The organism is Kitasatospora sp. NBC_01266, assembly GCF_036242395.1.
Lineage (GTDB): Bacteria > Actinomycetota > Actinomycetes > Streptomycetales > Streptomycetaceae > Kitasatospora.
Map to the genome: position 1 here is coordinate 4567843 of NZ_CP108458.1, position 111766 is coordinate 4679608.

General features: G+C 71.8%; 104 protein-coding genes, 6 tRNA genes, 1 rRNA gene, 2 pseudogenes and 1 riboswitch (2 of these 114 running past the window's edge). Of the genes and pseudogenes, 51 read left to right on the forward strand and 62 right to left on the reverse strand.

Going from position 1 to position 111766, the window contains the following annotated elements:
• On the forward strand, positions 1–238 hold the 3' end of the coding sequence (locus tag OG403_RS19915) for an integrase (protein ID WP_329566277.1). The gene continues 584 nt to the left of window position 1, outside the view; only the last 238 of its 822 coding nucleotides appear in the window; its start codon lies beyond the left edge, outside the window; it ends in the stop codon at positions 236–238.
• 36 nt (positions 239–274) lie between these two features.
• Here OG403_RS19915 and OG403_RS19920 read toward each other — a convergent pair whose 3' ends face one another.
• Positions 275–967 (reverse strand): SDR family NAD(P)-dependent oxidoreductase, encoded by a 693-nt coding sequence (locus OG403_RS19920; protein ID WP_329566280.1) that lies wholly within the window; start codon positions 965–967, stop codon positions 275–277.
• 53 nt (positions 968–1020) lie between these two features.
• The gene (locus tag OG403_RS19925; protein ID WP_329566282.1) at positions 1021–1599 is read right to left on the reverse strand and encodes a TetR/AcrR family transcriptional regulator; all 579 of its coding nucleotides are present in this window, start codon (positions 1597–1599) and stop codon (positions 1021–1023) included.
• A gap of 63 nt (positions 1600–1662) precedes the next feature.
• On the opposite strand from OG403_RS19925, the gene OG403_RS19930 reads away from it, so the two are divergent.
• Positions 1663–2157, forward strand: coding sequence for an FBP domain-containing protein (locus tag OG403_RS19930; RefSeq protein ID WP_329566284.1), 495 nt, complete (start codon positions 1663–1665; stop codon positions 2155–2157).
• A gap of 68 nt (positions 2158–2225) precedes the next feature.
• On the opposite strand, the gene OG403_RS19935 is transcribed toward OG403_RS19930, so the two are convergent.
• The 3 genes from OG403_RS19935 to OG403_RS19945 all read right to left on the reverse strand — a co-directional run bounded on the left by OG403_RS19935 (position 2226) and on the right by OG403_RS19945 (position 4950).
• The gene (locus OG403_RS19935) at positions 2226–3107 is read right to left on the reverse strand and encodes an LLM class F420-dependent oxidoreductase (RefSeq protein ID WP_329572381.1); all 882 of its coding nucleotides are present in this window, start codon (positions 3105–3107) and stop codon (positions 2226–2228) included.
• 185 nt (positions 3108–3292) lie between these two features.
• Positions 3293–4243, reverse strand: a complete 951-nt coding sequence (locus tag OG403_RS19940) for a pirin family protein (protein WP_329566285.1) — start codon at positions 4241–4243, stop codon at positions 3293–3295.
• A gap of 173 nt (positions 4244–4416) precedes the next feature.
• On the reverse strand, positions 4417–4950 hold the full coding sequence (locus tag OG403_RS19945) for an SseB family protein (protein WP_442910943.1): 534 nt from the start codon (positions 4948–4950) through the stop codon (positions 4417–4419).
• A 290-nt stretch (positions 4951–5240) separates the two neighbouring features.
• Here OG403_RS19945 and OG403_RS19950 point away from each other — a divergent pair, with 290 nt between their 5' ends.
• Positions 5241–7070 carry an acyl-CoA dehydrogenase gene (locus OG403_RS19950; RefSeq protein WP_329566287.1) on the forward strand — a complete coding sequence of 610 codons (1830 nt, stop codon included), beginning with the start codon at positions 5241–5243 and terminating at the stop codon, positions 7068–7070.
• Between the two features lie 218 nt (positions 7071–7288).
• Positions 7289–8596: a M18 family aminopeptidase gene (locus OG403_RS19955; RefSeq protein WP_329566289.1), complete on the forward strand. Its 1308-nt coding sequence runs from the start codon at positions 7289–7291 to the stop codon at positions 8594–8596.
• A gap of 42 nt (positions 8597–8638) precedes the next feature.
• Here OG403_RS19955 and OG403_RS19960 read toward each other — a convergent pair whose 3' ends face one another.
• Positions 8639–10459 (reverse strand): NHL domain-containing thioredoxin family protein, encoded by a 1821-nt coding sequence (locus OG403_RS19960; RefSeq protein ID WP_329566291.1) that lies wholly within the window; start codon positions 10457–10459, stop codon positions 8639–8641.
• A 243-nt stretch (positions 10460–10702) separates the two neighbouring features.
• On the opposite strand from OG403_RS19960, the gene OG403_RS19965 reads away from it, so the two are divergent.
• Both OG403_RS19965 and OG403_RS19970 read left to right on the forward strand, forming a co-directional pair.
• A complete protein-coding gene (locus OG403_RS19965) occupies positions 10703–11587 on the forward strand; it encodes a toll/interleukin-1 receptor domain-containing protein (RefSeq protein ID WP_329566293.1) in 885 nt (294 codons plus the stop codon).
• A gap of 85 nt (positions 11588–11672) precedes the next feature.
• Complete coding sequence (locus OG403_RS19970) at positions 11673–12557, forward strand: macro domain-containing protein (protein WP_329566294.1); 885 nt, start codon at positions 11673–11675, stop codon at positions 12555–12557.
• 572 nt (positions 12558–13129) lie between these two features.
• Here the strand turns inward: OG403_RS19970 and OG403_RS19975 are convergent.
• Positions 13130–13258 (reverse strand): hypothetical protein, encoded by a 129-nt coding sequence (locus OG403_RS19975; RefSeq protein ID WP_329566295.1) that lies wholly within the window; start codon positions 13256–13258, stop codon positions 13130–13132.
• A 183-nt stretch (positions 13259–13441) separates the two neighbouring features.
• Here OG403_RS19975 and OG403_RS19980 point away from each other — a divergent pair, with 183 nt between their 5' ends.
• From OG403_RS19980 to OG403_RS19990, 3 genes are all read left to right on the forward strand, one after another.
• Positions 13442–14290 carry a helix-turn-helix domain-containing protein gene (locus tag OG403_RS19980; RefSeq protein ID WP_329566296.1) on the forward strand — a complete coding sequence of 283 codons (849 nt, stop codon included), beginning with the start codon at positions 13442–13444 and terminating at the stop codon, positions 14288–14290.
• On the forward strand, positions 14281–14613 hold the full coding sequence (locus OG403_RS19985; protein WP_329566298.1) for a PCC domain-containing protein: 333 nt from the start codon (positions 14281–14283) through the stop codon (positions 14611–14613). Before OG403_RS19980 ends, OG403_RS19985 begins: the two co-directional genes overlap by 10 nt.
• A 388-nt stretch (positions 14614–15001) precedes the next feature.
• Positions 15002–15583, forward strand: coding sequence for a recombinase family protein (locus OG403_RS19990; RefSeq protein ID WP_329566300.1), 582 nt, complete (start codon positions 15002–15004; stop codon positions 15581–15583).
• A gap of 445 nt (positions 15584–16028) precedes the next feature.
• Here OG403_RS19990 and OG403_RS19995 read toward each other — a convergent pair whose 3' ends face one another.
• The 5 genes from OG403_RS19995 to OG403_RS20015 all read right to left on the reverse strand — a co-directional run bounded on the left by OG403_RS19995 (position 16029) and on the right by OG403_RS20015 (position 20586).
• Positions 16029–17567: a recombinase family protein gene (locus OG403_RS19995; protein ID WP_329566302.1), complete on the reverse strand. Its 1539-nt coding sequence runs from the start codon at positions 17565–17567 to the stop codon at positions 16029–16031.
• Between the two features lie 21 nt (positions 17568–17588).
• Complete coding sequence (locus tag OG403_RS20000) at positions 17589–17780, reverse strand: hypothetical protein (RefSeq protein WP_329566304.1); 192 nt, start codon at positions 17778–17780, stop codon at positions 17589–17591.
• On the reverse strand, positions 17777–18502 hold the full coding sequence (locus OG403_RS20005; RefSeq protein WP_329566306.1) for a hypothetical protein: 726 nt from the start codon (positions 18500–18502) through the stop codon (positions 17777–17779). Before OG403_RS20005 ends, OG403_RS20000 begins: the two co-directional genes overlap by 4 nt.
• A gap of 76 nt (positions 18503–18578) precedes the next feature.
• A complete protein-coding gene (locus OG403_RS20010) occupies positions 18579–19172 on the reverse strand; it encodes a GNAT family N-acetyltransferase (protein ID WP_329566308.1) in 594 nt (197 codons plus the stop codon).
• Positions 19173–19302: 130 nt separating this feature from the next.
• A complete protein-coding gene (locus OG403_RS20015; RefSeq protein WP_329566310.1) occupies positions 19303–20586 on the reverse strand; it encodes an adenylosuccinate synthase in 1284 nt (427 codons plus the stop codon).
• Positions 20587–20712: 126 nt separating this feature from the next.
• On the opposite strand from OG403_RS20015, the gene OG403_RS20020 reads away from it, so the two are divergent.
• The 3 genes from OG403_RS20020 (at position 20713) to purM (ending at position 24500) form a co-directional block, all read left to right on the forward strand.
• The gene (locus OG403_RS20020; RefSeq protein ID WP_329566311.1) at positions 20713–21546 is read left to right on the forward strand and encodes a diacylglycerol kinase; all 834 of its coding nucleotides are present in this window, start codon (positions 20713–20715) and stop codon (positions 21544–21546) included.
• Between the two features lie 232 nt (positions 21547–21778).
• Complete coding sequence (gene purF / locus OG403_RS20025) at positions 21779–23359, forward strand: amidophosphoribosyltransferase (RefSeq protein ID WP_329566313.1); 1581 nt, start codon at positions 21779–21781, stop codon at positions 23357–23359.
• 70 nt (positions 23360–23429) lie between these two features.
• Positions 23430–24500 (forward strand): phosphoribosylformylglycinamidine cyclo-ligase, encoded by a 1071-nt coding sequence (purM, locus tag OG403_RS20030; protein ID WP_329566314.1) that lies wholly within the window; start codon positions 23430–23432, stop codon positions 24498–24500.
• A gap of 158 nt (positions 24501–24658) precedes the next feature.
• Here the strand turns inward: purM and OG403_RS20035 are convergent, their stop codons facing one another.
• Both OG403_RS20035 and OG403_RS20040 read right to left on the reverse strand, forming a co-directional pair.
• On the reverse strand, positions 24659–24916 hold the full coding sequence (locus tag OG403_RS20035) for a DUF3073 domain-containing protein (RefSeq protein WP_329566316.1): 258 nt from the start codon (positions 24914–24916) through the stop codon (positions 24659–24661).
• Between the two features lie 348 nt (positions 24917–25264).
• On the reverse strand, positions 25265–26440 hold the full coding sequence (locus OG403_RS20040; RefSeq protein WP_329566318.1) for a Glu/Leu/Phe/Val dehydrogenase dimerization domain-containing protein: 1176 nt from the start codon (positions 26438–26440) through the stop codon (positions 25265–25267).
• Between the two features lie 168 nt (positions 26441–26608).
• On the opposite strand from OG403_RS20040, the gene OG403_RS20045 reads away from it, so the two are divergent.
• A complete protein-coding gene (locus OG403_RS20045) occupies positions 26609–27538 on the forward strand; it encodes a hypothetical protein (protein ID WP_329566320.1) in 930 nt (309 codons plus the stop codon).
• Positions 27539–28082: 544 nt separating this feature from the next.
• A complete protein-coding gene (gene bldC, locus OG403_RS20050) occupies positions 28083–28289 on the forward strand; it encodes a developmental transcriptional regulator BldC (RefSeq protein ID WP_329566322.1) in 207 nt (68 codons plus the stop codon).
• Positions 28290–28737: 448 nt separating this feature from the next.
• Here the strand turns inward: bldC and OG403_RS20055 are convergent.
• Both OG403_RS20055 and hrpA read right to left on the reverse strand, forming a co-directional pair.
• Positions 28738–28814: transfer RNA gene (locus OG403_RS20055), tRNA-Asp, on the reverse strand.
• Between the two features lie 138 nt (positions 28815–28952).
• Positions 28953–32924 (reverse strand): ATP-dependent RNA helicase HrpA, encoded by a 3972-nt coding sequence (gene hrpA / locus OG403_RS20060; protein WP_329566324.1) that lies wholly within the window; start codon positions 32922–32924, stop codon positions 28953–28955.
• Positions 32925–33119: 195 nt separating this feature from the next.
• Between hrpA and OG403_RS20065 the strand changes: the two genes are divergently transcribed.
• The 4 genes from OG403_RS20065 to OG403_RS20080 all read left to right on the forward strand — a co-directional run bounded on the left by OG403_RS20065 (position 33120) and on the right by OG403_RS20080 (position 38184).
• Positions 33120–33560 carry a MarR family winged helix-turn-helix transcriptional regulator gene (locus OG403_RS20065; RefSeq protein WP_329566325.1) on the forward strand — a complete coding sequence of 147 codons (441 nt, stop codon included), beginning with the start codon at positions 33120–33122 and terminating at the stop codon, positions 33558–33560.
• Positions 33561–33923: 363 nt separating this feature from the next.
• Positions 33924–35168 (forward strand): glycosyltransferase 87 family protein, encoded by a 1245-nt coding sequence (locus OG403_RS20070; protein ID WP_329566327.1) that lies wholly within the window; start codon positions 33924–33926, stop codon positions 35166–35168.
• 5 nt (positions 35169–35173) lie between these two features.
• A complete protein-coding gene (locus tag OG403_RS20075) occupies positions 35174–36802 on the forward strand; it encodes a DUF2079 domain-containing protein (RefSeq protein WP_329566329.1) in 1629 nt (542 codons plus the stop codon).
• A 140-nt stretch (positions 36803–36942) separates the two neighbouring features.
• Complete coding sequence (locus OG403_RS20080; RefSeq protein WP_329566331.1) at positions 36943–38184, forward strand: styrene monooxygenase/indole monooxygenase family protein; 1242 nt, start codon at positions 36943–36945, stop codon at positions 38182–38184.
• A 211-nt stretch (positions 38185–38395) separates the two neighbouring features.
• Here the strand turns inward: OG403_RS20080 and OG403_RS20085 are convergent, their stop codons facing one another.
• Positions 38396–38623, reverse strand: a complete 228-nt coding sequence (locus OG403_RS20085) for a hypothetical protein (RefSeq protein WP_329566333.1) — start codon at positions 38621–38623, stop codon at positions 38396–38398.
• A 421-nt stretch (positions 38624–39044) separates the two neighbouring features.
• Here OG403_RS20085 and OG403_RS20090 point away from each other — a divergent pair, with 421 nt between their 5' ends.
• Positions 39045–39248: a cold-shock protein gene (locus tag OG403_RS20090; protein ID WP_030918248.1), complete on the forward strand. Its 204-nt coding sequence runs from the start codon at positions 39045–39047 to the stop codon at positions 39246–39248.
• Positions 39249–39750: 502 nt separating this feature from the next.
• Here OG403_RS20090 and OG403_RS20095 read toward each other — a convergent pair.
• A complete protein-coding gene (locus tag OG403_RS20095; RefSeq protein ID WP_329566335.1) occupies positions 39751–40989 on the reverse strand; it encodes a plasmid pRiA4b ORF-3 family protein in 1239 nt (412 codons plus the stop codon).
• Between the two features lie 73 nt (positions 40990–41062).
• Here OG403_RS20095 and OG403_RS20100 point away from each other — a divergent pair, with 73 nt between their 5' ends.
• From OG403_RS20100 to OG403_RS20115, 4 genes and pseudogenes are all read left to right on the forward strand, one after another.
• Positions 41063–42196, forward strand: a complete 1134-nt coding sequence (locus tag OG403_RS20100) for a hypothetical protein (protein WP_329566337.1) — start codon at positions 41063–41065, stop codon at positions 42194–42196.
• 73 nt (positions 42197–42269) lie between these two features.
• Positions 42270–42646, forward strand: a pseudogene (locus OG403_RS20105) (type II toxin-antitoxin system RelE/ParE family toxin).
• Positions 42643–42978, forward strand: coding sequence for a helix-turn-helix domain-containing protein (locus OG403_RS20110; protein ID WP_329566339.1), 336 nt, complete (start codon positions 42643–42645; stop codon positions 42976–42978). The pseudogene OG403_RS20105 and the gene OG403_RS20110 overlap by 4 nt, the downstream one beginning before the upstream one ends.
• A 13-nt stretch (positions 42979–42991) precedes the next feature.
• Positions 42992–43252, forward strand: a complete 261-nt coding sequence (locus OG403_RS20115; protein WP_442910944.1) for a helix-turn-helix domain-containing protein — start codon at positions 42992–42994, stop codon at positions 43250–43252.
• Between the two features lie 128 nt (positions 43253–43380).
• On the opposite strand, the gene OG403_RS20120 is transcribed toward OG403_RS20115, so the two are convergent.
• The 4 genes from OG403_RS20120 to OG403_RS20135 form a co-directional block, all read right to left on the reverse strand.
• Positions 43381–43454, reverse strand: a tRNA-Phe gene (locus tag OG403_RS20120).
• Between the two features lie 27 nt (positions 43455–43481).
• Positions 43482–43555, reverse strand: a tRNA-Asp gene (locus OG403_RS20125).
• 59 nt (positions 43556–43614) lie between these two features.
• Positions 43615–43687, reverse strand: a tRNA-Glu gene (locus tag OG403_RS20130).
• A gap of 116 nt (positions 43688–43803) precedes the next feature.
• Positions 43804–44145 (reverse strand): metallopeptidase family protein, encoded by a 342-nt coding sequence (locus OG403_RS20135; protein ID WP_329566343.1) that lies wholly within the window; start codon positions 44143–44145, stop codon positions 43804–43806.
• A 174-nt stretch (positions 44146–44319) separates the two neighbouring features.
• Here OG403_RS20135 and OG403_RS20140 point away from each other — a divergent pair, with 174 nt between their 5' ends.
• The 3 genes from OG403_RS20140 to OG403_RS20150 all read left to right on the forward strand — a co-directional run bounded on the left by OG403_RS20140 (position 44320) and on the right by OG403_RS20150 (position 48815).
• Positions 44320–45264, forward strand: a complete 945-nt coding sequence (locus OG403_RS20140) for a hypothetical protein (protein ID WP_329566345.1) — start codon at positions 44320–44322, stop codon at positions 45262–45264.
• Positions 45265–45460: 196 nt separating this feature from the next.
• Positions 45461–47833 carry a DEAD/DEAH box helicase gene (locus OG403_RS20145; RefSeq protein ID WP_442910945.1) on the forward strand — a complete coding sequence of 791 codons (2373 nt, stop codon included), beginning with the start codon at positions 45461–45463 and terminating at the stop codon, positions 47831–47833.
• Between the two features lie 103 nt (positions 47834–47936).
• The gene (locus OG403_RS20150; RefSeq protein ID WP_329566347.1) at positions 47937–48815 is read left to right on the forward strand and encodes a TIGR02452 family protein; all 879 of its coding nucleotides are present in this window, start codon (positions 47937–47939) and stop codon (positions 48813–48815) included.
• On the opposite strand, the gene OG403_RS20155 is transcribed toward OG403_RS20150, so the two are convergent.
• Positions 48784–49659 (reverse strand): DUF3592 domain-containing protein, encoded by an 876-nt coding sequence (locus OG403_RS20155; protein WP_329566349.1) that lies wholly within the window; start codon positions 49657–49659, stop codon positions 48784–48786. The two genes, OG403_RS20150 and OG403_RS20155, sit on opposite strands and share 32 nt — an antisense overlap.
• 206 nt (positions 49660–49865) lie before the next feature.
• Positions 49866–50177: a hypothetical protein gene (locus tag OG403_RS20160; protein WP_329566351.1), complete on the reverse strand. Its 312-nt coding sequence runs from the start codon at positions 50175–50177 to the stop codon at positions 49866–49868.
• Positions 50178–50372: 195 nt separating this feature from the next.
• Here OG403_RS20160 and OG403_RS20165 point away from each other — a divergent pair, with 195 nt between their 5' ends.
• The 3 genes from OG403_RS20165 (at position 50373) to OG403_RS20175 (ending at position 53479) form a co-directional block, all read left to right on the forward strand.
• Positions 50373–51032, forward strand: coding sequence for a nucleotidyltransferase domain-containing protein (locus OG403_RS20165; RefSeq protein ID WP_329566353.1), 660 nt, complete (start codon positions 50373–50375; stop codon positions 51030–51032).
• A gap of 88 nt (positions 51033–51120) precedes the next feature.
• Positions 51121–51193 (forward strand) — tRNA-Lys (locus tag OG403_RS20170).
• Positions 51194–51487: 294 nt separating this feature from the next.
• A complete protein-coding gene (locus OG403_RS20175) occupies positions 51488–53479 on the forward strand; it encodes an FAD/NAD(P)-binding protein (RefSeq protein ID WP_329572385.1) in 1992 nt (663 codons plus the stop codon).
• 25 nt (positions 53480–53504) lie between these two features.
• On the opposite strand, the gene OG403_RS20180 is transcribed toward OG403_RS20175, so the two are convergent.
• The gene (locus OG403_RS20180; protein ID WP_329566355.1) at positions 53505–54566 is read right to left on the reverse strand and encodes an enoyl-CoA hydratase/isomerase family protein; all 1062 of its coding nucleotides are present in this window, start codon (positions 54564–54566) and stop codon (positions 53505–53507) included.
• A 346-nt stretch (positions 54567–54912) separates the two neighbouring features.
• Between OG403_RS20180 and OG403_RS20185 the strand changes: the two genes are divergently transcribed.
• The 5 genes from OG403_RS20185 (at position 54913) to OG403_RS20205 (ending at position 60526) form a co-directional block, all read left to right on the forward strand.
• On the forward strand, positions 54913–56172 hold the full coding sequence (locus OG403_RS20185; RefSeq protein ID WP_329566357.1) for a ParB/RepB/Spo0J family partition protein: 1260 nt from the start codon (positions 54913–54915) through the stop codon (positions 56170–56172).
• 212 nt (positions 56173–56384) lie between these two features.
• The gene (locus tag OG403_RS20190) at positions 56385–57134 is read left to right on the forward strand and encodes an HAD family hydrolase (RefSeq protein ID WP_329566359.1); all 750 of its coding nucleotides are present in this window, start codon (positions 56385–56387) and stop codon (positions 57132–57134) included.
• Positions 57131–59536, forward strand: coding sequence for a glycoside hydrolase family 65 protein (locus OG403_RS20195; RefSeq protein WP_329566361.1), 2406 nt, complete (start codon positions 57131–57133; stop codon positions 59534–59536). The genes OG403_RS20190 and OG403_RS20195 overlap by 4 nt, the downstream gene beginning before the upstream one ends.
• A 199-nt stretch (positions 59537–59735) precedes the next feature.
• Positions 59736–60338: a helix-turn-helix domain-containing protein gene (locus tag OG403_RS20200; protein WP_329566362.1), complete on the forward strand. Its 603-nt coding sequence runs from the start codon at positions 59736–59738 to the stop codon at positions 60336–60338.
• 26 nt (positions 60339–60364) lie between these two features.
• Positions 60365–60526: a DUF6126 family protein gene (locus OG403_RS20205; protein WP_329566363.1), complete on the forward strand. Its 162-nt coding sequence runs from the start codon at positions 60365–60367 to the stop codon at positions 60524–60526.
• Positions 60527–60560: 34 nt separating this feature from the next.
• On the opposite strand, the gene OG403_RS20210 is transcribed toward OG403_RS20205, so the two are convergent.
• The 6 genes from OG403_RS20210 to OG403_RS20235 all read right to left on the reverse strand — a co-directional run bounded on the left by OG403_RS20210 (position 60561) and on the right by OG403_RS20235 (position 64588).
• Positions 60561–61289 (reverse strand): response regulator transcription factor, encoded by a 729-nt coding sequence (locus OG403_RS20210; protein WP_329572387.1) that lies wholly within the window; start codon positions 61287–61289, stop codon positions 60561–60563.
• A gap of 32 nt (positions 61290–61321) precedes the next feature.
• The gene (locus tag OG403_RS20215; RefSeq protein WP_329566366.1) at positions 61322–62200 is read right to left on the reverse strand and encodes a sensor histidine kinase; all 879 of its coding nucleotides are present in this window, start codon (positions 62198–62200) and stop codon (positions 61322–61324) included.
• A gap of 106 nt (positions 62201–62306) precedes the next feature.
• Positions 62307–62543, reverse strand: coding sequence for a hypothetical protein (locus OG403_RS20220; protein ID WP_329566368.1), 237 nt, complete (start codon positions 62541–62543; stop codon positions 62307–62309).
• 213 nt (positions 62544–62756) lie between these two features.
• Positions 62757–63332 carry a TetR-like C-terminal domain-containing protein gene (locus OG403_RS20225; protein ID WP_329566371.1) on the reverse strand — a complete coding sequence of 192 codons (576 nt, stop codon included), beginning with the start codon at positions 63330–63332 and terminating at the stop codon, positions 62757–62759.
• On the reverse strand, positions 63332–64156 hold the full coding sequence (locus tag OG403_RS20230) for an alpha/beta fold hydrolase (RefSeq protein ID WP_329566373.1): 825 nt from the start codon (positions 64154–64156) through the stop codon (positions 63332–63334). Before OG403_RS20230 ends, OG403_RS20225 begins: the two co-directional genes overlap by 1 nt.
• Before the next feature lie 141 nt (positions 64157–64297).
• Positions 64298–64588: a YiaA/YiaB family inner membrane protein gene (locus OG403_RS20235; RefSeq protein ID WP_329566375.1), complete on the reverse strand. Its 291-nt coding sequence runs from the start codon at positions 64586–64588 to the stop codon at positions 64298–64300.
• Positions 64589–64796: 208 nt separating this feature from the next.
• Positions 64797–64970, forward strand: a riboswitch (cyclic di-AMP (ydaO/yuaA leader).
• Between the two features lie 11 nt (positions 64971–64981).
• Here OG403_RS20235 and OG403_RS20240 point away from each other — a divergent pair.
• Complete coding sequence (locus OG403_RS20240) at positions 64982–65902, forward strand: M23 family metallopeptidase (protein ID WP_329566377.1); 921 nt, start codon at positions 64982–64984, stop codon at positions 65900–65902.
• A 64-nt stretch (positions 65903–65966) separates the two neighbouring features.
• Here OG403_RS20240 and OG403_RS20245 read toward each other — a convergent pair whose 3' ends face one another.
• Complete coding sequence (locus OG403_RS20245; protein WP_329566379.1) at positions 65967–66872, reverse strand: hypothetical protein; 906 nt, start codon at positions 66870–66872, stop codon at positions 65967–65969.
• Positions 66873–66915: 43 nt separating this feature from the next.
• Here OG403_RS20245 and OG403_RS20250 point away from each other — a divergent pair, with 43 nt between their 5' ends.
• The 5 genes from OG403_RS20250 to OG403_RS20270 all read left to right on the forward strand — a co-directional run bounded on the left by OG403_RS20250 (position 66916) and on the right by OG403_RS20270 (position 70304).
• The gene (locus tag OG403_RS20250; RefSeq protein ID WP_329566381.1) at positions 66916–67485 is read left to right on the forward strand and encodes a GNAT family N-acetyltransferase; all 570 of its coding nucleotides are present in this window, start codon (positions 66916–66918) and stop codon (positions 67483–67485) included.
• 64 nt (positions 67486–67549) lie between these two features.
• On the forward strand, positions 67550–68203 hold the full coding sequence (locus OG403_RS20255) for a sensor domain-containing protein (protein WP_329566383.1): 654 nt from the start codon (positions 67550–67552) through the stop codon (positions 68201–68203).
• Positions 68204–68251: 48 nt separating this feature from the next.
• On the forward strand, positions 68252–68959 hold the full coding sequence (locus tag OG403_RS20260) for a methyltransferase domain-containing protein (RefSeq protein WP_329566385.1): 708 nt from the start codon (positions 68252–68254) through the stop codon (positions 68957–68959).
• On the forward strand, positions 68944–69648 hold the full coding sequence (locus tag OG403_RS20265; RefSeq protein WP_329566387.1) for a tyrosine-protein phosphatase: 705 nt from the start codon (positions 68944–68946) through the stop codon (positions 69646–69648). The genes OG403_RS20260 and OG403_RS20265 overlap by 16 nt, the downstream gene beginning before the upstream one ends.
• Entirely contained in the window at positions 69648–70304 is a 657-nt protein-coding gene (locus OG403_RS20270) for a TNT domain-containing protein (RefSeq protein ID WP_329572389.1), read from the forward strand. The genes OG403_RS20265 and OG403_RS20270 overlap by 1 nt, the downstream gene beginning before the upstream one ends.
• Before the next feature lie 9 nt (positions 70305–70313).
• On the opposite strand, the gene OG403_RS20275 is transcribed toward OG403_RS20270, so the two are convergent.
• Positions 70314–70769 carry a hypothetical protein gene (locus OG403_RS20275; RefSeq protein ID WP_329566389.1) on the reverse strand — a complete coding sequence of 152 codons (456 nt, stop codon included), beginning with the start codon at positions 70767–70769 and terminating at the stop codon, positions 70314–70316.
• Between the two features lie 150 nt (positions 70770–70919).
• Positions 70920–71942: a helix-turn-helix transcriptional regulator gene (locus tag OG403_RS20280; protein WP_329566391.1), complete on the reverse strand. Its 1023-nt coding sequence runs from the start codon at positions 71940–71942 to the stop codon at positions 70920–70922.
• Between the two features lie 148 nt (positions 71943–72090).
• Here OG403_RS20280 and OG403_RS20285 point away from each other — a divergent pair, with 148 nt between their 5' ends.
• Positions 72091–72276, forward strand: coding sequence for a hypothetical protein (locus OG403_RS20285; protein WP_329566393.1), 186 nt, complete (start codon positions 72091–72093; stop codon positions 72274–72276).
• A 43-nt stretch (positions 72277–72319) separates the two neighbouring features.
• A complete protein-coding gene (locus OG403_RS20290) occupies positions 72320–72538 on the forward strand; it encodes a response regulator transcription factor (RefSeq protein ID WP_329566395.1) in 219 nt (72 codons plus the stop codon).
• A gap of 65 nt (positions 72539–72603) precedes the next feature.
• On the opposite strand, the gene OG403_RS20295 is transcribed toward OG403_RS20290, so the two are convergent.
• From OG403_RS20295 to OG403_RS20370, 16 genes are all read right to left on the reverse strand, one after another.
• Positions 72604–73764 carry a hypothetical protein gene (locus tag OG403_RS20295; RefSeq protein WP_329566397.1) on the reverse strand — a complete coding sequence of 387 codons (1161 nt, stop codon included), beginning with the start codon at positions 73762–73764 and terminating at the stop codon, positions 72604–72606.
• Positions 73761–74957 (reverse strand): insulinase family protein, encoded by a 1197-nt coding sequence (locus tag OG403_RS20300; RefSeq protein ID WP_329566400.1) that lies wholly within the window; start codon positions 74955–74957, stop codon positions 73761–73763. Before OG403_RS20300 ends, OG403_RS20295 begins: the two co-directional genes overlap by 4 nt.
• Complete coding sequence (locus OG403_RS20305) at positions 74954–76264, reverse strand: MFS transporter (protein ID WP_329566402.1); 1311 nt, start codon at positions 76262–76264, stop codon at positions 74954–74956. Before OG403_RS20305 ends, OG403_RS20300 begins: the two co-directional genes overlap by 4 nt.
• Positions 76261–77022, reverse strand: a complete 762-nt coding sequence (locus OG403_RS20310) for a hypothetical protein (RefSeq protein WP_329566404.1) — start codon at positions 77020–77022, stop codon at positions 76261–76263. The genes OG403_RS20305 and OG403_RS20310 overlap by 4 nt, the downstream gene beginning before the upstream one ends.
• A 47-nt stretch (positions 77023–77069) precedes the next feature.
• Positions 77070–77804: a hypothetical protein gene (locus OG403_RS20315; RefSeq protein WP_329566406.1), complete on the reverse strand. Its 735-nt coding sequence runs from the start codon at positions 77802–77804 to the stop codon at positions 77070–77072.
• 61 nt (positions 77805–77865) lie between these two features.
• Complete coding sequence (locus OG403_RS20320; protein WP_329566408.1) at positions 77866–78012, reverse strand: hypothetical protein; 147 nt, start codon at positions 78010–78012, stop codon at positions 77866–77868.
• 66 nt (positions 78013–78078) lie between these two features.
• Positions 78079–78225: a hypothetical protein gene (locus OG403_RS20325; RefSeq protein ID WP_329566408.1), complete on the reverse strand. Its 147-nt coding sequence runs from the start codon at positions 78223–78225 to the stop codon at positions 78079–78081.
• Between the two features lie 66 nt (positions 78226–78291).
• Complete coding sequence (locus OG403_RS20330) at positions 78292–78438, reverse strand: hypothetical protein (protein ID WP_329566409.1); 147 nt, start codon at positions 78436–78438, stop codon at positions 78292–78294.
• A gap of 65 nt (positions 78439–78503) precedes the next feature.
• Positions 78504–78650: a hypothetical protein gene (locus OG403_RS20335; protein ID WP_329566409.1), complete on the reverse strand. Its 147-nt coding sequence runs from the start codon at positions 78648–78650 to the stop codon at positions 78504–78506.
• A gap of 672 nt (positions 78651–79322) precedes the next feature.
• A complete protein-coding gene (locus OG403_RS20340; RefSeq protein WP_329566411.1) occupies positions 79323–80156 on the reverse strand; it encodes a hypothetical protein in 834 nt (277 codons plus the stop codon).
• A 163-nt stretch (positions 80157–80319) separates the two neighbouring features.
• Positions 80320–80393: transfer RNA gene (locus tag OG403_RS20345), tRNA-Met, on the reverse strand.
• Between the two features lie 46 nt (positions 80394–80439).
• The gene (locus OG403_RS20350) at positions 80440–81420 is read right to left on the reverse strand and encodes a PrsW family intramembrane metalloprotease (RefSeq protein ID WP_329566413.1); all 981 of its coding nucleotides are present in this window, start codon (positions 81418–81420) and stop codon (positions 80440–80442) included.
• Positions 81421–81448: 28 nt separating this feature from the next.
• Positions 81449–82288 (reverse strand): tRNA (guanosine(46)-N7)-methyltransferase TrmB, encoded by an 840-nt coding sequence (gene trmB / locus OG403_RS20355; RefSeq protein WP_329566415.1) that lies wholly within the window; start codon positions 82286–82288, stop codon positions 81449–81451.
• A 69-nt stretch (positions 82289–82357) separates the two neighbouring features.
• Complete coding sequence (gene lhgO / locus OG403_RS20360) at positions 82358–83593, reverse strand: L-2-hydroxyglutarate oxidase (RefSeq protein ID WP_329566417.1); 1236 nt, start codon at positions 83591–83593, stop codon at positions 82358–82360.
• Between the two features lie 72 nt (positions 83594–83665).
• Positions 83666–85249, reverse strand: a complete 1584-nt coding sequence (locus tag OG403_RS20365) for a TROVE domain-containing protein (RefSeq protein ID WP_329566419.1) — start codon at positions 85247–85249, stop codon at positions 83666–83668.
• Between the two features lie 402 nt (positions 85250–85651).
• On the reverse strand, positions 85652–87175 hold the full coding sequence (locus tag OG403_RS20370) for an MFS transporter (RefSeq protein ID WP_329566421.1): 1524 nt from the start codon (positions 87173–87175) through the stop codon (positions 85652–85654).
• A gap of 1095 nt (positions 87176–88270) precedes the next feature.
• Here OG403_RS20370 and OG403_RS20375 point away from each other — a divergent pair.
• Both OG403_RS20375 and OG403_RS20380 read left to right on the forward strand, forming a co-directional pair.
• Entirely contained in the window at positions 88271–90514 is a 2244-nt protein-coding gene (locus tag OG403_RS20375) for an asparagine synthase-related protein (RefSeq protein ID WP_329566423.1), read from the forward strand.
• Positions 90515–90586: 72 nt separating this feature from the next.
• Positions 90587–91108, forward strand: coding sequence for a universal stress protein (locus OG403_RS20380; protein WP_329566426.1), 522 nt, complete (start codon positions 90587–90589; stop codon positions 91106–91108).
• A gap of 34 nt (positions 91109–91142) precedes the next feature.
• Here OG403_RS20380 and OG403_RS20385 read toward each other — a convergent pair whose 3' ends face one another.
• The 9 genes from OG403_RS20385 to OG403_RS20425 all read right to left on the reverse strand — a co-directional run bounded on the left by OG403_RS20385 (position 91143) and on the right by OG403_RS20425 (position 99420).
• Entirely contained in the window at positions 91143–91631 is a 489-nt protein-coding gene (locus tag OG403_RS20385) for a hypothetical protein (protein WP_329566428.1), read from the reverse strand.
• Between the two features lie 433 nt (positions 91632–92064).
• Positions 92065–92571 (reverse strand): hypothetical protein, encoded by a 507-nt coding sequence (locus OG403_RS20390; RefSeq protein WP_329566429.1) that lies wholly within the window; start codon positions 92569–92571, stop codon positions 92065–92067.
• The gene (locus tag OG403_RS20395) at positions 92517–97112 is read right to left on the reverse strand and encodes a putative T7SS-secreted protein (RefSeq protein WP_329566431.1); all 4596 of its coding nucleotides are present in this window, start codon (positions 97110–97112) and stop codon (positions 92517–92519) included. The genes OG403_RS20390 and OG403_RS20395 overlap by 55 nt, the downstream gene beginning before the upstream one ends.
• On the reverse strand, positions 97112–97636 hold the full coding sequence (locus OG403_RS20400; RefSeq protein WP_329566433.1) for a hypothetical protein: 525 nt from the start codon (positions 97634–97636) through the stop codon (positions 97112–97114). Before OG403_RS20400 ends, OG403_RS20395 begins: the two co-directional genes overlap by 1 nt.
• Complete coding sequence (locus tag OG403_RS20405) at positions 97629–97988, reverse strand: SseB family protein (protein ID WP_329566435.1); 360 nt, start codon at positions 97986–97988, stop codon at positions 97629–97631. The genes OG403_RS20400 and OG403_RS20405 overlap by 8 nt, the downstream gene beginning before the upstream one ends.
• Positions 97989–98047: 59 nt before the next feature.
• Positions 98048–98233 carry a DUF397 domain-containing protein gene (locus OG403_RS20410; protein ID WP_329566437.1) on the reverse strand — a complete coding sequence of 62 codons (186 nt, stop codon included), beginning with the start codon at positions 98231–98233 and terminating at the stop codon, positions 98048–98050.
• Positions 98230–98412 (reverse strand): DUF397 domain-containing protein, encoded by a 183-nt coding sequence (locus OG403_RS20415; RefSeq protein WP_329566439.1) that lies wholly within the window; start codon positions 98410–98412, stop codon positions 98230–98232. The genes OG403_RS20410 and OG403_RS20415 overlap by 4 nt, the downstream gene beginning before the upstream one ends.
• A complete protein-coding gene (locus OG403_RS20420; RefSeq protein ID WP_329566441.1) occupies positions 98409–98597 on the reverse strand; it encodes a DUF397 domain-containing protein in 189 nt (62 codons plus the stop codon). The genes OG403_RS20415 and OG403_RS20420 overlap by 4 nt, the downstream gene beginning before the upstream one ends.
• Positions 98569–99420, reverse strand: coding sequence for a helix-turn-helix domain-containing protein (locus OG403_RS20425; protein WP_329566444.1), 852 nt, complete (start codon positions 99418–99420; stop codon positions 98569–98571). Before OG403_RS20425 ends, OG403_RS20420 begins: the two co-directional genes overlap by 29 nt.
• A 216-nt stretch (positions 99421–99636) precedes the next feature.
• Here OG403_RS20425 and OG403_RS20430 point away from each other — a divergent pair, with 216 nt between their 5' ends.
• Genes OG403_RS20430 through OG403_RS20440 form a run of 3 tightly spaced genes read left to right on the forward strand, consistent with a single transcriptional unit; the run spans position 99637 to position 100288 of the window.
• A complete protein-coding gene (locus tag OG403_RS20430; protein WP_329566446.1) occupies positions 99637–99891 on the forward strand; it encodes a hypothetical protein in 255 nt (84 codons plus the stop codon).
• The gene (locus tag OG403_RS20435) at positions 99888–100091 is read left to right on the forward strand and encodes a hypothetical protein (protein WP_329566448.1); all 204 of its coding nucleotides are present in this window, start codon (positions 99888–99890) and stop codon (positions 100089–100091) included. The genes OG403_RS20430 and OG403_RS20435 overlap by 4 nt, the downstream gene beginning before the upstream one ends.
• Positions 100088–100288: a hypothetical protein gene (locus tag OG403_RS20440; RefSeq protein ID WP_329566450.1), complete on the forward strand. Its 201-nt coding sequence runs from the start codon at positions 100088–100090 to the stop codon at positions 100286–100288. The genes OG403_RS20435 and OG403_RS20440 overlap by 4 nt, the downstream gene beginning before the upstream one ends.
• A gap of 78 nt (positions 100289–100366) precedes the next feature.
• Here OG403_RS20440 and cas3g read toward each other — a convergent pair whose 3' ends face one another.
• Positions 100367–102559: a type I-G CRISPR-associated helicase/endonuclease Cas3g gene (cas3g, locus tag OG403_RS20445; RefSeq protein ID WP_329566451.1), complete on the reverse strand. Its 2193-nt coding sequence runs from the start codon at positions 102557–102559 to the stop codon at positions 100367–100369.
• A 163-nt stretch (positions 102560–102722) separates the two neighbouring features.
• Between cas3g and OG403_RS20450 the strand changes: the two genes are divergently transcribed.
• Positions 102723–103433: a DsbA family oxidoreductase gene (locus OG403_RS20450; protein WP_329566453.1), complete on the forward strand. Its 711-nt coding sequence runs from the start codon at positions 102723–102725 to the stop codon at positions 103431–103433.
• A 13-nt stretch (positions 103434–103446) separates the two neighbouring features.
• Here the strand turns inward: OG403_RS20450 and OG403_RS20455 are convergent, their stop codons facing one another.
• Positions 103447–105690 carry a sigma-70 family RNA polymerase sigma factor gene (locus OG403_RS20455; RefSeq protein WP_329566456.1) on the reverse strand — a complete coding sequence of 748 codons (2244 nt, stop codon included), beginning with the start codon at positions 105688–105690 and terminating at the stop codon, positions 103447–103449.
• 361 nt (positions 105691–106051) lie between these two features.
• Positions 106052–106849, reverse strand: a complete 798-nt coding sequence (locus OG403_RS20460; protein ID WP_329566458.1) for a TetR/AcrR family transcriptional regulator — start codon at positions 106847–106849, stop codon at positions 106052–106054.
• Between the two features lie 370 nt (positions 106850–107219).
• Between OG403_RS20460 and OG403_RS20465 the strand changes: the two genes are divergently transcribed.
• The 3 genes and pseudogenes from OG403_RS20465 to OG403_RS20475 all read left to right on the forward strand — a co-directional run.
• Positions 107220–108611 carry an NAD(P)/FAD-dependent oxidoreductase gene (locus OG403_RS20465; protein ID WP_329566460.1) on the forward strand — a complete coding sequence of 464 codons (1392 nt, stop codon included), beginning with the start codon at positions 107220–107222 and terminating at the stop codon, positions 108609–108611.
• A 175-nt stretch (positions 108612–108786) separates the two neighbouring features.
• A pseudogene (locus OG403_RS20470) lies at positions 108787–110070 on the forward strand (PP2C family protein-serine/threonine phosphatase); the annotation flags it as partial.
• Between the two features lie 632 nt (positions 110071–110702).
• A 16S ribosomal RNA gene (locus OG403_RS20475) occupies positions 110703–111766 on the forward strand; it runs 458 nt beyond the window's last position.

The window sequence follows — 111766 nt, forward strand, 5'->3', positions numbered from 1 at the left end:
CGGCTTCGTCCGGCTCGACTCGCTGCGTGCGCTGGCCGCCGTCACCGACGGCGCCGCCCGCTACACCGAGCGGTTCGCGCTGGGCGACTGGAGCCAGGCGCTGCGCCTGCTGGCCGACGCGGGGCCGGCGACGCTGATCGACCGGGTCCGCGAGGTCGAGGCGGCGGACCCGCGCTGCGAGAAGCTGCCGCGCGGCAAGGCGCGGGACGACGCCACCGCGCTCTACGCCGTCATCTGACGCACCCTCGGCCGGCTCCGCGCCCGCTCCCGGCGGCTACCAGGAGATCCGCCGCCGGTCCCGGAAGAAGCCCCCGGTCGGACCGCCCTGCGGCAGGGTGGCGGCCCAGACCACGCCCGCCGCGCCGTCGGCGACCGGGCGCCCGCCGCTGCCGCCCATGTCGGTGGCGACCCAGCCGGGGCAGACCGCGTTGACCAGGATGCCGTCCTGGCGCAGGTCGGCGGCCAGCATCAGGGTCAGTCCGTTCAGCGCGAGCTTGGTGATCGAGTACGCCGGGGTGCCCGCGCCCATGCCGTCGATCGCGCCGCCCCCGCTGGAGACGTTGACGATCCGCGCCTGCCGCGAGGCCCGCAGCAGTGGCAGCAGCGCCTGGACCAGCTGCCACGGCCCGTACACGTTGGTCTCCGCGGTCTGCCGCACCTGGACCAGGTCGGCGCCGGAGACCCGCTGCCAGGTGTCGTAGTTGATCGCCGCGTTGTTCACCAGCACGTCCAGCCGCCCGTAGCGCGCGGTGAGGTGCCCGGCCAGCGCCTCGGCGCCCGCCACGCTGGTGACGTCCAGCTCGTAGGCCTCGACCTCGCCGCCGATCCGCCGGGCGGCGGCCCGGCCCTTGGCGGCGTCCCGCGAGGTCAGCACCACCTGGTGGCCGAGGGCCGCCAGTTGGCGGCAGGTCTCCAGTCCGATGCCGCGGTTTCCGCCGGTCACCACGGCCACAGGTGCGTCGCTCATGGCTTCAGCCTGGATCAGCTGCGGCCCGCTGTCCAGCCTGAACTGACGTTGTGTCAGGCCGGCGTCGCGGTCGGCCACTGCCGCAGCAGCAGGTCCAGCGCGTCGATCGCCCGCTCCCAGGAGGTCTGCACCGGGCGGGTGTGCCCGAAGCCGCCGGCCGCCTCCAGGGTGACGTAGCCGTGCAGGGTGGCGCGCAGCAGCCGGCCCGCGTCGATCAGCTCCGCGTCGTCCAACTGGTAGGCGCGCAGCATCGCGTAGGTGACGTCGACGCCCCGCCGGGCGGTGCGGGAGGCGGCCAGCACGGCCTGGTCCATCGGCAGTTGGCTGGCCGCGTACCGGCCCGGGTGGGCCAGCGCGTACTCCCGGTAGGCCTGTGCGAAGGCGGTCAGCGCCTCCTTGCCGGCCCGCCCGGCCACGGCCAGCGCGATCCGGTCGGTCAGCTCGCCGCCGGCCAGCAGGGCGACTCGGGTGCGCAGGTCCTGGAGGTTCTTGACGTGCGAGTAGAGGCTGGCGTCCTTGACCCCGAAGCCGCGCGCCAGCGCGGACAGGGTGACGCCGTCCAGGCCGACCCGGTCGGCGAGTTCCGCCGCCGCAAGCACCACGCGCTCGGCTGTCAGCCCGGCTCGGGGCATCCACTGCCTCCTAGGATCATTAACTATTTGCCTAGGGAGTATAGGCGGCATAGCGTCGTACGCATGAAGGCACTGACCGAGCAGGACATTCGCACGTCGTTCGTCAACTGCTCCAAGGGCGAGGCCAAGCGGCTGGCGACCCCGCGCGATCTGGACGAACGCCCCTGGGACGACCTGGACTTCCTCGGCTGGCGCGATCCGGGTGCCGCCGACCGCGCCTACCTCGTGCTGCCCGGGGCGGACGGGCCGATCGGCGTGACGCTGCGCTTCTCGGCGCAGCAGCGCGGTTTCCTGCGCCGCAGCATGTGCAGCATCTGCCTGACCACCCACCCGGGCAGCGGCGTCTCGCTGATGTCCGCCCGCAAGGCCGGGCAGGACGGCCGGGACGGCAACTCGGTCGGCGCCTACATGTGCACCGACCTGGCCTGCTCGCTCTACGTGCGCGGCAAGCGGCTGCCCGAGCCTGGCGCGCGCTTCGAGGAGTCGCTGACCCAGGCCGAGCAGATCGACCGGATGGTGGCGAACCTGGAGGCGTTCGTGGCCAAGCTCTTCGGCTGAGCGGCGGTGCCGCCCGCCCGCGGCGGCGGGGCCCGGCCCGAGCGGCCGAGCCCCGTGGCCGACCCCGGCTAGCCGATCTGCGCGAGTCGCGGCAGCAGCTGCTCGGCGATCTCCTCGGCGAACTCGGCCGGGTTGCGGCCGGCTTCGGGCACCACCTGCACTTCGGTGACACCCAGCTCGGCCAGCTGCTCCGCCTCGCTCAGGAAGGCGTCCAGCTCGCTCAGCACCGGGCGACGGCTGCACATCACCGTCTTCTCGATCGCCTCGTAGTCGCGGTTCTCGGCGGCGCAGTGCGCCCGCAGCACGTCCAGCTTGTGGCCGATGTCCGCGACGCCGGTGCCGAACAGGTTGCACGCGTCGGCGTACCGGGCCACCAGGAGCAGCGTCTTCTTCTCGCCGCTGCCGCCGATCATGATCGGCGGACGCGGGGCGCGCAGCGGCTGCGGCACGCAGAGCGTCTCGGCCAGCTGGTAGTGCCGCCCCTGGTACGGGCCGTTGTCGTCGCTCCACATCTGCAGGCAGATCTGCAGCGTCTCCTCCAGCCGCTCGAAGCGCTCGCCCATCGGCACCACCGGCACCCCCAGGGCCTGCTGCTCCCGCTCGTACCAGGAGGCGCCCAGCCCCAGCTGCGCCCGGCCGCCGGAGAGCACGTCCAGGGTGGTGACGATCTTCGCCAGCAGGCCCGGGTAGCGGTACATCACCCCGGTGACCATCAGGTTGAGCTGCATCCGCTCGGTCAGCGCCGCCACGTAGCCGAGGGTGGTGTAGCCCTCCAGCATCGGCTCCTCGGCGACCGAGTGCGGGGTCATCATCTGGAAGTAGTGGTCCATCACGGTGAACCGGCTGACCCCCGCCTGCTCGGCGATCCGCGCCGTGCGGGCGAGCGTCGGGGCGATCAGGGCCGGGTCCTCGGGCGTCGAGTACTTCCAGTAGTGCAGGCCGAGCTTCATCGCGGGTACCCCCACAGGGCAGAGAGTGACTGGTCAGCGGATCGACGCTATCGCGTCTGACGGCAGCTCAGTTCGCCTGACACCAAAGGGTGATGGCCCGGCGGCTGCTCAGCGACCGGACCGCCGTACGGAGCTGGGCGGCAGCTCGTCAGTGTGGCTGCCGCCCAGCTGAGTTGACCGACCACTCAGTCGATCGGGTGCCCGAACTTCCCCGACTGGAAGTCCGACATCGCCTGCTCCAGCTCCCGGTGGCTGTTCATCACGAACGGCCCGTACCAGGCCACCGGCTCCTGGATCGGCTGCCCGCCCAGGATGATCACGTCCAGGTTCGGGTGACGCGACTCCTGCTGCTGGTCGGCGGTGATGGTGAGGGTGTCGCCCTCGCCGAAGACCACGGCCTGGCCGGTGTGGAACGGGCGGCCCTCGCTGCCGACCGTGCCGGCGCCGTTGAGGGCGTAGGCGAGGGCGTTGAAGTCCTTGCGCCACGGGATGGTCAGGCTCGCGCCGGGGGTGATGGTGGCGTGCAGCAGGGTGATCGGGGTGTGGGTGCTGCCGGGGCCCTGGTGGCCGTCCAGCTCGCCGGCGATCAGGCGCAGGATGGCGCCGCCGTCGGGGGTGCTGAGCAGCTTCACGTGGCCGCCGTGGATGTCCTGGTAGCGGGGGGTGGTCATCTTGTCGGAGGCCGGCAGGTTGACCCAGAGCTGGATGCCGTGGAACAGGCCGCCGGAGAGCACCAGGGACTCGGGCGGGGTCTCGATGTGCAGGATGCCGGAGCCGGCCGTCATCCACTGGGTGTCGCCGCCGCCGAGGTGGCCACCGCCGCCGTGCGAGTCCTTGTGGATGAACTCGCCGTCGATCAGGTAGGTCACCGTCTCGAAGCCGCGGTGCGGGTGCCACGGGGTGCCCTTGGGCTCGCCCGCCGCGTACTCCACCTCGCCCATCTGGTCCATCATGATGAACGGGGAGAGGTACTTCTGGTTGATCTTCGCGAAGGCCCGGCGGACCGGGAAGCCCTCGCCTTCGAACCCTTCGAGGGCGGTGGACACCGCCAGGACCGGCCGGGGCGCCGTGAGCGCGGGGTCGGGGGTGGCGACGCGGGGGAGGGTCAGCGGGTTCTCGACGGTCACGGCGGGCATGTCGGCCTCTTTTCTGGGGGGTTCTTGGCCTACAACCCAGAGATTAGTTCAATGCTCAACAAGAAGCAAGTTGAAGCTTCAACCATTGCTCGAGGGGTCGGCCCTGGCGGGGTCGGCCAAGGAGTCGGCCCCCGCCGCGAGCGACAGGGGCCGGAGCCGGCGGACGGGTCGGGTCAGCCGTACATGCGGCGCATGGTGAAGTCGACCATCTGCTCCACGGCCTTGGCGTCGAACACCATCCGGTGCTCGCCCTCCATGTCCAGCGCGAAGCCGTAGCCGGTCGGCAGCAGGTCCAGCACCTCGGCGCCGGAGACGGAGAAGTACTTGGAGTCCTTGCCCGCGTACCGCCGCAGCTCCTTGAGCGAGCTGAACATCGGGATCACCGGCGTCGGCGTGTTGTGCAGGGCCAGGAAGCCGGGGCGGTCGCCGCGCGGGCAGTGCACCTTGGAGGTGATGAAGATCGCCTGGAAGTCCTCCACCGGCATCGAGCCGGTGGTGAAGGCGCGCACCGCGTCCGCGAGCGAGGGCGGGGAGGGCTCGGGGTAGAGCGACTGGGCGGCCTGCTGCTGCTCGCCGTACCCTGCCCCGGCGCCGGCCTGCGCGCCGTAGCCCTGCTGCCCGTACATGCCGCCCATGCCGGCCTGCCCCGCCTGCTGGTAGGGGTCGCCCGGGTAGCCGCCGTTCGCGCTCTGCTCATAGCCGTACACACGGACAGGCTAGCGAACCGGGCCCGCCCCGCGGGGCGGGCGAACCGGACAAGGTGCGCTGGGATGGTGCTGTCGGAATCCGACGGACGCGGGTCCGCCCGGTGCCCCGGCCGGTGCCCGGTCCGATGGCCGCGACGTGACTACGTTCACGCCGGTTTCACGGCGAAAGGCTTGAAGAAGTTACTAACCGGTAGCATCATGATGTTCTACTGGCGGGTAGGGGCGTCCCAGTATCAAGGCGTCCGAGCAGCAATTGGCGCACCCGGAAGCGACGAACCGGAGAAACGGTCATGGGTCACTACAAGTCCAACCTGCGGGACGTGGAGTTCAACCTCTTCGAGGTGCTCGGCCGCGACCAGGTGTACGGCACCGGTCCGTTCGCCGACATGGATGTCGACACCGCGAAGAGCATTCTGAGCGAGATCTCGCGCCTGGCCGAGAACGAGCTGGCCGCCTCCTTCGTCGACGCCGACCGCAACCCGCCGGTCTTCGACCCGGAGACCAACACCGCGCCGATCCCGGACTCCTTCAAGAAGAGCTACAACGCGTACATGGACGCGGAGTGGTGGCGCCTGGGCATCCCGACCGAGATCGGCGGCCAGGTCACCCCGTCCTCGCTGATCTGGGCCTACGCCGAGCAGATCCTGGGCTCGAACCCGGCCATCTGGATGTACTCCTCCGGTCCGGCCTTCGCCGGCGTCGTCTTCGACGAGGGCACCGAGGAGCAGGCCAAGATCGCCAAGCTGATGACCGAGCGGCTCTGGGGCGCCACCATGGTGCTCACCGAGCCCGACGCGGGCTCCGACGTGGGCGCCGGCCGCACCAAGGCGATCAAGCAGGAGGACGGCTCCTGGCACATCGAGGGTGTGAAGCGCTTCATCACCTCGGGCGAGCACGACATGTCCGAGAACATCATCCACCTGGTGCTGGCCCGCCCCGAGGGCGGCAAGCCGGGCACCAAGGGCCTGGGCCTGTACATCGTCCCCAAGTTCGACTTCGACTGGGAGACCGGCGAGCTGGGCGAGCGCAACGGCGCCTACGCGACCAACGTCGAGCACAAGATGGGTCTGAAGGCCTCCAACACCTGTGAGATGACCTTCGGCGCCAAGCACCCGGCCAAGGGCTGGCTGGTCGGCGAGACCGTCGACGGCATCCGCCAGATGTTCAAGATCATCGAGTTCGCCCGGATGATGGTCGGCACGAAGGCCATCGCCACCCTCTCCACTGGCTACCTGAACGCGCTGGAGTACGCCAAGGAGCGCGTGCAGGGCGCCGACATCGCCAACTTCCTGGACAAGAACGCGCCGCGCGTCACCATCACGCACCACCCGGACGTGCGCCGTTCGCTGATGACCCAGAAGGCCTACGCCGAGGGCATGCGCGCGCTGGTCCTCTACACCGCCTCGGTGCAGGACGACATGACGGCCGCCCGCCTGCGCGGTGAGAAGGACGAGGCCGCCGAGCGCCTGAACGACCTGCTGCTGCCGATCGTCAAGGGCTACGGCTCGGAGAGGTCCTACGAGCAGCTGGCCCAGTCGCTGCAGACCTTCGGCGGCTCCGGCTTCCTGCAGGAGTACCCGATCGAGCAGTACATCCGGGACGCCAAGATCGACACCCTCTACGAGGGCACCACCGCGATCCAGGGCCTGGACTTCTTCTTCCGCAAGATCGTCAAGGACGGCGGCCAGGCGCTCACCGCGGTCTCCGCGCAGATCCAGAAGTTCCTCGGCGCGGGTGAGGGCGGCGACGCCCTGGCCGCCGAGCGCGAGCTGCTCGGCAAGGCCGCCGGCGACCTGGAGGCCATCGTCGGCAAGCTGCTCGCCGACCTCTCCGCGGTCGAGCAGGACGTGAAGAACATGCACAAGGTGGGCCTCAACACCACCCGCCTGCTGCTGGTCTCCGGCGACGTGGTGGTCGGCTGGCTGCTGCTGCGCCAGGCCGCCGTCGCGCTGGCCAAGATCGAGGCCGGCGCCACCGGCAAGGACCTCGCCTTCTACCAGGGCAAGGTGGCCGGCGCCCAGTTCTTCGCCCGCAACATCCTGCCGACCGTCAGTGCCCAGCGTCTGATCGCCGAGGGCGTCGACCTGGACGTCATGGAGCTGGCCGAGGACGCGTTCTGAGCCAGTCGCTCCTGAAGACCGCCTGACCAACCCTCAGCACCGTGGGGCCCGCGCGTTCGCGCGGGCCCCACGGTGCTTCTCACGGCTCGCCGGCTGGGCACCCGCTGGACGTCCTCGGGCCGGTATGGTCTCTTGACCGCCCTGTCGGTGTACGGGCATATGCTCGGGCCGGGAGGCCCTCCCCACCGGCTCTCCGCAACCCTCGACTCAGGAGCAGCATGTCGACCGCCGACCACCCGGTCTACTTCGACCGGACCCACACCGACGATTTGATCGCCTATCTGGCCGCCGCCCCGTCCCCGTTCCACGCCGTGGCCGGTGCGGTCGAGCGCCTGGAGAAGGCGGGCTTCCGGCAGGTCGCCGAGACCGACATGTGGGAGGGCACGGCCGGTGGGAAGTACGTCGTGCGAGGCGGCGCGCTGATCGCCTGGTTCGTCCCCGCGGCTGCGACCCCGGCCACGCCGTACCGGGTGGTGGGCACCCACACCGACTCGCCCAACCTGCGGGTCAAGCCGGTGCCGGACACCGGCTCGGTCGGCTGGCGCCAGGTGGCCGTGGAGATCTACGGCGGGGTGCCGCTGAACACCTGGCTCGACCGGGATCTGGGGCTCTCCGGGCGACTGGTGCTGCGCGACGGGTCGGCCCGGCTGGTGCAGCTGGACGAGCCGCTGCTGCGCGTTCCGCAGCTGTCGATCCACCTCGACCGCGGGGTCAACGACGGGCTGAAGCTGGACAAGCAGCGGCATCTGACCCCGATCTGGGGACTGGGCCAGGTGGACGAGGGCAGCCTGATCTCCTACGTCGCCGAGCGGGCCGGACTGGACGCGAACGAGGTGGTGGGCTGGGATCTGATGACCCATGACGTCCAGCCGCCGTCCTACCTGGGCCGCGATCGCGAGCTGCTGGCCGCGCCACGCCTGGACAACCTGCTCTCGGTGCACGCGGCGACCGCCGCGCTGGCCGCCGCGGCCACCGCGAGCGGCGCCGACAGCCTGCCGTACATCCCGGTGCTGGCCGCCTTCGACCACGAGGAGACCGGCAGCGAGTCGGACACCGGCGCGCAGGGTCCGCTGCTCGGCAACGTGCTGGAGCGCAGCGTCCACGCGCGCGGCGGCACGGTCGAGGACCGGGCCCGGGCGCTGGCCGGCACCGTCTGCCTCTCCTCGGACATGGCGCACGCCGTGCACCCCAACTACAGCGAGCGGCACGAGCCGGGCCACCAGCCGATGCCCAACGGCGGCCCGATCCTCAAGGTCAACGTCAACAACCGGTACGCCACCAACGGCATGGGCCGGGCGATCTTCGCCCAGGCCTGCGAGCGCGCGGGCGTGCCGTGGCAGGTCTTCGTCTCCAACAACGCGATGCCCTGCGGGACCACGATCGGCCCGATCACCGCGGCCCGGCTCGGCATCACCACGGTGGACTGCGGGATCGCCGCGCTCTCGATGCACTCGGCGCGCGAGCTGTGCGGCGCCGAGGACCCGTACCTGCTGGCCTCGGCGCTCAAGGCCTTCCTGGAGGGCTGACAGCTGGTCAGGGGGCGGCCGAAGCCGCCCCCTGACCTCATGTCACTCCATCCCGGCCAGCACCAGCGGCAGCCGCCTCGCGCCGCCCGCCACCAGCTTCACCGGTACCCCCCAGTCCTGCTGGTGCACATGGCAGGCCGGGTACTCGATCGCGGGGTCGTCGTCGCAGGACGCGGCCATCGCCGAGACGTGCAGCACGCCCTCGGTCAGCTCGCCGGAGAGCACCAGTTCGCGGGAGAGATCGGTGTCCGCGCCCGCGCCGGAGACCAGCAGCTCGGGCGGGGTGGCGCTGACCAGCAGCCGGGTCGAGGGGCCGTAGCGCAGGTCCAGCTTCTGGCCGCTCGGCGCGGTGAAGACCACGTCCAGGCGCAGCGGGCCCGGGGCCACCTTGGTCGCGGCGCGCTGGGTGCGGTGTGCGACCGCCTCGACCCGCACCGCCTCCTCGGGCAGCCGCAGCCGGGTCAGCCGGTGCCGGGCCGACTCCACCACCACGATGTCCTCGTCCACCAGGACCGCGCCGGAGGGCTCGCGCAGGTCGGTGGCCAGCGTGCTGACCTCGCCGGAGGCCGCATCGAAGCGGCGCAGCGCGTGGTTGTAGGTGTCGGCGATCGCCACCGAGCCGTCCGGCAGCGCGGTGACGCCCAGCGGGTGCTGGAGCAGCGCCTGCTCGGCGGCGCCGTCGCGGTGGCCGAAGTCGAACAGGCCGGTGCCGACGGCGGTGTGCACGCAGTGGGTCCCACGGGCGACCCAGCGCAGCGCCGAGGTCTCGCTGTCCGCGACCCAGAGCCGCTCGCCGTCCGCCGAGACCGCCAGGCCCGAGGGCTGGGCGAACCAGGCCTCGGCCGCCGGACCGTCGACCAGGCCCTCGTTGGTGGTGCCGGCCGCGACGCCGACCGTGCCGGTGGCCGGGTCGTAGGCCCAGAGCTGGTGCACCCCGGCCATCGCGATCCACACCCGGCCGTCGAAGAAGGCCACGTCCCAGGGCGAGGAGAGGTCCACCTCACGGGCCGGTCCCTCGGTCGCCGAGCCCTGCCACCACTGCTTCCCGGTGCCGGCCAGCGTGGTCACCGTGCCGTCCGCGAGCCGCACGCCGCGCAACGCGTGGTTGACCGTGTCGGCCACCACCACGTCGTACCCGAGGTCCAGCCCGGCCGGCACCAGGGCCAGGCCCTGCGGCTCGCTGAACCGCGGCCGGTCGCCGTCGACCAGCCCGCGCTCGCCGTCGCCGATCCGCCGCACCACCGTCTCGCCGTCCTCGGCCAGCTCCACCAGGGCGTGCTGCCCCGAGTCGGCGACCAGGAAGTGGCCGTCCGCCAGCCGCACCGCCTTGCCCGGGAACTTCAGCGCCCCGGCCACCGGCTCCGGCGCCACGTACGGGCCGTCCCCGCGCCGCAGCGTCCCCTTCGCCGCGTGCTCGGCTTCCAACTCCCCGACCAGCCGCTCGATCGCGTGCGCGTGGCCCTCACCGGCGTGCTGCGCGACCACGTACCCCTCGGGGTCGATCACCACCAGCGTCGGCCAGGCGCGCACCGCGTACTGCTTCCAGGTGGCCAGCGCCGGATCGTCCAGCACCGGGTGCTCCACCTGGTAGCGGGCCACCGCGTCCACCACCGCCTGGTGGTCGGCCTCGTGCACGAACTTGGGCGAGTGCACCCCGACGATCACCACCGTGTCGCGGTGCTTCTCCTCCAACTCGCGCAGCTCGTCCAGGACGTGCAGGCAGTTGATGCAGCAGAAGGTCCAGAAGTCTAGTACGACACACTTACCTCGTAGATCGGCAAGGGTCAGATCCTTGCCACCGGTGTTGAGCCATCCACCTGCGCCAACCAGTTCGGGGGCGCGGACACGTGCACGAGAAGCCATGTCCACATCCAACCCCATCGAGCTGTGGAAGCATCCCGTTGAGTTCCCTCTGCTACGCAGGCCCAGGTCGGTTCTTTGCCGTACGCCCCGCAAGAGCCTGAGCGCATGCCGGGGCCCAGGTTTCCTGTAGCCGTCGTCCCTTCGCGCAGAGCCGAATGCCAAAGCGGAGACTGAAGACAAGTACCTGATGATGCGATCGTGTGATGAAGTGGCCCATGATGCGACCGCATAATTCTGGGGCGCATGTTGCTTATGATCAGCATGAGACTTTTCTGGAAAGAGGAAGCCCCTGACAGCGTCGAGTGGCACCGCTACACTCGATTCATGTCTGACCCTTGGTCGCCCGATCGCGTAATGAGCCTTACGGAAGCGCTGGCTGCGCTCACGCAAGCTGAGAGCGAGAAGTTCTTCCTCGCCCATGGTCTCGACGATGCATACCGGCGGCCCGGAGCTTGGAGTTCAAAGTCGCAGAAGGTTACGTCAGCTATCAGGGAAGCCATGGCGAGGGGTGATGACTTTTACATTGCCCTCTTCGGCAAAGCGGAAGAATTTGTTGCTAAAAGCGCAGCATCTCAGGCGCCACTCCGTAGTGAGGCAACAAAGGGTGGGGTGAAGAATATGGCGAGTGGTCGATCAATCTTCATCAGTCATGCTACGCAGGACAAACCCCTGGCTGACGAGCTGGGGAGGTTCCTGGTGCTCGGCGGAGTTCCCAGAGAGAGTATATTCTATTCCTCCGAGAGGTCGACCGGAATTCCGTCAGGGGAGAGTATCTCATCTTATTTGCGTTCGGCCCTAGTGAGATCGACTCTTGTTATCGAGTTAATAAGCAAGAGCTTCTTGGAGCGCCCCTTCTGTCTGATGGAGATGGGTGCAGCTTGGGTGCTAGAGAAGGACACATACCCGATAGTTGTTCCTCCATTGAGCCGGGAGAGGGTGGGGCAGGCCCTGGGTGATATTCGCGTGGCAACTATGGTAGACGATTTCGAAGTCGTTTCCCTGGTTGATGAATTGCACGAGAAGGTACAAAAGCAACTCTCTGGAATTTCTCTCCGGCTGCAGGACTGGAATGCTGCAGGGCGAAGCTTTAAGGAATACTGGGCTCGCCATCTGAATCCCAGCCGTTGATTCTTGGCGCTGAATCCCGATGTCGCGCGAGATCGAAGCTTTTCTCCAAGGCTGATCCCATTCGTCATACAGGATTGTGCTGACTGTGAACTCCCTTGCCGTTCCTTTCTTACGTATTTTCTGGCGCTGCGTTGGAAGCTGGCGCTGGTGGCGAAGTCTGGCGACTAACTCCACTTTGGCATTTGGTATCGTATCCGGTGTTGTCCAGCTGTTGCTGGCACTGTGGCCAAATATCGAGGCATCGCGTATCGTGCTATTTCTTTCAATGGTGGTATCAGCATTGGCCTTCGGAGTCGTGCGGGCCGCTCCACGGAGGGAGGTAAGCCGTAGCCTAGGGAGGCCGGACGTCACTGTCGTGGTCAAAGTGGGGGACCTATTCGACGAGAGCTCACACCTGATCATTGGTTTTAATGACACATTTGACACGGATACCTCAGGGGATCTTGTCATTTCGCGGAGTAGCGTGCAGGGCCAGTTTTTGGCGAGAATCTATTCTGGTGATACTGGCTGCCTGGATGCTGAGCTTTCTGATGCGCTCCTGGGGGTGGAGAAGAAAGGCAGGGAAGCCAGGAGCCAAAAGCGTGCAGGGAAGCTGACTCGTTACCCCGTCGGCTCGGTAGCTGTTCTTACTAGAGGGGCGAGAAGGTATTTTTGTTCCGCCTACGGGCGGATGGGAAATGACTTAACTGTCAGCTCAAGTGTGGACGATCTCTGGCATAGTCTCGCTAATATTTGGCGTGCAGTGGAAGTCTTCGGGAGGCGAGAGCCTGTTGCGATGCCAATCATCGGTTCGGAGATGGCTCGTATTGATCACGCCGATCGAGAAATCCTTATCAGGATGATTCTCTTGTCGTTTGTTTCCCGTTCTCGCGAGCGGCTGATATCTAAGAGATTAACGATCGTCGTGCATCCGAACGACGCTAATCAGCTGGATATGCTGGAGATGGATGCCTTTCTTAAGGTTCTGTGACCCAATCGCAGTACTCGCCAGCTTTTCGCTTTCCGGGTGGGCGGCGCTAGACGAAATTACTGAAGCCCTGTCCGTGTGCCCTGCGGACGAGGATGGGGCTAGACCCCTGCAGGGCTTCTTCACGGCTGGCGCCGGGTTCAGGAACTGCACGGGTTCCAGCGCCAGGAAGTGGTGGGCCGATTGAAGACAGACACGCGGCACTAGTAGGGGCACCGCCTCTCGTTCAGCTCGCGCGTTCGCTCCCGCAGCAGGCGCATGGTCGCCGACTCGGCAGGCTCCAACGCGGGGCCGGCGAGCTCTGGCTCAATTCCCTCCTCGGGCGGCTCGGCGACGGGTTCACACTCCCGGTGGGTGGGCAGATGGGCGTCCCGCTCTGGGATGCTCACAGTGCCCCCACGATCTTCGCGGGCACAGGGGCCGTCGGGCACACCTCCGCGTGCCGACGGATCTCTACCCGCGCGTCGGTCAGTCCCGACCAGTCCGGTACGTACCTGCCACCGGGCACCTTGGGGCGGAACGTGGCTTCGGCCTTCGCCAGCTCGGCGCGGAGGGAGTCGCACTCAAGGCATTGCTCACGCGCCACGGTGGCTCACCTCTCCCGCGTCGCAGAGCGCACAGCTGCTCTCCGGGCACACGTACTTGTAGCCCTGCAACTTCCGACTGGCCTCGGCCTGGCGGTACTCCTCCAAGATGGCTGCCATCTCGGCCTTGCTGGCCCCCGGCGGTCCCGCTGAGCCACAGCCGCCGGTTTCGCTACCGCAGGCATGCTCCGCTTCACATCGGTCAGCACCGCAGACTCCTTCACGTCAGTCGATCGGTTCGACTACTGGTCTACCGGCGCCGTTTCGGCCACGCGGGGGCATGTTGGGGGGCATCCTGGGCGGGTGGCGATCGGTGACGTGATTCGTGATCTCCGGCTGGCGCAGAAGCGCACTCAGGCGCAACTCGCCGCCCTGCTCTGCGAGCTGTCGGGCAATCCCGAGGGCACGCCGGGCCGTGACCAGGTGAAGCGCTGGGAGACAGGGCGCGTGATCCCGGGGAAGTACTGGGTCGGGCTGCTGGCTTTGGCGCTCGGAGTGCCCCGCGCTGATCTCGAAAGGGAGGCGCACGCCACACTGGAGCAGCGCCGAACCGCTCGATCCGCGCACGGAGCTACCGTTCCCGGACCGCGAAGGGCGGAACTGCTGGACATGCTTGCCTCGGTAGCGGGAGGGGATGAATCCTGGCTGTCCCGCAGCATCGGCCCGTACGACTTCTCGGTCGCCATGGCGAACCTGGCCGACCGGGATCAGGGAACGAAGCGCCGGCTGGTGCGCTGGCTGGACGACGGCTCCACCTCGATGCTCCGTGGGAACGCCCAGAGCACGCTGTTCAAGACCCACCAGCCCGAGCTGATCGAGCGGGCTGAGCAGTCCATGGGTCGTGATGAGGAAACCCGTCGGCGCTGCATGCGGTGCTTCACTCGGCGGGCGTTCGGGCTCTCCTGGCCCGACGCATCGCAGTACTCGGCGCTCGCTGCCTCGCCGGCTGAGGTCCGCAGCCTCGGCCAGCTGCTCCAAGACCCTCATGACGCCTCGAATCGCTGGTGTGCGGCGGTGTTCCTGGGAGAGGCTGTTGAAGGTGGCTCAGGGGCCGCCAGGGCCCTTCTCGTGGGGGCCCTGCGTACGGAGTCCAGCAGGGAGAACCTGCGGGCCATCGGCTTGGGACTGAACGGAGAACGGCCGTGGAACTGATCATCCTTGGGGACAAGGGCGATGCTATAGAGGCGCTGGCGGCGATCGCCAAGGAACGTGGCATCACGAATGCCGCTGTCGTCTCGGTCGTCGGCGCGGCACGGTCGTTCACTGTCTCGAACATGAAGGCCGGCAATCCCAGGGAGGCCGTGCTCACCTCCGGCCGTCTGGCTGAGGTAGCCGGGAACGGCGAGATTCGCGACGGTGTGCCCAACATCCATGTGACGTGCGGTCTCGACGGCGGACAGGCCGTGGCGGGTCATCTGCACGCCGCAGAGGTCGGTGGGCCCTACAGCCTGCACGTGTACCTCCAGCAGCTCTGAACGAGCCCACGGCGCCTGGCGCACAGCAGCGGGCTCCGGCTCCAGTCCTGGCGATCGGGAAGACGGCGCAGGCTCCGACGTGGCGCGGATGGCAGCTGCGCAGATCCCCCGGGTCGAAAATTCGCAGGAACGCGCGCGGGCATGGGGGCTGGGTCCTCGACGCCCGAGCGGCTGGAGATTGACCCACCCCCGGTGTCCACGTGCGCCCGAGGCGATTCGCACCAGGCCACGGTGACGGACGGTCACGACTCCAGGCCGTCTCGAAAACGATGGTTAGTGGAACGGCTGCCCGGAGCCCCTGATCGGGACTCGGAGTCGTCCCAAAAGTCGTCCCAGAATACGCCCAAGTCCCTTGCATTTTTGGAACGAGTTTTGGAACGATGGGGGCATGGTGATGAACAAGGGCACCGGCCAGCTGATCGGCTACGCCCGAGTCTCCACTGGCGACCAGGAGGCCCGGCTTCAGCTTGACGCGCTGACCGTAGCCGGCTGCTCTCGGATCTTCACCGACCTGGCCAGTGGGAAGAACATCGATCGGCCCGAGCTTGCCGCCGCCCTGGACTACCTTCGCCCCGGCGACACCCTGTGCGTCTGGAAGCTGGACCGGTTCGCCCGATCCCTGATCGACCTTGTGGCCACGGTGGACGCCCTGACGGCGCGCGGGATCGGCTTCAAGGTCCTGACCGGTGCGCTGGCCAGCATCGACCCGAACACGCCGGACGGGCGGCTCATGCTCCAGGTGGTCGGTGCCATGGCTGAGTTCGAGCGCAGTCTGATTCGGGACCGGACCCGGGCTGGTCTGGAAGCGGCCAAGGCTCAAGGGCGCGTCGGCGGACGGCCCAAGGCCATGACGCCGGACATGCTCGCGGCGGCACAGCGTCGGAGGGCCGCCGGAGAGTCCTACGGGGAGATTGCCAAGGCACTCGGGGTTGGCAAGGGGACTGTGCACCGGGCGCTGGCCGCCGAGTAGGTGCAGCAAGCCACAGGGTCACCCACGCGCTCCGTGGGTGGCCCTCCTGTGTTTCTGGCGGCAACTCAGCGCGCGGGAGGGGTCTGGGGGCGTGGCTCGTGGGGCTCACGGTTCGGCGATGCGGCGGCATGACGGTATGACGGTTTGGGGGCCGGTTTCGGTATTGCTTAGGAGCCTCTATGGCAAACCCGGATCTTGTTGAGAACCGTCATACCGTCATAAAGACCAGGTCAGGCCGAGTGTTGAGTAATGGCGGTATGACGGTTCGAGCCGCTGCAAGTCCGATCAGGAGACATGACGTGCCCATGATAAGTGGCTCTGTCGCTACTACATGTATGTGCATTACGGCTCTGAGCGATCTGCCTGTGTATCGCTGGCCATGCAGAAGCCCCGCCGGACCACGGGGCCAGACGGGGCTGTCGATCACTCAGGAGGCTGGCGGACCCTACTGCTCCTCGATCTCCGCCCACTCGATCCGTACCCGCTGCTGCGGGACGAAGCGCTTCCCGCGCTCTCCCTTGCTGATGAACACGGCGTCGATGGCCAAGGACAACCGGTCCCGCTTCTGATCCTGTGTGGACGCTTCCCAGGCGGGGCGCAGGAGTTCGTCGTCCAGCAGCGGAGTGATGTCCACCGCCGGGAGCGGAAGCGCCGCCAGGTCGGCGCGTAGCCCGTCGATTCGGCTTTGCAGCCGCTCGGCGAGTCGCTCGTAGCGCTCCGCAGCACCCGGCCGGTCGAACTCGCCACGAACGTACCGTGCGTCCTCCAGGTCGGCCAACCGGGCTTCCTGGTCGGCGATTTCGTCGCTGATGGCGTCGCGCTTGGCGAAGGTCTCGGGGTCGGCGCGCTTCACCCAGCGGTCTGCGATGGCGACCAGCATGGGGTCTTCCGGCTCCAGGGCGGGGAGCTTGGCCAGGAAGCGTTCCGACACGTACTCGTCCACCAGGTCCGCCATGGCGTTCGCACCCGGGCACTGGTTCCCGGCGCGCCGAGCCATGCACTGGTAGCTGCCGCCGACCCGGTGCATCCGGCGCCCGCATCCGGGCACGCCGCAGAAGATCATGCCGGTGAGCAGCGCGGACCCGTCGGGTTTGGGGCGCCGCTTGCCCGCCAGGACGTACGTCCTGGCTTCGAGCAGCCGGATGATGCGTTCCCGCTCGCCGACCGTGATGATGCCCTCGCCGATGCTCACGGTGTCCAGCGTCTCGGGGTCCCGGTACGGGAAGACCCGACTGGTGAACTTCCGTCCCCCGTCCTCAGTTTCGATCGTCTCGGTTTCCGGCATGAGCCCGGCGAAGGCCGGCGACTTGAGCAGGCCCATGATGCTCGCCGAGTTCCACTGGCCGCCCCGAGCTGACGGGATGTCGTACTCGTTGAGCAGTCGGGCGATCTTCACCAGCGATTGGCCCGCCAGCGCCTCATCCGCGATCAGCCGGGCGTAGACGGCCGTCTCGGGATCGTGCACCAGCTTCTTCGTGGAGGGATCGACCAGCAGACCGTACGGCGGCTGTCCACCGATCCACTGTCCTTGTCGGCGCAGGTGCCGCTTCGCGTGGGCAACCCGGGTCCCGAGGTTCTTCGACTCGGACCGGGCGAGTTCGGCGAGCATGGCGACGACCATGCGGGCCGAGTCGTTCGAGGTGTCGAGACCGTCCACGACGGAGACCAGACGGCCGCCCGCCTTCTCGATGTCGTCCAGAACCTTGCCGACCTGCCCAATGCCCTTGCGGGACAGGCGGTCCAGCTTCCACACGATCAGCGTTCCGACGACGCCCGCCGTGACGGCGGCGAGGGCCGAGTCGAACCCCTTGCGCTCAACGTCCTTGAATCCGGAGCGCCCTCGGTCGATGTGGACCTTGCGGACCGTCAGGCCGTTGCGCTCAGCCCACGCGCGGCAGTCGGCTTCCTGCCGCTCGATCGCCGTCTTGCCGTCCCGATCGAGCGACAGCCGAAGGTACAGGTCACACAGCGTGTGGTGGTGCACGTACGCCCCCTCTGGAGTTCCCTACATTGTGTAGGACTTCCAGAAATCCAGGATGACGATCTTGCCTCGAAGATCGACGAGGGTCAGGTCCTTGCCACCGGTGTTGAGCCAACCACCGGCGCCGACCAGTTCAGGAGCGCGGACGCGTGCACGAGGAGCCATGCCCGTATCCAACCGCATCGACGTGCGGCGGATTCCTGCGGCCGGGCTCACGCGACCAGGACGCCCCAGCCGGCCAGGGCGCCGAGACCGGCCCCCGCCACCAGGACGCCGAAGTCCGTGGTGGAGTCGATCACCGCGCGGGCGGCCCGGTAGCGGCGGGTGGGTGTCTCCAGGCCCAACCGCACCGCCGCCGCCCTGGAGCACTGGACGGGCGGTCCGGGCGGGCACTCGTCCGCCTGCCCGGCCGGTTGCGGCCGGCCGACCAGCGCGGCGACCGACGTCAGGACGTCCCGGTCCTCCGTCAGCAGGAAGACGCCCGAGCGGTCGGTGATCCAGAGCTGGTCGGACCATCCCGACCTGGTGCGGGTGCGCAGGCGGCGGATCCGGGTCAGTTCGGCGAGGTCGACCGTCCGGGGGCCCAGCACGGTCCGACCGGTGACCAGCCGGGAACCCGGGCCGTGCCGGACGACGGTCGAGGCGTCGTGCAGTCCCTTGAGGAAGATCGACGCCAGGCCGCCGACGCCCGCGCCCACGACCGGTGCGGGGTAGCCGATCCAGCCGGCGCGGTTCAGCAGTGCGGGGAGCACGACTCCGGTCGCGGTGGCCAGGGTGAGGAGCATCTGCCCGGTGCGTATCCGGCGGCGGCTGACGGCCGCCGGGACACCGTCCGGCCCGGCCTTGGCGAGCAGCTTCACCACCCGCCGGTCCGGCTCGACCTGCCGCACCCGGCGCGGGGGCTGGGGTCGCTTCCGACGCTGGGCCTTGCTCGTCATGATCCCCCGGACCGGTGCGCTGTGCTGTGCTGTCGTCGCGGGATGCTACTCCTGCCACGGCCGGCCCGGACGGGGGTCAGCCGGCCGCGAGCCGCTCGGTCAGCCGCTGCTTCGCGGCCGGCCACTCGTCGACCAGCATCGAGAAGTAGACGGTGTCCCGCCAACTGCCGTCCGTGCGCTGCCTGGCGCGGCGGAAGGTGCCCTCGTGCTGCGCGCCGAGCCGCCGGATCGCGTTCTGCGAGCGCTCGTTGAGGTTGTCGGTCTTCCACATCACCCGGCCCATGCCGAGCTCCTCGAAGGCGTGGGTCAGCAGCAGCAGCTTGGCCTCGGTGTTCACCGCGGTGCGCCAGACCGAGCGGCCGTACCAGGTGCCGCCGATCTCCACCCACTCGTTGACGGCGTTGACGTCGTAGAAGCAGGTGACGCCGACCGCGCGCCCGGTGGCCGTCTCGATCACGGCGAACGGCTCGCAGCCCGCGGTGCCCAGGTAGGCCTCCACCAGCCCCGCCACGTCCTGCTCGGTCTGCGGGGTGGCGGAGGGGAGCCAGCGGAACACCTCCTCGTCCTGGCCGACCGCCTGGAACAGGTCGGGGACGTGGGCGCGGCCGAGCGGCTCCAGGCGGACGTGGCTGCCGGTGAGGGTGACGGGGGCGGGAGTCTTCGCAGTCATGATCGAAACGGTAGCGCGTCATCGAACTAGGTGCAATGGATGTTTGACCTAGTGCAAAGAGCTCGGGGTGGGGCATGAAGAAGCCCCGCACCGAGCGGGTGCGGGGCTTCTCCGGCGGCTACCGGTCGACTCAGATGAACGAGTTGATCTGGATCGTCTCGGTGCGGCCGGGGCCGACGCCGATCGCCGAGATCGGCGCGCCGGACATCTCCTCCAGCGCCTTCACGTAGGCCTGCGCGTTCTTCGGCAGGTCGGCGAAGGTCTGCGCCTTGCTGATGTCCTCGCTCCAGCCGGGCAGGTTCTCGTAGATCGGCTTGGCGTGGTGGAAGTCCGACTGGTTGTACGGGAGTTCGTCGACCCGCTTGCCGTCGATCTCGTACGCCACGCAGACCGGGATCTGCTCCCAGCCGGTCAGCACGTCCAGCTTGGTGAGGAAGAAGTCGGTCAGGCCGTTGACCCGGGTCGCGTACCGCGCGATCACCGCGTCGAACCAGCCGCAGCGGCGGTCACGACCGGTGGTGACACCGCGCTCGCCGCCGATCCGGCGCAGCGCCTCGCCGTCCGCGTCCAGCAGCTCGGTCGGGAACGGGCCCGAGCCGACCCGGGTGGTGTAGGCCTTGAGGATGCCGATCACCCGGTCGATCTTGGTGGGACCGATGCCGGCGCCGGTGCAGGCGCCACCGGAGGTCGGGTTGGAGGAGGTGACGAACGGATACGTGCCGTGGTCCACGTCCAGCAGGGTGCCCTGGCCGCCCTCGAGCAGCACCACCTTGTTCGCCTTCAGCGCCTGGTCGAGCACCAGCGTGGTGTCGGCCAGGAACGGGCGGATCTTCTCCGCGTAGCCCAGGTACTCCTGGACCACCAGGTCGGCCGGCATCGCGCGACGGTTGTAGAGCTTGACCAGGATCTGGTTCTTGTCGTGCAGCGCGGCCTCGACCTTCTGCTGCAGGATCGACTCGTCGAACAGGTCCTGCACCCGGATGCCGATCCGGTTGATCTTGTCGGCGTAGGCCGGGCCGATGCCGCGCCCGGTGGTGCCGATCTTGCGCTTGCCGAGGAAGCGCTCGACCACCTTGTCCAGGGTGCGGTGGTACGGCGTGATCAGGTGGGCGTTGCCCGAGATCAGCAGCTTGGAGGTGTCGATGCCGCGCTCGTTCAGCCCGGCCAGCTCGGAGAGCAGCACGCCCGGGTCGATCACCACGCCGTTGCCGATCACCGGCACGACATTGGGGCTGAGGATGCCGGAAGGCAGCAGGTGCAGGGCGTACTTCTGGTCGCCGATGACCACCGTGTGACCGGCGTTGTTGCCGCCCTGGTAGCGAACGACGTAGTCGACGGAGCCGCCGAGGAGGTCCGTCGCCTTCCCCTTGCCCTCGTCTCCCCACTGGGCACCAACGAGCACGAGTGCCGGCACAGGCGTACACCCCTTCCGGTTGGGGCATCCTGCGTAGGCCGCAGTCTGCCCCGAGATAGACGAAGCCCCTGGCGCAATAGCGCAAGGGGCTCTTGCACCGAGAGATTACCTGAGGAAGGACCGGTCGTGTCGTCCCTGTCCACGCCCGCACCCCGACCCTCCGATGCCGCCGGGCCGCCGGGCGGCGCCTCGCTCCTCGTGCTGCTCGACCCGGCGGCCCGGGAAGCCGACGGGGAGGCGGTGCGGATCGCGCGGGATGTGCTCTCGGGGGGCGCGGACGTCAAGGTGGTGGTGCCCGAGAGCGCGGCCGAGCTGGACCGGGTGCTCGCGCACCGGGGCAGGCGCCGTCCGGTGGTGGTCGGCTCCGACCTCGCGCTGCAGCGGGTGGTGCAGGCGCTGCATCACCAGGGTGAGTTGGGCGCCGGGCCGCTGGGTCTGGTGCCGGTCGGGCCGGGGCGGACGGTCGCGCTGGCCCGCTCGCTCGGGGTGCCCCTCGAGCCGGTGACGGCCGCCCGTGCGGTGCTGGCCGGGGTGCCCCGGCAGCTGGGACTGCTGCTGGACGACGGTGACGGGGTGGTGCTGGGGGAGGTGCGGATCCCCGGTCGGCGGCACGGCCAGGCGGGTGGCTGGCGTTCGCTCTGGGCGAAACTGATTGCGGCCGAGCAGGTGGAGTCCCAGTCGGCCCGGCTGCGGGTCGAGGCGGACGGGCGACCGCTGGCCGGGCCGGGACGCGGCCTGCGGCTGGTCGCGCTGCGGTTGCCGGCCGAGTCCGCCTCGGTCGAGGTGGTGGTGCGCCCCGCGGGGCCCGGCGGGGCGCTGCTGCGGGTGCGCGCCTCCAGCGTCACGGTGGCCGGTCGCACCTTCGGCTACGAGGCCGACGGCTGCCCGGCGGGTCCGGTGCCCACCCGCACCTGGACCGCCCGCCCGGCCGCCTGGGGGCTGCTGCTGCCCGCGCGGTGAGGTCCGGACCGCGCGGGACGGCCCGGAGGCGACCCGGGACGACCCGGGACGGCCCGGAGCGGCCTGCGGCGACCCGAGTGATCAGGGTCACGCACGGGTCTTCGGTTTCCCTGTCCTGCCTGCCCGGGTGGCATGGTAAGGGGTTTGTTCTACGCGCGTTGCCGGGTAAATCGCCAGGCCGGACCGCTGCCGGGCTGCCGAAGCCGGTGCCAACTGCCCTAGACTCGAAGGCGTGCCACGTGGTGACGGAAGACTCAACCACGATCTTCTTCCCGGTGAGAAAGGCCCCCAGGACGCTTGCGGCGTCTTCGGTGTCTGGGCTCCCGGCGAGGAGGTCGCCAAGCTCACGTACTTCGGCCTCTATGCCCTGCAGCACCGCGGACAGGAATCCGCCGGTATCGCAGTGAGCAATGGCTCCCAGATTCTCGTCTTCAAGGACATGGGACTCGTCTCCCAGGTCTTCGACGAGGCTTCGCTGGGATCCTTGCACGGGCATATCGCCGTTGGACATGCCCGCTACTCGACCACCGGGTCCTCGGTCTGGGAGAACGCCCAGCCGACCTTCCGGGCGACCGCTCACGGTTCGCTGGCCTTGGGCCACAACGGAAACCTGGTCAACACCGCCGAACTCGCGCAGCTGGTCGCCGAGCTGCCCGGTGCCGAGCACGTCTCGCGCTCGGGCCGCACCGCGGCGACCAACGACACCGACCTGGTGACGGCGCTGCTGGCCGGCAACCCCGACCTGACCATCGAGGAGACCGCCCGGCAGATCCTGCCGAAGGTCAAGGGCGCCTTCTCGCTGGTCTTCATGGACGAGCACACCCTCTACGCGGCCCGTGACCCGCAGGGCATCCGCCCGCTGGTGCTCGGCCGCCTGGAGCGCGGCTGGGTGGTCGCCTCCGAGACGGCGGCGCTCGACATCTGCGGCGCCAGCTTCATCCGCGAGGTGGAGCCCGGCGAGCTGATCGCCATCGACGAGAACGGCATGCGCTCCTCGCGCTTCGCCGAGGCCAAGCCCAAGGGCTGCGTCTTCGAGTACGTCTACCTGGCCCGCCCCGACACCACCATCGCCGGGCGCAACGTGCACCTGGCGCGGGTCGAGATGGGCCGCCGGCTGGCCGCCGAGGCCCCGGTCGAGGCCGACATGGTGATAGCCACCCCCGAGTCCGGCACCCCCGCCGCGATCGGCTACGCCGAGGCCAGCGGGATCCCGTACGGCTCCGGCCTGGTGAAGAACGCCTACGTCGGGCGGACCTTCATCCAGCCCAGCCAGACGATCCGCCAGCTCGGCATCCGGCTCAAGCTCAACCCGCTGCGCGAGGTCATCGCCGGCAAGCGCCTGGTGGTCGTGGACGACTCGATCGTGCGCGGCAACACCCAGCGCGCGCTGGTGCGGATGCTGCGCGAGGCGGGTGCCGCCGAGGTGCACATCCGGATCTCCTCGCCGCCGGTGAAGTGGCCCTGCTTCTTCGGCATCGACTTCGCCACCCGCGCGGAGCTGATCGCCAACGGCATGACGGTCGAGGAGATCGGCAAGACGCTCGGCGCCGACTCGCTCGCCTACATCTCGATCGACGCCATGATCGAGGCCACCAAGCAGCCCAAGGACCGGCTCTGCCGGGCCTGCTTCGACGGCGAGTACCCGATGGAGCTGCCCGACCCGGCGCTGCTCGGCAAGCTCCTGCTGGAAGCGGAGATCGCCGGCGGCAAGCAGCAGCAGCCGGTCCGCGGCAAGCCGACCAGCTCCGACCTGGACGGTGTCCAGTCGCTGCTCGGCGGCCACGGCGCGGCCGACGCGCTGCGCCGCCCGTAGTACCTCAGGCGGGGCCCCGACCGGGGCCCCGCTGCTGTTCAACCCCCACAGACCCGAAAGGGCCGCAGCAGTGACCAGCAACGAGAGTGGCGCCACCTACGCCGCCGCCGGAGTCGACATCGAGGCGGGCGACCGCGCGGTGGAGCTCATGAAGCAGTGGGTGAAGAAGACCAACCGGCCCGAGGTGGTCGGCGGCCTCGGCGGCTTCGCCGGCCTCTTCGACATCTCCGCCCTGAAGCGCTACGAGCGCCCGCTGCTGGCCTCGGCCACCGACGGCGTCGGCACCAAGGTGGCGCTGGCCGCCGCCATGGACAAGCACGACACGATCGGCCACGACCTGGTCGGCATGGTCGTCGACGACCTGGTGGTCTGCGGCGCCGAGCCGCTCTTCATGACCGACTACATCTGCGTCGGCAAGGTCCACCCGGAGCGGGTCGCGCAGATCGTCAAGGGCATCGCCGAGGGCTGCGTGCTGGCCGGCTGCGCGCTGGTCGGCGGCGAGACCGCCGAGCACCCGGGCCTGCTCGGCCCCGACGAGTACGACGTCGCGGGCGCGGGCACCGGCGTGGTCGAGGCCGACGCGCTGCTCGGCGCCGACCGGGTCCGGGCCGGCGACGTGGTGATCGCGATGGCCGCCTCCGGGCTGCACTCCAACGGCTACTCGCTGGTCCGCCACGTGCTGCTGAACGAGGCCGGCTGGAAGCTCGACCGCCAGGTGGCCGAGTTCGGCCGCACCCTGGGCGAGGAGCTGCTGGAGCCGACCCGGATCTACTCGCTGGACTGCCTGGCGCTCACCCGCGCCACCGAGATCCACGCCTTCTCGCACGTCACCGGCGGCGGCCTGGCCGCCAACCTGGCCCGGGTGATCCCGGACCACCTGCACGCGCGGCTGGACCGCGGCACCTGGACCCCGCTGCCGGTCTTCCAGACCGTCGCCGAGGTCGGCCGGATGCGGACCCTGGAGATCGAGAAGACCCTCAACATGGGCATCGGCATGGTCGCCGTGGTCCCGCCGGAGTCGGTCGACGTGGTGCTCTCGATCCTGGAGGACCGCGACGTGGAGGCCTGGCTGCTGGGCGACATCGTGGCCCGCGACGCGGAGCACGCGGCCGGCGCGACGCTCTACGGGGAGTACGCGTAGCCCCGCGCGGACCCGAACGAACGGTGGGCCCCCGCCCTGCGGCGGGGGCCCACCGGCGTCTGTCGGCGTGTCCTGCCCCGCCGCCGGGCGGGGGCAGGACACGCCGAAAACCGGCCCGGCGCGGTGCGCTCGGGCCGGTCAGGGCCTGCGATCAGAGGTCAAGCACGGCGGCGGGCCTGGTGGTGGCCGACCTCCGCCTCCTGCTCGTCCTCGTCATCGTCGTCGTTGTAGTACTCCGCGTAAGCGGCGTAGGGGTCGTCGTCCTCGTCCTCGTCGTCAACCGGCTCAGGGTTGATCGATGGAACGGGTGAAACGCCCAGCTCGCTGGACAGACGGTTAGCGTCGAAGCCGCCGCTGTTGTACTTCAGCTCGCGGGCGACCTTCGTCTGCTTGGCCTTGGCCCGGCCGCGCCCCATGGGTCGACCCCCTCAACGATGGGGCTCACGGCCCCGAGTCTGACACGTGTTCATGATCAGGAGCGGCTTGCCCTGAGTGGGATAGCCGTCCCTTGGAGCATCAACGGTACCTGTTTCCGCCCTCGGACGGTACGTCGCCGGTGTGACGTGGCGCGCACTGTCGCCCCCCGGGACCAGGTCTCTCCTGGTCGGGCGGGTGTTTCCGGGCATTCGCAGGGGCCCGGTGGGTGTCCGGGACCGTCGTTCTCCGACCGATTATCCCCCGACCGTGGCGCTGGAGGCGCCCGTTCGGGGGATAATCGGCGAATCCGGTTCCACATTGTGATGCGGACCGGTCACCCGCTCCGGTCAGCCCTTGCGCGCGCCCGGCAGCAGGATCGTGCGCAGAGCGCTGATCTCGCGCATCCGGCGCTCGGCCAGCCGGTCGGCGGCGACGGCCGGCGGCACGCCGTCGGCGGCGGCCCGGGTGAAGATCTCCAGCGTGGTGTCGAAGATCTTGGTGGCCTTGTTCTTGGCCCGCTCGAAGTTGAAGCCGTCGATCTCGTCGGCCACCTGGATCACGCCGCCGGAGTTCACCAGGTAGTCGGGCGCGTAGAGGATGCCGCGGTCGGCCAGGTCCTTCTCCACGCCCGGGTGGGCCAGCTGGTTGTTGGCCGCGCCGCAGACCACCGAGGTGCCGGCCGCGGTCAGCTGGGCGACCGTGGCGTCGTCCAGCGCGCCGCCCAGCGCGCACGGGGCGTACACGTCCAGGCCGGCGGTGAGCAGCGCCGCGGTGTCGGCGACCACCTCGACGTCCGGGTGGGCGGCCCGCACCCGGTTGACGGCGGCCTCGGAGACGTCGGTGATGACCACGTTCGCGCCGTCCGCCACCAGGTGGCCGACCAGGTAGTGGCCGACCTTGCCGACGCCCGCGACGCCGACCCGCTTGCCGCGCAGGGTCGGCTGGCCCCAGCGCGCCTGGGCCGAGGCCCGCATGCCCTGGAAGACGCCGAAGGCGGTGAGGATCGAGGAGTCGCCGGCGCCACCGTGCTCGGGGGAGCGGCCGGTGACGTGGTCGCACTCGCGCGCGATGACGTCCATGTCCTGGACGTAGGTGCCCACGTCGCAGGCCGTTATGTAACGACCCGCCAGGGACTGCACGAAGCGGCCGTAAGCGCGCAGCAGCGCCTCGGACTTGTCGCCGCCCTCGGCCTTGGCCGCCGGGTTGCCGATGATCACGGCCTTGCCGCCGCCGAGGTCGAGGCCGGCCAGCGCGTTCTTGTAGCTCATGCCGCGGGACAGCCGCAGCGCGTCCTCCAGCGCCTCCTCCTCGGTGGCGTACTGGTGGAAGCGGGTGCCGCCCAGGGCCGGGCCCAGCGCGGTCGAGTGGATGGCGATGATCGCCTTGAGGCCGGAGGTCCGGTCGTGGCAGAGCACGACCTGCTCGTGCCCGTCGCCCGGGGCGCCGTCCTGCTCAGTACGGAAGATCCGGCTCAGCACGCCTGGTGCGGGGTGCGTCGCGGATACGGTGCGTACGTCGGTCACTGTGGTGACTCCAGTATCTGCTGGCCCGCTGCTGTGGTGCGGGCATCTACCGCGAAGCGTAATGCGCGGTCCCCCGGCGGGATCCCCCCTGTTCGGATCCCGGACAGCGGGGATCCCGCTGTTCGGATCGGGCCGATTCCTCCCTCCCGGTCGGTGGCCCGTGCGACGATGCAGGACGTGACCGCTGTGCACACCTCAGTGTTGCCGCCCTACGCCGCTCACCTGCGGGTGTACGAGCCGCTGGCGGCGTTCCCCGAGCCGGAACGGGCCCGCTGGCAGGCGTACCTGGCCGACCGGGGGCCTGACGCGGCGTCGGCCGACGAGCCGGTGGCGCGGGCGGCGCTGGAAGCACAGCGGGGGGCGCTCGCCGAACTGCTTCCCCGACCCCCGTGGGCGCTGCCGCTGGGGGCTCCCGCAACCGAAGGCCGGGGGCGGGAGAGCGAGCAGGCCTTCGTGCGGGTGCTCGACGCGGTCACCTATGTCTGCCCCTGGGCGACCAGGCTGCGCAGCTGGCAGGCGCTGGAGGAGCTGCGCGACTCGCTGCCGGTGGCGCTGCTGGACACCGTGCTGCCGCAGGCGGTGCGCGAGCGGGCGCAGGCGGCGCAGTCCCGCTTCCGGGCGGACCACCCGGACGCCCGGCCGTGGATCCTGACCAGCCGTTGGGAGGTGCCGCTGCGCTGGTTCCTGCCGTTCGGGGACGAGGAGCGGCACTACTGCCCGGCCGAGCCCGCCGGGCCGGAGCGCCCGGGGCAGCCGGCCGCGCTGTTCTACCTGACCTCGATGGCGCAGGCCCGGCGCCGGGTGGCGCGGGCCTACCGGGTGCTGCGCGAGGTGGTGAAGGGGACACCGCTGGCGGTCGGGGCGGAGGAGGTGGGGCGCTGGCTGGAGGAGTTCCACCCGCGCTCGCTGGTCGAACTCGACTACGGGGGTCTGGTGCACGCGATCGACGGCGAGCGGCTGGCGGCGGACCACTCGGCCGCCGAGGTGGCCGACGGGCTCGCGGCGCTGCGGTCCGGGGACACCCAGGGGGCGGCGCGGACCTACGAGGTGGTGGCGGGGCGCTGGCGCGAGGTGCTGGCGCTGCGGCAGGCGAACTGAGGGGGGCTTGCGGGCGGGCTGATGGGAAGTCAGCCCGGGGGAGGGGCGGGAGAGTGACGCGGGCTCAGCGCGGTGCGGGGCGGGTGTGAGCGGCGTGTTCGGTCGGCCGGGACCTAGGTCCCGGTTCGGGTCAATACCCCACGAACGTGACACTACTCACCGTTGACGCCAAGTCGCAGCTAAAGGTAAAAATGGGACAACCAACCCAACTCTCCTCACTCCTGCCCACTTTTGGGTGGATCTGGGGTCGGTGTGCCCTTTGGGGGGAATCGATGGATCTGGGCCCTCCGTTACCGGTTGTCGCGATATCGTGACTGTCCGCTATGGGGTGGTCCATTGCCTTCCGTCGCTCTTGAACCCGTCAGGGGCCAATTTTGGCGGTTTGGTCGATAGGGCTGGACGGATGGTGTAGTTGTAGACACCAGGACAAGCCGTTCGTCCTATAACCGACTCGGTCCGTCTCTGCCATTTCGGGCATCGCGGGCCAAGGTGCAGAATTTGAAGGATAGAACCGCCCTGGTTCGGTTCTCCGAGGAGGCCGCTCATGACCGCTCGTACCCCTGACGCTGAGCCCCTGCTGACGCCGGCAGAGGTTGCCACCATGTTCCGTGTAGACCCCAAGACGGTCACGCGCTGGGCCAAGGCGGGCAAGCTCACGTCCATCCGCACGCTCGGCGGACACCGCCGTTACCGAGAGGCGGAGGTACGGGCTCTGCTGGCCGGTATCCCCGCCCAGCGCGCCGAGGCCTGAGGCGGCCCCGGCGGCGGCTGCCGTACCGCCGCCGGGAAAGCCGGACAGCCAGATAGACAGGGGTCGCTCCCCGGACTCCGCCGGGTCCGGGAAGCGGCCCCTTCTTCGTGCGCGGAAGACATGAGTGTCAACCATTTCATGGCTGTCATTTGACCAGTAAATGACGTGCCAATGAATAACTTTTGTGACGCGTGGGGCGGGATTAAATCCGATGGACGCGACTATGGAAAGTCGCGGGAGTCAGTACAATTTTATATATTAAATCAGGGCGTCTACAGGGGGGGTCCCGCTCGGCTGACTTCAAGAAAAGATAAGTGACGACCGTCACAGCGCGGATCCTTGAGCTCCGGACCCGGTGCCGGTAGTGAGTTCCTGACGGGCCGTCGGCCGATCCGGACGGAGAGACGCCAAGAGGCCCGGAACCTGATGGTTCCGGGCCTCTTGCTGGTGGCGACCCTGACGGGACTTGAACCCGCGACCTCCACCTTGACAGGGTGGCGAGCTAACCAACTGCTCCACAGGGCCTTGCTGTTGACTGCTGTTCACTGTCTTGCCCAGTGATTTCCGCTGCTCGTAGCAGCGACAAGACAGATCGTACTGCATGCCGGGCCCCCAGGTCGAACCGGCCGCCGACGGGGGCGGCCGACCCGACCTGGGGCTCCCTCAGAGGGTGCCGGCCGCCGCGTCCATCGCCTTCAGGATCCGCTTCTCCGACACCGGGGAGGGGGTGCCCAGCGACTGGGCGAAGAAGCTGACCCGCAGCTCCTCGATCATCCAGCGGATCTGCCGGACCTCGGCGCTGGGCTGCTGGCCGGCCGGCACGGCCGCCAGCAGCTCGCCGTACGCCCGCTGCACCTCCTGCACCTTGAGCAGGTGCTGCAGGTCGCGCTGCGGGTGGTTGGGCAGCGCCTCCAGGCGCCGGTCCACCGCGACCAGGTAGCGCTTGACGTCCCCGAGCCGCTGCCAGCCGCTGCCGGTCACGAAGCCGGGGTGCACCAGCGAGGCCAGGTGCAGCTTGATGTCGTTCACCGCGGAGAGCAGCACCGGGCTGCTGACCGCCTTCAGCCGGCTCTGCGCGCGGTGGAAGGCGACCAGTGCCGAGGCCGTCTTCAGCGTGGTGTCCGCCGACAGCTCGTACAGGTCGGCCCGGACCTTGTCGTAGAGCTTGGTGAAGGACTCCTCGTCCCAGGCCGGACCACCGGCCAGGGTCATCAGCCGGTCCGCGGCACAGGCCGTGATGTCCTCGAAGAGCGCCGGGATCGAGCCGTGCGGGTTGTAGGACAGGGCGAGCTTGGCCTGGTTGCCGAGCCGGGCCTGGATCCCCTTGGCCGGGGAGTTGACGGTGAGCAGCAGCAGCCGCCGGGTGCCCTCCCACATCGCCTGCGCCTGCGCCTGCTGGGTGTCGAAGAGCTTGATCGCCACGCTGTCGCGCTCGTCGGTGAAGGCCGGGTAGGCGCGCAGCGAGTGGCCCCGGGAGCGCTGCTCGAAGGTGCGCTGGAGCAGCGGCAGGCCGTCCGGCCAGCCGGTCAGCCCGGTGCGCTCGATGCCCTGGCCGGAGGCGGCCGAGGAGAGCGTCTCCTTGAGCTTGGGAGTGAGCTTGCGGCGCAGCTCCTCCAGGTCCTTGGACTCGGCGAGCCGGCGCTTGCCGTCCACCACCCGGAAGGTCACCTTGAGGTGGTCCGGCACCCGCTCGTCGTCCCAGGCCTCGGGCGGGATCGGCTGGCCGCCCATCCGGTGCAGGATCCGCTCCAGGGTGGGCAGCAGCGGCTCCTGGCGGTCGGTCATCTCGCGCAGCGCGGCCTTGGCGAAGTCCGGCGCCGGCACGAAGTTGCGCCGGATCGCCTTGGGCAGCGCGCGGATCCAGGCGGTGACCAGCTCGCCGCGCAGGCCCGGGATCTGCCAGTCGAAGCCTTCGGAGGAGACCTGGTTGAGCACCGGCAGCGGGATGTGCACGGTCACGCCGTCCGCGTCGCTGCCCGGCTCGAACTGGTAGGTGAGCGTGAAGCGGAGCTTGCCCTGTTGCCAGTGGTCCGGGTAGTCCTCCTCGGTGATGCCGTCGGCGGCATCGTTGATCAGCATCGACTTCTCGAAGTTGAGCAGGTCGGGCTGCTCGTGCCGGGTCTTCTTCCACCAGGAGTCGAAGTGCCGGGTGGAGACGATCTCCTCGGGCAGCCGGGCGTCGTAGAAGTCGAACAGGGTCTGGTCGTCCACCAGGATGTCCCGGCGGCGCGCCCGGGTCTCCAACTCCTCGACCTCGCCGAGCAGTTTGCGGTTGGCGGCGAAGAAGTGGTGGTGCGTCTCCCAGTCGCCCTCGACCAGCGCGTTGCGGATGAACAGCTCGCGGCAGAGCTCGGGGTCGATCCGGCCGTAGTTGACCCGGCGCTGGGTGACGATCGGCATCCCGTAGAGGGTGACCCGCTCGAAGGCCATCACCGCGCCGGCCTTCTTCTCCCAGTGCGGCTCGCTGTAGGTGCGCTTGATCAGGTGGGCGGCCAGCGGTTCGACCCATTCGGGCTCGATCTTGGCGTTGATCCGGGCCCAGAGCCGGGAGGTCTCCACCAGCTCGGCGGACATCACCCAGCGCGGCGGCTTCTTGAACAGGCCCGAACCCGGGAAGACCGCGAACCGGGCGCCGCGGGCGCCGGCGTACTCGCGCTTCTCCACGTCGAACAGGCCCAGGTGGGAGAGGAGTCCGGCGAGCAGCGACTGGTGGATCCGGTCGGCGTCCGGCTCGGCGTCCGGATGCGGCTCCTCGATCACGACGCCCAACTGCTTGGCGACGGTGCGCAGCTGGGTGTAGATGTCCTGCCACTCCCGTATCCGCAGGTAGTTCAGGAACTCCGACTTGCACATCCGGCGGAAGGCCGAGGAGGAGAGCTCCTTCTGCTGCTCCCTGACGTAGCGCCACATCGCCAGGTAGGCGAGGAAGTCGGAGGTCTCGGAGTTGAACCGGCGGTGCCGCTCGTCGGCCGCCTGGCGCTTCTCGGTCGGGCGCTCGCGCGGATCCTGGATGGAGAGCGCGGCGGCGATCACCATGACGTCGCGCACGCAGCCGTTCTTGTCCGCCTCCAGCACCATCCGGGCCAGCCGCGGGTCGACCGGCAGCTGGGCGAGCTTGCGGCCCAGCGTGGTCAGCCGCTTGCGCGGGTCCTTCTGCTCGGGGTCCAGCGCGCCGAGCTCGTGCAGCAGGTTGACGCCGTCCTTGATGTTGCGCGAGTCCGGCGGGTCCAGGAACGGGAAGGCGGCGATGTCGCCGAGGCCGGCCGCGGTCATCTGCAGGATGACCGAGGCCAGGTTGGTGCGCAGGATCTCGGCGTCGGTGAACTCGGGGCGGGCGAGGAAGTCCTCCTCCGAGTAGAGCCGGATGCAGATGCCGTCGCTGGTCCGGCCGCAGCGGCCCTTGCGCTGGTTGGCGCTGGCCTGGCTGATCGCCTCGATCGGCAGCCGCTGGACCTTGGTGCGGTGGCTGTAGCGGGAGATCCGGGCGGTGCCGGGGTCGATCACGTACTTGATGCCCGGGACGGTCAGCGAGGTCTCGGCCACGTTGGTGGCGAGCACGATCCGCCGGGAGTTGGAGCGCTGGAAGACCTTGTGCTGCTCGGCGGAGGAGAGCCGGGCGTAGAGCGGCAGCACCTCGGTGAATCTGAGGTTCAGCTTGGTCAGCGCATCCGCGGTGTCCCGGATCTCGCGCTCGCCGGAGAGGAAGACCAGGATGTCGCCGGGGCCCTCGGCCTGCAGCTCCTGGGCGGCCTCGCAGATCGCCTGGATCTGGTCGCGGTCGCGGTCGACCTCGGTGGCGTCCTCGTCCGCGTCGTCGTCGAGCTCGTCGACCAGCGGTCGGTAGCGGACCTCGACCGGGTAGGTGCGCCCGGAGACCTCGACGATCGGGGCGTCGCCGAAGTGGCGGGCGAAGCGCTCGGGGTCGATCGTCGCGGAGGTGATCACGACCTTGAGGTCGGGGCGGCGCGGCAGCAGCTGCTTCAGGTAGCCGAGGATGAAGTCGATGTTGAGGCTGCGCTCGTGCGCCTCGTCGATGATCAGCGTGTCGTACTGGCGCAGTTCGCGGTCGGTCTGGATCTCGGCCAGCAGGATGCCGTCGGTCATCAGCTTGACCAGGGTGTCCTGGCCGACCTGGTCGGTGAACCGGACCTTCCAGCCGACCGCCTCGCCCAGCGGGCTGTTCAGCTCCTCGGCGACCCGCTCGGCCACCGTGCGGGCGGCGATCCGGCGCGGCTGGGTGTGGCCGACCAGGCCCTTGACGCCGCGGCCCAGCTCCAGGCAGATCTTGGGGATCTGGGTGGTCTTGCCGGAGCCGGTCTCGCCCGCCACGATCACCACCTGGTGGTCGCGGATGGCCGCCAGGATGTCGTCCTTCTTCTGGCTGACCGGCAGCTCGGCCGGATAGCTGATCGCCGGGACGGCCTCGCGGCGCTGCGCCACGCGCAGTTCGGCCTTGGCGACCTCGGCGGCCAGCTCGCCGGCGATCTTCTGCCTGGCTTCGGTGCCGCGGGCCCGGCGGGCTCCCTCCAGGCGACGGCCGATCCGCTGCTGGTCGCGCAGGGTCAGCTCGGGCAGCCGGGCGGCCAGCTCGCCGATGGTGGGCGCGTCGGCCGGCTGGACAACGGGGGAACTCATCGCGGGCATCCCTCTAGGGTCGCAAACGGCGGCAGTGCGCCGCACCTGTGTTTCTGCGGGTGGTGAGTGGCGTCTCAAGTGTCACACCCGGGGGCGGGTCGAGGTTGCGGGGATAGTCGTCGCGGAGATAGTTTCCGCGCACCGAGCGCCCGGGGCCGAGAGTCCCGGGGACCGAGCGTGCGGAAGGACGGGTCAATGGCGTCGGCACCCGAGGACAGCCCCGGCTTCCTGCTCTGGCACGCCACCCTGCGCCGGCAGCGCGAGGTCGCCGCCGCGCTGGCCCCGCTCGACCTCACCCATCCGCAGTTCGTGCTGCTGGCCGGCCTCTGGTACCTGGACGGCCAGGGCTCCCGGCCCAACCAGCTGGAGCTGGCCCAGCACACCGGCACCGATGTGAAGACCGCTTCTCAGGTAATTCGACGCCTTGAGACCAAGGAATTTCTCATCCGGCAGGTCGATGCTGTCGACACCCGGATGAAGCGGCTGGCCGTCACCGAGCGCGGTGCGGTGGCGGCGGTGGCGGCGATCGAGGTGGTGGAGCGGGCGGACGCCGCGTTCTTCGCCGCGGCGCCGGACCGGGCGGCGGTGCTCGACGTGCTCAGGCCTCTGGCCCGCGGACGCGAGGGTCGTCGCTGAGTCGTGCCCCGGCCTGGCGGTACGCGCGGCGGTGAGTGCTGTGGTGAGCGAGTCGGCGTGTACGGCAGGGCGGGCAGGCGTTCGGGTGGCGTTACCATCAACCGGGTGTGACACCCCTGTGACAGTTGGCGTGATAGGGGTCACTGAGCACGGGTGGGGGTGCGATTAGCGTGGCGGGGTCAGTGCCCTTGACCACGCCGCGTCGTTCGTCCACACCCAGGCTCCACGTCACGAGAGGCAGTAGCACAAGGATGTCCACGACCACGCGGCAGCGACCCGAGCACCCGAGACCTGCGGCCTCTCGTGGGTGACCGCAGAGAACCCGCCGCGACCGTCCGGTCGCGGCTGTTCAGCACCACCGGGGTGGCTGCCACCGCAGCCGTGATCTCGCTGGGCGTCTTCGCCATCTGGCGCCACTTCCAGGCGGTCTCGATGGTGGACATGCTGGTCTACCGGGCCGAGGGCCAGGCCGTCGCGAGTGGGCACAACCTCTACACGATGCGGCTGCCCGTCTGGGACCTGGCGGCCACCTATCCGCCGTTCGCGGCGATGCTCTTCGTGCCGAGCACCTGGTTCCCGGTCAGCATGCTGCGCGGGCTGGTGACCATCCTCAACATCGGGCTGCTCGGTCTGCTCGGCTGGTTCTCCTTCACGCTGGCCGGCTGGCCGCGCCGGCGCTTCCGCCTCGCCGGGGCGCTGCTGGTGGCCGGCTTCGGCGTCTGGCTGGAGCCGGTCTGGACCACGCTGCAGTACGGCCAGATCAACCTGGGCATCGCCTGCCTGGTGCTCTACGACCTGACCCGCCCCGACCGGCACCGCGGCAAGGGCATCGGGATCGGCCTGGCCGCCGGCCTCAAGCTCACCCCCGGCCTGTTCGCCGTCTACCTGCTGCTCACCGGCCGGGTCCGGGCCGCGATGGTGGCCGGCGGCACCTTCCTGGCCACCATGCTGATCGGCGTCGTCGCGCTGCCCGGTGCGTCCTGGGGCTTCTGGAGCAAGTACGTCTGGGACACCAGCCGGGTCGGCGTCACCGAGCTGGTGGACGACCAGTCGGTGCGCGGAGCGGTGGCCCGGCTGCTGAGCAAGCACGATCCCGGCATGCTGGCCACCCTGGGCAGCGGGCTCGCGCTGGTGCTGGGGCTGGGCATCGCGGTGCTGGCGGCCCGCTCGACCAGGGAGATCCGGCGGGCCGAGGCCTGGGGCGTGGTCTGCACCGCGCTCACCGCGCTGCTGCTGTCGCCGATCAGCTGGACCCACCACTGGATCTGGTGCGTGCCGCTGCTGATCCTGCTCGGCGCGGAGAGCGCCCAGGAGCTGAGCCGGCCGCGCGGGGTGCGGCGGCTGCACTGGCGGCTGCTGCTGGCGTTCACCGCCGCCGCCTTCCTCTCCTACGCGATGTGGCTGGTGCCGCAGTCCGGCGGGCTCGGGGTTCCCTGGTACTGGCAGCTACCCTCGTCGATCTACCCGTTCACCGGGATCGTGGTGCTGGCCGTGATGGGCCGGCGCCTGCTGCGGATCCACCGGCCGACCATCGCCAGGTTGACCCGGAGCAAGGCCGAGCCGCTCGACCAGAGCGCTCGGGACGCCTCCCTGACAAGGCAGAGCTGAACCTGATGACGTCCCAGACCGACCTCCGGACGGCCACCGTCCCGGCGCCGCGGACCCGCGCGCTGACGCCGGCACTCGCCAAGCTCTCCGCCGCGGCGGCCTCCAGCCGGGGCCGGGCGGCGCTGCTGAGCCTGCTCTGCTTCGGCGTCTGCTTCGCCATCGGCATCCAGCAGTGGACCTCGGTCCAGCTCGGCGGCTTCGACCTCGGGATCTTCGACCAGGGGGTGCGCGGCTACGCGCACTTCGGGCTGCCGCTCTCCACGGTCAAGAGCGTGCACCACGAGTTCCCGCCCACCTTCTCGATCCTGGGCGACCACTTCTCGCCGATCCTGGCGCTGCTCGCGCCGCTGTACTGGATCTGGAACGACCCGCGCGCGCTGCTGCTCGGCCAGGCCCTGCTCTTCGCCACCGGCGTGCCGCTGATCCGGCGGATCACCGCGATCGCCTTCGAGGCCGCGCCGCAGCGCGACCGGCACCGCGCGATGGACCTGGCCGCGCTCGCCTACGCGCTGGGCTGGCCGCTGCTGGTCGCCTCCCGGGTCGGCTTCCACGAGGTCGGCTTCGCGGTTCCGCTCACCCTGCTGATGCTGGAGCGCGGGATGCGCCGGCGGTACGGCATGGTGGCCCTCGCCGCGCTGCTGCTCTGCTGCACCAAGGAGGACCTCGGCCTGATGGTCGGGGCCTACGGCCTGGTGCTGATCCTGCGCGGCCGCAAGGGCGCAGACCCGCGCGGGCTGCGGGTCGGCGCGGGCCTGCTGGTGCTCGGCCCGCTCGCCTCGGTGGTCGAGATCCAGTGGCTGCTGCCCGCGATGGGCGGCCAGCCCGGCTACTACTGGAACTACCAGGAGCTGGGCGCCAACGCCGGGGACGCGGTCAACCACGTGCTGCACAACCCGTGGCTGCTGGTGGAGGGGGCGTTCAGCGCGCCGCTCAAGCCGCTGCTGGTGCTCTGGCTGTTCGGCACCCTGCTGCTGCTGCCGCTGCGCTCGCTCACCGTGCTCTGCCTGGTGCCGCTGCTGGCCGAGCGGATCCTGTCCACCAACCCCAACCACTGGTCGATCGCCCGGCACTATGACTCCTTCCTGTGGCCGATCCTGCTGACCGCCTCGATCGAGGTACTCGGCCGGCTCCACGCGAACGAGGGCCGGCGCAAGCTGGCCCGCAGGCTGGGCCTGGCCACCGTGGCGATCACCGTGGCAGCCGCGATCCCGCTGGGCCTGGCCTCGCTGGCGGTGCCCGCCTACTGGAAGGCCGCGTCGAGCGAGGCCGCGCTGCTGCGGGCCAGCAAGCTGATCCCGAACGGGGCCACCGTGGAGGCCGACAACCAGGTGGTGCCCCGGCTGACCGCGCGCACCCACGTGGTGCTGGTGGACGAGACCCCGCGCGGGATGGACTACGTGCTGATCCGCTCCACCGACCGGGCCTTCCCGTTCGCCACCGTCCAGCAGCAGGTCGACCGGATCAAGCTGCTGCTGGCCAACGGCTACCAGCAGATCTGGGCCGAGGACGGCACGGTGCTGCTGAAGCGGGTCGGCGACCAGCCGGTTCCGGGGCAGCAGCTGCCGGGTCCCGGCAGCACGCCGGTGCAGGACGTGGTGCCGCCGGACGTGGGCCACAACCTGTTCCTGGGCTGACCGACCCGTTGGCGGCGGTGCCGCACTGAGGCGGGTCCGGCCGTCGGCGGCGTCCGGGGGACCGGCCCGCTCGTGCGGGACCTGTGCCGGTGAACCGAACTGACGTACCATCAGGGGCCCTGTTCTCCCTGGAGGTCGGCATGCGTCGGATCGCGGTGGTCGGAGCGGGGCAGGCCGGCTTGCAGCTCGCGCTGGGGCTGGTGGCGGCCGGGTACCAGGTGACGGTGGTCGCGGCGCGGACGCCGGAGCAGGTGCGGCAGGGCCGGGTGCTGTCGACGCAGGCGATGTTCGGGCCCGCACTGCGGATCGAGCGGGCCGCGGGGCTGAACCTGTGGGAGGAGCGGGCGCCGGCCGTGCGGGAGGTCCGGGGGGTGCTCGCCGCGCCGCCCGGGGTGCAGGCGCTGGCCTTCACCATGGCGCTGGACGAGCCCGCGCAGTCGGTGGACCAGCGGATCAAGTTCGCGGCCTGGCTGGAGCTGCTCGCCGAGCGGGGCGGCCGGGTGGAGTACCGCACGCTGGACCCGGCCGGGCTGCGGGAGCTGGCCGAGCGGCACGAGTTGACGGTGGTCGCGGCCGGGCGCGGCGAGCTGGCCGAGGTCTTCGCGCGGGACCGGCCGCGCTCCCCGTACGACCGGCCGCAGCGGACGCTGGCCGGCCTCTACGCGCACGGGGTCGGTTCGCCCGACCCGGCGGCGGAACCCAGGGCGCGGATGCACGCGATCCCGGGCGCCGGCGAGCTGTACCTGCAGCCGGCGCTGACCCTCTCGGGGCCGTGCTCGATCCTGCTCTGGGGCGCCGTCCCCGGTGGGCCGCTGGACTGCTTCGCCGACCGCCCGGCTCCGGGCGAGCAGCTCGACCGGATCCGGGCCGTGCTGCGCGAGTTCCTCCCGTGGGAGGCGGAGCTGTGGGGCGCCGCCGAGCCGACCGACCCGGGGGCGGCGCTCTACGGGGCCCTCACCCCGACCGTGCGGCAGCCGGTGGCCCGGCTGGGCGGTGGCGCGGGCGGGGAGTGCCCGGCGCTGGGGATCGGCGACACCCTGGTGGTCAACGACCCGCTCACCGGCCAGGGCGCGAACAGCGCCGCGCGGGCGGCGGCGCACTATCTGACGGCGATCGTCGAGCGTGGCGAGGCGCCGTTCACCGCCGACTGGATGCGGCAGACCTTCGAGCTCTTCTGGCAGCGCCACGCCCGCCACACCGTGGACTTCACCCGCGCGATGCTGGAGCTGCCCGAGCACCTGCACGCGGTCTTCGCCGCGGCGGCCGAGCACGAGCAGGTGGCCCGTCGCCTCGCCAACACCTACGCCGAGCCGAGCGACTACGCCGCCTGGCTGGCGACGCCGGAGTTGACGGCGGCCTACCTGGCTTCGTTCGCCGACTAGCTTCGAGCACCAGCCAGCGGGCCGACAGCCGGCGCACGGCGTCGGCCGGTGGCGTCCAGCGGGCCCGCGTCAAGGCATACCGAAGGAAGCCGTCGCCCGGGGGAGGGTCGGCCCGGCTTTCGGCCGGTCGATTTTCGAGGCTTTCGGGTTCGAACAGCGCACCCAAATGTCCCGAATTCAGGACCTTCCGGTGTCGACCGGCGTCAGCGGGTCAGAGCAGGAAAAGCTTGGCGAAGGGCGCCGTGATCCGCTCCTGCCGTGAGCCGAAGTCGACGAGCACCGCGATGGTGCCGTCGCCCTCGACGCTGATCGCTCGACCGAGGCCGAACTCGTCGTGCGACACACGGTCCCCGACAGCGAATCGCTTGGCGGGCGGCGGGGCCGCAGTTCGGAATGGACTGGTGGGCAGGTGGCGCCGGGGTGAGGTTGGATTCGTCATCGTTGCCAGTATGCGCCTGTTCGGAGAGGCCGGAGTGATCCTGGGCGGCGAATTTTCTTGATCTTCGGCACCTGTTGGCACTCACCGGGGCCGCGCGACGCTCCCCCGACACTCCCCGGTGATCTTGGGCGCCGTCGGGCCACCGTTCGCGACGCTGCGTGCCCGGCCGGGCACCGCCGAGGCCGCCGGCCGGGCACCGCCTGGGTCGTCCGAAGTCGCACCGGTGGAAACCCCCGTTTCGGATCGGACCCTGCTACAGTCGACTTAGTTGCAGTTTTGGTTCCCATGAACTTTGTGTGCGCCTGCTGGTATGACCGCAGGCGCATTTTGTTTCCCGGGCATTCACCGGGCGGGCCATCATCGCGGCGACGCGAAGCTCGCGAGGTGTGAGTTTCTTACTGCCCATTCAAGGAGATTTTTCATGGCTAACGGCACTGTGAAGTGGTTCAACGCGGAAAAGGGCTTCGGCTTCATCGAGCAGGAGGGTGGCGGTCCTGACGTGTTCGCCCACTACTCGAACATCAACGCCAACGGCTTCCGTGAGCTGCTCGAGGGCCAGAAGGTCGAGTTCGACGTCACGCAGGGCCAGAAGGGCCCGCAGGCGGAGAACATTCGCCCCCTCTAGTCTTTTTCGCTGCCCGGCACCGACCGGCAGCAGGGGCCGGCATCGCGCATCAGCGTGGTGCCGGCCCTCGGCGTTTCCGGCCCCGTGGCGGGGCGTCGGCTGGGCGCTGCCCTGTCGTAGCCCTGGCCCGAACCGGCCGGTGTGCTCCCGGGTCAGCTCGACCAGGAGCAGCCGTCCCGCCCTCTTCGGCCTGGCGCGGGTGGCAGACCGGCTGACGGCGCGGCCGACCGTGCCGGTGGGGCCGCTACGTGGCAGCGCCTTCCAGCGGCATGCAAAATGCCCCCGAGCGATTCGCTTCGGGGGCATCGTGTCTGTTCGGGACTGGTGGCCAGGGCCGGGGTCGAACCGGCGACCTTCCGCTTTTCAGGCCAAGCCGGGGCGGTGAGATGCCCTGATTTGATCGCTGACGCCATCCGTAGAAGTGCGACGTCGGACGCCATGGTGCACGTCGGTTGGCGTCAGCGTTGGCGTCAAGCGGAGTCTCGGGATCGGACGGGGCTTGTCAGTCGAGGGTCCGCAGTTGCTGGTTGATCTCGCGCAGGTCGAGGTGGGCCGGGTCGAAGTCGGTTGCCGTCTTGAGGCCGAGCCAGCGAAGCAGGTCCTCGTGCTCCGGGTCGTCGGAGTCCTGGAGGGTCCGCTTGAGGTCCTCGTACCCGCCCGGTCCGCCGCAGTCCTCGGGTGGGCAGGCTCCGGCGCCGTCTACGCAGGCGGGATAGTGGTGGTCGGCCTCGGCTGTCATCCGGCGTTCGACGGTGATGCGGTGCTCCCACGAGTCGCCGAAATCGTAGTCGTAATCGAGGTGCGCGCCTTCCTTGACCAGGACGTTCAGGACAGCGGTGGTCTCGTCGACGAAGTCGAGTTCAGAGGAACGGCGTCCGTACTGGACGCCGTTGGCGCTGAACGCGTGCAGGTGACAGTTCTGCCAGCCCATGGCCGCCTGGATGACCCGGTGCAGGTTGTCGAGGCGGATACCGGCCGGCACCTGGACGCGGCGCCACACCGCGGGCTGATCCACATCGGCGAGTTGGATGCGGAGCTCGTAGACCGGGTCGCCAGGGCGTGGCTCCCCGCGTAGCCGGGCCAGGGCTAGACGGCCGGCCGAGGTGAGAGCGACGGACTTGCCGGTCTGCTGGGCGGCCCCGAGCCCCCTGAGCGCCGCGAGGAGGCGATCCACGTCGCGGTCGTTGCTCTGACGCAGCAGGCGAAGGCGGTCCTCGGGAAGGTCGTCGAGGACGAAGAACCCGGACAGTGCCTCCCACACCGCAGTCCGCAGCTTCTGTTCCGGCACCGGGAGGTCGGCGGCGTAGAGGCTCGTCAGTACCGCCCGCATTCCGGCGGGGTACTCCTCCGCGAACATCGAGCCGAGCCACCCAGAGGGGAGTACCGTCTCGCCGATGCGCGGCAGGGCTTCGAACAGCGCGTCGAGGAGGCGCTCGGGGTCCTCCAGTAGGCGCGCGTTCTTCTTGACGGGCACCAGGCGGCCGCCGGTGACCCGGAGCAGCCGGGCCGCCTTGGCCCATTCGACCAGCAGGTTCAGGTGGTACAGCTCCTGGCTGGACTTGGTCTTGAAGGTCCTGTCACCGATGGCCGGGTCGATGGTGTCGCCGGTCTCCAGGAGTGTGACCAGGGTCCGCGCGTCCGCGAGGGCGACCTTGCCCGTCTGGGTGAGCTTGCGTCCCGCGCCGATCCAGCTGACGAGACCTCGGACCTGCTCGACGGTGCGTGGCTGCTCGGGTTCCATCGCCGCTTCCTGTCTGCTCAGACGCTCGAGGATTCCATCATCGAGGATCGGCATTCCCGTTAGGCTCGCGGCGATGAGCGAGTACCAGTACTACGAGTTCCTGGCGATCGACCGACCGCTGACCAGCGACGAGCAGGAGCAACTGCGGTCGCTGTCCACCCGGGCCCGGATCACCGCGACCAGCTTCACCAACGAGTATCAGTGGGGCAACTTCCGCGGTGACCCTCGGCGGATGGTGGAGCAGTACTACGACGCCCACCTCTACCTGACCAACTGGGGCACCCACCAGGTGATCCTGCGCCTGCCCAAGGGGCAGCTCACGCTGCGAGCGCTGGACCCGTACTGCTTCGACGAGTGCGTCGAGGCATGGACGACCAAGACCCACCTCGTCCTGGACCTGCGCAGCGAGGACGAGAGCGGGGACTGGGACGAGGGTGCCGAGGACTCGCTCGGTGCCATCGCCGGGGTGCGGGCCGAGCTGGCCGCCGGGGATCGCCGCGCCCTGTACCTCGCATGGCTGTCCGCCGTCGGCGCCTGGGCACTCCAGGAGGACGACGAGGAGGCCTGCCGGGCGGCGGTCGAGCCCCCGGTCCCGGCCGGGCTCGACCGGCTCACCGCACCGCAGCGAGCGCTCGCGGACTTCCTGCGCGTTGATGCCGACCTGCTGGCGGTCGCCGCCCAGGCCAGCCCGCCCGCTCCCGAGCCTCCGAAGAGGCCCGGGAAGAAGGAGCTGGAACCGCAGATCGCCGCACTCCCCGACAAGGAGAAGAACGACCTCCTGCTGCGCCTGGCCCTGGGCAGTGAGGCGCAGCTGGGCGCCGAACTGCTGCGCCGCCTGCGCGGCGAACCGGTTGCCGCGCCCGTGCCGGGGCAGCGATCCGCAGCTGAACTGCTGGATGCAGCGCACGCGCGGGCCGCCGGGCGCCGACAGCGCGCCGAGCGGGTTCGAGACGAGGCGCGGGCAAAGAAGCTGACCGCCCTGGCCGCCGACGAGGAGGCGATCTGGCGGGAGGTCGAGAACCACGTCGCCCGCAAGCAGGTGGCCCGCTACGACGCCGCAGTGGCCCTTCTGGTCGAGCTCCGCGATGCCTGTGACCACGTCGGACGCGGACTTGAGTTCCGGCAGCGGCTGGCCGCGCTCCGCGAGGAGCACCGGCACCTGCCTGGCCTGCTGCGCAGACTCGACGACCGGGTGCTGCGCGGCTGACGTCACCCGCACGCACGGGACGCTTGAAACGAACCGACGACCCATACCATCTGCGTAATATACAGTGGCTGGTATGGGCGAGCGCTACTCCATCGAGCTGGAACCGGAGGTGCGTCTCTGGCTTGCGAGTCTCACCCCGCAGCACTATCGGCAGGTCGAGGAGAAGGCTGATCTCCTTGCCGAGTACCCAACCACGCTCGACGAACCGCACTCGCGGAACCTGGGTGATGGGGTGCGTGAACTGCGCCTCGGCCTGAGCGGGAACGCGGTGCGGATCAGCTACTGGCTGGCGCCTGGACGCCGCATCGTTCTGCTTACCGTCTTTCGCAAGACCCGAATGCGTGAGGAAGTGGAGGTCAAACGAGCCAAGGCTGCCAAGCTGGTGTGCGAGACGGGCATCCTGGAGCTCATGAGATCTACAGCCGCAACACGGCGGAGGAGGAACGGTGAACCACGCACGCTGGCAGCTGGCTCGGGACAAGCGCGCGCTTCACAGGGAGTTCGAGCCCCCTGCGATCATCGCCGAGCGGGAGCAGATTCGTCTGGCCATGGCGCTCGGCCAGCTCGTCTACGACCGGCGTACCCAGTTGGGACTGAGCGAGGACGATCTGGCGGTTCGCCTCGGTAGCACCGCTGACGAGGTGGAACACATCGAGGTTGGTGGAGTCCTCCCGGTCACGTCCGACCTGCTTCTCCGGATTGCCGCGGCTCTGGAGGTGTCCGTGGATGTCCATCTGGCGACCTCGGGCACGGCAGTCAGCTTCGCCGCTCGCGCCGCATAGCCAGGAGGAAGCCGTGGACTATGGGCAGCAGTTGTCGGCCGCTCTGCGGGACAGGCGAAGGCAACTGGGGATCTCCCAGGCCGAACTCGCCCGGCGGGCCGGCATGACGCAGCCTGGCATCTCCCGCGTGGAACTGGGGGACACGACCCCGACCCTTCCCCTCCTGGCGCGGCTCGCCAAGGCGTTGGAGGCAGACCTCGACATCCGGCTGGCCCCCCTGGACGGAAGGACGACGATGCGCTTCGTGCCCCACCGTCACGCCGACGCGGCGTGACGGCAGTGGCAGTGGCGTTGCGGCAAAGACGCGGAGGGTCTGACCGTCCGCCGTCCCGTTGGCGTCAAACGGCACAAAAATGCCCCCGAAGTGAGCTCTTCGAGGGCATGATGCCTGGTCAGGCTATGTGGCCAGGGCCGGGGTCGAACCGGCGACCTTCCGCTTTTCAGGCGGACGCTCGTACCAACTGAGCTACCTGGCCGTACTGCACCATCCCTCGCGGGATGCGCGATCCTGACGGGACTTGAACCCGCGACCTCCACCTTGACAGGGTGGCGAGCTAACCAACTGCTCCACAGGACCTTGACAGAGCCTTGCGACCCTGGACTTTACTACGTTTACTGCTGCCTTGCGGTACTGCGTGCCCCCAACGGGATTCGAACCCGTGCTACCGCCTTGAAAGGGCGGCGTCCTGGGCCACTAGACGATGAGGGCTTTCGGCCCGCCCGGCTGAGTTCCAGCGGTCGGGGACGTGAGAAGCATATGGGATGCAGGCGGGAACGCCAAAACGGTTTCGGTTCGGCGGGCCGGGGGTGCGGCGGCGGGGTGGGTCAGGACCAGCCCAGCTCGTGCAACTCGTGGTCGTCGAAGCCGAAGTGGTGGGCGACTTCGTGGATCACGGTGGTGCGGACCTCGACGACGGCGAGCTCCCGGGTCTCGCACAGCCGCAGGGTGGGGCCGCGGTAGATGATGATCCGATCGGGCAGGACGCCGGCGTACCACTCGCCCCGCTCGGTGAGGGGAGTCCCCTCGTAGAGGCCGAGCAGGTCGGGTGTCGCGGGGTCGGGCTCGTCCTCGACGAAGACGGCCACGTTGTCCATCATCGCCGCCAGCTGCGAGGGGATCTGGTCGAGGGCGTCGCTGACCAGAGATTCGAAATCGTCCCGGCTCATGTCCACGGGCTCATTGTCGGGGGCGCGGTGAGGGCATGCCAGGTGATGGACCGTCCGGTCGGCTCGATCCGGTGGGCGGCGGGCCGTGTCCCCGCGGCCGGACGGGCGTTGGGCACCGCAAGGGGCCGCGGCTCGGTGCGGCCGGGGTGGGGCGTGCGGGAGAGGCGGCGGCAAATGGTTCCGACGGGTGCGAGCGGGCGTTCGAGTGGCCGGGGTGCGGCGGCGCGGGTCGTCGCCGGGCGGGTGCGGCCGCCCCGGGAGCGGGTCTCGGCGGCGGCGCGGGTGCGGGGCACCCGGGCGACGGTCGCCGGCCCGGCGGGCCGTGGCGGGGTGCGGGCCGCTCGTGGGGCGCAGCGGTCGGCGGTGCTCCGTTCGGTGGCGGTCCGCACGGCTGTGCTGGCGCTCGCCGGGCTGAGCGTGGCCGGGTGCATGGAGGTCGGGTCGGGCGAGCAGCCGGTCGGGCACGCCTCGGCGGTGGCCGGGCCGAGCGTGAAGGCCTCCGGCGGGGCCAGCGCCCAGGCGCGGCCCGGGGCGCGGTCGGAGCACGGCGGCGGACGGGGCGCGGGGGCGTCCGGGGCCGCCACGGCGAGCGGCGGCGAGGTGGCACCCGTGAACGACCCGAGCCCGGGTGTGTCACCGGCGCCCGGGCAGCCAGGGGGCGTGGTCGCGGTGCCCGCGCCGGTGGAGGCCAACGCGCAGGGGGCGCCCGGCGGCCCGGTGGGCGCCGGGGCGGTCGGTGGTGCGCCGGGAGCGGCCGGGGAGCCGGGGGGCGGGCGCGGCGCCGGTGCGGCCGGTGGTGCGGCGGGTGCCGGCACGCCGGGCGCCGGTGGTGCCGCCGGGAGCGGCGCGGGAGGCACGGGTGCCGGCGGCGGGGCGTCGGCGAGCCCCGGCGGCGCGGGCGGGGCGTCCGGCTCCGGCGGGGTGGCCGGGGGTGGTGCCGCGGGTGGCGCCGGGTCCGCCGGCGGCCCGTCGGTCGGGCCGGGACACCCGTCGAGCCCGCCGCCGTCCCAGTCCGCGCTGCCCGCGCCGTCCGCGAGCGGCAGTGGCTCGGGGGGTGGCACGGGCGGCGGATCGGGGAGCGGATCCGCTGCCGGAGGTGCCGGTTCGGGCGCACATTGACGGGTCGACCAGCGCATTTGCCTTCGGACTGATGGCTCGTCTATGGTGGTAGATCGTTCGTTTGATCCATTTGACTGGCGCCCTGTTCCCATCTGGCGCCCTTGGCGCGTTCCGGCGATCCGTGGCTGACCGCATAGAGGCGGTTGTAAGTCATTACCCCGGACTTTGGCGCGTGCCACTTCCGGAAGGTTTTGCATTGTCTCTCGTTGACGACGACCGCTTCGTCATGCCCGCGAACACCCAGGACGAGGCGCTCGACGCCGCCGACCTGATCGACACCGACACCACCATCGACACCCTGGACGCCATCGAGGCCGAGGGTGACGAGCTGACCGACGCCGATGACGCCATCGAGGCCGACGACGCTGTCGAGGCCGAGCCCACCATCACCTTCGGCGACCTCGGTCTGCACGACGACGTGGTCCGGGCGCTCGCCAAGCGCGGCGTCACCACCCCGTTCCCGATCCAGGCCGCGACCATCCCGGACGCGCTGGCCGGCAAGGACGTGCTGGGCCGTGGCCGCACCGGCTCCGGCAAGACCCTGAGCTTCGGCCTGCCGCTGCTCACCCGCCTCGCCGACGGCGAGCGCACCAAGCCCAAGCACCCGCGCGGCCTGATCCTGGTCCCGACCCGCGAGCTGGCCATGCAGGTCGCCGACGCGCTGGAGCCGTTCGGCTCGGTGCTCGGCCTCAAGCTCAAGGTGGTCTGCGGCGGCACCTCGATGTCGAACCAGATCTACGCCCTGGAGCGTGGCGTCGACATCCTGGTCGCCACCCCGGGCCGCCTGCGCGACCTGATCAACCGCGGCACCGCCAAGCTCGCCGACGTCCAGACCGTCGTGCTCGACGAGGCCGACCAGATGGCCGACATGGGCTTCCTGCCCGAGGTCACCGAGATCCTCGACCAGGTCCCGGCCGGCGGCCAGCGCCTGCTCTTCTCCGCCACCCTGGAGAACGAGATCGACAGCCTGGTCAAGCGCTACCTGAGCAACCCGGTCACCCACGAGGTCGACGCGGCCCAGGGCGCGGTCACCACCATGAGCCACCACATCCTCGTGGTGAAGCCCAAGGACAAGGCGCCGATCACCAACGCGATCGCCGCCCGCAAGGGCCGCACGATCATCTTCGTCCGCACCCAGATGGGTGCCGACCGGGTCGCGGAGCAGCTGATCGAGGCCGGCGTCAAGGCCGACGCGCTGCACGGCGGCATGACCCAGGGCGCCCGTACCCGGGTGCTGGGCGACTTCAAGGACGGCTACGTCAACGTGGTCGTCGCCACCGACGTGGCGGCCCGCGGTATCCACGTGGACGGCATCGACCTGGTGCTCAACGTGGACCCGGCCGGTGACCACAAGGACTACCTGCACCGCTCCGGCCGTACCGCTCGCGCGGGCCGCTCCGGTGCCGTCGTCACCCTGGTGCTGCCGCACCAGCGTCGTGGCGTCTTCCGCCTGATGGAGGACGCGGGCGTCGACGCCTCGCGCCACATCCTGGACCACGCCTTCGACGCCGAGGTCGCCAAGATCACCGGCGCCCGCTCGCTGATCGAGGTCCAGGCGGAGAGCGCCTCGGGCATCGCCGGTGCGGCGGAGCGCGAGGTCGCCGAGATGACCCGCCAGCTGGAGCGCGCGCAGCGCCGGGCGACCGAGCTGCGCGAGGAGGCCGACCGCCTCTCCGCGCGGGCCGCCCGCGAGCGCGCCGAGCTCGGCATCGAGGACGAGGCTCCGGTGGCCGAGGCCGCCGAGTCGACCGAGGCCGTGGCCGTGGCCGAGCAGCCGGTGCGTGAGGCTCGCGAGGAGCGCACGCCGGCCTACCGCGAGGCGCGCAACGACCGCCCGTCGTACGGCGACCGTGGTGACCGTGGCGGTTTCGGTGGCGGTCGTGACCGTGATGACCGTGGCGGTCGTTCGTTCGGTGGGGACCGTCCGGCGCGTTCGTTCGGTGACCGGGACAACCGTGGTGACCGTGGTGGCTTCGGTGGCGGTCGTGACCGTGATGACCGTGGTGGCCGTTCGTTCGGTGGGGACCGTCCGGCGCGTTCGTTCGGTGACCGGGACAACCGTGGTGACCGTGGTGGCTTCGGTGGCGGTCGTGACCGTGATGACCGTGGTGGCCGTTCGTTCGGTGGGGACCGTCCGGCGCGTTCGTTCGGTGACCGGGACAACCGTGGTGACCGTGGCGGTTTCGGTGGCGGTCGTGACCGTGATGACCGTGGTGGCCGTTCGTTCGGTGGGGACCGTCCGGCGCGTTCGTTCGGTGACCGGGACAACCGTGGTGACCGTGGTGGCTTCGGTGGCGGTCGTGACCGTGATGACCGTGGTGGCCGTTCGTTCGGTGGGGACCGTCCGGCGCGCCCCTTCGGTGACCGCGACAACCGTGGCGGCGGCGCCGGCAGCAGCACCAGCCGTCCGTTCGCCCGCCGCGACGACCACCGCTCGGGTGGCCGTCCGCAGGGTGGCTCCTCCTTCGGCGACCGCGACCGCGGTGGCTTCGGTGGCGGCCGTGACCGTGACAACCGTGGCGGCAGCAGCTTCAACGGCGGCGACCGCAAGCCGCGTTGGAAGAGCTGACGCAGCCTGATCGCCCGGCGGGCCCGCTCCACTTCGGTGGGGCGGGCCCGCCGCTTTTCTATTCGGTGGTGCGGCGGGCCGCTCATCCCTACCGTGGGCGGGGATGAGCAGCAGACTGAGCCAACTGGCCAAGGAGAACGAAGAGATCGCGGAGCGCGGCGCCTACCTCGGGCCGCGCGGCGCGGTGGTGGCGATCGGGGAGCAGCTGGCGGCGGCGCGGGCCGGCACCGTCTGCCATCCACCGGAAGGCCCAACTGGCGCACCGTCAGCTGGCCCTGGTGCGCCGGTGCTCGAAGTGACCGCCGAGGGCAGCCTGCAGGCCGCCGCCCGGCTGGTGCGGGAGAACGGCGGGTCGGCGGCCGGGTCGGTCGGGGTGCTCACTTTCGCCTCCGCGCGCAACCCCGGCGGTGGCTACCTGCGCGGGGCCCGGGCGCAGGAGGAGGACCTGTGCCGCACCGCGCTGCTCTACCAGTGCCTGCTGGCGGTACCCGACTACTACGCGGCGCACCGGGCCTCGGCCGACCTGCGGTACAGCCACCGGGTGATCTTCTCGCCCGCCGTGCCGGTGATCCGCGACGAGCACGGCGAGCTGCTCGCGCGGCCGTACCCCGTCTCGTTCCTCACCTCGGCCGCGCCGAACGCCGGACAGCTCGCGCTGCGCGGCGAGTTGCGCGGTGAGTTGCGCGACCAGGATGGCGAGTTGCGGGTGTTGCTGGCGGAGCGGGCCGGCCGGGTGCTGGCGGTGGCGGCGCGGCACGGGGTGCGGCAGCTGGTGCTGGGTGCGTGGGGGTGCGGGGTGTTCCGCAACGATCCGGCGCAGGTCGCGGGGGCGTTCGAGGTGGCGCTGGCCTCGTCCGGGGGCGCCTTCGAGCGGGTGGTCTTCGCGGTCCGGGACCGTGCGAAGGTCTCGGCCAACCGGGCGGCCTTCGAGGCGCGGTTCGGGCTTTCGCTCAGTGGCCGGGGAGGTTGCCGCCCAGCGTGACCAGCCCCCCGCAGCAGGCGAGGGCCGCGACCAGCCCGACACCGATGATGCCGACCGCCTGCCCCCGCTCGGCGAACGTCTGCCGGACCGGGGCGTCGAGGCCGAAGAGCAGTGGGTTCTCCGGGAGATGGCGCACCGGCAGCGGCGCGCCGTCCACCGGATAGCTCTCGCGGCTGTGGGTGTGCAGGTCGACCCCGATCACCTGTTCGCCGTCGGCCGCGGTGAAGCTGAGCACCGGGTGGTAGCGGTGCGCGTTGTCGCCGCCGCCGTCCACCACCAGGGTGCCGACGATCCGCCCGTGGCCGACGATCCCCTTCTCGCGCAGCAGGGTGGACCGTTCGCGCCGGCCGGCCCGCCGGGTCAGCACGGTGGCCGTGGCCAGCGCCAGGCCGGAGGCGGCGAGCACGCCGCTGGTCGCGATCGCGTCCGGGTCGGTCCAGCGGGTCAGCACCAGCGCGACCGAGCCCAGTGTCATCACCAGCAGGCTGGTCAGTGCCACGTCGAACACGCTGGTCTGCGGCCCGATCTGGAACCGGTCCGGCGCGTCGGGCAGATACCGCACCGCGATCGGCTGCCCCGGCCAGCCGGCCAGCGGCACCCGCCCGCAGGACGGGGACCCGATCACCTCACGCTCCGAGGCGGGATCGGTGAACCGCACCACCAGCAGCAGCGGGGCGGCGCCCTGCCGCTCCGGGACCAGCACCTCGGTGACCGTGCCCTGGACCTCGGTGCCGTGCCGGGCGAACCTGGCCAGCCCCAGCGCGATCGCGGGCACGCCCAGCACGAGCAGTGCCAGGCCGCTCCACCAACAGCCCATCAGTACCTCGTGCTCGCACCGGCTCATCGCCGTCCCCCTGTCCACCGACGCCCAGCCCCGACGCGACGCCCGACCGGCTCCCCGCCCCCGACCGCGACCGCGTGTGACGCCGTCCGGCCTCCTGGGTAGCCACTCCGATCCTGCCCCGTTCGCGCCCCGCTGTCACCAAGGCGTGCCGACGGACACCGGGCCGACACACAACTCGGCCACCGCGCCCTGCCGGCCGCCACCGATCAGCTCTCGCGGGCCGCACCCCGCTCCGCGACCGCCGACGCCACGGCCACCACGCCGGTCACCGCCAACACCGCCGGCCACGCCCCGATCCGCTTCGCCAGCGGATGCGACCCCCCGAACGCGCCCAGATACAGCCCCGTCAGCGCCACCGCCGGCCCCGCCCCCACCGTCCGCCGCCACCGGTACGCCGCCCCGGCCCCGGCGGCGGCCAGCACGGCGCCCCCGAGCCGACGGTTCCCGGTCCAGCGGGCGGTGCCGTAGCCGCCCACGAGGCCGGCGGCGGCGATCAGGGTGGTGGTGGGGTTCTCCATGGTGTGCGTCTCCTTGGGAGGGGATTGTTCGGATGCCTGAGCATCGTACGAATCCGTCCGGTGCGGGCGGGGCTGTTGCCCTGGTGCGCGCGTTCGGTCGTGGATCATGGACACGCCCGGCAGGGACGCCAAAATCGGGTGCGCCGCTCCGCTGTCCGGCGGGAGACTGCCGGGCAGCGGAGAGGGGTGGACGTGATGCGGGTGTTGTTGTCCGGGGTCGTGGGGTCGACGGCGTACGGGTTGGCGCGGGACGGGTCGGATGTGGATCGGCTCGGGGTGTTCGCGGTGGACACGGCGGAGTTGCACGGGTTGCGGCGGCCGGTGGAGTCGGTGGTGGACACGGCGCCGGACCGGACCTGGCACGAGGCGGCGAAATGGTGCCGACTGGCGCTGGTGTGCAATCCGACGGTGTCCGAACTGGTTTGGCTGTCGCCGGAGTTGTACGAGGAGCGGACCGCGCTGGGGGAGGAGCTGATCGGGCTGCGGGAGCGGTTTCTCAGTGCGCGGGCGGTGCGGTCGGCGTATCTCGGGTACGCGGGACAGCAGTTGCGCAAGCTGCGGACCCGGGAGGCCGGGTCGCGGGCCGCCAAGCCCGCGCGGCACCTGGTGCGGCTTCTCGAGCAGGCGGTCGGCCTGCACGAGACCGGTGAGCTGCGGGTCCGGCTCGCCGATCCGGAGCGGGTGCGCGAGTTGGGCGAGCGGATCGCGCGGTGCCCGGAGGTCGCGGAGCCGCTGCTGGCCCGGGCCGAGCAGCGGCTGGACCGGCCCGGCGTGCTGCCGGAGGCGCCGGACGAGGCGCCGGTGGAGGACTGGCTGCGCCGGGTGCGGCTGGCGCACCTCGCGGTGGCCGGGTGAGGCGGGCGGGACGCGCGGGTGGGTAATGCACTGGCCGGGGTGCGGGGATCACCCGGTACGATCGTCACGGCAGATCCACTGTCGTCGCGGGGCGCTAGCTCAATTGGCAGAGCTGCGGACTTTTAATCCGTAGGTTCAGGGTTCGAGCCCCTGGCGCCCCACCCCGCAAGGCCAGGTCGGACGAGGTCCGACCTGGCCTTTTTCCGTGCCGGAGTCGCTGAGCGGCGGGCGGTCCGCCGGGCGGCGGTCCGGGGCTGGGTGTCGGGGTGGCTGCGGGTGCGCCGGATGCCCGAAAGAGCGGTGATCTGTCGGTACCCGGAGGATCGGCGCAGCCGGTAGGTTGACCAGCCGTCAGATCTTCCCCGGCGACCCCAGATCGGAAGATCCCGTTGAGTGGATGGCACACGGAACTCGGCAGCCGCACTGAGCTGGGCAGCATCGCGGACCTCGGCGGGGTGAGGAAGGTCCGCGGTGCGACGGAGGTCTGCATCGTCGGTGTCGGGCCCCGGGGGCTCTCGGTGCTGGAGCGGATCTGCGCGAACGGGCGGGCCGGGCTGGGGGCGGGCCGGGTGATCGTCCATCTGGTCGACCCGGCGGCGCCGGGGCCTGGCCGGGTCTGGCGGACCGGGCAGTCCCGGCATCTGCTGATGAACACGGTGGCTTCCCAGGTCACCGTCTTCACCGATCGCAGCGTCGAGTTGGCCGGGCCGGTGGAGGAGGGGCCGAGCCTCTACGAGTGGGCCGGTTCGCTGGCTCAGGCATCGGCCGGGCGGTACGACGAGGAGACGCTCGCCGAGGCCCGCGCGCTCGGTCCGGACTCCTATCCCACCCGCGCCTTCTACGGCCACTATCTGAGCTGGGCGTTCGCCCGGATCGTGGCCGGCGCGCCCGCGGCGGTCAGTGTGCGCACCCACCGGGCGCGGGCGGTCGCGCTGGACGACGACTACGACGCGGGGGACCGGGCCCAGCGGCTGCTGCTGGACGACGGCAGCGTGCTGGCCCCGCTGGCCGCCGTGGTGCTGGCCCAGGGGCACCTGCCGTGCCGGGCCACCCGTGAGGAGGAGCGGCTGGCGCAGTTCGCCGCCGAGCACGGCCTGACCTATGTCGAGCCGGCCAACCCGGCGGACCTGGACCTCGACCAGGACCTGTCGGCGATCGGGCCCGGTGAGCCGGTGCTGCTGCGCGGGCTCGGGCTCAACTTCTTCGATCACCTGGCCCGGTTCACGCTCGGCCGCGGTGGCCGCTTCGACCGGGTGGCCGGGCAGCTGGTCTACCGGCCGTCGGGGCGCGAGCCGCAGCTCTTCGCCGGGTCCCGGCGTGGCGTGCCCTACCACGCGCGCGGCGACAACGAGAAGGGCCCGCACGGGCGTTACCAGCCGAGGCTGCTCACCGTGGAGCTGATAGCCCGGCTGCGCAGGCGGGCCGGGCCGCTCGGCTGGGTGCACTTCGACGCGGACCTCTGGCCGCTGATCGCCAAGGAGGTGCAGGGCGTCTACTACGCGGCCCTGCTGGCCCAGCGCGGCGAGTGCGACGAGGGCTTTCTGGAGCGGTATCTGACGGTCGATCAACCAGCGCAAGAGGCGGCGTTACTGGCGGGCTTCGGCATCGCCGAGGCCGAGCGCTGGGACTGGGCGAAGCTCTCCCGGCCTTACGGAGAGCGGGAGTTCGCCGACCTCGCGGAGTACCGCGCGTGGCTGCTCGACTACCTGCGCGCGGATCTGCGCGAGGCCCGCCGGGGCAATGTCAGCGGCCCGCTCAAGGCGGCCCTGGACGTGCTGCGCGACCTGCGCAACGAGATCCGGCTCGCGGTGGACCACGGCGGGATCGAAGGGCACTCCTACCGGGACGAGTTGAGCGGCTGGTACACGCCGCTGAACGCCTTCCTGTCGATCGGACCGCCGCCCTCGCGGATCGAGGAGCTGATCGCGCTGATCGAGGCGGGGGTGGTCGAACTCACCGGCCCCGGACTGCGGGTGACGCCCGCGCCGGACGGTTCGGGGTTCCTGGCCGGCTCCAGCAGGATCGGCGGCCGCGCGGTGCGGACCCGGGTGCTGATCGAGGCCCGGCTGCCGGAACCCGACCTGCTGCGCACCACCGACCCGTTGCTGCGCCACCTGCTGAGCACCGGGCAGTGCCGGCCGTACCGGCTGGACTGCGCGCGCGGGCCGCAGTACGAGACGGGCGGGCTCGCGGTCACCGGGCGTCCGTACCACCTGGTCGACGCGGCGGGGCGGGCCCATCCCCGGCGGTTCGCGTTCGGGGTGCCGACCGAGGCGGTGCACTGGGTGACGGCGGCCGGGATCCGCCCGGGGGTGGGCTCGGTGATCCTGGCCGACTCCGACGCGATCGCCCGCGCGGTGCTGGCGCTGGCCCCCGGGCCGCTCGCCGGGGCGGTGCGGCCCGGGGCGAGCGGTGCGCGGGGCTCGCTCGCCGACGTCAGCGCCTGACCCGGTGGCGCCGTCCGGACCCGGCTCAGGCCAGCCCCAGTTCCTCCGCCGCGGCGAGCGGTGCGAAGTGCCGTGCCACCTCGGCCGGTTCCACCTCGGCCAGGGTGGCCGGCGACCAGCGCGGGTTGCGGTCCTTGTCGACCACCTGGGCCCGGATCCCCTCGACGAAGTCCGGCGAACTCAGGCCGGCCAGCGAGACCCGGTACTCCTGGTCCAACGCGGCTTCCAGTGACGGCAGTTCGCGGGCCCGGCGGAGTGCGGCCAGGGTTACCGTGAGCGCGGTCGGTGACTTGGCACCGATCAGCTCGGCGGCCTCCTTGGCCTCCGGCAGCCCGCAGGCCAGCAGCCGCGCCACGATCTGCGCGACGGAGTCGGCCGCGTAGCACTCGTCGATCCAGGCCCGCTGCTCGGCCAGCGGGGACGGCCCGGCGTCGGTGGCGAACCGCCGTACCGCTTCGACCGGTTCGAGCTCGGCCAGGGCCTCGGTGAAGTCCGCGAGCCGCTCGACGGGCACGAAGTGGTCGGCGAAGCCGCAGTACAGCGCGTCCGGGCCGGTCAGCTGCCCGGCGGTGAGTGCCAGGTGGGTGCCCAGCTCGCCGGGGGCGTGTGCGAGCAGCCAACTGCCGCCGACATCCGGCACGAAGCCGATGGTGGTCTCCGGCATGCCCACGGCCGAGCGCTCGGTGACCACCCGCACCGAGCCGTGCGCGGAGACCCCGACCCCGCCGCCCAGCACCAGGCCGTCCATCACGGCCACGTACGGCTTGGGGTAGCGGGCGATGAGGTGGTTCAGCCGGTACTCGGCGCGGAAGAAGGCGCGGGCGGCCGCGCCACCGAGCTTGGCGTCGTCGTGGAAGAAGCGGATGTCCCCGCCCGCGCACAGGCCGCGCTCGCCCGCACCGGTGATCACCACGGCGGCCACCGCGGGGTCGGTGGCCCAGGTGGTGAGCTGCTCGTGCAGCGCGGTGATCATCGGGTGGTTGAGCGCGTTGATCGCGCGGGGGCGGTTGAGGGTGAGCCGGCCGATCCGGCCGTCCGTCCGGGCCAGCACCAGCGGCTCGGCGGGTGCGGCGGGTTGCGTGGTCATCGGGGTGAGCTCCTTGCGGGATCGGGCCGGGCCGCTGCCACCGTACGCGCCGCGCGGTGCCGTCCACCGCCCCGGGGCGGTGCGGTGCTCGCCCGGGAGGTCCACGGGAATGTTCCCAAAGAGGCATCCCGTATTACCCCCACCTCGGGAATCGGTTGAACACGCGGTCGCGTTGATGACGAACAGATGGTGCTGACGGACAGCCGAAGCCGGTGGACGGATGGTGCGTCAGTCGCCCTGCGGCCCATCCGGGACAGCGGAGTGCGGCAGGTCAGGGTCGGCGCTGCCGGGAATTTCGGGGAATTGCCGGGCGATATTCCGGATGATCGGGAAAGGGGTCGGAATCGTGACCAGCGGTATCGATGAAACGGCGGCGCAATCGCTTCGGACCGGGGCCGCCCACGGGAATTCAGCGGGCACCGGGGCCTCGGCGGACCTCGGCCGCCTCCCGCTGGCCGCCCTGTGCCCCGGGGACTCGCCACGCTTCACGCCGCTGGACGAGGCGCACGCCGCCCACCTCGCGGCGCTCGACGCCGAACTGCCGCCGATCCTGGTGCACCGCCCCACCCTGCGGGTGGTCGACGGGGCGCACCGGCTGCGCGCCGCCGCGCTGCGCGGCGAGCCGACCATCGCCGTCGAGTACGTCGACGGGACGCCGGAGGCGGCCTTCGTCCGCGCGGTGGCGGCCAATCTGACCGGTGGCCTGCCGCTCTCGGTCGCCGAGCGCAAGACGGCGACCGAACGGATCGTCAGAAGCCGGCCGGAGCAGTCGGACCGTTCGATCGCGCAGCACGTCGGGCTCTCCGCCAAGACGGTCGGCGAGATCCGGCGCCGCTGCTGCACCGGCGCCGCGGTGCAGTCCAGCATCCGGGTCGGCCGGGACGGGCGGTTGCGCCCGGTCAACCCGGACGAGGGCCGGCGCCGGGTGCTCAAGGTGATCAGCGAGCGCCCGGGTGCCTCGCTGCGGGAGATCGCCCAGGCGGCCGGGGTCTCGCTGGGGACGGCGCACGGGGTGCGCAGCCGGGTCGACCGGGGTGTGCCGGTGGTACCCGCGGCTGCCCCGGCGCTGCCCGGCCCCTCGGCGCCGTCCGAGGCCGCCGCGCCCGCCTGCCGGCCCGCCCCCGCGCGAACCGCCCCCGCCCGCACCCCTTCTCCCTCTTCTCCCTCGCACACTCCCTCGCGCACCCCGGCTCCCGCCCGCGCTGCCGTCCGCCCGCAGCCGCGCCCCGTCACACCGCCGGTGCCGCCGGTGCCTCGGGTGTCCCCGGACCGGCCGGAGCCGGTCCGCCACCTCGCGCAGCGCCGGTTGCCGGGCGGGTACTCGGGCGGCAAGCTCCCGGCCCCCACCACCACCGCCGCCGCCCGCTCGTCCTTCGCCCGCCTCGCGGTGCTGCGCCGTGACCCGTCGCTGCGCTTCACCGACCGCGGCCGGGCCCTGCTGGTCTGGCTGCACCGTCGGCTGATCGCGGTCAGCGCGGCCGAACGCGAACTTCAGGACATCCCGCCGCACCTGCTGCCGGTGGTGGCCGATCTGGCCCTGGAATGCGCCGAGGGCTGGCGCGAGTTGGCCGATCAGCTGCGTGGCCGGGCCCGGCAGACCGGCTGAACCGCGCGCGTCCGAAGCCGAACCGCAGCCGAACCGCAGCCGAACCGCGCGCGTTCCGCGCGGAACCGCGTTCGAAGCCGAACCGCGCGCGTCCGAAGGGCGGGCGGCCGGGAATGGGCCCGACCCGGACCGCGTGGACCACCAACTGAACGCTGTACGACGCGCCGTCGGAATTCGACCCGCAGTCGAGTGTTCTGGTCCAGACTGCAACCATGCTGGGGCTACCCGACCATATCCGTGCTTATCTCTTCGACCTCGACGGCGTGCTGACGCAGACCGCCAAAGTGCACGCCGCCGCCTGGAAGTCGATGTTCGACGACTTCCTGCGCGAGGAAGCCCGCCGCACCGGCGACGAGTTCGTGCCGTTCGACCCGGTCGAGGACTACGACCGCTACGTGGACGGCCGGCCGCGGCTGGACGGCACCAGGACCTTCCTGGAGTCCCGCTCGATCGAGTTGCCGGAAGGTGGCGAAGCCGACCCGCCGGGCACCCGCAGCGTGTACGGTCTCAGCACCACCAAGAACGACCTGGTGCTGCGCCTGATCCGTGAGCAGGGCGTTCAGCCGTACCCGGGTTCGGTGGAGTACCTGCACCGGCTGCGGGTGCTCGGCCTGCCGCGGGCGGTGGTCTCGTCCTCCGCCAACTGCCGTGACGTGCTCAAGGCAGCGGGTATCGACGGCCTCTTCGACGTCGTGATCGACGGCCAGGTGGCCAAGCGCGAGGGCCTGCCCGGCAAGCCGGCCCCCGACACCTACCTGGCCGCCGCCAAGACCCTGGGTGTGGAGCCCAAGGACGCGGCGGTCTTCGAGGACGCGCTCGCCGGAGTGGCCTCCGGTCGGGCGGGGGGCTTCGGGACGGTGGTCGGGGTCAACCGGACCGGCCAGCGCGCGGCCCTGCTGGAGAACGGCGCGGACCTGGTGGTCGACGACCTGTCCGAACTGATCGAGGGGGCGGCGCAGTGACCGCACAGGAGGGCTTCGCGGTCGATCCGTGGAGCGTCACCGAACACCGGCTGGACCTGGCCGGCCTGGCCCGCAGTGAATCCGTCTTCGCGCTCTCCAACGGCCACATCGGCCTGCGCGCGAACCTGGACGAGGGCGAGCCGCACGGCCTGCCCGGCACCTATCTCAACGGCGTCTTCGAACTGCGCCCGCTGCCCTACCCGGAGGGCGGCTACGGCTACCCGGAGTCGGGGCAGAGCGTCATCAACGTCACCAACGGCAAGCTGATCCGGCTGCTGGTCGACGACGAGCCGTTCGACCTGCGGTACGGCGAACTGCGCGGCCACCGCCGCTCGCTGGACTTCCGCGAGGGCGTGCTGCGCCGCGAGGCCGAGTGGACCTCGCCGGCCGGCCGGACGATCAAGATCCACACCGCCCGCCTGGTCTCGCTCACCCAGCGGGCGATCGCCGCGGTGCAGTACGAGGTCGAGGCGGTCGACGGTCCGGTCCGGATCGTGGTCCAGTCCGAGCTGGTCGCCAACGAGCAGCTGCCGGAGGGCGGCGAGGGCGACCCGCGGGCGGCGGCCGTGCTGGAGGCGCCGCTGGTCGCCGAGGCGCACCACGCGCACGAGACCAAGGCCACCCTGGTGCACCGCACCCGGTACAGCGGCCTGCGGATCGCGGCCGGCATGGACCACCTGATCGAGGGGCCGGACGGCGTCAGCGTCACCTCGGAGGCCCGGCACGACCAGGCCAGGATCAGCGCCACCACCGTGCTGCAGCCCGGTGAGCGGCTGCGGGTCACCAAGTTCATCGGCTACGGCTGGTCGGCCACCCGCTCGCTGCCGGCCGTGCGCGACCAGGTCGAGGCCGCGATCACCGCCGCCCGGTACTCCAGCTGGGACGGCCTGGTGGCCGAGCAGAAGGCGTACCTGAACGACTTCTGGGACTCCAGCGACATCGAGATCGACGGTGACGTCGAACTCCAGCAGGCGGTCCGGTTCGCGCTCTTCCACGTGCTGCAGGCCTCCGCGCGCAGCGAGGAACGGGCCATCCCGGCCAAGGGGTTGACCGGTCCCGGCTACGACGGACACAGCTTCTGGGACACCGAGACCTTCGTGCTGCCGGTGCTCACCTACTGCGCGCCCGGCGCGGTCGCCCAGGCGCTGCGCTGGCGGTACAGCACGCTGCCGCTGGCCCGCGAGCGGGCCGCCCAACTGGGCCTGGCCGGCGCGGTGTTCCCGTGGCGGACGATCCGCGGTGAGGAGTGCTCGGGCTACTGGCCGGCCGGCACCGCGGCCTTCCACATCGGCGCGGACATCGCGGTCGCCGTGGTCCGCTACGTCCGGGCCACCGGGGACATCGAGTTCGAGCGCAACTACGGCCTGGAGCTGCTGGTCGAGACCGCCCGGATGTGGCGCTCGCTCGGCCACCACGACGCGCAGGGCCGGTTCCGGCTCGAGGGCGTCACCGGGCCCGACGAGTACAGCGCGGTCGCCGACAACAACGTCTTCACCAACCTGATGGCGCAGAGCAACCTGAAGGCCGCGGCCGAGGCCGTGGGCCGCCACCAGTTGGAGGCCGCCGCCCTCGGGGTGAACACCGAGGAGACCGCCGCCTGGCGCGACGCGGCCAAGGCGATGTACATCCCGTACGACGAGAAGCTCGGCGTCCACCCGCAGGCGGACGGCTTCACCGACCACCAGATCTGGGACTTCGAGAACACCCCGCAGGAGAAGTACCCGCTGCTGCTGCACTACCCGTACTTCGACCTGTACCGCAAGCAGGTGGTCAAGCAGTCCGACCTGGTGCTCGCGATGCAGATCAGGGGCGACGCCTTCACGCCCGAGCAGAAGGCCCGCAACTTCGCCTACTACGAGCGCCTGACGGTGCGCGACTCCTCGCTCTCGGCCTGCACCCAGGCCGTGATGGCGGCCGAGGTGGGCCAGCTCGACCTGGCCTACGACTACACCGCCGAGGCCGCCCTGATGGACCTGCACGACCTGGGCGGCAACACCCGCGACGGCCTGCACATGGCCTCGCTGGCCGGCGCCTGCATCGCGCTGGTGGCCGGTTTCGGCGGCATGCGCGACCACGGCGAGTCGCTCGCCTTCCGGCCCCGGCTGCCCGCCGGGCTGACCCGGCTGGGCTTCTCGATGCGGGTGCGCCAGCACCTGCTGAAGGTGGAGATCAGCCACGAGGAGACCAGTTACACGCTGCGCGAGGGCGACAAGCTGCGGGTGGCGCACGACGGTGAGGAACTCTGGGTGGAGGTCGGCGCGCCGGTGCGGCGCCCGACCCTCAACCCGCCGGCCGGTGAGCGGCCGACCCAGCCGCCCGGGCGTGAGCCGGCCCGCCGCGCGCCGCAGGCCGGTCCGCTGAACACCTCGGCGCTGGGCGGGGAGCATCTGGCCGCCGAGTAGACCGAGCGGCCCACGCGGCCGACAGCAGTGCGGCGCCGCCGGGTTGACCCAGGGTCAGCCCGGCGGCGCACGTCGTTCGAGGGGCCGGAACGGGACGGCGGCAGTGCCGGGCGAGGCGGCCAGGTCGGCCGGGCACCGGATTTTTTGCCTCTGAGGCACATTTGTTGCCCTGGGGGCACAACGGGTGTGGACTGGTCCCATGACCAGCGAATCCGACGAGGGCGAACTGCCCGGACTCGGTGCCCGCCTGCGCGAGCACCGGCTGGCCGCTCGCCTCACCCTGGAGGTCGCGGCCTCCAGAGCCGGGCTCTCGCCAGCCTACCTCTCCCGGCTGGAGACCGGCCGTCGCCAGCCCTCGCTGCCGGTGCTGCTCGCGCTCGCCCGGCTCTACGGCGCCACGGTGGCCGGTCTGCTCGGCGAACAGCCCGGCGTGCCCGACCCCGTGGTCCGCGGCGGCGAGATCACCCCGAGCACCACCGGCGGCTGGGGCTACCGGCGGGCCGGGGTGGCGGGCCTGGCCATGCAGGCGCTGCGGGTGTGGATCCCGCCCGGCCTGCAGGACGCCGTGGTGCGGGTGCACGCCGGCGAGGAGTGGCTGCACGTCACCCGGGGCCGGCTGCGGCTGGCCCTGGGGGAGACCGGCTACCTGCTGGAACCGGGCGACAGCGCCCAGTTCGACTCGCTCACCCCGCACCGCTTCGCCGCCGAGGGCACCGAGGGCGTGGAACTGCTCTTCGTCCACACCCTGTTGCAGAGCCCGGCCAGCGACCTCTGCCTGCCGGTGCCGAACCGCGCACCCTGACCATCCTCCGGAACAGGAGCTCGACCATGGCTGTCCAGCACCCCCGTCCGCACTACGCCCCCACCACCGACGGCGGCAAGCGCACCGACCACCGGGTGGCGATCCGGGTCGGCATCTACCTGGCCGCGGCGCACGGCTTCGCCGCCTTCCTCTACCTGCTCTTCTGGCTCGGCGCCCACCGCGGCTGACGGGTACTCACGAGAGCCGCCGGTCGGACCGGCGCTACTCGTCCGCGTCGCCGGGGGCGACCAGGCCGGTCTCGTAGGCGAGGACCACGGCCTGGGCGCGGTCGCGCAGTGCGAGCTTGGCGAAGATCCGGGCCACATGGGTCTTCACGGTGGCTTCGCTCAGCGTGAGTTCGCGGGCGAGTTCGGCGTTGGAACGGCCCCGGCCGAGCAGGGTGAGCACCTCCAGCTCACGGGGGGTCAGGGGGGTGAGGTCGCGGTGCACCGCGGGGGCGGCCGTCGCGGGGGCCGGGCCCGCCGTGCTGCCGCCGGTGGCGAAGCGCTCCACCAGGCGGCGGGTGATCGAGGGGGCGAGCAGCGCGTCGCCGGTGCTCACCAGGCGGACGGCGGCGACCAGGTGGTCGGACGTGACGTCCTTGAGCAGGAAGCCGCTGGCCCCGAGCGACAGCGCGGCGTACACGTACTGGTCCAGGTCGAAGGTGGTCAGCATGATCACCCGGCACTGCGGGGCCTCGGCCAGCACCTGCCGGGCGGCGGTCAGTCCGTCCATGGTGGGCATCCGGATGTCCATCAGCACCACGTCGGGCCGCAGCCGCCGGGCCGCCGCCACCGCCTCGGCGCCGTCGGCGGCCTCGCCGACCACCTCGATGCCGCGGGCGGCCAGGATCAGCCGGAAACCGGTGCGGACCAGGGCCTGGTCATCGGCGATCAGCACCCGGGGCGCCGGCTCGTCCGCACCGAGGCCGGCACCTAGACCGGCACCCATCCCAGCACCCATCCCGGTACCCGTGTCGGTACTCACGACGGATCCCCCGCCCGGTCCAGCGGCCGGTCCAGCGGGATCCGGGCCCGGACCCGGAAGCCGCCGCCCAGCCGCCGCCGGGCGTCCAGGTCGCCGCCGTACACGGCCACCCGCTCGCGCAGTCCGAGCAGCCCGCGCCCGGCGCCGTCCGCGTCGCGCGCCCGGCGCACCCCGCCACCGGCCCCCGAGAGCACGCTCGGCCCGCTGTTCAGCACCTCCACCCGCAACGCGTGGTCCGCGTACCGCACCGTCACCTCGGCCCGCTCCGCCTCGCCGTGCTTGAGCGCGTTGGTCAGCGCCTCCTGCACGATCCGGTACGCCGTCACATCGATCCCCTCGGGCAGCTTCCGGGGCTCCCCGGAGATCCGCACCTCGACCGGCAGTCCGGCGAAGGCGATCCGGTCCACCAGTGCCCCCAGCCGCCGCAGACCCGGTTGCGGCGCGAGCGCGGCCGATCCGCCCAGCTCCGCCTCCTCGCTGCCGTCCGCGGCCGGCGCCAGCAGTCCCAGCAGATGCCGCAGTTCGGTCAGCGCGTCGCGCCCGGCGCCCTCCACGGCGCGCAGCGCGGTCGCCGCCTCCTCGGGCAGCACGGTCAGCACCTCGCGGGCGGCGCCGGCCTGGACCACCATGACGCTCACGTTGTGGCTGACGATGTCGTGCAGCTCGCCGGCGATCCTGGCCCGCTCGGCGTCCACGGCGGTGCGCGCCGCGCTCTCGCGTTCGCGTTCGAGCAGCCAGCCGCGCTCTTCAAGTGCTGTCCGGTGCCGTCGCGTTGCCCGTAATAGCGCCACCCCGAGCACTGCGGCCGCGGCGCCGGCCAGCGCGGCGATGACCGCCAGGCCGATGGTCGGCCAGCCATTCCCCGTAGTCCCCACGAGGAGTACCTTCGCAGCTCGGGGGTCTGCCGCGCATCATCCGGCGGGGGCAGCGGCTACATCCCGGGGATGACCCGGGCGGCTCGCTCGGCGTGCTGCCGGGCGGTCACTGCCCGTCGGACTCCCCGTAGCCGGGCTGCGGGCGGGCCGGCACGGTGGCCATCGAGCGCAGGCCGCGGATGATCGCCAGGTTGCGGCGCAAGGCGGCCCAGCCGGTGAGCTGTTCGGGCGCGGTGGTGACGCGGCGCCCCGGGCCGGACGGCTTGCCGGCGGCCCGCTGGGCGGGGAGCGTGCCGGCGGCGGCCTGGCAGGCCGCGTGCTGCGCGGTGGTCGGCTGCGTCATGGGCCCTCGTCCTTCGCCGGTCGGTTCGCGGGTGAGCTCGGGTACGGCGTGGTGCGCCGTCCGCTGTAGCTACCCGGACGGGGGCCAGTCTGACCCTGGTTCGGCGACGAAACGGTCTCGATCGTCACCCGAATCCGTACCGGATGGGACTTTAGTCCCCTTTTCTGAGTCTTAGCTGATCGGATGCCTGTCCGATCAGTCCGCCGATCCGCATCAGGCCCGGCCGGGCCACTCCCGCAGGCCGCTGGTCAGCAGTCCGATCAGCCGGTCCTGGGTCACCGTCAGGTCCTCGCTCATCTGGAAGGCCCCGGCGATCACCAGGGAGGCGAAGCCGTGTGAGAGCGCCCGGACGGTGCGGGCCGCGTGCACCGCCTCGGTGTCCGCGATCCCGTAGCCCTGCAGCACCTTGAAGATGGTGCCGATCAGCGCGCTGGAGGCGCCGATCAACTGCTGGTCGCCGCTGGACGGGCTCTGCGGCAGGGCGGCGTAGCGGTTCGGGTACTCGGTCGCGTAGCCGTGGTAGGCGCGCAGCAGCGCGGCGATCGCGGCGTCCCCGCTGAGGCCGGCGATGGCGGCGTCCAAGGTGGCCCCGAGGTCGCCGGTGACCCGGATGCCGATCAGCCGGCGCAGTCCGCCCAGCCCTCCGGGCACGTGCTTGTAGAGCGAGGGGGCGGCCACCTTGGCGCGCAGCGCCACGGCCGCCAGGGTCAGCGCCTCGGGACCGTCGGCGTCGATCAGCGCGAGCGCGTGGTCGACCACGAGGTCGGGGGTCAGTCCGGCGCGGGGCATCAGGCCACCTCGGCGAGGAAGGGGAGCAGGGCGTCGGCGGTGGCCTGCGGGTAGTCCGACATCGGGTAGTGCCCGGCACCGTCGATGATCACCTTACGGGCGTTGAGCACCTTCGCCTGCCGCTCGGCCACCAGCTCCGGCTTCTGGAAGTCGGGGTCCTTGCTGCCCATCACGACCAGCGCGGGGGAGCGGAAGCCCACGGTCCAGCCGACCGGCGCCGAGTCGCCCCGGACGTGGCCGCGGGTGGCCTGCTTGCGGCCGGGCGTGCGCAGGTCGGCGACCAGGCCGGCGACGTACTGCGTGTGGTCGGCCGGCTTGGTGGTGGGCATCGCCATCTTGTTCAGGTAGTAGCCCCAGACCTTGGGGAAGGCGATCACCGCGGAGCCGAGCAGGTGGACCGCGCCGCGCATCAGCGCGTTCGCGGGCGGCTGCTCGATGAACGCGTCCAGCAGGGCGATGCCGGCCACCCGCTCGGGGGCCAGGGTGGCCGCCTTCACCACGCTGGCGCCGGTGTAGGAGTGGCCGACCAGGACGGCCTTGGCGATGTCCAGGTGGTCGAGCAGGGCGAGCACGTCGTCGGCGATCGCGGCGGGGGTGTAGTCGTCCCAGCTGATCGAGGACTCGCCGAAGCCCCGCAGATCCATGGTGATCACCCGGTGTCCGGCGGCGATGAGCAGTGGGCGCAGGTGCCGGTACTCGAGGCGGGTGTCCAGCATGCCGGGCAGCAGGACCACCGGGGTGCCGGGGCCGGCGGTGTCGTCGAAGGCGAGGCTGCCGCCGGGGAGCTGCAGGAACCGGGTCCGGGGGGTGGTGGTGGCGTTCACGGCAAGCCTCCTGGGCTTCCGAGGGGCGGTGTCGGCGGCTTGCCGACACTCATAAAGCTATGGCTAATAGCCTTAGCCGTCAAGTCCTCGACGGCTTCCCCCGCCGGGCTTCCCGGCCCGGGTCGGTCAGGCCCGGGTCGGTCAGGCCCCGTCGGCCCGGAACGGGTCGTGCTCGGCGAGCAGCTTCTCCAGCCGGGCCTGGTCGACCCGGGTGACGATCTCGCCGGCCTCCTGTCTGTCGCGGATCACTTTGGCGAGGGTGAAGGCGGAGGTGACCGTGTAGAGCAGGCCGAGAGCGAGGAAGGCTCGGGTCCAGGCGGTCACCGGCAGATAGGCGATACCGATCGCGAGCCCGCCGGCGGCGAGTGCGAAGGAGAGGATCGCCTGGACGTAATAGGCGGACGATGGCTGTGGGCGGATCGCGGAAGTCATGCCTGAAGGATGGTCAACTCCCGTGCCCAGCACCTGAGTACACCTACTCAGATCGGTGCCGCAATGAGGTGTCCGGCGCCTCTGTCATGACGCGGCCATGACGTTAAATGGGTATGACAATCCGTTCGGAGCGGCTTGGAATCGCGGGCTCGTGGGATTAACGTTTGATAACGCAGCGCGGTCGGCAACGCCGTACCCGAAACGGCACCGTGCGCCGTCGCCTAATCCACGACCCGGCCCTGCGGCCGGGCCGGGAGCCGGGGAACCACGTTCCTTGGGGTGAATCGGCTCGGCCCAGGCTGGATCAGCCCAGGTCGAACCGTAGGAGACCTTCCTGCTCCGAACCCGTCAGCTAACCCGGTAGGCGAGAGGGAAGGAAAGGAGCGCGCCCCCGTGGCGTTGACGCACTCTCCGGAGAGCCGCACCGAGTCGAGCGGCACCGGACTGCTCGACCACCCCGGCGCTCCCGCCGACCTCGCCCGGCACCGGGTGCCCCGCCAGGCGCGGGCCGGTGCTCCGGTCCTCGGCGTCACCGCGATGGCCGCCGCGCTCGGTGCCACCACCGGCCTGACCGCCACCGCCGCGGCTGCCGCCACCCCGACCCCCGCGCCCACCACCGCGATCACCGCGCCGGACGGGACCGCCGCCACCGACCAGGACGGCGCCGCCGACCCCGGCCTCGCGCTGGCCGCGCGGATCCAGCAGCAGGCGGACACCCGGCGCACCGCCGCCGAGGAGGCCGCGCGGCTGGAGGCGGCCCACGAGGCGGCCGCCAAGCGCGCGGCGCAGCAGGCCGTCGCCGCGGCCCAGGTCCGGACCGAGGCCCAGCCGCAGGCACCCGTCGCCGAGCCGCCGGTGGCCGAGGCCCCGGTCGCCGAGGCCGCGCCGGCCCCGACCGTGCGGCCGCCGCTGGCCAAGTACACGCTCGGCGCCGGCCAGGACCCGTCCGCCGCGCACTGGGCGCAGCTGCGGACCGGCCTCGACCTCGCCGCGCCCGCCGGCACCCCGGTCACCGCGATCACGGCGGGGACCGTCAGCTCGGCCGGCTGGTCCGGCACGTACGGCTACCGGGTGATCCAGACCCTGCCGGACGGCACCGAGCTCTGGTACTGCCACCTCGCCGCGATCACCGTCCCCGCCGGCCCGGTCGCCCCCGGCACCGTGCTCGGCCAGGTCGGTGCCACCGGCGCGGCCGCGGGCCCGCGGCCGGGCGGTGTCCCCGGGGGCCCGCAGCTGCACCTGGAGGTCCGGCCGGCCGGCGCCGGCCCGGTCGACCCCGCCGGCTGGCTGCGCGCGCACGGCGTCGAACTCTGACGGCGGCCCCGCCACCAGCCTGAGCCCGGCGCTGAGCCCGGCCCCGCGGCCGGGTCAGGCCGGGTCAGGCCGGCTCGCCCGGCCAGTCCCCGATGTCCGGCAGTTCGACCAGGCCGCGCTTGACGATGTAGCCGTCCACCTCGGCGGCGCCCGGTTCCGGAGCCAGCTCCTGGTACTCGGTCAGCAGCAGCGCGGGCAGCCCGGGGACGGTCCACTCGCCGAGCAGCCGCAGCGCCTCCTGCTGCACGGCGGCCTCGAAGGCGGGGAAGTCGCCGGCGAGTTCGGCCGGCATCGGCAGTCCCAGCGCGTTGCGCCCGGCCAGGTTGCGGTAGCTGCGCTGCATCAGGCGGTTCTCGATCAGCAGCCGGGCGCCGTCGGTGGCCATCCCGATCGAGAGCAGCACGCCCTCGGTCCAGCCGGCCGCACCCTCCGGCTGGTCGAGCCCGGACAGCTCGGCGAAGGCGGCGATCCGGTCCGCCTCGGCCAGTTCCCGGAAGCCGTCGAGCCACTCGCGCACCGCCGCCGGTGAACCGGTGTCCACGGCGGCCTCGCGCAGCAGCAGGGTGTAGAGCCGGGGCCAGGTCAGCAGGTGCGGCTGGCGCAGCAGCCCGGCCAGCAGCTCGCCCTGCCAGTCGGCCTCCTCGTGCAGGCGCTGCTGCCGCTTGGCGTTGAGTCGCTTGACGGCCCGCTGGTGGTCGGTCAGCAGCCGCACGGCCGCCCCGTAGGCGAGCGGCGACTGCTCCTCGGGCGGCTGCACGTACAGGTGGATCCGCTCGTAGAGCAACTCCTGGAGCAGCGTCGAGGTCAGTTCGGGGAAGCCGTCGTGCAACTGCGCGTCACCCAGTTCGAGCAGCGTCAGCACCGCGTTCACCGCCGCCTCGGGCACCGGCGCGAAACCCTGCTCCTCGGCCCATCGCAGCAGCTCAGCGGTGTGCGGTCGGGGTGCGAGCCGCAGGTCTTCCTGGTCCATGGCAGGTACGGTAACCGCTCGCGGGCCCACTACCGTACCTGCCATGCATCCCGTCCTGCTCACCGGGCCGCGACTGACCATCCGCGAGTTCCACCACGTACCGCGCGACGTCGACGCCCTGCACGCGATCTTCGGCGACCCCGAGACCGCCCGATTCCTGCCCTTCGAGCCGCGTGACCGGGAGGACTGCGCCGACCAGGTCGCGCTCTACCTGGAGGAGGCCGAGAACACCCCGCGCACCGTCTACCGGCTGGCCGTCACGCTGACCGAGGAGGGCGAGGACGCCGTGCCGCTCGGCAACGCGGTCCTCGGCGTCGAGGGACACCCCGGCCAGCGGGCGGCGTTCATCGGCTACGCGCTGCGCCGGGACGTCTGGGGTCGCGGCTACGCCACCGAGATCGCCCGGCTGCTCTGCGACTTCGGCTTCAACACCCTGGGCCTGCACCGGCTGGCCGCCCGGCTCGACCCGCAGAACCTGGCCTCCGCCCGGGTGCTGCGCAAGCTCGGCTTCCAGTTGGAGGGGCGGCTGCGGGACGACCTCTACCTGCGCGGCGCCTGGCACGACGCGCTGCAGTACTCGCTGCTCGAGGAGGAGTGGCCGACCGGGGGTTAACCCCACCCCCGGAGTGGCGGGCAGCCGGATACCGTCGCCGACCGTGCCACGGCAGGGTGTGGGTATGACGATGACGAGCTCGCCGCACCGCCCCTCGTTCGGCCGCAGGACCTACCAGGAGGTCGGCTATGTGTTCGCCTCCCTCTTCACCGCGATCGTCGGCTTCGTCTGGACCGTCGCCTTCTTCATGCTCGGCACCGGAACCCTGGTGACCGCGCTCGGCTTCCCGGTGTTCGCGCTGCTGCTCGTCGGGGCGCGCGGGCTCGGCGCGGTCGAGCGCGGACGGGTGGCCCGGCTGCTCGGCACCCGGCTGCCCGCGCCGCCCGCTCCGGTGCGGGCGCCGGGCACCGGCCTCTGGGGGCGGATCACCGCGCAGCTGACCGACCCGGCGGGGTGGCGGGCGGTCGCCTACCACCTGCTGATGTTCCCCTGGCACCTGATCAGCTTCGTCCTGACCGTCACCTTCTGGGCCCTCGGCTTCGCGCTGGCGCTGCTGCCCGCCTACAACTGGGTCTTCCCGAAGTACGTGGGCTGGCCCGGCTACCGCCTCTACGACTTCCAGCGGGACGGGGTGCACCACGTCTACTACCTCGCGCACTTCTGGCAGCTGGCCGCCGCCTCGCTGACGGGCTTCCTGCTGCTCGTCCTGGCGGCCGGGCTGACCCACGCGTCGACCGCCGTCTCGCGCCGCGCGGCAGCCGCCCTGCTGTCCGCCTGACGTGCTGTAACGGATGCGGGGCGGGCGGCCCCGTGCTCGGCTGGGAGCATGCTGATCACCTCCCGGCCGCTGGACGAGTACTGCGGCATCTTCGGCCTCAGCCGCGCCGAGCTGCGGGCGCTGCCCGGTCCGGTGCTCGACTGTCCGGGCGGTGCCGCGGGACTGGTCGCCGAGGCCAGGGCGCTGGGCTGCCGGGTGCTGGCCGCCGACCCCGCCTACGCCGACCCGGGCCCCGAGCTGCTGGCCCAGGCCGAGGCGGCCCGGCACACCATGGCCCGCGCGATGCCCGCCGCTCCGCAGCGCCACCTCGCGCCGCGCCACCGGTCCTACGACTCGTACCTGCGCAGCTGGGACCGGGCCCGCGCGCTGTTCGCCGCCGACCGGGCCGCCCACCCCGGCGACTACGTGGCCGCCGCGCTGCCCGCGCTGCCGTTCGCGGACGACAGCTTCGCCCTCACCCTCAGCTCCTATCTGCTCTTCGCCTACCCCGAGCGGTTCGCCCCGGCCGACCAACTGGCCGCGCTGCGCGAACTGGTCCGGGTCACCGCGCCGGACGGCGAGGTCCGGGTCCACCCGCTGCACGACGCCGAGAGCCGCCGCTGCCCGCACCTGGCCGAGCTGCGCGCCGCGCTCGGTGCCCAGGGCATCAGCAGCGAACTGCGCACCGTGCGGGCGCCGGGCGACGGGCGCCGCCGCTACCTACTCGCCCTGACCCGGCATCACCGCTACCGTCCCGTCCCATGGACGAACACCTGAACGGATCCCGGCTGCTGGCGATATCCGGCCTGCGCAACCTGCGTGACCTGGGCGGGCTCGGCGCGGTCCGCACCGGCCTCTGCTACCGCTCCGCCGGGCTGGGCCTGCTGACCGCCGAAGGGGCCAGGGAGCTGGCCAAGCTCGGGCTGCGCACGGTGATCGACCTGCGCGACCCGCTCGAACTGGTGCAACACCCGGACCGTACCCATGACCTGGAAGTCGATCTGGCCAACTTCCCGCTCCTGCCGCAGGACGGGCCCGAGGACCCGCACGGGCTGCCGCTCGACCGGGTCTACCCGCTGATCATCGACACCCAGGGCCCCGCCCTGGTCGCCGTGCTGCGCCGGCTGCTGGAGCCCGAGGCGCTGCCCGCGCTGCTGCACTGCGCGATCGGCCGGGACCGCACCGGCATCGTGACCGCGCTGCTGCTCGATCTGCTGGGGGTGCCCGAGGAGCAGATCATCGCCGACTACATGCTCTCGAACGAGGGGTTGGACCTGCTCGACGGCCCGCGGGAGTACGTGGACGTGCACGGGGTGACCCGGCTCTCGCACCCGGTCGAGGCACGGCTGCTCACCGACCTGCTGGCCCTGGTCCGTGAGCAACACGGCGGCACCGAGGCGTACCTGAGGACCCATGGCCTGAATTCGGCGGAAATCCTTGACCTGCGCGCTACCTTGCGTGAGTGATGATCACCGTACGCACCTCCATACCCAAGTCCGGTCGGTTACTCGTCGCCCTGGTCGCCGGGGCCGCGCTCTTCACCGCGGCGCCGGCCGCGCACGCCGACACCACTCCCAGCGACCAGTGCTCGGCCGCCTTCGACAACGGCGACGCCCGGCTCGGCCCGGCCGAACTGCCCAGCACCGGACCGGTCGGCCGGCAGCTGTTCGGCTACCAGCGCACCGGCGGGGTCAGCGAGTCCGCCTTCGTCGCGCAGTACTACGACTCGGCCGCCGGCGGCTGGAAGTACCCGCCGGACAACGGCTTTCTGATCGGCTTCGACAACCAGCCGATCGAGCTCGACCAGCCGCTCTTCCCCGGTCAGGACATCGACCGCTACGGCTCCGAGTACGGCTCGTTCCTGGCCCCCGAGGGCACCCCGTACGCGAACCGGGCGATCCCGCCGTCGAGCCTGGACGGCAACCCGGCGGCCGGCTGCAACTACCACGACTACCAGGTGGTCAAGGAGTTCGCGGTGCACGGTGGCCCGATCGCCCCGTGGTTCGACCAGCCGGGCCTCGGCTGGCAGTACCAGCTGGACGGCACCCTGATCCCCGGTGCCCCGGCCCAGATCAACGTCGGCTGGCTGATCACCAACGGCTACCTGCAGCGGCTGGGCTGAACCGCGCTCTCAGCCGGTCGGCCGGAGGTGGGTGATCAGGAACCGGGCCTCGGGCGCGGCGTCGGCGGACCAGCTCCAGCCGGCCGGCACGTGCAGGGCCTCGCCCGGCCGCAGGCGGCACCGGAAGGGCCGCGCGGCGCCGGCGGCGGGCGGCGTCAGGAGCCAGGCGGTGGCGCCCACGGTCTGGTGGATCAGCAGATCGTCGGTCGCGGTCCCGGTCAGCGCGCCGCACTCCGGCACGGGTCCGGGCAGGGTCCGGGCGCGCAGACCGGTCAGGTCGGTGAGGCCGTCGGCCAGTGCGTCGAGATCCGCCGCGGCCGCGCCGGCCACCGAGGCCGGGTGCTCGTGCTCGGGCCACAGCACGCCGGGTGCCTTGCCGAGGTAGACCGACAGGAAGAAGGAGAGCTCCTGGAGGTGCGCGGCAGGTTCGGGTACCGGGGCGGCGTCCGCACGCCACTGGTCCATGCTCGCTCCTCCGCCTTCGTGGGCCGGGCCGGCTCTCCGCGGGCCCTGCGCCCGCCGGTCGGCCGCCGCCGGTCAACCATGCCGCACCCGGTGGCCGCCCGGCCATTCACGTGTTCGCGGTCCCGCACGTTCGTGACTTGTCGCCCGGGACTACGTGCGCTGGTCGTCCGGGGTGAGCAGCCCCCGGCTGGCGGCGGCGACTCCGGCCTGGAAGCGGCTGGCGGCGTCCAACTCCTCCATGATGTCAGCGATGTGACGGCGTGCCGTGCGCAGCGACATGCCGAGCCGTCGGGCGATCGCCTCGTCCTTCAGGCCTGCCGCGAGCAGTTGGATGATCGTTTCGTGGATCTCCCGGGACACCTCCTCCAGGCCCTGGCTGGCGGCGTCGGCGAACGGCTGGGCCCGGTCCCAGGTCTGCTCGAAGATGGTGCACAGGTAGGCCACCGTGGACGGCTCGCGGATCACCACGGCCCCCCAACTGCCGTCCTTGACCGGGATGAAGGCCAGCTCGCGGTCGAAGATGATCAGGCGGCCGAACAACTCGTGCGCGGTGCGGTACTGCGCGCCCAGCGCGGAGGCGGTGGCCACGTAGGCCTGGCTGGGGCCGTTGAACCGGGCGGTGTGGTGGTAGAGGGTGCGGATCGCGATCCCGCGTTCCAGCATCGCCCGGTCCCGGGCGAGGGCCTCCTCCATGGCGGCGGGCACCCGGGCGCCGCCGCCGGGCTGGGAGGCCAGCACCTCCTTGCAGCAGCGGTCCGACGCGTTGTTGAGGGCGACGCGCACGGCCTGGACGCTGTCCAGGACCTGCAGGCCCTCGGCGGGTGAGTGGCGCTGGTAGTAGTGCGGGACGAAGCGGCCCAGCTGCGCGCGGACGCCGGCCAGGTGCTGCTGCTGCTCGCGGATCCGGGCCTCCACCGGGGCGGCCAGCTGGGCCGCCGCCGTCTCCGGCGCCACGGCGAAGGCGACCGAGGGGTCGTCGGGGCTCACGTGCAGCAGATGGGCCTGCCGCAGCCGCTCGACGCTCAGTTCGAACTCCTCGGGACCCAGCCCGGTCGCCGCGGCGGCGTCCGGGTCCACCCGGCGGTGTTCGAGAACCCAGGTGTAGACCGCCAGATCGGCGGCGTTCAGTTCGGGAACGACGCCGAGATGGTCTGTTTGGGCGTTTTCCTTCACGTTCGTCCCCAGGTCGCTTTACTGCCACGCAGTTTGCTGAGGCGCACACCTCATGGCGCTCAGGATAGGCACGGAAGAAGCTGTATTTAACAACGAAGCAGCGGCGGTTTTCCGAGGTCGGGCCCGTCGAGAAGCCAGGAGGTTGGATATGAAGCGTTCCATGCTGGCAAAGGTGTTCGCGGCTGCGGCCATGGTCGCGGCACTGCTCGGCGCGGCGCAGACCAGTGCGACCGCGGCGGTGCCGCCCGTGCAGGTGTCGGCGGCGGCGGCCCCGTCCGGTGCGTCGAGCGGCGGCACGCAGACCCTCACCGGTGACACGTCCTGGGGCGGCTGACCGTCACCCGCGAGGTCCACAGTCGACGAATCGGGAGCTCAGCATGACGGAAACCGCTATCTCCGGACCCGCGCTCGCCCCTCGGGAGCAGGAGGTCCTCGCTCTACTCGCCCAGGGTGAGACGTACGGCGCGATCGCCCGCCGCCTGGGGGTCAGTCCGCACACGGTCGACACCTATCTGCGCCGGCTGCGCAGCAAGACGGGCACCACCAACCGGACCCAGCTCGCCTATCTCGCCTTCCAACTCGGCTATGGCGGCTGATCCCGACGGCCTGACACCTCTGCGGGGAGCCACCGGTACCAGCCCGGTGGCTCCCCGCAGAGGTGTCAGGCCGCAGCCGTCGCGCGGCCCCGCTCGACCTGCCAGAGCGCAGGCACCGCCGCGCCGGCCGCCGGCGTCGCCGCCTGGTCCCGGTCGGCGACCGCGAGGGCCCGGCCGAGCGGGGTGGCCCGGGTGAACTGCTCCTCCTGCCGCCGGATCCGCCGGACCCGCTCCACCACCTGGTCGGTCAGGCCGCGCCGGGGTGCGGCGAGCACCGCGCGCAGGGCGTCGAGCAGCTGCTCGGCCCGGGTCTCCGGGCGCCAGCACAGCACGTCCGCCTGCTGGTCGGCATTGCTGATCGTGGTGCGTCCCAGCAGCGGCAGCCCGATCCGGCGCCCGGCCTCGACCAACGGACCGGCGTCGGCCAACAGGGCGTGCGGGTCAGGGTGGTGGTCGGCGCGGGAGCGGATCAGGGTGAGTGCGACCAGCCCGTCCAGCTCCGGCACGCACAGGACGTCGGTGGCCGCCGGGGCGATCGGGACGGCCGCGGGCCGGGCGCCGAGGCGGGGGCTGGACTCCGGGAGCGCGGCGGCGATCAGGTCGGTCACGGCGGTCAGCGCGGCGGGCGGCCCGGCCAGGCAGAGGACGGCGTTCGTCGGGCGGTACCGGTCGGCGACCAGGGCGGTGACCTGATCGGCCGTGACCGCACCGATCGAGGCGAGGGTGGTGCGCCCGATGGCGTCCATGCCCGGTTCCGTGGCGGCGGCTGCCGCGAACAGCGGGCCGGCCCGCAGCAGGGGGTTGATGTCCATCCGCCGGGTCTCCAGGCAGACCGCCTGCCGCTCCGCCTCGAGCACCGCCGCCGGAGCCTGCCGGTCCGTGCCGGAGCAGAGGATGCCCACCAGGCGGCGGATCATCGCCGGGACCGCTTCGGGCGGCCCGATGGCCTGGAAGTAGGTGCGGGCGATGTCGGTCCGGGCGAAGACCGGGACCGCGGCGCGGTCGACTTCGGCCTCCGCCACCACCCTGAGGTGCTCGGCCAGGTGCGCGGCCCCGGCCGGGCCCGGCGCGTCGTCGCGGGAGCCGCAGCGCACCGTGAGGCACGCGGCCACCGAGTGGGCGCCGGGCATCGGGGCCAGGCGCACGGTCAGGCCCCGCAGCACCTGCTCGGTCGGGATGTGCGGGGTTCGCGCTGCCCGCAGCGGCTGCGTCGGCGACAGGGTCACAAGGTCTCCAACAGGGCTTCGAGAGACGTCAGCTGGTGTGTGGTCGGGGCACCGACGACGGCGATGGCGGGCGGGCGGCAGGTGGGTTCGAGCACCGGTAGCTGCTGGAACTCCCCGATGGCCCGGGCGATCCCGGCCAGCGAGGGTTCGCCGCGCCGGGCCCGGGCCGCCTCGTCCACCGGGCCGAAGGGATCGTCCAGTGCCGCCAGCAGCCGGGCCCGGCACCGGCCGCGCGCGGCCGCCGTCTCCGCCGCCCCGGCTGCCCCGACCGTGCCGCGCACGGCCGCGTGCAGCGTGTCCAGCAGCACCCGGACGGCGTGCGCGAGGTCTTCCGCGGCCACCGAGGCGGTCGCGCCCAGGCTGTATCCGCCGTGCGTGGACCACTGCCCGGGGGAGAAGCCGTAGGCCAGCGGCCGGTCCGCCCGCAGCGCCCGGTAGAGCCGGCCTTCGGAGCCGGTTCCCAGGACCTCGACGAGCAGCTCCAGCGCACCCGGCGGGGCGTACTCCACCGGGATCCGCACCGCGACCCGCGCCACTCCCGGCGGCCCCGCGACGACCCGCAGCCCGCCCTGCCAGCCGGACCGCCGCGGCCGGGCGCCGGGGCCGGCCGGCCGTGCGGCGCCGTCGTCCTGCGGCCGGTGCACCTCGACGTCGCTCAGCGCCCGCTCGGCCGCGGCGAGGAGGACCGGGCGGGTCAGCCGCGCGATGCTCTCCTCGGTTCCCAGCGGGTCGGGGCGCACCACGCCCCAGGCCGCCTCGTCCCAGGACCGGCTGAGCCGCAGCAGCACGTCGGCCGCCCGCTTGGTCGCCAACGCGCGCTGCTGGGCGGCGAGTTCGAGCACGAGATCACTGGAGGGCGGCTGCCAGCCAAGGGTCAGCGCAGCCACCGCGTCCTCGGCGTCACCGTCAGCGGACCAGTACCCGAAGGACGAGCGGTCCTCGTCCAACCCGTGCCGGGTGCGAAAGCCCCGGTCGGCCGCGAGCCGGGCGGCGCCGCCGCAGCGGCTGTCGGACAGCGTCCGGGCCAGCAGCGCCGCCAGCCCCCGGTGCTCGGCGGGGTCGTCCCCGAAACCCTGGCGCAGATCGACGGTGACGGCACCGGGCAGACCGTGCTGCGCCTGCGTCTGCGTCTGCGTCTGTGCCTGTGCCTGCGTCTGTGCCTGCGCGGTGCGGTGGGTCGTGGCCGTGGTCATCGCCGGCTCCGTTCGGTCGGTGCCGGGTGGCCGGCCGGGCGCGCCGCGGCCTCGGCCCGGTAGGCCAGCAGGGCGGTGGGGACGGCGGCGGCCGTGGCGGCCAGACCGCCGAGCAGGATGACGGTCGAGCTGCTCCACCGCTCGCTGAGGCCGGCGCCGACCGCGAAGGCCACCAGCTGCCAGAGCGCGTTCCAGGTCCGGCGGGTGGCCAGCACCCGCCCGCGCACGCCGTCCGCCGGCCGCTGCTGGCAGAGCAGCACCGGCCCGAGCCCGTAGACGAAGGAGTGGACACTGACCAGCAACCCGGCCAGGGCGGCGCACAGGGCGACCGCCGGGTGCCCGGTCAGCAGGACGACCAGGCCGGCCACCGGCAGCGCGCTCGCGGCGCCCGCCAGCAGCAGGGCCGTCGAGGACACGGTCCGGCGCAGCCGGCTCAGCACCAGCGTCACCGCGATCCAGCCGATGCCGCCGCCCATGCCGAACATGCCCGCGCTGTGCGCGCCGCCCCGCCGCGCCAGGTCCAGGGCCAGCAGCTCGGTCACCGCGCCGAAGAGCAGGTAGATGGTGCCCTCGGAGAGCACGGCGAAGCGCAGCACCGGGTCCGAGAGGAGTGCCGAGACACCCTGCCGGATGGCCTGCAGCGGATAGGCCGGCACCAGGGCGCTGGGCGGGCAGGCCGGGATCGGTGCCATGCAGAGCGCCGCGACCACGAAGGTCGCGGCGTTGGCCACCAGTACCCACTGGATGCCGGCCGAGGCGAGCAGCGCCGTGCCGAGCAGCGGACCGACCACCATCGAGGCACCCGTGGTGGCGTCGAGCAGCGCGTTCGCGGTCAGCAGCCGACCGGCGGGGATCGCATCGGGCACCACACTGGCCAGCGCCGGCACCCGGACGGCGGCCAGCACCTGCAGCAGGCCCAGCAGGGCGTACAGCACGACGATGTGCCGGCCGGGGACGGCGGCCGTCATCCCCGCGACCACCAGCGCCGACGCGAGATCGGTGACCACCACGACCTTGCGGCGTTCGAACCGGTCCGCGATCACACCGGCGAAGGGCGAGATCACCAGCTTGGGCAGGGTGAAGATGACGAACGCGACGATGCCCGCGAGCGCCGATCCGGTGGTGCCCTGGATCCACAGCGGCAGGGCGAGGAACTGCATGTAGCCGCCGAGCGCCGACAGTCCGCGCCCGCCCCACAGGGTCCAGAAGACCGTGCCGAGCCCCTGGCGCTGCTCGGCCGCCGCGCGCACCTGGTCGCCCTGGTCGACCGGGGCGGTCGGCGCCGGACGGGTGATGGTGCGCGTCATGCGGCTCGCTCCTGCCGGTCGAGCGCGGCAATCGCCCGCTGGGCCTTGGTCATCCGGTCACGCGGCAGACCGAGCCAGTCGTCGATGTCCTGCGCCAGCCGGGCCAGTGCCCACAACGCGGCCGGGGCCGAGGAGTTGACCTCGATCTCGACACACGTGTAGTCGGACACCGGAGTGGACGCGGCGTCGAGGTCCCGGAAGGTGACGCGGTCCAGGCTGTAGGCGACCTCGACCCCCTCCGGGGTGCGGCCGAGCCGTTTGTGGCGGTGCTGGGTCGCCGAGCCGACCGGGCGCAGCGGCCCGCTGGTGAGCCCGCACCGGCGGGCGTGCCCGATCGGCAGCCGGCCCGAGTCGTTCATCGCGGCGGGGACCTCGGCGGGAGTCAGCCGCTCGCCGAGTTCGAGGCCGTCGCGCCAGCCGCGCCACTGCACGGACTGCTTGAAGGTCAACCAGCAGACCCCGGACGCGGGGCCCGAGTTGACCACCACGGAGAGGGAGTGGCCGGCCCGGGTGAGCGCGTGCCGCTCGTCGTCCAGGTAGATGGCCGACTGGACGAACTCCAGCGGCCGGCGGACGGGGGTGAGAGACCGCAGCGGCCCGGAGTCGAAGAACGACTGCGGGCCGTCCGGCAGGTCCGGGGAGATCTGCCACTTGGTCTCGTGCTCCACCCCCACCGTCGTGGCCGACAGGTCGGTCGGAGTGTCCCCGGCGAGGTCCGGGGGGCCGGTCCGGGACCGGCGCGCTGTTGTCGTCGTCATGGGGTGTGACTTCCTGGGAGGACTCGCGCGCCGGCCGGGCGGCGGCGCTACGAGGCGGGCATGGTGAAGACGTCGATGTCCGCGTCGTCGGTGATGGCGAAGACCTCGCGGATCACCGAGCGGAAAACGGCGCCGGACTGCGGCGGCGGCCGGAAATGGCCTGACTTCAGGTTCCCCACGACGACCGGCGAACCGGGGGTGCCGAGGAGCACCATCTCCCCGGCGGCCCGCACCCGCAGCCGCTCCGGCACCAGCATCGGATGCACGATGCGCGGACCCGGGACCGGCCGGTCCAGTGCCCGGCCGAAGACGAGCTCGGCGAGGGTGAAGGGCTCGGGCCAGACCCGCAGGCTGCCGAGGTCGTCGATGGCGTAGATGTACGAGACGGCCGTGCTCAGCTCGGCGAAGGCCTCCGCCGCGGATCGGATCGTCCGGGCGCTGCGACCGGTGGCGCGCAGGGCGGCCAGGTACTGACGGTCGAAGACGTCCCGGTCGTAGGCGATCAGCGGCGGGTCGGCGCAGAGCAGCACGTGATGCGGCCGGGCCGTGTCACGCAGGCCGCTGTCGTCGAAGCGCGACTGGATGTCGGCGGCCAGTTCCCGCACCCGCCGTGCCGCCACCGGGCAGTCCCGGTCCTGCGCCAGCACCGCGCGCAGCGAGACCAGTTCCTCGTAGAGGAGGAAGACGACGGCCTGGGAGGTCGGACCGTAGCGAGCGGCAGTCGCCTCCCGGATCTCCGCGTACCGCGTGATGAGCGGATGTTGCGCCGGCAAAAGAGTCATCAGAGCTCCTGTCGGCCCGGGGGCCGGCGCCGTGTGCGCCGGCCCCGAAGGCTGCTGCTGGTCAGCCGAGCTCGCCGTGCTCGCCGGGGGAGGAGAGGGCCTGGGTCATCGAGAGGGCCTCGGCGCCGGTCTCGGTGGCGTCGATGGCGCGCAGGTTCTCGACGATGGTCTCGACGCGGAGCAGCTCGTTGGTGGTGATGTCGCTCATCGGTTTCTCCTTGCTCGGGGTGTGGTGGTGGTGCGAGGGGGTGTGGCTGGGCGGTGTGGCTGCTGGTCAGCCGAGCTCGCCGTGCTCGCCGGGGGAGGAGAGGGCCTGGGTCATCGAGAGGGCCTCGGCGCCGGTCTCGGTGGCGTCGATGGCGCGCAGGTTCTCGACGATGGTCTCGACGCGGAGCAGCTCGTTGGTGGTGATGTCGCTCATCGGTTTCTCCTTGCTCGGGGTGTGGTGGTGGTGCGAGGGGGTGTGGCTGGGCGGTGTGGCTGCTGGTCAGCCGATCTCGCCGTGCTCGCCGGGGGAGGAGAGGGCCTGGGTCATCGAGAGGGCCTCGGCGCCGGTCTCGGTGGCGTCGATGGCGCGCAGGTTCTCGACGATGGTCTCGACGCGGAGCAGCTCGTTGGTGGTGATGTCGCTCATCGGTTTCTCCTTGCTCGGGGTGTGGTGGTGGTGCGAGGGGGTGTGGCTGGGCGGTGTGGCTGGGGTCAGCCGATCTCGCCGTGCTCGCCGGGGGAGGAGAGGGCCTGGGTCATCGAGAGGGCCTCGGCGCCGGTCTCGGTGGCGTCGATGGCGCGCAGGTTCTCGACGATGGTCTCGACGCGCAGCAGCTCGTTGGTGGTGATGTCGCTCATCGGTCTCTCCTTGCTCGGTGTCTTCGGTGTCTGCGTTTCGCTGACAGGAAGAACTCTGCTGGATGGCCAACTCCCTTGAAAGAAACGTCATTCAGGTACCGGAGGCCTGTGTCACGCGACCGCGTGACAGCGCGCGGCAGGCCTCGGACACGACTGAAGCCCCGCCCCGCCGTGAAGGGCGGGACGGGGCTTCGTGGACCGTGGGGAGCGGGCCGAAGGAGAGGAGCCGAAGGAGAAAAGCAGACGGCCCGTGGGCGTTCTCCGCGGCGGATGAACCGCCGTGGCGTCGGGGATGTGCCGACGAGCCCACGGGCCGGGTGACTGCTGGGGATTCGCCTGTCGCCGCTCGGCTTACAGGCAGCGGCGCTCTAGCGAGCAGCCACCTCACGCATCCTGGCGGTACTCAACTCAGGATCACCTCCTTTCAGTGTGCCGCCACGATAGGCAGACGCTCCGGCCGGAGGCAACGGATTTAGACCGACCGGCAAATGGTGGGCGGCGTCGCGACGCCCGGACTCTCTCCCCGTGGGGGTACCTCCCGGCCGAAGGCTGGGGGACTTCGGCCGGGAGGTACCCCCCTCGTCGGCACCGCCCAGACTCGGCCCGGACGCCGCTCCTTCCTCCACCCACCATTTGCCGGTCGGTCTTAGCCGGGAATTCCGGGCTGTCGGATCAGGCGCTCGCCAGGGCCTTGAGCTTGGACATGTCGATCACCTGGTCGGCCGGCGGGGCCTGCACGGTGACCGGCTGGTTGAACTCGCTGAAGGCCACCTTGTCGCCCCCGTTGGTCCCCTTCAGCGGGTACGGCGTGCCCTGGGCGGCGACCCACAGGTCGCCGCTGGTGCCGTCCGAGGACTTGATGTGGAGGGTGACCGCCGGCTGGCCGTTGACGGTGTCGGTGCCGGTCTTGGTGGCCTGGTCGCCGTCCTGGTTCACCTGGCTGGTGAGCTGCTTCAGATCGCAGGTGTCGGCCAGGTCCTTGAGGTCCGGGTCGTCCTTCGAACCGGTCAGCCAGCGGCCCTTGAAGAGCTCGGCCGCCTGGGCGCCGTGGGCACCCCCCATGGTGGTCCAGAACGTGGTGTCGGGCTGGATCCAGGTCTGCTGCGGGGTGGTCAGGATCTGGAAGCTGCCCTTGGCGCCCATCGCCATGCTGCCGGTGCAGTCGCCGGCGTTGTCCAGGGACAGGTGCGCCTCGATGGAGTCGCTGTCGTCGGTGCCGGTCATGTCGATCTTGACCGAGGTGACCGCGGCCAGCGCGTCTGCGGCGGCCTTGTCGATCTGGTTGCCGCTCATCGAGCTGAGGTCCGGGCCGGTCGGCGAGGGCGCGGCGGCGGGCGTCGACGGGGCGGCGCTGGGTGCGGCGGACGAGGAGTGGGTGACCGGCCCGGCCGAGCCCTGCGCACCGGCCCCGGCGGCGGCGTGCTTCGAAGAGCCGCCGCAAGCGGTGGCGGTGAGCGCGAGCGCGGCGCAGGTCAGGGTGATGCCGAGGTGGCGGGTGAGGCGCACAGTTCTTCTTTCGACCGGTCGGCCGCGGACTGCGGCGGAAGACGGCCAGAAGCTACACCAGAGGGTGATCGCGCGGTCGCACCGGGGGCCCGGTTTATGAGAAGACCATGAGAAAGCGGAAGGCCCGGCAGAGAGTCTCTGCCGGGCCTTCCGTGCTACTGAGTAGCGGGGACAGGATTTGAACCTGCGACCTCTGGGTTATGAGCCCAGCGAGCTACCGAGCTGCTCCACCCCGCGTCGGTGAACCAAACACTACGTGACGCTGACCGAGAAGGGAAATCGGTTATCGGCTCCAGCGGCCGGGGCGGGCCCCGGCCCAGAGCGCGAGGCCGGTCAGCGCGGCGAAGCAGGGGACCATCAGGGCCGCGTAGACCAGCAGGAAGTCGTGCGTGCCCAGGCCCGCCGCCGCGTTCCAGCCGCCGTGCAGCGCGACCGCCGCCAGCAGGCCCAGCGGGCCCGCGATCCGGGCCAGCCAGCGCCGGCGGCAGGTCAGCGCGATGGCCAGCCCCAGGCCGGTCAGCGCGGTGAAGAGCGGGTGGGCGAAGGGGGAGAGCAGTGCGCGCAGCACGAAGGTGTGCACGGTGTCGTCGTAGTCGCGCAGGCTCGGGCTCAGGCCGAGGCTGATCGAGTCCAGCCGCTGGCGCTGGTCGTCGGTGAAGGCGCGGCCCAGGTAGAGGACGTTCTCGGTGAAGGCGAAGCCGCAGGCGCTGAACCCGCCCAGGACCAGCCCGACGGCCACCGCGCGGTGCCGCAGCCGGGCCCGGGCCAGGGCCGTCGGTCCGGTGCCCGGTGCGGTCCCGGCCCCGCTCCGGCCCGCCGTCCTGCCCGCCGTCCGGCCCGCAGCCCTGCCCCGGCGGCGCAGCGGCGGGGCCATGGTGAGCAGCAGCACCGCGCCCTTGGCGCTCTCCTCGATCAGCGGGCTGGCGAACTCCGCGCCCAGCGTCTCGCCCCGGCTGCTGCCCTGGAGGGCGGTCAGGGTGTCGCTGGCCCAGCCGTTGGCCAGCATCGCGACCGTGGTGGCGGCGCAGGAGCCCCAGACCAGGCAGAGCACGATCCGGCGGTTCGGCACCCGGGCGCTCTGGTTCAGCCAGGTCAGCGCGGTCAGCACGAACGGCAGCGGCAGCACCGCCAGGCCCAGGCCCACCAGCAGGCCGGTGGTGCCGGTCTGCGCCTGCACCAGGTGGACCAGCAGCACCGCGCTCGCGGCCAGCGCCAGCACGGTGGCGGTGGGACCGGTCGAGCGCAGGAGCGACGGGCTGCTCACACCCGAAAAGCGTAGACCTTACGTGGCGTCAGATCTTGCGGAACAGCAGATCGTGCACCACGTGACCCTTGGCCAGGCCGGCCCGCTCGAACTTGGTCACCGGACGCCAGTCGGGGCGCGGCGCGTAGCCGGGCACGGTGCCGTCGGCGCGGCGCTCCTCGTCGGTCCAGGCGCTGCCGTCGCCCTCGGGGTGCAGGTTGACCAGCTCCGGGCGGGCGCCGAGCACGTCCAGCATCTGCTCGGCGTAGGGCTCCCAGTCGGTGGCGCAGTGGACCAGCGCGCCGGGCGCCAGGCGGGGCAGCACCAGGTCCAGGAAGTGCGGCTGGACCAGGCGGCGCTTGTGGTGCTTGGGCTTGGGCCACGGGTCGGCGAAGTAGACCCGCAGGCCCGCCAGGCTCGCGTCGCCCAGCATGTCGCGCAGCAGGATCACCGCGTCACCGGCCGCCAGCCGCACGTTCCGCGCGCCGCTCTGCTCCAGCATGCCCAGCAGGTTGCCGTGGCCGGGGGTGTGCACGTCGGCGGCGAGGATGCCCGTCGACGGGTCGGCGGCGGCCATCGCGGCGGTCGTCTCGCCCATCCCGAAGCCGATCTCCAGGGTGACCGGCAGCCCGCCGAAGAGCGTGGTCAGGTCGAGCGGGGTGCCGTCGATCGCCAGGCCCCACTGCTCCCAGTGCCGGTCCAGCGCACCGGCCTGGGCCGGGGTCATCCGGCCGCGGCGCGGCTGGAAGCTGCGGATCCGGTGCTCGCGGTGCTGTTCCTCGGTGGCCCGGTGCGGATACATCGGGGCGGGGTAGCCCGCGGGCGCGGCCGACAGGCGCGCGGAGGGCGACTGGGCGGGGAGCTGGGGGGAGGTGGCAGTCGAAGTCACAATGCCGTCGAGTTTACGGGGCACCCGGTTTTCCGGGGTAGCGGCCCGGACGGGCACCCGTGCCGCCCCTCACTCCTCGGCCGCCAGCGCGGCCAGCGCCCGCCGGGCCACCTCGCGGCCGATCGGCAGCGAGGCGGTGGCGGCGGGGGAGGGGGCGTTGAGCACGTGCACCAGGCGGCGGGTCGAGCCGGGGCGGTCGGGGTCGAAGCCGGCGAAGGCGAAGTCGTCCAGCAGCGTGCCGTCCCGGGCCACCGCCTGCGCCCGCACCCCGGCCGGGGCGGGCACCAGGTCGGCGGCCGTGACGGCGGGCAGCAGGCGCCGCACGGCGGTGGTGAAGGCCGGTTTGGAGAGCGAGCGGTGCAACTCGCCCAGGCCGTAGCGCCAGTGCCGGCGGGCCAGCTGCCAGGCGCCCGGGAAGCCCAGGGTGGCGGCCAGCTCGGCCGGGCGCACGGTGCGCCAGTCGTAGCCCTCGCGGGCCAGCGCCGGGACGGCGTTCGGGCCCACGTGCACGTCCCCGTGGACGCCCCGGGTCAGGTGCACGCCGAGGAACGGGAAGGCCGGGTCGGGGACGGGGTAGACCAGGCCGCGCACCAGGTCCCGCCGGTGGGCGGCGAGTTCGTAGTACTCGCCGCGGAACGGGATGATCCGCAGGCCCGGGTCGTCGCCGGCCAGCCGGGCCAGCCGGTCGCTGTGCAGGCCCGCGCAGTTGACCAGCACCGCGCAGCGCAGTTCGCCGCCGGCGGTCCGCACGGTCACCCCGTCGGCCCGCCGGTCGATGGCCAGCACCTCGGTGCCGGTGCGCAGTTCGGCGCCGCGTTCGGCGGCCAGCGCGGCGTAGGTCCGGGCCACGGCGGTGTAGTCGCAGCTGCCGGTGGTGGCGACGTGCAGACCGGCCAGGCCGACCGCCTGCGGTTCGTACTCGCTTATCTGACCTGACGTCAACTCCCGTACCGGGATGCCGTTGCGCCGCCCCCGTTCGGCGAGTGCGGCGAGCCGGGGCAGCTCCTCGGCGGCGGTGGCGACGATCAGCTTGCCGTTCACCTCGCACGGCAGCCCGTGCTCGCGGCAGAACCGCACCATCGCGGCGGCGCCCTCGGTGGCGTACCGGGCCTTGAGCGAGCCGGGGCGGTAGTACACCCCGCTGTGGATCACCCCGCTGTTGCGCCCGGTCTGGTGGGTGGCCGGCGCGCTCTCCTTCTCCAGCACCCCGACCCGCAGTCCGGGCCGCTCCCGGGTCAGCGCGAGCGCGGTGGCCAGCCCCACGATGCCGCCGCCCACCACCAGGACCTCGTGGTCGTAGGTCATCCGCCACCCTCCTCACGCCGACGCGCCCCCGTGGCCGATGGTGCCACGGGCGCGCGCTCGCCGTCAGCAGGGTCAGGCGCTCTGCTCCCACGGCCAGGCGGCGTCGGCTCCCCGTTCCAGCAGCGGGATCAGCCGGAAGGCGGCGTCGCCGAGCCCGCCGAAGGTGTGCCGGTGGGCGCCGCCGGACGGCCCGTGGCCGAAGCGGTAGCCGGCCAGGTTCCAGGTGTAGACGGGCACCCGGTCCGGCACGGCGGCCAGCGGGTCGTCACCGTGGTAGCCGTAGCCGGTCTGCTCGTCGGTGATGATCACCACCCGGTCGTGGCCCTGGTAGTGCGTGCGCACCGCCTCGGCGGTCTTGGTGCCGCCCAGGTTCTGGAAGCGCTGCAGCACGGCGAGCACCGACTCGCCGCGGTGCACCTCGACCACTCGGCTGGTGCTGCCGAACTCCACCAGGTCGGCGTCGGCGGCGCGGACCTTCAGCGCGGTGCCGAAGATCGCCGCCGAGTCGGCCCGGTTGAGGCCGCTGCGCTGGCTCGGCCGGTCGAACATCGAGACGGACCGGTCCACCAGGATCAGGGTGCGCCCGCCCAGTGCCGGGACGCCGCGCAGCGAGTGGCCGAGTGCCTTCTCCAGCGGGTAGGCCCAGCGCAGCGACGGGGCGTGCTGGTAGGCGGCCAGGTAGCGGAACGGGAACTGCCGGGAGCGGCGCACCTCGTCCGGGTCGCTCAGCTTGGCGGCCACCCGCTCGGCGACCTCGTCGCCGACCCCGGCCTCGTCGAAGTTGCGCAGGTTGCGCACCAGCGCCATCGACCCCATGGACGGGATGATCGCCTCCCAGGCCGCCGCGTCCAGCGGTCCCCGCAGCCAGCCCGCCAGTGCCTCCCAGGTCAGCCCGGCCGCCGCCAACCGCTCGGCGGCGCCCGGCCCGGTGAGCACCGCCCGGCGTTGCTCGACCGGCAGCGTCAGCAACTCGTGGTTGGCGGTGAGCAGCGCGTCGCCGGCCGGCGGGACGGCCTCGGCCGGGTGGTGGCGGCGGTCCAGCGCGTACTTGAACAGCTCGCCCTGGCCGGCCCGCTGCGGGTCCGGGCTCGGGTGGGTCAGCTCCAGCACGTCGGCGAACCGGAAGCCACGGCTCGCGGTGTCGTACTTGAGCAGCGCCTGGCTGGTGTAGAGGCGGCGCACGGCGTCCGCGACGCCGCGCTTGACCGGCTGCGGCAGGCGGTGGCCGTAGCGCGAGGTCCAGTAGGCGAGCAGCTCACCGGGCTCGTCGGGGCGGCGCAGCACGGTCTCCACGGCCTGCCGGGAGAAGCCGGGCGCCTTGGCGTCCAGCCGGGCCCGGGTGAACTCGGCCGCGCCGACCAGCGCGGCGGTGCGCATGTTCGCCTCGCCGCGCAGCCAGCGCAGCAGGCCCAGCGTCCACTGCGGGTCCGCGACGGCCAACTCGCGCACCAGCGCGGTGAAGCGGTCGTCGCGGGCGCCGCCGGACTCGTAGAAGGTCTCCTGGCCGACCAGGTTGGCGACCGAGAGGAGGAAGAGTTCCGACTTCGGCTCGCGCAGGTGACCCGTGCCGCCCTCGTGGTTGACGGCCTGCTCGCCGGTGCTGCGGACGGGCGAACGGGGCGGCGCGATGCGGTTCCTGAGGTTGAAGCGGGCCATGAGCGGGGTCCCCCTGCGGACTTGAGCGACGAGAGCGGGGCAGGGGAGGGCATGGCGAGGTGCGGGGGCCGACGCGTGTGCCGGCCCCCTGCTGCGATGCCTCCCGAGATCAAGGGCGACGGCGGGTTTGGGTGACTTCAACGCGCCCGAGGGCACTCCATCGGAAGTAACCGCCGTCCGCGCACCGGGAGGTGCGGCGTATTCACGAATAGGTGTCCAGAGATCAGAGAGCGGCTGAGGTGACAAGAACTGCTCTACCAACTGAGCTACCGCCGGACGAACCGACGACCGGGACTCGAACCCGGGACCCGTCCATTAAGGGAAGTAACCCCGACCTGCGCACCTGGACAGGGACGACTGTAGCGGCGCCCCGATCGAACCCGCATCCGAAATAGCGGTCGGCTACGCGGGCGCCGCCAGCACCACCCGGGCCCGCTCCGTCAACTCCCGTACCCGGCGCTCGCCTTGGAAAGGCTCCAGCTGGCGCAGCATCTCCAGCACGTACTCCCGGCTGCGCTGCGAGGAGATCCGGCCGGCCACCTCCACCGCCCGCTCGCCGGCCTCGACGGCGGCGTCCAGGTTGCCCGCTTCCGCCTCCGCCATCGCGGAGACCACCAGGCGCAGGCCGTGCGAGCGGACGAAGCCCTCGGTTGGCCGGGCCAGCGCCTCGCGGGTGAACTGGCGGACCTTGGCGGGCACTCCGAGGTCGCGGAAGCACTCGGCGGCGTCGGCGGCCAGGCGGTCGTAGGCGTAGAAGTCGATCCAGGCGGGATCGGGGTCGCCGGGGCGGGAGCGTTCGAGGGCGTTCTCGGCGGCGGCGAGTGCCGTCGAGGAGGCCGCCGCGTTGCCGGCCCGCGCCTGGGCCCGGGCCTCCACCAGGTGGAAGAAGCTCATCGTGCGGGTGGTGGCCAGACCCCGGTTGCGCTCCAGCGCCGCCTGGGCCAGGTCGACCGCCTCCTCGGCGAAGCCGCGGTAGCAGGCCTGCAGGCTCATCGAGGCCAGCACGTAGCCGCCGAGCGGCACGTCGGCGGCGGCTCGGGCCAGCCGCAGCGCCTGGATGTAGTAGCGCTGGGCGGCCTCGTGCTGGCCGGTGTCGAAGGCCATCCAGCCGGCCAGCCTGGTCAGTTCGGCGGTCGCGCCGAACAGCGCCCGGCCGACCGCGTCGCTGTAGGAGGCGAGCAGCAGCGGGGCCGCCTCGACCCGCAGGCACTCCGGCACCATGGACGAACGCCAGTCGCCGCCACCGTACTTGGAGTCCCAGCGGCGCGCCTCCTGGGCGGCCTCGCGCAGCTTGGCGGCGTCGGACTGGCCGACCCGGTAGACGGCCGAGCGGGGCGCGGGGAGGGGGAGGGCTGGTGCGGGGGCCTTCTCGGGCGCGGGGTTCGCGGGGTTCGCGGGAGCCGGGGCGGTCGGGGCGGTCGGGGCGGCGTTCGGCGGCTCGTCCGTGCCGCGGGCCACCGAGCTGTCGACCGGGTTGATCAGCCAGCGGGCGACCGGCGTCGAGTACGCCGCGACCGAGAAGGTCCCGGCCAGCGCGTCGCTCCACCGTCCGCCGCCGGGGCCGCGCCGCAGCTCCAGGTCGACCCGCCACAGGTCGGTGGCGGAGCGCACCGCCTCGGCCACCGCGCGCGGAAAGGCCAGGCCCAGCTCGGGCGTCGGATCGGTGTCGCCGAGCCCGATCTCCTCCAGCGGCACCGGGCGGCCCAGCTTGCCGCCGATCGCGGTGGCGATCAGGTGCGGTACCGGCCCCTGCGGCACCATGCCCTTGCTCACCCAGCGGGCCACCGAGGTCTTGTCGTAGCGCAGCGTCAGGCCGCGCTGGGCGCCGAGGTCGTTGACCCGGCGGGCCAGGCCGGCGTTGCTGATCTGAGCCTGGGTCAGCAGGGTGCCGAGACGCTCGTTCGGTCCCCGTGGACTGATGCTCATTCGACGGCACCCCCTTGTTCGGTGTTTGCCGTTCGGTGTGCTGCGGTGGTGCTGCGGTGGTGCTGCGGCCGCGGGCCGGTCGGCCCGGCGTCGGCGGTACCTAGCGTAGTCGGCCGGGTTCCCAGGGTTAAGGGGAAGCATTCCGGATGGCGGGATCGCATAGGGGCATCGGGGCGCGGTTCGTTGCCGCCGGGGCGGTCGCGGGGTGGTGCGGGGGCGGGCCGGGCGTTGTTCTCGGGGTTCGTCCGGGGCGACCGGTGCCCGGCGGCCCATGGGGAGGGGCGTGCTCCGGTCCTGTGTTGACGTGCGCCCACCTGTGCCCCCTGGCTCGAGCGGCTGCCCAGCAGTTCGCTAGGGGCTGTGGGTCGGCCCGCCGTCGAGGACCCGGCGGGCCGGGGGATGCCGCTGCCTCAGTTCCCCGCGGGTGGTGGCCGAGGTCCGGGAGGGCATGCGGATGCCCTCCCGGGCTTGCGACACTTTTTGGCCATCTGGGCATGACCATGGCGTAATCGGGGAGTCGGCGCGGGGCGGGTCGGCCGGTGTCGATGTGCACAGGTGTGCCTCGCGTGCCCTGTGTGCGTGGTGAGCAAGGCGAGCGGGGGTTGGCCCGACCGGTGCGCTGCGGACCGGCCGTGCACTCGGGGCCGGGTGCGCGGCCCGGGGTGCGCGGTCCGGCCGGTCGCTGCCGGACCTGCTCGCCTCGGTGCGGGCGCCGCGAATCGGACGCGCGGCGCCCGCGCCGGTCCGCCCGCCGTCCGCACTGGTCCGCCCGCCGGTCGGTTCGCCGTCCCCACGGGCCGTCCAGTACGGACGGTGCGTCAGATGCCGCCCGGCCGGCCGCCGGACGCCGTCCCTCCAGCGGCCGGCCGGGCACCAGCGACTCGGGAGGCCCGGCCCGCGCGGCACTCCACGTCCGGGCCGGCCGCAGTGCCCAGAATGCCCGAAATCGCCCGTAGCTCCCCAGAATCACCCGACCTTCACCCGCGGACCCCGGGCGCCTCCGCAGTGGCACCATGTCCCTTGGCTCGCCCGCGGCCGGCTCCTGACCGCCCGCCGCGCGCGAGCGCAGGGACGTCCACACCTGGTGGAGGCGCGATGCGGTGGCTGGCCGGCTGGAGCGGCACCGTGTCCAGCGCCCGGATCCCGGTCGCCCGCCGCCCGTCTGACGCCCGATCGGCCCCGGCGCCCACCGTCCAGGACGCGCTCGGCGCACTCGCCGCCGTGCGCCCCCTGGCCGCCACCGCGCTGTGGACCGGCCCCGACCCGCTCTGGGCGGTCGGCGACTGGCGCGCCGAGGAGATCCGGCAGGCCGTCCTGCTCCCCAACACCCGCCACCCCACCGTCAGCACCGGTCCGCTGCCCGCCGACCTGACCCAGGACACCGAGGCCGTGGTCCGCCTGCTGGTGCTCGGCCACTGCGGCGCCGCCGACCACGAGTTGGCCGCCGGACTGGCCGCCGCCCGGGGCGGCGCGGTGCGCCACCTGACCGGCTGGCCCGGCAGCTACACCGTGGTGCTGCGGGTCGGTACCCGCAACACCCTGCTGCTCACCGACCTGGCCGGCCTGCAACCCGTCTTCCACACCCCCTGGTGCGGCGGCACCGCCTACGCCACCGCCGCCCTGCCGCTGGCCGACCTGATCGGCGCGCCGGTCGACACCGGCCACCTGGCCGCCACCCTCGCCTGTCCCGAGTCCCCCGAGGCGCTCGGCACCGGCACCCCGTACGTGGGGGTGCACCGGGTCCCACCGGGCCACACGCTCGCCATCCGGGGTGGCCGCCCGCACCTGACCGACTACGACGACGAGGGCAGCCCCGGCGGCGTTCCCGGTCAGGGCGGCGGCGAGGCCCCGGCGGTCCGGGAGCTGACCCGGACGCTGCTGGAAGCCGTCCGCTCCCGGGTCCGCAACGCGCCCGCCACGGCCGGCCCCGGGCCGCGGCGCCCCCGGATCGGCGCCGACCTCTCCTACGGGACCGCCTCCACCGCCCTGGCCCTGCTCGCCGCCGCCGTCCCGATCGGTCCTGGCCCGGCACCGGCTCAGGCACCCGGATCCGGTCTCTCGGCCGAGCTCCTGCCGCGCAACGGTGCCACCAAGGGCTCCTGGACCCGCCCCGACCCGGCAAGCGAGCCGCCGGAGCCCGAACTCCTCGCCGCCGTCACTGTCCGGGAGTCCCCGCGCACCACCCCCGAGACCCCGCTGGACGTCGGCCGCCCCCGACTGCGGCACACCGTGCTGGCCGCCACCCCGTTGAGCCTGCCCTACGCCGATCTGGCGGGCGGGGCGCTCACCGACGAGCCCGGCCGGGCCCTGGTCACCGTCCCCGGCACCGTTGTCCGGCTCAGCGCGGGCGGCGCCGACCACCTGACCGGCCACGGCGCCCGCCAGGTGCTGGACGGCCATCCGGCCCGGCTCGCCGACCTGATCCGGGAGGGCCGCCAGCGGGAACTGCTGCCGCCGGTCGCTGCCCTGGCCGGCGTGGACCGCGCGCTCGCGGGCACCCTGACCGGCACCGTGCGCACCCCGGTCACCGTGCTGCGCGCGGCCCGCCGCCTGGCCCGGGGCGGCTACGCCGAGGCGCTGGACGACGCGGCCGTGCAGCTGACGGCCCGTCGGGACTCGGTGCGCCCGAGCGCGCGCCCCGGCGTGCGGTTCACCGCCGGGGCGTACTCGGTGGCCGACCTGGCCTGGTGCGTGCCGGGCCCGGCCGCGCGCTTCCTCTCCGACGACGCGCTCTCGGCGGTCGCCCTGCGCCTGCGGCTCGCGGCCCGTGGCCCCGCGCCCGAGCTGCACCCCGGCGTCCGCCGCGCCCGGCTGGCGCTGCACCACCACGCCGGCGCGTTCCGCACCCTGGTGCACGCCGCCGAACAGTACGGCCAGCGCGTGCACGCCCCCTTCTTCGACAACCGGGTGATCCGCGCCGCCCGCCTCCTCCCCGCCGACCTGCGCCTGCAGCCCGGCGCCCGGCACGCCCTGCTGCGCGCCGTCCTGGCCGGCGCCGGCCGCTCGGACCTCCCCGCCGACTGGGGCCGCGCCCCCCGCCCGGACCGCGCCGAAGCCGCCCGGGCCGGCCTGCGCGCCGCCGCCGACCAACTGGCCGAGCTGTTCCACGAACCCCTGCTGGCCGAAGCCGGCCTGATCGACCTGCCCGTCGTCCGCCGCGCCCTGCGCACCGCCGCCGACCCCTACGCCGACCTGCCGCCGGGCGCCCTGGACGGCCTGGCCGACCTGGTCGCGGTGGAACTCTGGCTGCGCCGCTTCGAGTCCCGCCGCCACGGCTCCTGCTGGAGCGGCCTGCCCCTGCCCCAACGCCAGGCGGTGGCGGCAGCGCGGTTCGGCTGAGCCTGCGCGGGATCCACCGGTTCTGGACGGATCATGACCTGACTGCCCCTCACTCCGCTGGAGACCCCGCAGGTGACCACCACCGAGCCCCACCCCCTGCCCGTCACCACCACCCCACCCGGCCCCCCACTCCCCCCGGGCATCCTGGCCGCCTGCGACGGCTCCGACGGCTCCCTCTGGGCCCTGCACCGCGCCATGTCCGAGGCCGAGCGCTACGCCCTGCCGCTCTACGTCCTCGGCGTGGTCAACCCGTCCCCCGGCGGCTACCCCCCGGGCATGGCCGAGCTGGTCCAGGAGAGCATCGAACGGTTGAGCAGCAGCATGGCCGACGGCCTGCGGCGCGCGGTCTCGACGGTGGAGCGGGCCCGGCGCGCGCCGTTCGCCGGCGAGCGCCTGTCGCTGCACGTGGCGCTCGGGCAGGTGGTGGAGGTGCTCCTGGCGGCGACGGTGGGGCAGCACACCCTGGTGATCGGTACCCGGGGGAACGGGGGCTTCTCGCGGCTGCTGCTGGGGTCGGTGAGCACGGCGGCGGTGCACCACGCGGCGTGCCCGGTGCTGGTGGTGCCGGCGCCGGTGGCGGGAGCGGGGGGATGAGGGGGCGGCGGAGTGACGCCTCGTCTCCTGGCTGTCAGAAGATATCGATGCTCACGATGTCGCCCCCGCCCGGCCAGTCGCCGCGGCTGCCGCCAGGAGACATCACCGTCACCGAGAATCGTGGATCCGAGGATCGGAAGGCGACAGTGTCCCCTTGTGCAACAATTTTCATGTCCGCCAGACGGTAGTGTTCGGAAAGGATTTTCTGGACACTTCCCCAGGTTGTGTATCTGGCGAGCGCGATATTGTGGGCAGCTCTCCACTCATCGATCAGATCCTGCTGCTGCGCCAGCCGGTGGACCTCGATCAGGATGCTGTTGCAGGCCCAGTCTGGGTGACTGCCAAAGGACAGTTCAATCAATCCGTAGTCACGCCTGAGATAGCCGGTGCCCGTTTCGTCGACCTCCTCCGCGAACGGAATACGGAGAGCTTGGTCAACGTCGCGGAGGCTGCTGCCGAGTCGAATGCCGACGATGGTCCCGGTGGCAATCGCTTCTGCCAGAAAGCTTTCCGTATCCATCATCCCAGGGTCATCGCGGCATCAAACAGATCTTGCATCTATTGACCGTGGCTCTCGTTGTGGTCCCGGTTGTGCGCAAGCATTTAATCACGTGCGGACGAGGCTTTAAGAATAAGGGCGACTTGGCGGACTAATTCGATGAGGTCCGCTTCCGACGGATCCGACCTCTCTCAGGGCAGGATCTATCGGGTATTCCTCCAGTGCATAGAAAATATCGTCCAGGCCACGCGCCAGTTGCCCGTGGGTTCGCTCATCCCTTCACGAAAAGACCTCCTGGGATGTCCCCTGCAAGAAGCGCCCGCATGAGGTCAGGCTGTTTGGCGGTGAACGACCCCGGCGGGACAGCTGCCGGTGATGCCATGGAACGGGTTGCCGGACCGAGCTCGGTGGGATCGTCCAATGGCATCGGTGTCTCCGGTTCCGGGAGAATGTGGCATCAAGTGGATGTTCGAACGGTGTTGAATCGGATGATCGGACCGTCTTCGGTCTCTGCTACGGATAGCGCAAATTCGATTTCAGGGAATCTCTCGCCCAGTCGCGTGCGCCAGCATTGTGCAATGGAGTCGGCAATCGAGCGAGCTGCCAGCAGGTCCTCGGCGGATCCACGGTACCCAATGAGCTGCCATAGCCTCAGTTGATTCAGAGTGGCCTCGATCCGAGTGCGATCACCGGACAGTGTCTTCCACCAGAGGTCAAAGTTTTGCTGTTCGAAGCAGCGATCCCAGATGACACAGCCTTCGACGAGAATGAAATCCGGGGTGAACACCTCCGAGATGGAGATCCAGTCGCCGAGGGTGAATTTTGTGGAGATAAAGTCGAATGAATCCAGGTCTCCGCCGGCTGAGTCGATCCAGGAGGATACTTCTGAATAGTCCCGGGCTTTCAATGTCAGCTCCAGTAAATTTCCTCGTCGGGCCTGATTGGGCGGGGCATCTTGTCCCATCTGGGGAACTCTTGCCCGGTCTTGGGGTTGCGATTTATGTGCATTTCTAGGGCATGTGGTGCAGGTATTCCTGCGTGCGGTGCAGAAGCCGGGTCTATGTCGACACGCTTGTACAGCCGTCCCAGGTCATCATAGACCGCATATGCGGTGACGGTACCATCAGTCTTCTGCCGGTAAACGATCTCGTTGGGGGTCCCAGTATTGTCGAACAATCCGCTGACTCGGCGCGCCTTGGAAAGGTCGACGCCCTTCGGGTCATACGGCGCCAACCCCAGCGGATCGCCCCACGTATGCGGGTTCCCCACATACGCCACCGGATTCGGCGCCGCCCCCAGCCCCAGCGGGTCCGCGCTCAGGTACCGCGCCGTGGCCGGGTCGTAGTACCGGTGCACGTTGTAGTGCAGCCGGGTCTCGGCGTCGTAGTACTGGCCCGGGAAGCGCAGCGGGGTCGTGGTGGACGCGCTCTTCGGCTGGGTGGTGGTGCCCCAGAGGGTGGTGCGGGCTTGCCAGGCGGGGGAGCCGTCGGGGTTGAGGAGGTGGGTGGGGGTGCCGATGAGGTCGGTGAGGATGGTGAAGAAGCGGCGGTCGACCTCGGTGTCGGTGAGGTGCAGGTGCTCGGTCTGGGTGAGCGGGTGGAGGCCGTCGTGGTCCCAGGTGAGGGTGTAGGGGCCGGGGAGGGTGGGGCTGTGGGCGGTCTGTTCGGCGAGGGTGGGGCCGTCCCAGGTGAAGTGGGTCCACTCGGGGGCGTCGGCGCGCTGTTTGGCGATGCGGCGGCCGAACGGGTCGTAGCGGTAGTGCCATTGGGTGCCGTCGGGGGTGGTGACGGCGGTGAGGCGGTCTTCGGGGTCCCAGGTGTAGTGCCAGGTGTCGGTGCGGCCGGAGAGCATGGTGTGGCGGCGGGTGGTGACCCGGCCCTGGGCGTCGTGGGTGTAGCGGAACCGGCCGGCGGTGGTGATCCGGGTGCCGGTGTAGCCGCGGGCGCCGAGGGCGCTGTCGTCGCGGGTGGGCCACTCGGCGTCGGTGAGGTTGCCGGCGTCGTCGTAGGCGTACCGCTCGCTCCAGTTGGCGGCGTGCACGGCGGTGACCCGGCCGGCGGGGTCGAGGTCGAAGCGGCGGGTGCCGGTCTGCCGGTCGTCGATGCCGGTGAGGTGGCCGTCGGCGCGGTAGCGGTAGTCGCGGTGCTGGAGGACGTCGGGCCCGGCCGTGACGCGCAGCGAGGCGCGGCGGCCGAGCGCGTCGTAGCCGCTGGTGAGGGTGACGGTGTCGGTGAGGTGGCGGGTGGTCTCCCGGCCGGCCGCGTCGCGGTCGAAGCTGACGGTGTGCCCGGCGGTGGTGAGGGCGAGTGGGTTGCCCCTCGCGTCGTGGGTCCAACTGCTCACCGTGCCCGACGGGGTGGTGCGGGCGGTGCGGCGGCCCAGCGCGTCGTAGGTGCTGCTGAGGGTGCGGCCGTCGACGGTCTCGGTGAGCGGGCGGCCGAGCGGGTCGAGGGTGCGGGTGAGGGCGGCGTCGGGGCCGGTGGCGGCGATCAGGCGGCCGAGCGGGTCGTAGGCGTAGCTGGTGGCGGCGCCCGCGACGTCCTTGGTGGTGAGGTTGCCCAGCAGGTCGTAGCGGTAGCCGATGCGCTCGCCCAGGCCGTTGGTGCGGCTGGTGAGTTGGCCGGCGGCGTCGTGGGTGTAGCGCAGCGTGCGCCGGTCGAAGTCGGTCTCGGCGATCAGCCGCCCGGCCACGTCGTGCTGGTAGGACCAGGTCAGGCCCTGCGGGTTGGTGACCTCGACCAGGCGCAGCTCGGCGTCGTGGGTGAAGGTGTGGCGGGCGCCGTCGGGGGTGGTGCGGGCGGTGAGCAGGTCGAAGTCGGTGTACTCGAAGGTGCTGGTGGCGCCGAGTTGGTCGGTGTGGGTGAGGGTGTTGCCCTCGCCGTCGTAGGTCCAGCTCTCGGTGGCGCCGTCGGCGGTGGTGCGGGTGGTGAGCAGGCCTTCGGGGTTCCAGGACAAATGAACAGCGTTGCCCAGCGGGTCGGTGACGGTGACGGGGCGGCCGAAGCCGTCGCGCTGGTAGCGGGTCCGGCCGCCGAGCGGGTCGGTGCTGACCAGGACCAGGCCGGCCGCGTCGCACTGGACGGCGGTGGTGTGGCCGAGCGCGTCGGTGAGGGAGGCGAGGTGACCGGCGGCGTCGTAGCCGAAGTGGGTGGTGGCGCCGGCGGGGTCGGTGACCGAGGTGCGGTTGCCGCGCTCGTCGTAGGTCTGGCGCCAGGTCGAGCCGTCCGGATGGACCACGCTGACGGGCAGGTTGAGCGCGTTGTGGACGGCGGTGGACCGGACCTCGTCCGGGCGGATCACGGTCACGACGTTGCCCGCCGCGTCGTACTCGAAGGCGCTGGTACGCCCCAGCGGGTCGGTGACGGCGAGCAGGCGGTGGCAGGCGTCGCGGGTGTAGCGGGTGACTGCGCCGAGCGGGTCGGTGTGGGCGGTGATCTGGTGGCGCGCGTTGACTTCGTAGCGGTTCACCGCGCCCAGCGAGTCGGTGGCGAGGGTGAGGCCGGGGCGGTACTCGTAGCGCCAGCGCAGGTGGCCGCCCGAGCCGCCCTGGGATATGCAGCGGTCCTGGTCGTCGTAGCCGTACTCGTAGCGGGAGTCGTTGCGGTCGGTCCAGGCGGTCATCCGCCCGGCGGCGTCGTACTCGAAGCGCAGCGGCAGGCCTGAGGAGTTGACGACCGAAGTGAGGTGGCCGTCCGTGTAGCCGTAGCGGACCAGCTCCACCGCACCCACGCGCAGTGCGGTGATCCGGAAGTCGGCCACCTCGACTTCCAGGTGGTAACCGGCCGAGTGCCGGATGCCCATCGGGGTGCCGTCGTGGTCGTACTCGAAGACCAGCTGGTGGCCGACCCGGTCGGTGATCGAGTCCAGGGGGGCCAGCGCCGGGTGGTCCGGGTCGGGACGGAAGGCGCGGACCTGCCCGGCGACCGGGTCGGTGACGGTGTACCGGCCCTCGGCGTCCACGGCCAGCGGCCACCGCGCGCCCGTGCTCGGCAGGGTGGGCACGCCGGGCGCGGGGTGCGGGTAGGCGAGCGCGATGCCGTCGCCGCGCAGCAGGACCACGCCCTCGGCGTCGACCTCCAGGCGCTCGTCCAGCGTGCACGCCCAGGTCGGGCCCAGCCAGCGGCCCGCGCGGTAGTGCGAGTCGTGGGTGCGGGTGAAGAGCAGCGGCAGCACCCCGGCCAGCTGGGCGTCGGTCTGGGTGAGCGTCATGAAGCCGGTGGCCATGTCGATCGGGTCGCCCTCGCAGACCCGGTCGCCCGGGTCGCGCCCGTTGACGTCCGGGTCGGTGACCGCGTCACGGCCCGTCCCACCGCCCGCGTTCTCGGCGGCGTCCTTGGCCGCGTCCTTGGTGGCGTTGATGCCCACGGACTCGGCGGCCGTGGCGGCCTCGCCGCCGCCGCCGGTCGCGGCCCCGAAGGCGACGTTGGTGAGGAGGCTGCCGGCCGCCTCGAACGGGTCCGAGCCCCAGCCCGAGCCGACCATCGACTTGACCACGTCGGTGGGGTGCAGGTCGGCGTGGACCAGGCCGACGGCGAGCTGGTTGACGTGGTCGAGGTAGGTGGCGGGGTGGGTGACGTTGTAGACGTCCATCGGGTTCAGGCCGCGCCCGAAGTCCACGATGCCCGCCGCGCCCTTGACGATCCCGCCGTACAGGTGGACGCCGCCCGTCGCGCCGCCCTCGGCCAGGTCGACGGAGTCCAGCTTCATCCGGTCAGTGAAGCTCGGCTCCTGCGGCGCGGTTCCGGTCGCCGCCTTCAGCGCCTTCGCCGCGCTGTCGGCGGCGGCGTCCCGGCCCGAGCGGGCACCGCGCAGCAGGTCCTGGGCGTGGGTGAGCTGGGTGGCGCTGGGGTCCTGGAAGTCGCCGGGGTCGGTGGGCTTGGGGCCCGGGTTCGGGTTGGACTGGGCGGCGGCGTTCCACGTCTTGACGGCCTTGTTGTAGCTGTCGACGCTCGCGTTGTACGCGTCCTGGGCCTGCTGGTGGGCCTTCTTGGCGGCGTTGTACGCGTCGATGGCCTGCTTGGCCTGCCCCTGGGCCCAGGTGACGGTCTGTGCGAAGCCGTCCAGCGCACCGGCCGCGGCGGCGCACGCGTCGGCGGCCGTCAGCCACTGGGCGGGGTGCGGCTCGAACCGGGCCCGGAACGCGTCGGCGGCCTGGCCCTGCCAGTGCGAGGAGTCCATCGCCTGCAGACCGCCGCCGGTCTCCTCGAACGCGTCGTGGAAAGCGCGCAGCTTGCCGGCCGCGTCGCTCAGCGCCTTCGCGTCGCCGTGGACCAGGTCCTTGGGGTCGTCCGAGTCGCCCAGTTGCAGCTCGCCGACCTGCGCGCCGAGGTTGTCGGCGATCTGGTCGCCGAACGTGTCCACGGAGTGCGCGGCGTCGTGCAGGCCGACGAAGTCCAGCAGGCCGCCCACCGCGTGGGCGTTCTGGTCGATGGCCTGGCCGATCTGCTTCTTGCCGTCCTTGTACAGCCCCTCCAGGCCGTCGCCGATCCCGTCGAGCAGTCCCATCAGCCCTTGCCGCCCGCCTGCTGCTCGACGTCCTTGAACTCCGCCTGCCACGCCGCCGCCGAGTCGCCCGCCGCCTTGTCGAGCGAGGCCTTCGAGTAGTCGGCGCCGGTGACCTGGGTGTACGGGTTGTCGTCCCACGTCTGGTCCCAGGACTGGCCCTCGACCTGCTTGTCCGTCAGATCCGGGTTGCCGATCGCCGCGTTGACCGCGTCCTTGAGCGCGCCCGAGACGTACTGGTCCTGGTCGTGGTAGCGGCCCGCCGACAGTCCGAGGCGGTCGGCGATCTCGGTGCCGTCGTGCACCAGGGTGCGCACGCCCCAGCTCCACCGCTCGCAGAAGTCGTCCAGCGCGGACTGCAGACCGGGGTTGCCGACCTGCATCCCGGTCAGCGAGATGGCGGAGAAGCCGCGGCCGACCTCGGCGCCCTCGTCGATGCCGAGCTTCTTCAGCTCGGCGACGGCGTCGTTGATGCCCTTCGCGATGTCGGCCAGCGCGGCCGGGTCGACCTGGTAGGAGTCAGCCACGGTCCACCGCCACCGCCGGCGGGAGTGCGAACGGCACCGGGCCCGCCGCGTCCAGCGCCACGCCCGCCGGGACGCCGAGAGCCGGCACCGCGACGTCCAGCAGGCGGCGGCCGTAGACCGTCAGGTACTCAACCGGTGGCTCCAGGCCGCGCGCGGACGCGAACCGGGCGAGGGCGGATTCGTCGGTGAACGCGTACAACCAGCGCACGCCGCCGGAGTCCGCCGCCAGCGGCTTGCCGTTCTCGGTCGGCGCCAGCAGCAGCGCCTCGCGGAACGCCGCTATGAGGCCTGGGCCGTTCACCTGGCCCGCTTGCAGCGCCGCCAGACGCTCGGTCAGTTCCACCCCGGACACGAGCCCCCCGTGACGCTCGGCTATCAGTTCGATACGAACGACAGCCTAGCCGGGGTGGGTCAGTGGGGGGTGAACTCGCCGGTGCTGGTGGCGTGGACGAAGGCTTGCCAGGCGGTGGGAGGGAACGTGAGGAACGGGCCGTCGGGGTCCTTGGAGTCGCGGACCTGGCCGGGGGCGGCGTCGTTGACCTCGATGCAGGCGCCGCCGTCGGGGTTGCTGTGGGTGCTCTTACGCCAGGTGCTCATCGGGTGAACTCCCCTGTTGCGGTCGCAGTGATGAAGGCCTGCCAGGCGGTGGGAGGGAACGTGAGGGACGGGCCGTTGGGGTCCTTGGAGTCGCGGACCTGGCCGGGGGCGGCGTCGTTGACCTCGATGCATTCGCCGCCGTCACCGTTGCTGTAGGTGCTCTTACGCCAGGTGCTCAATGGCTGAACTCCCCGGTCGCGGTGGCGTGGACGAAGGCCTGCCAGGCGGTGGGAGGGAACGCAAGGGACGGGCCGTTGGGGTCCTTGGAGTCGCGGACGCGACCGGGGGCGGCGTCGTCGACCTCGATGCAAGCGCCGCCGTCGTTGTTGCTGTAGCTACTCTTCCGCCACTGAGCGAGCTGCATGCTCGAATCCCTTCAGAGCCGTGCCGATCACCGCCAGGGAGTCCCTTGGCGACAGGGCCTGGGCCCTCAGAAGATCGTAGTACGCCTGGCACTTGGCGACGATGCCGTTCTCCTCGATCAACGTGCCTGAGCGGCTGCCTTCTTCATACGCGACGACGGATCGGCCGGACAGGGTCAGCAAGGTGAGTGAGCCGCCCGTCTCCGAATGATAGCCAGCCGCGAAAGGCAGGATCTGGAGCGTCACATGCCGCAGTTCGGCGGTGTTGAGCAGCGCCTGCATCTGATCCCGCATGATGAGCGAGTCGCCGACCGGCCTGCGCAAGGCGACCTCGTCCATGATGAACCAGTAGCGCGGTGGAGTTGAGCCGTGCAGGCGCGCCTGCTGCTTGATCCGTGCGGCGACCTTCTGGTTGATCTCCTCGTCGGAGGCGAATGGATCGCCCGCCCGAAGGGCCGCTGTTGCGAAGGCGGGCGTCTGGAGCAGGCCGTGCACGATCTCGGTGTAGCTCTCCAGGAGGGCGGCCTGTGCAGCCAACTCCATGTACCGCCGGTACCGGTTCGGGAACTCCTCCAACGCCGCCAGCGGAAACAGCCTGCAGAAGTGCCCGTCCGTCCCGAACGCCGCGTCCAGCTTCTCCGACAGCCCCTTCGGCGGCAGCGACTCCGCCGTCTCGATCCGCGACAGGTGCGCTTTCGAGAACTTCAGCACCTCCCCCAACTGCGACAGCGACAGCCCCGCCGCCTCGCGGTACCGCCGGAGATCCGACCCGTACAGATCCCGTGCCGACCGCTCCGGGAACAGGGGACGAGGTTGGAAGGCCATGGCGACGACTCCTCCGTGTTTCCACTCGCGGACGCGGAACGGCCCGCTCCTTCCCAGGCTAGCCGCGAAGCGCGACGCTTGAGGCACAGAGCGTGAAATTCATTCGCTCAACTGCACCACGGAGAAATAAATATGATGGATCATCAGAAAGACAGGCTGATGCCCGAGTGCCGCTGCCCCGCCAACTGCGGCGGTCGGCCCGAGGCGTCGCGACGGATGAGCCCCGTCTACCCGATCATCCGCCCCGGCGGTGCCAAGCCGCCGGCCGATCCCTACCTCCCCTCCCGCAAGGGCGAGTTGGTGTTCGACGCGCTCAACGACCGGCTCGGCGTGCTGATGGACCGGGTCGGCCGCCTGATCTACCTGCGGCCCGAGCGAGGAGGCGCCGAGTGGGACGTCGACCAGGACTGGGTGGTCCGCCCGCCCGCCGCCCGCAGCGATCTCGACGATCGCGAAAGGAAGGCCAAATGATCAGCCCCCGCCGCCAAGCGGCCGTCGCCCTGACCGCTTTGACGGATTCCGTCGACGCGGCCAACCTGGAGATCCCGGATCTCGGTGACGGCTGGGAGATCACGCCCTCGGGAGACGTCCTCGTCCGGCTCCGGCCGCTGACGCTTCCCGAAATCGTGCAACTCGCCGCCGCCCTCCGTCGATTGGCCCCGCGCACATGACAGAACAACAGGAACTCGACCAGTGTGACTTTTCGGGATTCGCACATGAGCTGATGGTGTGCGTCCTGCTGCGCGGTGGGGAGGACGAGGAAGAGGCGTTCCTGAATGCCCCGCACCGGGTCGCGGCCTATCTGGTCTCGATCTCCGCAGTCGTCATCCTGGTCGGATTGCTGTTCGTTCTCCTGGTGTTGTGCTGATCCGACGATCGGCCGAAATGCCTGACGGGTGGCGCGCCGCACCGCGCGCCACCCGGACGGCGAAAGTCCGTCCATACGTCAGCCGTTGCTGTCCACCGGAAGCGGCGCGTCATGCCGGGCGCTGGACCGCCAGTCGGAGACCCGGACCAGCGTCTCCAGATAGGCGAGCCGGAACGGCCCGAGGTCTGCCCGATCGCGCAGGCCAAGGGCAAGTTCGGTCCAGGTCGAGGGCTCGCGGAACGCGTCGGTCCGCAGTGTCCCGGCCGGGAAGAGCTCGCCGCTGGACAGCGCGATCTCCGGTGTCCGGTCGCCGTCCTGGACGCCGAGCAGCAGCGGAGCCTCGTCCGGGCCGGGACGGGCGGCGATCCGGACCTTGCCGTGGTGGGCGGCGGCCAGGTAGCTGACCAGGAAGTCGGTGCCGTCGGCCAGCAGGATCAGCGCGCTGACCAGCTCGTGCCGGAAGTACCGCCGGGGATTGATGCCGGTGCTGAACTCGCCCTTCGACTTCGCCAGCAGCCCGGCCGGAGGCTCGCCACCGCCGCCGCGCAGCATCTGCTGGAACGCGTCGTGGCTCTTGCCGAGGTCGTGGTACCTGGCGGCGCGCCGCACGGCGTCCTGCTGGTCCGCCGCGAGGCCCGGCAGCGCGGTGAGCAGCGCGCGGGCCTCCTCCTCGGTCTCCATCAGGTGCTGGTCGAGGCTGATCCAGGCCGCGCAGGTGAAGTTCCAGTTCGGTGCGCCGATGCCGTCGGTCACCTCGACGGGTGTCGGGCTCGCGGGCGTCCAGCCCGTCCCGGGGAGGTAGCCGCCGCGCGCGGCGTCCAGCAGTACGGTCCCGCCGGGCCGCAGGTCCTCGGCGGTGGCCTGCCGCCAGTGGCCGTCCAGCTGGTCACGCAGCCAACCCCGGCCGTCGGCGAGCAGCGGCGCCAACTCGGCGAGCGGCACCGGGCAGAGCTCGGCGCGGCCCGGGTCGGGCTCGTCCTCGGCGGGCTTCCCGTCGGTCTCCGGACCCCAGGCGCGCCAGGCGACGAGGAGCGCCGCGTCGTCCTCGGCGCAGACCAGCCCAGCGACCTCGGGCGACTCGGCGGTGGTGTCGAAGAGCGCCAGCAGTTCCGCCCGTTCCAGCGGTTCACCCGGCGCCGGGCGCTCGGCGATCCGCGCCTCGAAGAGCTGCCCGGCGGTGACCGGCTCGCCCTCGTGCGCGTCCAGCCACTGCTCGACGGCGGGCTGCCGGTCGCCCTCCGGCGGGGTGCACCAGAGCAGGTCGCCGCCCTCGGGGTGCTCGCCGTGCCGGTTGCAGCGTCCGGCCCGCTGCACCAGCGAGCTCCAGGGGGCGAGTTCGGTCAGCAGGGTGCGGCAGGAGAGGTCCTCGCCGGCCTCCACCGCGCCGGTGGTGACCACCAGTTCGGCGGGCTCGGGCCGGTCGCCGAGCCGGAAGTGCGGGTGGAGCAGCACGGTCGGCCGCTTGGTGCTCAGCGCCCGGTGGACGGCGCGGGCGCGCTCCAGGGTGTTGAGCACGGCGACGGTCCGGGTGCCGGGGACGTGGGCGTCGAGCAGGGCCCGCACCAGCTGCTCGACGTAGCGCTCGGGCGCGAGCTCCAGCCGCCGGACCCGCCGTGCGGCGCCACCGTCGGTGGGGGAGACCCGCACGACTGATCCGTCCGGCCCGTTCGCGTCCCAGGTCGAGGACATCCAGAGCGTGCGGGTGGGCGCGGCGGTGCCCAGTTGCTCGCGCAGCCGCTGGAGCCGGACGCCGGTCGCGACGGCCGGGCCGAACAGGTGCAGCTCGTCGAAGACCCACTGCGCGTCATTGTGCAGCAGGCCGTAGGAGACGGCCGCCATCCGCCGGTCGTCGGCGAAGCCGCGCATCAGCGCCCGGCTGAGCAGCACGTCCTGGGTGCCGACCAGGATCGCGGTGCTTTCCGGGTGCCGCCGCCAGCGGCCGTCCTGGACCGCGCCGCCGGCGAGCAGGTGCAGCCCGACCTGGTCGGCGAGCCCGAGCCGGTCCAGCCACGTGCGGATCACGGCGGCCGTCTGGTCGGCCAGGCTGCGGGCGGGCAGCACGTAGACCAGGCGGCGCGGCGTCTGCTCGGGGGCGGTGACCAGGCGGCGGTGCAGCCAGGGCAGCACGGCGGCCACGGTCTTGCCCGCGCCGGTGGGTGCCTGGAGCAGACCGGGCAGGCCCTCGGCGGCCAGCCGGGCCTGGTAGGGGTAGGGGGCGTGGCCGGTCGCCTGCCGTACGAAATCCGCGAAGTCCTTGAACTGGTCCGCCATTGCTCGCGACTCCCCTCGACTTGGCCTCACACCTTAGACGCACCAATGAGACGCACCAATGGCGAAGATCCGATGAAACGCTGAGCCGCGCGGGAATGCGGAGTCGGACATATCGGTTCAGACTCCACGTTCGCCCGTCAGTGCATCGAAGGAGCCACTCCCCATGAAGGTCGAGATCTACAGCGACATCGCCTGCCCGTGGTGCTACATCGGCAAGCGCCGCTTCGATCAAGCCCTGGAGCGGTTCGAGGGCAAGGACGAGGTCGAGGTGATCTACCGCCCCTACCAGCTGGTCCCGGACGCCCCGGCCACCGCCAGCCCGCACCGCGCCTGGCTCGCCGAGCGGTACGGGCCGCAGTCGCGGGCGATGGACGACCGGGTGACCGAGCTCGGCAGGGCCGAGGGCATCGACTACGACTTCGACGCCGCGCTGCACGCCAACACCTTCCTCGGGCACCGGCTGCTGCACCTGGCCGAGGCGGAGTACGGCCCGGCGGTCCAGGGCGTGCTCAAGGAGGCGCTGCTCAAGGCGCACTTCACCGACGGGGTGGACGTCGGCGATCCGGCCGCGCTCACCGAGGTCGCGGTGGCGGCCGGTCTCGACCGGCAGCGGGTGACCGAGTACCTGGCGGGCGACGAGGGCGAGGACGAGGTGCGCCACCAGCTCGCCGAGGCGCGGCAGCTGGGGATCAGCGCGGTGCCGACGTTCGTCTTCGAGGGTCAGTGGGCCGTGCAGGGCGGGCAGGAGGCGGAGATGTTCCTCCAGGTGCTGCGGCAGGTGGCGGCCGAGGAGCAGAACGCCGCGCAGCCGCACACCGCGCAGCCGCACACCGCTGACGGCGAGGCGTGCGCGGACGGCAGCTGCGCGATCTGAATCCGGCGGTGCGTCAGCAGGTGAACCGTGCGTTCGCCCAGTCCGCGATGTTCCCGGCCGACCAGAAGCCGTCCACCGGCGTGACCACCAGCCGGATCTGGTGCTGCCCGGCCAGCGGCACGTGGACCGGGACCGGCGGGTCACCGGCCCGCAGCACGGGCGAGGACCAGAGCGCGGTCTGATCGTCCCCGGTGACCGTGAACCGCACGGCACCCGGGGCGATCGTCAGGTCGTCCAGCCCGGCCACGCTCTCGTAGGCGGTGCAGGCCCGGTTGAGGTCGATCGCCACCGTCGACGGCGCGTGCACGCTGACCCCGCGCGGGTAGGACTCGCCGCCCACCCAGAGGTTGTCGCGCTGGAGCAGCCAACCGCTGCTGTCCCGGCGGCTGATGCTCGGGCCCGGCGATGGGGCGCGGTCCGAGCCCTTGCTGAACGGGAGTTCGTCCATCCAGTAGCTGGTCAGCGGGGTGGGGACGGGCGTGGGCAGCACCGGCGGGACGACCGGCGGGGTGGGCGCGGCCTGGGTCGGGAGCGGTGGGGTGGGAATCGGCGGCAGCGTCGGGGTCGGCACCGGCGGCAGGGTGGGGAGCGGCGGCGGAGTGGGGGCCGGCGTGGGTGTGGGGGTCGGCCGGGGGGTGGGTGCGGCCTTCGGGGTGGGCTTGGGCGCCGGGGCGCGCTTCGCCGGCGGGGGTGGGGTCGGCGTCGGGGTGGGCGGCCGCGGGGTCGGGGTGGGCTTGGGCGCCGGGGGCGGGGGAGTCGGGCGGGCCGGGGCGCTGGGGCTGGGCGGCGGCGCGGCGATGGGGGGTGCGGGGTCGGGGGAGCCGGTCAGCGCGTAGGCGACGGCGGCGACGGTGGCCACGGCCACGGCGGCGGCGATGCCCGCCTTGGCCACGGTGCCCAGTCCCTCGCCGGCGACGGCGGCGCCACCGGAGGAACCACCACCGGCCGCTCCTGCGCCGGCTGCGCCCGCGCCTGCTCCCGCTGCGCCTGCTCCCGCGCCCGCTGCGCCCGCGCCCGCCGTGCCGCCGCTCGCGGCCGCCGCACCGCCCGCCGCGGCGCCGCCGGCCACCGCGCCGGCGCCGAGCGCCGCCGCGATCGCCGAGAAGGTGCCCGCGCCGATCCAGACCAGCACGCCGCCGGGCAGCAGCAGCCGCAGCGCGTGGTTGAGTTCAACCAGCTCCAGCAGCGCGGCGGTACACCGCTCGCAGCCGCGCAGGTGCTCGCCGACCTCGGTGGCGGCCCGCTTGCGCAGCGCGCCGCGGGCGTAGCTCCCGAGCCGGTTGGCGTACTCCTCGCAGCCCTGCGCCTGGCTGTCCGAGACGTGCGCCTGCAGGAAGCCGGCCGCCAGCCGGGAGCGGGCCCGGTGCGCCTGCACGGCGGTGGCGTTGGCGGTCTTGCCGAGCAGCACGGCCACGGTCTTCGGCGACTCCTGCTCGACCACGGTGTGCCAGAGCAGCACCCGGTCGTCCTCGGGGAGTTCGGTGAAGGCCCGCATCACCATGCGCTGGTCGGCCAGCGCCATCGCCCAGGCGTCCGCGCCCGGGTCGGCCAGGTCGAACTCGATCGAGGTGGCGGCGGTGGACTGGCTGAAGCTGCCGAAGTCGTCCACCAGTTGCTCCCGGCGCTCGCCGCGGGTCCAGGCGGCGGCGATGTTGCGGACCGCCGTCAGCAGGTAGGCGCGGACCGCGAACTCCGGTCCCTTGCCCGCCTTCAGCGCCTGCAAGGTGCGGGCGAAGACCTCGCCGGCCAGGTCCTCGGCGGTGAAGCTGTCCCGGCAGCAGCCGCGGGCGTAGCGGCGCACGGCCTCGGCGTGCCGGCGGTAGATCTCCTCGTACGCGGTGTCGTCGCCGGCCCGCACCAGGGCCGTCAACTCGGCGTCGGAGGGCGGGCGCTCGCCGTCCACCGGATCGGCGGGGGGCGGCACCAGGGCAACCGGCAGGTCGAGTTCCGGATCCAGCGCGGACTCGCCGGACGGAGTGCCCGACTCGATCCGGTGCGCCACGAACGCCTCGGGGGTCACGCTGCCCTGCCCGGCGACGGCCTGTCCGGGCACCCGCCCGGTGACCGGCGCGCCGCCGTGGGGCGTGTCGGTGCGGTAGGGGGAGTCGGTCAGCGATTCGCGGGAGGGGGCGCCGCCCTGGCCCGGCACCTGGCCGGCGGCGGACTCCGCGCCGGGCTCGGTGCCGCGTTCGGTACCGCCGGCGCCGTGTTCCGTGCCGCGCTCGCTGCCGCGCTCGTTCTGCTCCTCGGCGGTCATCGGCCCGCTCCGTCCGTTGCGTGGGCCGGAGCCGCCAGGGGAGCCGCCACCGGGGGCGCACAGCGTTGACTGGCGTGCTGCGATGCGCCGTCGCCTGCTCCGGCGTGCGCGGCGGTCGCGGCACCGCGAAGGGTGCGCACCGGGACATTGGCTCCAACCACGGCCAAAGAATGGCATAGCGACGGGTGCTCCGGAAGCTGTGGACCACTCGACCCACTCTTCCGGGGAAGCGTCCGAGGTCCGCTTCCCCTGCTCCGGCGACGCCAGTTGACGCCAGGTTGACGTCCGGTGCCCGGTGCTGGACGACGCGCGCCGCACGGCCGCCGCACCGGCCCGGGAGCGTCGCGTCGGTCCTCGGGGCTCACACGGCCCGCAGACCGTCCAGCAGGATCCGCAGCAGTCTTTCGGCGGGCTCCGCGCCCGCTGCGGCCGCCGCCGCACCGCGCCCGATCGAGGGCGGCACCGCCGCCGTCAGCACCAGCACGATCTCCGAGACCGTGACCCCGGGCCGCAGTTCACCGGCGGCCGCCGCCCTGGCCACCAGTGCGGCCAGTAACTGGAGCAGCAACTGCGGGTCGGCGTCCGGCACCCCGCTCGCGCCGGGCGGCTCGAGCAGCTGGCCGCCGCCCAGTCCGCCGCCGGGGGGCAGCCGCTGCTCGGGCACCCGGGCCAGCTCCTCGGCGTAGTCGAAGGCCTCCGGCGGCAGCAGCCGCCCGGCCCCGGTGCCGACCGCCGTGGCCAGGTAGCCCGCCAGCGCGTCCCACGGCCGGGCCGGCCCGTAGAGCGCCTCCCGGGCCCGCGCCGTCAGCCAGGCCACCTCCTCGGCGGCGATCCGCTGGACCAGCACCTCCTTGCTCGGGAAGCGCCGGTAGACGGTGCCGACCCCCACCCCGGCCCGCCGCGCCACCTCCTCCATCGGTGCGTCGTAACCGAGTTCGCCGAACACCTCGCGGGCGGCGCGCAGCACGCTCTCCAGATTGCGCCGCGCATCCACCCGCAACCGTGGTCCGCCCGCCCGCCGTTCCGTCACCGGTGGCAGCTGACCGGCCGCCGACCGGTGCGGGACGGGCAGCGGCACGCGCTGCTCCGGCACCGGGCCCGCCCCCTCACCCAGCTGCGGCACAGCCGGTTCGCCCAGCAGGTGATCCTGATCGTTCAATCCCAACCCTCCCCCGGAGGAGCCCCTGTCCGGGCTCTCGTGCGAAGTCGTCGCAGCCGTCCGTGACCTGCACGGGTCCAGCCCCCAGCACCCGGCCCCCGCGCGGTCGCCGGCCCCTCGCGCGGGGCGGCTCATCTCCCGGACGGGCGAGAATCATCCGCGGACTACCCTTCCCCGTTTCAGGCTCGGGCAGTCGGGCTGGTCGGCCAACGGTAAATCAGGCCGTAATGGATTCACCACCCGGGGTGACGGCTTTTCGGGCGTGTCGTACCGGGCGCCACCCCGTGCACCACCCGCTCCGGACCCCCGGCAGCCCCACCCGAATCCCGTACGCACTGTGGACAAGAGGCCCCTCGGCAGGGCGTCATGGTTGCGTGAACCAGGTCACACCGATTCGAGCGGGGGTGGCACCATCCGGATCCTGATCGTGGGCGGCGGTTGCGCGGGGCTGACCACGGCCCATCGGCTCCAGCGGGAACTCCAGCAGGAGTTGCGGGCCGGACGCGCGGAAATCACCGTGGTTGAAGCCGCACCTTACCTGACATACCGTCCGCTGCTGGCCGAAGTGGCGGCAGGCTCGATCGATCCGCGGCACGTCGTGGTGCCGCTGCGCCGCGCGCTGCCGGACTGCCGGGTGCTCACCGCCCGGATCACCCGGATCGACCACGCCCGCCGACTCGCCTGGCTCGCCCCGAGCGGCGGGGTGGAAGTCGAACTCGGGTACGACGAACTCGTTCTGACGGCGGGTTCGGTCTCCCGCACCCGGCCGATCCCGGGCCTGGCCGAGCACGGCCTCGGGTTCGAGACGGTCGGCGAGGCGGTCTCGCTGCGCAACCACGTGCTCGACCAGCTCGACCTGGCCTCCTCCACCCGCGACCCCGAACTCCGCGACGCCGCGCTGACCTTCGTCTTCGTCGGGGCCGGCTACGGCGGTGTCGGGGCGCTCGCCGAACTGGAGGACATGGCCCGGCAGGCGCTGCGCGGCTACCCCAACATCCAGCCCGGCGACCTGCGCTGGGTGCTGGTCGAGGCCGGGGACCGGGTGCTCGCCGAGGCCGACCCGGCGCTCGCCGAGCACGCGCTGGCCCAACTGCGCGAACGGAACGTGGACATCCGCCTCGGGACCACGCTCGACTCCGCCCAGGACCGGATGATGGCGCTCTCCGACGGCACCCGCTTCGCCGCGCGCACCCTGGTCTGGACGGCCGGGGTGCGCCCCGCGCCGGTGCTCGCCGCCACCGACCTGCCGCTCGACGCCGACGGCCGGGTGCGCTGCCTGGGCACCCTGCAGGCGGCCGGCGCCGACGGAGAGCTGCTGCCCGGCGCCTGGGCGGCCGGCGACTGCGCGGCGGTGCCGGGCCCCGGGAGCGCGGCCGACGGCGCGGACGGCCCGCCCACCGCGTGTCCGCCCAACGCGTGGCACGCGCTCGCCCAGGGCGAGCTGCTGGCGGAGAACCTGCTCGCGGTGGCCGCCGGGCAGCCGCCGACCCCGTACCGGCCCGAGCAGACCTACGCCTCCGCCTCGCTCGGCCTGCACCGCGCGGTCGCCCACACCCGAAAGGGCAGTCTGACCGGCCGCCGCGCCTGGCTGCTGCACCGGGCCCGCACGCTGCGCGGCCTGCCCAGTTCCGACCGCCGGGTGCGGGTGCTGGCCGACTGGCTGCTCGGCGGGCTGTTCGCCCGGGAGGCGGTGTCGTTGGCCTCGGTGGAACACCCGCGCGCCGAGTTCGAGGCGGCCGCCGGGAACCCGCCGGAGGGCTGACCGGGCACCGCCGCCCACAGGGTCGGCGCCGGGCCCTACAACACGACCAACACACGTACGACTTCCGGAACCGCACCTTCACCTGACAGGATCTGCGTGACACCCCGTCACGGCCAGTGCAAACATCAGTACGAACTGTGACGAATACCTGCGATCCGAGGAAAGCGACAGTCGGTTGAACCTCATGCGCTGGAGTGCGCGGCTCACCGGGGCCCCTTGGCGTGTCGCCGCCCCCGCACCGGAGGACCCGGTCGCGCTGCCCGGCCCGCGCGACCCGCTCGGCAGCGCCGCCGGCGGCCTGCTCGGGCCCGACCAGCTGCTCGACCTGCACGAGCTCTACGACCTGCGCGACGTGCTCGGCCGACTGCCCGCACCTGTCGTCATCACCTACGGCTCGCGCCACCGCGTCGGCTACGCCAACGACGCCTACCGCGAGCTCTTCGGCCACCGCGCCCCCGGCCAGCCCGCCGAGGAGGCCATGCCCGAGTTCGCGGAACTGGGCCTGCTCCCGCTGCTCGACCAGGTGCTGCGCAGTGGCCGCGCCCGCAGTGTGAAGGCTCGCAGCATCGCCGACCCGGCCGGCCTGGTCAGCCGGACCCGCTGCTTCAACGTCTCCTGCGTCCCGCTGCGCTCCAACGAGCGGACCGCCGCCGCCCGCGACGGCCAGCCGCCCCCGGCCGTCGGTGTGCTGATCTACGCCGCCGAGGTCACCGACCAGGTCGCCGTCGCCGCCCGGCTGCGCGACTCCGAACGCCGCCAGCGCGAGGCCGCCGTCACCCTGCAGCGCAGCCTGCTGCCGCAGAAGCTCGAACAGCCCGCCGACCTGCGGGTCGCCGCCACCTACCAGCCCGGCGGCGCCGACGCTGCGGTCGGCGGCGACTGGTACGACGTGATCCCGCTGCGCGGCGGCCGCACCGCGCTGGTGATCGGCGACGTGATGGGGCGCGGTCTGCGGGCGGCGGCCGTGATGGGCCAGCTGCGCACCGCTGTGCGCGCCTACGCCCGCCTCGACCTGCCACCGCACCAGGTGATGGGCCTGCTCGACGGCATCGCCATGGAGATCGACGCCAACCAGATCGCCACCTGCGTCTACGCCGTCTACGACCCTCCCGCCGGCACCCTCACCTACGCCTCGGCCGGACACCTCCCACTGATGCTGCGCGGCCCCGACGGCACAGTGCTGCAGGGCGAGCAGCAGAACGGCCCGCCCCTGGGCACCGGCGGCGGCTCGCACAGCTCCCACTCGCTGCGCCTGCTGCCCGGCACCACCGGCGTCCTCTACACCGACGGCCTGGTCGAACGCCGCGACCAGGACATCGACGAGGGCCTCGGCCTGCTCGCCCACACCCTGGCCGGCGCGATCGGCTCCCCCGACGTGGTCTGCGCCCGCCTGCTGCGCGCGATGGGCGTGACGGCGGAGCACGACGACGACGTGGCGGTGCTCGCCTTCCAGCTGCCGCACCAGGTTGACTCAGGGCCCACAGAGGTCTAGTGTTCTTCGAGCTGCCTGTCAGGGAGCACCGGACGTTCACTTCTGTGCGGACGGACCCGAGCGCAGCCACTCTCTCGAAACACCACTCTCAGCAAGATCGTCGATCGCTGACGTGTCGCTTTTTGCACACTTCTGCGATGGGCTTGTTTTGCTGTGCCGGTAATTCGGTGAGTGCGGCCGGATTCGCTTTTCGGAGCGGAACTGGGCTAAAGTTCAACACGTCGGACGGGCCGTCAGGTCCGGTACGGCGAAGGCCTCCTGGAGGCCGAAGCGGTGCGGAAGACCTGGTAAGGTTGGAAACACCGAGAGCGAGTCGGGAAACGCCGAGAGGCGGGTCTGATAAGCTCGAAGAGAAGAAAGAACGAAGCGCCCGGAGAGCTTGCGAGAGCGGCTTGAAGGAAGCGTCCGTTCCTTGAGAACTCAACAGCGTGCCAAAAGTCAACGCCAGATATGTTGACATCCCCGGCCTCGATCGTTTGATCGGGGTTGGAGATTCCTTTTGAAGTAAAACACTGGCGAGGACGCAGTGCACGAGGTCACCCTATTCCGGTGGTTGTCGTGCCGCTCAACGCGGGTGTCGACCCGATTACGGGAAAACATTCACGGAGAGTTTGATCCTGGCTCAGGACGAACGCTGGCGGCGTGCTTAACACATGCAAGTCGAACGGTGAAGCCCTTCGGGGTGGATCAGTGGCGAACGGGTGAGTAACACGTGGGCAATCTGCCCTGCACTCTGGGACAAGCCCTGGAAACGGGGTCTAATACCGGATATGACCTTCCTCCGCATGGGGGTTGGTGTAAAGCTCCGGCGGTGCAGGATGAGCCCGCGGCCTATCAGCTTGTTGGTGGGGTAATGGCCTACCAAGGCGACGACGGGTAGCCGGCCTGAGAGGGCGACCGGCCACACTGGGACTGAGACACGGCCCAGACTCCTACGGGAGGCAGCAGTGGGGAATATTGCACAATGGGCGAAAGCCTGATGCAGCGACGCCGCGTGAGGGATGACGGCCTTCGGGTTGTAAACCTCTTTCAGCAGGGAAGAAGCGCAAGTGACGGTACCTGCAGAAGAAGCACCGGCTAACTACGTGCCAGCAGCCGCGGTAATACGTAGGGTGCGAGCGTTGTCCGGAATTATTGGGCGTAAAGAGCTCGTAGGCGGCCTGTCGCGTCGGATGTGAAAGCCCGGGGCTTAACCCCGGGTCTGCATTCGATACGGGCAGGCTAGAGTGTGGTAGGGGAGATCGGAATTCCTGGTGTAGCGGTGAAATGCGCAGATATCAGGAGGAACACCGGTGGCGAAGGCGGATCTCTGGGCCATTACTGACGCTGAGGAGCGAAAGCGTGGGGAGCGAACAGGATTAGATACCCTGGTAGTCCACGCCGTAAACGTTGGGAACTAGGTGTTGGCGACATTCCACGTCGTCGGTGCCGCAGCTAACGCATTAAGTTCCCCGCCTGGGGAGTACGGCCGCAAGGCTAAAACTCAAAGGAATTGACGGGGGCCCGCACAAGCAGCGGAGCATGTGGCTTAATTCGACGCAACGCGAAGAACCTTACCAAGGCTTGACATATACCGGAAACGTTCAGAGATGGGCGCCCCCTTGTGGTCGGTATACAGGTGGTGCATGGTTGTCGTCAGCTCGTGTCGTGAGATGTTGGGTTA

Excerpts from the sequence above, each read along its gene's own strand:
- OG403_RS19920 (WP_329566280.1), bottom strand. The coding sequence starts at position 967 with ATGAGCGACGCACCTGTGGCCGTGGTGACCGGCGGAAACCGCGGCATC.
- OG403_RS19925 (WP_329566282.1), bottom strand. The coding sequence starts at position 1,599 with ATGCCCCGAGCCGGGCTGACAGCCGAGCGCGTGGTGCTTGCGGCGGCG.
- OG403_RS19930 (WP_329566284.1), top strand. The coding sequence starts at position 1,663 with ATGAAGGCACTGACCGAGCAGGACATTCGCACGTCGTTCGTCAACTGC.
- OG403_RS19935 (WP_329572381.1), bottom strand. The coding sequence starts at position 3,107 with ATGAAGCTCGGCCTGCACTACTGGAAGTACTCGACGCCCGAGGACCCG.
- OG403_RS19940 (WP_329566285.1), bottom strand. The coding sequence starts at position 4,243 with ATGCCCGCCGTGACCGTCGAGAACCCGCTGACCCTCCCCCGCGTCGCC.
- OG403_RS19950 (WP_329566287.1), top strand. The coding sequence starts at position 5,241 with ATGGGTCACTACAAGTCCAACCTGCGGGACGTGGAGTTCAACCTCTTC.
- OG403_RS19955 (WP_329566289.1), top strand. The coding sequence starts at position 7,289 with ATGTCGACCGCCGACCACCCGGTCTACTTCGACCGGACCCACACCGAC.
- OG403_RS19960 (WP_329566291.1), bottom strand. The coding sequence starts at position 10,459 with ATGGCTTCTCGTGCACGTGTCCGCGCCCCCGAACTGGTTGGCGCAGGT.
- OG403_RS19965 (WP_329566293.1), top strand. The coding sequence starts at position 10,703 with ATGTTGCTTATGATCAGCATGAGACTTTTCTGGAAAGAGGAAGCCCCT.
- OG403_RS19975 (WP_329566295.1), bottom strand. The coding sequence starts at position 13,258 with ATGGCAGCCATCTTGGAGGAGTACCGCCAGGCCGAGGCCAGTCGGAAG.
- OG403_RS19990 (WP_329566300.1), top strand. The coding sequence starts at position 15,002 with ATGGTGATGAACAAGGGCACCGGCCAGCTGATCGGCTACGCCCGAGTC.
- OG403_RS20005 (WP_329566306.1), bottom strand. The coding sequence starts at position 18,502 with ATGACGAGCAAGGCCCAGCGTCGGAAGCGACCCCAGCCCCCGCGCCGG.
- OG403_RS20010 (WP_329566308.1), bottom strand. The coding sequence starts at position 19,172 with ATGACTGCGAAGACTCCCGCCCCCGTCACCCTCACCGGCAGCCACGTC.
- OG403_RS20035 (WP_329566316.1), bottom strand. The coding sequence starts at position 24,916 with ATGGGGCGCGGCCGGGCCAAGGCCAAGCAGACGAAGGTCGCCCGCGAG.
- OG403_RS20045 (WP_329566320.1), top strand. The coding sequence starts at position 26,609 with ATGCAGGACGTGACCGCTGTGCACACCTCAGTGTTGCCGCCCTACGCC.
- bldC (WP_329566322.1), top strand. The coding sequence starts at position 28,083 with ATGACCGCTCGTACCCCTGACGCTGAGCCCCTGCTGACGCCGGCAGAG.
- hrpA (WP_329566324.1), bottom strand. The coding sequence starts at position 32,924 with ATGAGTTCCCCCGTTGTCCAGCCGGCCGACGCGCCCACCATCGGCGAG.
- OG403_RS20065 (WP_329566325.1), top strand. The coding sequence starts at position 33,120 with ATGGCGTCGGCACCCGAGGACAGCCCCGGCTTCCTGCTCTGGCACGCC.
- OG403_RS20075 (WP_329566329.1), top strand. The coding sequence starts at position 35,174 with ATGACGTCCCAGACCGACCTCCGGACGGCCACCGTCCCGGCGCCGCGG.
- OG403_RS20080 (WP_329566331.1), top strand. The coding sequence starts at position 36,943 with ATGCGTCGGATCGCGGTGGTCGGAGCGGGGCAGGCCGGCTTGCAGCTC.
- OG403_RS20085 (WP_329566333.1), bottom strand. The coding sequence starts at position 38,623 with ATGACGAATCCAACCTCACCCCGGCGCCACCTGCCCACCAGTCCATTC.
- OG403_RS20090 (WP_030918248.1), top strand. The coding sequence starts at position 39,045 with ATGGCTAACGGCACTGTGAAGTGGTTCAACGCGGAAAAGGGCTTCGGC.
- OG403_RS20095 (WP_329566335.1), bottom strand. The coding sequence starts at position 40,989 with ATGGAACCCGAGCAGCCACGCACCGTCGAGCAGGTCCGAGGTCTCGTC.
- OG403_RS20100 (WP_329566337.1), top strand. The coding sequence starts at position 41,063 with ATGAGCGAGTACCAGTACTACGAGTTCCTGGCGATCGACCGACCGCTG.
- OG403_RS20135 (WP_329566343.1), bottom strand. The coding sequence starts at position 44,145 with ATGAGCCGGGACGATTTCGAATCTCTGGTCAGCGACGCCCTCGACCAG.
- OG403_RS20140 (WP_329566345.1), top strand. The coding sequence starts at position 44,320 with ATGGTTCCGACGGGTGCGAGCGGGCGTTCGAGTGGCCGGGGTGCGGCG.
- OG403_RS20150 (WP_329566347.1), top strand. The coding sequence starts at position 47,937 with ATGAGCAGCAGACTGAGCCAACTGGCCAAGGAGAACGAAGAGATCGCG.
- OG403_RS20155 (WP_329566349.1), bottom strand. The coding sequence starts at position 49,659 with ATGAGCCGGTGCGAGCACGAGGTACTGATGGGCTGTTGGTGGAGCGGC.
- OG403_RS20160 (WP_329566351.1), bottom strand. The coding sequence starts at position 50,177 with ATGGAGAACCCCACCACCACCCTGATCGCCGCCGCCGGCCTCGTGGGC.
- OG403_RS20165 (WP_329566353.1), top strand. The coding sequence starts at position 50,373 with ATGCGGGTGTTGTTGTCCGGGGTCGTGGGGTCGACGGCGTACGGGTTG.
- OG403_RS20180 (WP_329566355.1), bottom strand. The coding sequence starts at position 54,566 with ATGACCACGCAACCCGCCGCACCCGCCGAGCCGCTGGTGCTGGCCCGG.
- OG403_RS20190 (WP_329566359.1), top strand. The coding sequence starts at position 56,385 with ATGCTGGGGCTACCCGACCATATCCGTGCTTATCTCTTCGACCTCGAC.
- OG403_RS20200 (WP_329566362.1), top strand. The coding sequence starts at position 59,736 with ATGACCAGCGAATCCGACGAGGGCGAACTGCCCGGACTCGGTGCCCGC.
- OG403_RS20205 (WP_329566363.1), top strand. The coding sequence starts at position 60,365 with ATGGCTGTCCAGCACCCCCGTCCGCACTACGCCCCCACCACCGACGGC.
- OG403_RS20210 (WP_329572387.1), bottom strand. The coding sequence starts at position 61,289 with ATGGGTGCCGGTCTAGGTGCCGGCCTCGGTGCGGACGAGCCGGCGCCC.
- OG403_RS20220 (WP_329566368.1), bottom strand. The coding sequence starts at position 62,543 with ATGACGCAGCCGACCACCGCGCAGCACGCGGCCTGCCAGGCCGCCGCC.
- OG403_RS20225 (WP_329566371.1), bottom strand. The coding sequence starts at position 63,332 with ATGCCCCGCGCCGGACTGACCCCCGACCTCGTGGTCGACCACGCGCTC.
- OG403_RS20235 (WP_329566375.1), bottom strand. The coding sequence starts at position 64,588 with ATGACTTCCGCGATCCGCCCACAGCCATCGTCCGCCTATTACGTCCAG.
- OG403_RS20245 (WP_329566379.1), bottom strand. The coding sequence starts at position 66,872 with ATGGACCAGGAAGACCTGCGGCTCGCACCCCGACCGCACACCGCTGAG.
- OG403_RS20250 (WP_329566381.1), top strand. The coding sequence starts at position 66,916 with ATGCATCCCGTCCTGCTCACCGGGCCGCGACTGACCATCCGCGAGTTC.
- OG403_RS20255 (WP_329566383.1), top strand. The coding sequence starts at position 67,550 with ATGACGATGACGAGCTCGCCGCACCGCCCCTCGTTCGGCCGCAGGACC.
- OG403_RS20260 (WP_329566385.1), top strand. The coding sequence starts at position 68,252 with ATGCTGATCACCTCCCGGCCGCTGGACGAGTACTGCGGCATCTTCGGC.
- OG403_RS20265 (WP_329566387.1), top strand. The coding sequence starts at position 68,944 with ATGGACGAACACCTGAACGGATCCCGGCTGCTGGCGATATCCGGCCTG.
- OG403_RS20270 (WP_329572389.1), top strand. The coding sequence starts at position 69,648 with ATGATCACCGTACGCACCTCCATACCCAAGTCCGGTCGGTTACTCGTC.
- OG403_RS20275 (WP_329566389.1), bottom strand. The coding sequence starts at position 70,769 with ATGGACCAGTGGCGTGCGGACGCCGCCCCGGTACCCGAACCTGCCGCG.
- OG403_RS20285 (WP_329566393.1), top strand. The coding sequence starts at position 72,091 with ATGAAGCGTTCCATGCTGGCAAAGGTGTTCGCGGCTGCGGCCATGGTC.
- OG403_RS20290 (WP_329566395.1), top strand. The coding sequence starts at position 72,320 with ATGACGGAAACCGCTATCTCCGGACCCGCGCTCGCCCCTCGGGAGCAG.
- OG403_RS20300 (WP_329566400.1), bottom strand. The coding sequence starts at position 74,957 with ATGACCACGGCCACGACCCACCGCACCGCGCAGGCACAGACGCAGGCA.
- OG403_RS20305 (WP_329566402.1), bottom strand. The coding sequence starts at position 76,264 with ATGACGCGCACCATCACCCGTCCGGCGCCGACCGCCCCGGTCGACCAG.
- OG403_RS20310 (WP_329566404.1), bottom strand. The coding sequence starts at position 77,022 with ATGACGACGACAACAGCGCGCCGGTCCCGGACCGGCCCCCCGGACCTC.
- OG403_RS20315 (WP_329566406.1), bottom strand. The coding sequence starts at position 77,804 with ATGACTCTTTTGCCGGCGCAACATCCGCTCATCACGCGGTACGCGGAG.
- OG403_RS20320 (WP_329566408.1), bottom strand. The coding sequence starts at position 78,012 with ATGAGCGACATCACCACCAACGAGCTGCTCCGCGTCGAGACCATCGTC.
- OG403_RS20325 (WP_329566408.1), bottom strand. The coding sequence starts at position 78,225 with ATGAGCGACATCACCACCAACGAGCTGCTCCGCGTCGAGACCATCGTC.
- OG403_RS20330 (WP_329566409.1), bottom strand. The coding sequence starts at position 78,438 with ATGAGCGACATCACCACCAACGAGCTGCTCCGCGTCGAGACCATCGTC.
- OG403_RS20335 (WP_329566409.1), bottom strand. The coding sequence starts at position 78,650 with ATGAGCGACATCACCACCAACGAGCTGCTGCGCGTCGAGACCATCGTC.
- lhgO (WP_329566417.1), bottom strand. The coding sequence starts at position 83,593 with ATGACCTACGACCACGAGGTCCTGGTGGTGGGCGGCGGCATCGTGGGG.
- OG403_RS20365 (WP_329566419.1), bottom strand. The coding sequence starts at position 85,249 with ATGGCCCGCTTCAACCTCAGGAACCGCATCGCGCCGCCCCGTTCGCCC.
- OG403_RS20370 (WP_329566421.1), bottom strand. The coding sequence starts at position 87,175 with ATGAGCATCAGTCCACGGGGACCGAACGAGCGTCTCGGCACCCTGCTG.
- OG403_RS20375 (WP_329566423.1), top strand. The coding sequence starts at position 88,271 with ATGCGGTGGCTGGCCGGCTGGAGCGGCACCGTGTCCAGCGCCCGGATC.
- OG403_RS20385 (WP_329566428.1), bottom strand. The coding sequence starts at position 91,631 with ATGATGGATACGGAAAGCTTTCTGGCAGAAGCGATTGCCACCGGGACC.
- OG403_RS20390 (WP_329566429.1), bottom strand. The coding sequence starts at position 92,571 with ATGGGACAAGATGCCCCGCCCAATCAGGCCCGACGAGGAAATTTACTG.
- OG403_RS20395 (WP_329566431.1), bottom strand. The coding sequence starts at position 97,112 with ATGGGACTGCTCGACGGGATCGGCGACGGCCTGGAGGGGCTGTACAAG.
- OG403_RS20410 (WP_329566437.1), bottom strand. The coding sequence starts at position 98,233 with ATGAGCACCTGGCGTAAGAGCACCCACAGCAACCCCGACGGCGGCGCC.
- OG403_RS20420 (WP_329566441.1), bottom strand. The coding sequence starts at position 98,597 with ATGCAGCTCGCTCAGTGGCGGAAGAGTAGCTACAGCAACAACGACGGC.
- OG403_RS20425 (WP_329566444.1), bottom strand. The coding sequence starts at position 99,420 with ATGGCCTTCCAACCTCGTCCCCTGTTCCCGGAGCGGTCGGCACGGGAT.
- OG403_RS20430 (WP_329566446.1), top strand. The coding sequence starts at position 99,637 with ATGAGCCCCGTCTACCCGATCATCCGCCCCGGCGGTGCCAAGCCGCCG.
- OG403_RS20435 (WP_329566448.1), top strand. The coding sequence starts at position 99,888 with ATGATCAGCCCCCGCCGCCAAGCGGCCGTCGCCCTGACCGCTTTGACG.
- OG403_RS20440 (WP_329566450.1), top strand. The coding sequence starts at position 100,088 with ATGACAGAACAACAGGAACTCGACCAGTGTGACTTTTCGGGATTCGCA.
- cas3g (WP_329566451.1), bottom strand. The coding sequence starts at position 102,559 with ATGGCGGACCAGTTCAAGGACTTCGCGGATTTCGTACGGCAGGCGACC.
- OG403_RS20450 (WP_329566453.1), top strand. The coding sequence starts at position 102,723 with ATGAAGGTCGAGATCTACAGCGACATCGCCTGCCCGTGGTGCTACATC.
- OG403_RS20455 (WP_329566456.1), bottom strand. The coding sequence starts at position 105,690 with ATGACCGCCGAGGAGCAGAACGAGCGCGGCAGCGAGCGCGGCACGGAA.